General features: G+C 38.6%; 70 protein-coding genes and 5 pseudogenes. 42 read left to right on the top strand and 33 right to left on the bottom strand.

Annotated features, from left to right (window positions below; genetic code table 11):
* Nucleotides 1–267: 267 nt before the first annotated feature.
* Both A9Y75_RS15610 and A9Y75_RS15615 read right to left on the bottom strand, forming a co-directional pair.
* A complete protein-coding gene (locus tag A9Y75_RS15610; protein ID WP_071190456.1) occupies nucleotides 268–642 on the bottom strand; it encodes a hypothetical protein in 375 nt (124 codons plus the stop codon).
* Between the two features lie 325 nt (nucleotides 643–967).
* A complete protein-coding gene (locus tag A9Y75_RS15615; RefSeq protein ID WP_071190457.1) occupies nucleotides 968–1,327 on the bottom strand; it encodes a hypothetical protein in 360 nt (119 codons plus the stop codon).
* 599 nt (nucleotides 1,328–1,926) lie between these two features.
* On the opposite strand from A9Y75_RS15615, the gene A9Y75_RS15625 reads away from it, so the two are divergent.
* From A9Y75_RS15625 to A9Y75_RS15640, 3 genes are all read left to right on the top strand, one after another.
* Nucleotides 1,927–3,060, top strand: a complete 1,134-nt coding sequence (locus A9Y75_RS15625; RefSeq protein ID WP_071190588.1) for a substrate-binding domain-containing protein — start codon at nucleotides 1,927–1,929, stop codon at nucleotides 3,058–3,060.
* A 379-nt stretch (nucleotides 3,061–3,439) separates the two neighbouring features.
* The gene (locus A9Y75_RS15635) at nucleotides 3,440–3,799 is read left to right on the top strand and encodes a hypothetical protein (RefSeq protein WP_071190460.1); all 360 of its coding nucleotides are present in this window, start codon (nucleotides 3,440–3,442) and stop codon (nucleotides 3,797–3,799) included.
* 236 nt (nucleotides 3,800–4,035) lie between these two features.
* Nucleotides 4,036–4,506, top strand: coding sequence for a phosphate-starvation-inducible PsiE family protein (locus A9Y75_RS15640; protein WP_071190461.1), 471 nt, complete (start codon nucleotides 4,036–4,038; stop codon nucleotides 4,504–4,506).
* A gap of 117 nt (nucleotides 4,507–4,623) precedes the next feature.
* Here the strand turns inward: A9Y75_RS15640 and modA are convergent, their stop codons facing one another.
* Nucleotides 4,624–5,451, bottom strand: coding sequence for a molybdate ABC transporter substrate-binding protein (gene modA / locus A9Y75_RS15645; protein WP_071190462.1), 828 nt, complete (start codon nucleotides 5,449–5,451; stop codon nucleotides 4,624–4,626).
* A 522-nt stretch (nucleotides 5,452–5,973) separates the two neighbouring features.
* On the bottom strand, nucleotides 5,974–6,615 hold the full coding sequence (locus A9Y75_RS15650; RefSeq protein WP_071190463.1) for a GIY-YIG nuclease family protein: 642 nt from the start codon (nucleotides 6,613–6,615) through the stop codon (nucleotides 5,974–5,976).
* A gap of 143 nt (nucleotides 6,616–6,758) precedes the next feature.
* Here A9Y75_RS15650 and A9Y75_RS15655 point away from each other — a divergent pair, with 143 nt between their 5' ends.
* Both A9Y75_RS15655 and A9Y75_RS15660 read left to right on the top strand, forming a co-directional pair.
* Entirely contained in the window at nucleotides 6,759–7,688 is a 930-nt protein-coding gene (locus A9Y75_RS15655) for a sugar ABC transporter permease (RefSeq protein ID WP_071190464.1), read from the top strand.
* Nucleotides 7,689–7,764: 76 nt separating this feature from the next.
* On the top strand, nucleotides 7,765–8,154 hold the full coding sequence (locus A9Y75_RS15660) for a hypothetical protein (protein WP_071190465.1): 390 nt from the start codon (nucleotides 7,765–7,767) through the stop codon (nucleotides 8,152–8,154).
* Between the two features lie 92 nt (nucleotides 8,155–8,246).
* Here A9Y75_RS15660 and A9Y75_RS15665 read toward each other — a convergent pair whose 3' ends face one another.
* Nucleotides 8,247–13,697 (bottom strand): translocation/assembly module TamB domain-containing protein, encoded by a 5,451-nt coding sequence (locus A9Y75_RS15665; protein WP_071190466.1) that lies wholly within the window; start codon nucleotides 13,695–13,697, stop codon nucleotides 8,247–8,249.
* A 378-nt stretch (nucleotides 13,698–14,075) separates the two neighbouring features.
* Here A9Y75_RS15665 and A9Y75_RS15670 point away from each other — a divergent pair, with 378 nt between their 5' ends.
* The 7 genes from A9Y75_RS15670 to A9Y75_RS15705 all read left to right on the top strand — a co-directional run bounded on the left by A9Y75_RS15670 (nucleotide 14,076) and on the right by A9Y75_RS15705 (nucleotide 25,742).
* A complete protein-coding gene (locus A9Y75_RS15670) occupies nucleotides 14,076–14,519 on the top strand; it encodes a DUF3110 domain-containing protein (protein ID WP_071190467.1) in 444 nt (147 codons plus the stop codon).
* A 134-nt stretch (nucleotides 14,520–14,653) separates the two neighbouring features.
* On the top strand, nucleotides 14,654–15,583 hold the full coding sequence (gene murQ / locus A9Y75_RS15675; protein WP_071190468.1) for an N-acetylmuramic acid 6-phosphate etherase: 930 nt from the start codon (nucleotides 14,654–14,656) through the stop codon (nucleotides 15,581–15,583).
* Between the two features lie 180 nt (nucleotides 15,584–15,763).
* Nucleotides 15,764–16,978 (top strand): RNA-guided endonuclease TnpB family protein, encoded by a 1,215-nt coding sequence (locus A9Y75_RS15680; protein ID WP_071190469.1) that lies wholly within the window; start codon nucleotides 15,764–15,766, stop codon nucleotides 16,976–16,978.
* Nucleotides 16,979–17,989: 1,011 nt separating this feature from the next.
* Entirely contained in the window at nucleotides 17,990–19,189 is a 1,200-nt protein-coding gene (locus tag A9Y75_RS15690; RefSeq protein WP_177176206.1) for a response regulator, read from the top strand.
* 540 nt (nucleotides 19,190–19,729) lie between these two features.
* Entirely contained in the window at nucleotides 19,730–20,095 is a 366-nt protein-coding gene (locus A9Y75_RS15695) for a response regulator (RefSeq protein ID WP_071190471.1), read from the top strand.
* A gap of 102 nt (nucleotides 20,096–20,197) precedes the next feature.
* Entirely contained in the window at nucleotides 20,198–20,671 is a 474-nt protein-coding gene (locus A9Y75_RS15700; RefSeq protein ID WP_071190472.1) for a chemotaxis protein CheW, read from the top strand.
* 109 nt (nucleotides 20,672–20,780) lie between these two features.
* The gene (locus A9Y75_RS15705) at nucleotides 20,781–25,742 is read left to right on the top strand and encodes a GAF domain-containing protein (RefSeq protein ID WP_201788420.1); all 4,962 of its coding nucleotides are present in this window, start codon (nucleotides 20,781–20,783) and stop codon (nucleotides 25,740–25,742) included.
* Between the two features lie 146 nt (nucleotides 25,743–25,888).
* On the opposite strand, the gene A9Y75_RS15710 is transcribed toward A9Y75_RS15705, so the two are convergent.
* Nucleotides 25,889–26,263 carry a hypothetical protein gene (locus tag A9Y75_RS15710; protein WP_177176207.1) on the bottom strand — a complete coding sequence of 125 codons (375 nt, stop codon included), beginning with the start codon at nucleotides 26,261–26,263 and terminating at the stop codon, nucleotides 25,889–25,891.
* A gap of 48 nt (nucleotides 26,264–26,311) precedes the next feature.
* On the opposite strand from A9Y75_RS15710, the pseudogene A9Y75_RS15715 reads away from it, so the two are divergent.
* Nucleotides 26,312–29,986, top strand: a pseudogene (locus tag A9Y75_RS15715) (hybrid sensor histidine kinase/response regulator); the annotation flags it as partial.
* Between the two features lie 700 nt (nucleotides 29,987–30,686).
* Here A9Y75_RS15715 and A9Y75_RS15720 read toward each other — a convergent pair.
* The 3 genes and pseudogenes from A9Y75_RS15720 to A9Y75_RS15730 form a co-directional block, all read right to left on the bottom strand.
* Nucleotides 30,687–31,566 (bottom strand): annotated as a pseudogene (locus A9Y75_RS15720) (ABC transporter permease); the annotation flags it as partial.
* A 95-nt stretch (nucleotides 31,567–31,661) separates the two neighbouring features.
* Complete coding sequence (locus tag A9Y75_RS15725; RefSeq protein ID WP_071190474.1) at nucleotides 31,662–32,744, bottom strand: spermidine/putrescine ABC transporter substrate-binding protein; 1,083 nt, start codon at nucleotides 32,742–32,744, stop codon at nucleotides 31,662–31,664.
* A gap of 11 nt (nucleotides 32,745–32,755) precedes the next feature.
* On the bottom strand, nucleotides 32,756–33,904 hold the full coding sequence (locus A9Y75_RS15730) for an ABC transporter ATP-binding protein (RefSeq protein ID WP_071190475.1): 1,149 nt from the start codon (nucleotides 33,902–33,904) through the stop codon (nucleotides 32,756–32,758).
* 159 nt (nucleotides 33,905–34,063) lie between these two features.
* Here A9Y75_RS15730 and A9Y75_RS30195 point away from each other — a divergent pair, with 159 nt between their 5' ends.
* Nucleotides 34,064–34,189: a hypothetical protein gene (locus A9Y75_RS30195; protein WP_269086304.1), complete on the top strand. Its 126-nt coding sequence runs from the start codon at nucleotides 34,064–34,066 to the stop codon at nucleotides 34,187–34,189.
* A gap of 315 nt (nucleotides 34,190–34,504) precedes the next feature.
* Nucleotides 34,505–36,325, top strand: coding sequence for a penicillin-binding protein 2 (gene mrdA, locus A9Y75_RS15735; protein WP_071190476.1), 1,821 nt, complete (start codon nucleotides 34,505–34,507; stop codon nucleotides 36,323–36,325).
* 98 nt (nucleotides 36,326–36,423) lie between these two features.
* Here the strand turns inward: mrdA and ligA are convergent, their stop codons facing one another.
* Nucleotides 36,424–38,472: an NAD-dependent DNA ligase LigA gene (gene ligA, locus A9Y75_RS15740; RefSeq protein ID WP_071190477.1), complete on the bottom strand. Its 2,049-nt coding sequence runs from the start codon at nucleotides 38,470–38,472 to the stop codon at nucleotides 36,424–36,426.
* Between the two features lie 104 nt (nucleotides 38,473–38,576).
* Nucleotides 38,577–38,723, bottom strand: a complete 147-nt coding sequence (locus A9Y75_RS29685) for a hypothetical protein (protein WP_236721425.1) — start codon at nucleotides 38,721–38,723, stop codon at nucleotides 38,577–38,579.
* Between the two features lie 20 nt (nucleotides 38,724–38,743).
* Here A9Y75_RS29685 and A9Y75_RS15745 point away from each other — a divergent pair, with 20 nt between their 5' ends.
* Nucleotides 38,744–39,721 (top strand): glycerophosphodiester phosphodiesterase, encoded by a 978-nt coding sequence (locus A9Y75_RS15745; protein ID WP_071190478.1) that lies wholly within the window; start codon nucleotides 38,744–38,746, stop codon nucleotides 39,719–39,721.
* Nucleotides 39,722–39,788: 67 nt separating this feature from the next.
* Here A9Y75_RS15745 and A9Y75_RS15750 read toward each other — a convergent pair.
* Nucleotides 39,789–40,487 (bottom strand): annotated as a pseudogene (locus tag A9Y75_RS15750) (sigma-70 family RNA polymerase sigma factor); the annotation flags it as partial.
* A 95-nt stretch (nucleotides 40,488–40,582) separates the two neighbouring features.
* Here A9Y75_RS15750 and chrA point away from each other — a divergent pair.
* Entirely contained in the window at nucleotides 40,583–41,776 is a 1,194-nt protein-coding gene (chrA, locus tag A9Y75_RS15755; protein ID WP_071190479.1) for a chromate efflux transporter, read from the top strand.
* Between the two features lie 51 nt (nucleotides 41,777–41,827).
* Here chrA and A9Y75_RS15760 read toward each other — a convergent pair whose 3' ends face one another.
* The 3 genes and pseudogenes from A9Y75_RS15760 to A9Y75_RS15770 all read right to left on the bottom strand — a co-directional run bounded on the left by A9Y75_RS15760 (nucleotide 41,828) and on the right by A9Y75_RS15770 (nucleotide 44,580).
* Complete coding sequence (locus A9Y75_RS15760) at nucleotides 41,828–42,109, bottom strand: hypothetical protein (protein WP_236721426.1); 282 nt, start codon at nucleotides 42,107–42,109, stop codon at nucleotides 41,828–41,830.
* Nucleotides 42,110–42,544: 435 nt separating this feature from the next.
* Nucleotides 42,545–43,057 (bottom strand): annotated as a pseudogene (locus A9Y75_RS15765) (AEC family transporter); the annotation flags it as partial.
* 80 nt (nucleotides 43,058–43,137) lie between these two features.
* Nucleotides 43,138–44,580 (bottom strand): MFS transporter, encoded by a 1,443-nt coding sequence (locus A9Y75_RS15770; protein ID WP_071190481.1) that lies wholly within the window; start codon nucleotides 44,578–44,580, stop codon nucleotides 43,138–43,140.
* A gap of 74 nt (nucleotides 44,581–44,654) precedes the next feature.
* On the opposite strand from A9Y75_RS15770, the gene A9Y75_RS15775 reads away from it, so the two are divergent.
* Nucleotides 44,655–45,173 (top strand): phosphoribosyltransferase, encoded by a 519-nt coding sequence (locus A9Y75_RS15775; RefSeq protein WP_071190482.1) that lies wholly within the window; start codon nucleotides 44,655–44,657, stop codon nucleotides 45,171–45,173.
* A gap of 47 nt (nucleotides 45,174–45,220) precedes the next feature.
* On the opposite strand, the gene A9Y75_RS15780 is transcribed toward A9Y75_RS15775, so the two are convergent.
* Nucleotides 45,221–46,138: an AEC family transporter gene (locus A9Y75_RS15780; RefSeq protein WP_071190483.1), complete on the bottom strand. Its 918-nt coding sequence runs from the start codon at nucleotides 46,136–46,138 to the stop codon at nucleotides 45,221–45,223.
* A 185-nt stretch (nucleotides 46,139–46,323) separates the two neighbouring features.
* Here A9Y75_RS15780 and A9Y75_RS15785 point away from each other — a divergent pair, with 185 nt between their 5' ends.
* From A9Y75_RS15785 to A9Y75_RS29690, 5 genes are all read left to right on the top strand, one after another.
* Nucleotides 46,324–47,127: a M15 family metallopeptidase gene (locus tag A9Y75_RS15785; protein WP_071190484.1), complete on the top strand. Its 804-nt coding sequence runs from the start codon at nucleotides 46,324–46,326 to the stop codon at nucleotides 47,125–47,127.
* 49 nt (nucleotides 47,128–47,176) lie between these two features.
* Entirely contained in the window at nucleotides 47,177–48,094 is a 918-nt protein-coding gene (locus A9Y75_RS15790) for a DMT family transporter (protein ID WP_071190485.1), read from the top strand.
* A 486-nt stretch (nucleotides 48,095–48,580) separates the two neighbouring features.
* Nucleotides 48,581–50,350 carry an alpha/beta hydrolase gene (locus A9Y75_RS15795; RefSeq protein ID WP_071190486.1) on the top strand — a complete coding sequence of 590 codons (1,770 nt, stop codon included), beginning with the start codon at nucleotides 48,581–48,583 and terminating at the stop codon, nucleotides 50,348–50,350.
* A gap of 101 nt (nucleotides 50,351–50,451) precedes the next feature.
* Nucleotides 50,452–51,330: a tRNA pseudouridine(55) synthase TruB gene (gene truB / locus A9Y75_RS15800; protein ID WP_071190487.1), complete on the top strand. Its 879-nt coding sequence runs from the start codon at nucleotides 50,452–50,454 to the stop codon at nucleotides 51,328–51,330.
* 324 nt (nucleotides 51,331–51,654) lie between these two features.
* Nucleotides 51,655–51,876 (top strand): alpha/beta hydrolase, encoded by a 222-nt coding sequence (locus A9Y75_RS29690; RefSeq protein WP_236721427.1) that lies wholly within the window; start codon nucleotides 51,655–51,657, stop codon nucleotides 51,874–51,876.
* Nucleotides 51,877–51,931: 55 nt separating this feature from the next.
* Here A9Y75_RS29690 and A9Y75_RS29695 read toward each other — a convergent pair.
* From A9Y75_RS29695 to trxB, 3 genes and pseudogenes are all read right to left on the bottom strand, one after another.
* Nucleotides 51,932–52,126, bottom strand: a pseudogene (locus tag A9Y75_RS29695) (MFS transporter); the annotation flags it as partial.
* Nucleotides 52,127–52,200: 74 nt separating this feature from the next.
* Nucleotides 52,201–52,497 carry a hypothetical protein gene (locus A9Y75_RS15810; RefSeq protein ID WP_016952381.1) on the bottom strand — a complete coding sequence of 99 codons (297 nt, stop codon included), beginning with the start codon at nucleotides 52,495–52,497 and terminating at the stop codon, nucleotides 52,201–52,203.
* Nucleotides 52,498–52,731: 234 nt separating this feature from the next.
* Nucleotides 52,732–54,090 (bottom strand): thioredoxin-disulfide reductase, encoded by a 1,359-nt coding sequence (gene trxB / locus A9Y75_RS15815; protein ID WP_071190489.1) that lies wholly within the window; start codon nucleotides 54,088–54,090, stop codon nucleotides 52,732–52,734.
* Between the two features lie 331 nt (nucleotides 54,091–54,421).
* Here trxB and A9Y75_RS15820 point away from each other — a divergent pair, with 331 nt between their 5' ends.
* From A9Y75_RS15820 to A9Y75_RS15835, 4 genes are all read left to right on the top strand, one after another.
* Nucleotides 54,422–57,817 (top strand): phycobilisome rod-core linker polypeptide, encoded by a 3,396-nt coding sequence (locus tag A9Y75_RS15820; protein ID WP_071190490.1) that lies wholly within the window; start codon nucleotides 54,422–54,424, stop codon nucleotides 57,815–57,817.
* Nucleotides 57,818–58,252: 435 nt separating this feature from the next.
* Nucleotides 58,253–58,738: an allophycocyanin subunit alpha gene (gene apcA, locus A9Y75_RS15825; protein WP_071190491.1), complete on the top strand. Its 486-nt coding sequence runs from the start codon at nucleotides 58,253–58,255 to the stop codon at nucleotides 58,736–58,738.
* 67 nt (nucleotides 58,739–58,805) lie between these two features.
* On the top strand, nucleotides 58,806–59,291 hold the full coding sequence (gene apcB / locus A9Y75_RS15830; protein ID WP_071190492.1) for an allophycocyanin subunit beta: 486 nt from the start codon (nucleotides 58,806–58,808) through the stop codon (nucleotides 59,289–59,291).
* Nucleotides 59,292–59,510: 219 nt separating this feature from the next.
* The gene (locus A9Y75_RS15835; RefSeq protein WP_071190493.1) at nucleotides 59,511–59,717 is read left to right on the top strand and encodes a phycobilisome linker polypeptide; all 207 of its coding nucleotides are present in this window, start codon (nucleotides 59,511–59,513) and stop codon (nucleotides 59,715–59,717) included.
* Between the two features lie 76 nt (nucleotides 59,718–59,793).
* Here the strand turns inward: A9Y75_RS15835 and A9Y75_RS15840 are convergent, their stop codons facing one another.
* From A9Y75_RS15840 to A9Y75_RS15850, 3 genes are read right to left on the bottom strand one after another with little or no spacing between them, the layout of a single operon-like run.
* Nucleotides 59,794–60,015 (bottom strand): type II toxin-antitoxin system HicB family antitoxin, encoded by a 222-nt coding sequence (locus A9Y75_RS15840; protein ID WP_071190494.1) that lies wholly within the window; start codon nucleotides 60,013–60,015, stop codon nucleotides 59,794–59,796.
* A 5-nt stretch (nucleotides 60,016–60,020) separates the two neighbouring features.
* Complete coding sequence (locus A9Y75_RS15845) at nucleotides 60,021–60,236, bottom strand: type II toxin-antitoxin system HicA family toxin (protein WP_071190495.1); 216 nt, start codon at nucleotides 60,234–60,236, stop codon at nucleotides 60,021–60,023.
* A 35-nt stretch (nucleotides 60,237–60,271) separates the two neighbouring features.
* Nucleotides 60,272–61,357 (bottom strand): TerB family tellurite resistance protein, encoded by a 1,086-nt coding sequence (locus A9Y75_RS15850; RefSeq protein ID WP_071190496.1) that lies wholly within the window; start codon nucleotides 61,355–61,357, stop codon nucleotides 60,272–60,274.
* 176 nt (nucleotides 61,358–61,533) lie between these two features.
* Between A9Y75_RS15850 and A9Y75_RS15855 the strand changes: the two genes are divergently transcribed.
* Both A9Y75_RS15855 and A9Y75_RS15860 read left to right on the top strand, forming a co-directional pair.
* Nucleotides 61,534–61,836 (top strand): DUF433 domain-containing protein, encoded by a 303-nt coding sequence (locus A9Y75_RS15855; protein WP_071190497.1) that lies wholly within the window; start codon nucleotides 61,534–61,536, stop codon nucleotides 61,834–61,836.
* The gene (locus A9Y75_RS15860; RefSeq protein ID WP_071190498.1) at nucleotides 61,829–62,194 is read left to right on the top strand and encodes a DUF5615 family PIN-like protein; all 366 of its coding nucleotides are present in this window, start codon (nucleotides 61,829–61,831) and stop codon (nucleotides 62,192–62,194) included. Before A9Y75_RS15855 ends, A9Y75_RS15860 begins: the two co-directional genes overlap by 8 nt.
* A 98-nt stretch (nucleotides 62,195–62,292) precedes the next feature.
* Here the strand turns inward: A9Y75_RS15860 and A9Y75_RS15865 are convergent, their stop codons facing one another.
* Both A9Y75_RS15865 and A9Y75_RS15875 read right to left on the bottom strand, forming a co-directional pair.
* Nucleotides 62,293–63,126 (bottom strand): FecR family protein, encoded by an 834-nt coding sequence (locus A9Y75_RS15865; RefSeq protein ID WP_071190499.1) that lies wholly within the window; start codon nucleotides 63,124–63,126, stop codon nucleotides 62,293–62,295.
* 651 nt (nucleotides 63,127–63,777) lie between these two features.
* Nucleotides 63,778–65,628 carry an adenylate/guanylate cyclase domain-containing protein gene (locus tag A9Y75_RS15875; RefSeq protein WP_071190501.1) on the bottom strand — a complete coding sequence of 617 codons (1,851 nt, stop codon included), beginning with the start codon at nucleotides 65,626–65,628 and terminating at the stop codon, nucleotides 63,778–63,780.
* A gap of 603 nt (nucleotides 65,629–66,231) precedes the next feature.
* Here A9Y75_RS15875 and A9Y75_RS15880 point away from each other — a divergent pair.
* The 6 genes from A9Y75_RS15880 to A9Y75_RS15905 all read left to right on the top strand — a co-directional run bounded on the left by A9Y75_RS15880 (nucleotide 66,232) and on the right by A9Y75_RS15905 (nucleotide 73,797).
* Entirely contained in the window at nucleotides 66,232–67,416 is a 1,185-nt protein-coding gene (locus tag A9Y75_RS15880; RefSeq protein WP_071190502.1) for an FtsW/RodA/SpoVE family cell cycle protein, read from the top strand.
* Nucleotides 67,417–67,770: 354 nt separating this feature from the next.
* Nucleotides 67,771–69,129, top strand: a complete 1,359-nt coding sequence (gene ovoA, locus A9Y75_RS15885; protein ID WP_071190503.1) for a 5-histidylcysteine sulfoxide synthase — start codon at nucleotides 67,771–67,773, stop codon at nucleotides 69,127–69,129.
* A gap of 83 nt (nucleotides 69,130–69,212) precedes the next feature.
* Nucleotides 69,213–70,190: an L-histidine N(alpha)-methyltransferase gene (gene egtD / locus A9Y75_RS15890; protein WP_071190504.1), complete on the top strand. Its 978-nt coding sequence runs from the start codon at nucleotides 69,213–69,215 to the stop codon at nucleotides 70,188–70,190.
* Between the two features lie 69 nt (nucleotides 70,191–70,259).
* On the top strand, nucleotides 70,260–71,417 hold the full coding sequence (locus A9Y75_RS15895) for a mechanosensitive ion channel domain-containing protein (RefSeq protein ID WP_236721428.1): 1,158 nt from the start codon (nucleotides 70,260–70,262) through the stop codon (nucleotides 71,415–71,417).
* 72 nt (nucleotides 71,418–71,489) lie between these two features.
* Complete coding sequence (locus A9Y75_RS15900) at nucleotides 71,490–73,073, top strand: mechanosensitive ion channel family protein (RefSeq protein WP_071190505.1); 1,584 nt, start codon at nucleotides 71,490–71,492, stop codon at nucleotides 73,071–73,073.
* A 229-nt stretch (nucleotides 73,074–73,302) separates the two neighbouring features.
* A complete protein-coding gene (locus A9Y75_RS15905) occupies nucleotides 73,303–73,797 on the top strand; it encodes a DUF427 domain-containing protein (RefSeq protein ID WP_071190506.1) in 495 nt (164 codons plus the stop codon).
* A gap of 29 nt (nucleotides 73,798–73,826) precedes the next feature.
* On the opposite strand, the gene A9Y75_RS15910 is transcribed toward A9Y75_RS15905, so the two are convergent.
* The 4 genes from A9Y75_RS15910 to A9Y75_RS15925 form a co-directional block, all read right to left on the bottom strand.
* Entirely contained in the window at nucleotides 73,827–75,359 is a 1,533-nt protein-coding gene (locus tag A9Y75_RS15910; RefSeq protein ID WP_071190507.1) for a glycine betaine ABC transporter substrate-binding protein, read from the bottom strand.
* 15 nt (nucleotides 75,360–75,374) lie between these two features.
* Nucleotides 75,375–76,160 carry an ATP-binding cassette domain-containing protein gene (locus tag A9Y75_RS15915; protein ID WP_071190508.1) on the bottom strand — a complete coding sequence of 262 codons (786 nt, stop codon included), beginning with the start codon at nucleotides 76,158–76,160 and terminating at the stop codon, nucleotides 75,375–75,377.
* Nucleotides 76,161–76,703: 543 nt separating this feature from the next.
* On the bottom strand, nucleotides 76,704–77,084 hold the full coding sequence (locus A9Y75_RS15920; protein WP_071190509.1) for a DUF423 domain-containing protein: 381 nt from the start codon (nucleotides 77,082–77,084) through the stop codon (nucleotides 76,704–76,706).
* 31 nt (nucleotides 77,085–77,115) lie between these two features.
* Nucleotides 77,116–77,607 carry a hypothetical protein gene (locus A9Y75_RS15925; protein WP_071190510.1) on the bottom strand — a complete coding sequence of 164 codons (492 nt, stop codon included), beginning with the start codon at nucleotides 77,605–77,607 and terminating at the stop codon, nucleotides 77,116–77,118.
* A 661-nt stretch (nucleotides 77,608–78,268) separates the two neighbouring features.
* On the opposite strand from A9Y75_RS15925, the gene A9Y75_RS15930 reads away from it, so the two are divergent.
* Complete coding sequence (locus tag A9Y75_RS15930; protein ID WP_083389629.1) at nucleotides 78,269–88,696, top strand: putative Ig domain-containing protein; 10,428 nt, start codon at nucleotides 78,269–78,271, stop codon at nucleotides 88,694–88,696.
* Nucleotides 88,697–88,927: 231 nt separating this feature from the next.
* Here the strand turns inward: A9Y75_RS15930 and A9Y75_RS15935 are convergent, their stop codons facing one another.
* The 4 genes from A9Y75_RS15935 to nagA all read right to left on the bottom strand — a co-directional run bounded on the left by A9Y75_RS15935 (nucleotide 88,928) and on the right by nagA (nucleotide 92,994).
* A complete protein-coding gene (locus tag A9Y75_RS15935; RefSeq protein ID WP_071190511.1) occupies nucleotides 88,928–90,475 on the bottom strand; it encodes a hypothetical protein in 1,548 nt (515 codons plus the stop codon).
* Between the two features lie 106 nt (nucleotides 90,476–90,581).
* On the bottom strand, nucleotides 90,582–91,265 hold the full coding sequence (gene bchM / locus A9Y75_RS15940) for a magnesium protoporphyrin IX methyltransferase (RefSeq protein WP_071190512.1): 684 nt from the start codon (nucleotides 91,263–91,265) through the stop codon (nucleotides 90,582–90,584).
* Between the two features lie 76 nt (nucleotides 91,266–91,341).
* Nucleotides 91,342–91,788 (bottom strand): hypothetical protein, encoded by a 447-nt coding sequence (locus A9Y75_RS29700; protein ID WP_236721429.1) that lies wholly within the window; start codon nucleotides 91,786–91,788, stop codon nucleotides 91,342–91,344.
* Nucleotides 91,789–91,812: 24 nt separating this feature from the next.
* Nucleotides 91,813–92,994 (bottom strand): N-acetylglucosamine-6-phosphate deacetylase, encoded by a 1,182-nt coding sequence (gene nagA, locus A9Y75_RS15945; protein ID WP_071190513.1) that lies wholly within the window; start codon nucleotides 92,992–92,994, stop codon nucleotides 91,813–91,815.
* A gap of 518 nt (nucleotides 92,995–93,512) precedes the next feature.
* Between nagA and purE the strand changes: the two genes are divergently transcribed.
* The 4 genes from purE to A9Y75_RS15965 all read left to right on the top strand — a co-directional run bounded on the left by purE (nucleotide 93,513) and on the right by A9Y75_RS15965 (nucleotide 97,533).
* Complete coding sequence (gene purE / locus A9Y75_RS15950; RefSeq protein ID WP_071190514.1) at nucleotides 93,513–94,031, top strand: 5-(carboxyamino)imidazole ribonucleotide mutase; 519 nt, start codon at nucleotides 93,513–93,515, stop codon at nucleotides 94,029–94,031.
* Nucleotides 94,032–94,485: 454 nt separating this feature from the next.
* Nucleotides 94,486–95,952: an ammonium transporter gene (locus tag A9Y75_RS15955; RefSeq protein WP_071190515.1), complete on the top strand. Its 1,467-nt coding sequence runs from the start codon at nucleotides 94,486–94,488 to the stop codon at nucleotides 95,950–95,952.
* A 367-nt stretch (nucleotides 95,953–96,319) separates the two neighbouring features.
* On the top strand, nucleotides 96,320–96,952 hold the full coding sequence (locus tag A9Y75_RS15960; RefSeq protein WP_071190516.1) for a ParA family protein: 633 nt from the start codon (nucleotides 96,320–96,322) through the stop codon (nucleotides 96,950–96,952).
* The gene (locus A9Y75_RS15965; protein ID WP_071190517.1) at nucleotides 96,952–97,533 is read left to right on the top strand and encodes a hypothetical protein; all 582 of its coding nucleotides are present in this window, start codon (nucleotides 96,952–96,954) and stop codon (nucleotides 97,531–97,533) included. Before A9Y75_RS15960 ends, A9Y75_RS15965 begins: the two co-directional genes overlap by 1 nt.
* A 3-nt stretch (nucleotides 97,534–97,536) precedes the next feature.
* On the opposite strand, the gene A9Y75_RS15970 is transcribed toward A9Y75_RS15965, so the two are convergent.
* The gene (locus A9Y75_RS15970) at nucleotides 97,537–98,424 is read right to left on the bottom strand and encodes an alpha/beta hydrolase (protein ID WP_071190518.1); all 888 of its coding nucleotides are present in this window, start codon (nucleotides 98,422–98,424) and stop codon (nucleotides 97,537–97,539) included.
* Between the two features lie 125 nt (nucleotides 98,425–98,549).
* Between A9Y75_RS15970 and A9Y75_RS15975 the strand changes: the two genes are divergently transcribed.
* Nucleotides 98,550–98,861 carry a carbon dioxide-concentrating mechanism protein CcmK gene (locus tag A9Y75_RS15975; protein ID WP_015215497.1) on the top strand — a complete coding sequence of 104 codons (312 nt, stop codon included), beginning with the start codon at nucleotides 98,550–98,552 and terminating at the stop codon, nucleotides 98,859–98,861.
* An 87-nt stretch (nucleotides 98,862–98,948) separates the two neighbouring features.
* The coding region (locus A9Y75_RS15980) for a BMC domain-containing protein (protein WP_143046441.1) at nucleotides 98,949–99,138 on the top strand (190 nt) is incomplete at its 3' end.

Raw genomic sequence — 99,138 nt, forward strand, 5'->3', positions numbered from 1 at the left:
CTCTACTTGAAAATATTTCTCTTAGCCGCTAAAGCTGTATTCAGAAACCCAAAATATCAATTACCATAATTTTTTGTTTATTCAAACACAAACACAAACATAATTATAACATCACTGACAGTAAATTTACAGCAATTTTCAGGTAAATGAACCACACAGCAGAAGTTTTAATTTCTGTAAATAAGTGGTCTAAATACATGAAAACTGCTGTAAACAAGTACATAGAGATAATACTATTGTGAATGTGAGTATTTAGTTAATCTCTTTTCATGTACTAGGCAAATCATCTTCCGATAATGTCTCATCTATGATCATTATCCAAGGTATACCGTTATTAACTGGTGAACTAATACTAATTTTGGCTTTGTTAGCAAACCGTTTTAACGTTGCGGCTAAGTAAGGAACGGTAGTCATGATATTCTGGTAACTTTCAATATTATGACAAACCATGATTAACATCAAAATACCGCTATTGACTTTGAAATACCAATGGCAACTAGATAATAAAATGCGTACCACACTATTACAAGCTAGGAAAAATCGCTTTTTAGTGACTTCTTCCAGTTGACTGAGCAATAATTCACTGATTTGGGTAGTTTTATAAGAAGGCAAATCATCTGGAGATAGATATGGTTTAGTCATAGGATTTCGTCTTTTCTCAAAGGAACAATAGACTGACGTAATCTAAATAATTCCGCATGATTAATTAGTGAGTTACGTCAGATGTTAAGATATTCCAAAGTGACAACCGTTCACTCCCATACGAATGTTTATATAATTCGTATGTCCTGCACCTCAATTTTCCACATATTTTCTTTAGCAAGTAAGATACAAAACTACACCAAGTTTTGTGGTTATAGCGGTTCTCGATTGAGTGAAATATAAGAACCCCACCCCCCTCCCCACAAGCGATGAGGGGACTATGATGTATCTTATTCAAGTGCATACCGCTATATTGCCAATAGATTTAAGAACTATGTTCTTGTGCTTCTGTAGTAATCCAAATAAGTTCTAACCACAATTGAGGATAATCTGTTTTCAGCCTTGATAAGGGATCACGCAGTAATTTGGTAGCATTTAAACAAACAACTTCAGCTAGTCCTAAATATTTTGCTACTTCTCTGAGTAAATTTTTCTCAGCTACTATAGATGCAAAAATTTCATCAGGACAGTAAATCCCAATATACTGCACAGGAGAAACACAAGAATTCATAAAGCAAGAAGTGATTACTTTCACATAACAATGCTGTAATAATTCCCATACTCGCGGGTGCATTTCTTCGATAATGGTGTTAAAGTTATCCGCTAATTTTTCTTCAGTAATCATAATTCTCTCCATAACTGATGCATAATAGTGCAACCAGGATAAAGAACTTTTTCAGTTCCACAAACCATTAATTGTTGAAAATCTTTTCTACTGCACCTGAAAACTCTTCATTGTTAACGGTGCGTTATAGAAATCATCAAAACCGAATTTTCTGGAGAAAACTGTATTTTTTACTACTGTTTACCAAATTAATTGGTAAATATATGAATTTTCAGCCTGTTTAAAATCCTGAAAAGCTTTTATTTATAAGTATTACAGCTATTACCAACCAATAAAAATTTACTTTTTTGCAAAATATTTTGCGAGTCGCAAGCAAATTAGCTAAATGTTGTGATATTGTTTGTTTATGGGGAATCAAGAGAGCGAAAGCACAAAAATCATCCCAACAGAAATGATATATATTCACCGTGCTTTTGCCTTGGCAGATTTTAGTTAAGAGACTTCCAAATAAAAAATATTCAGTTAATTCTTGTGGGGTATGCATTTTGCCTGCCCTTGAACCCAGACAGGCTAGAGCCATTATACCACAAGATTGGATAGTTTATTGTTTGGGATTCCCTAAATCCGCTACGGCTTTGAGAAACCAACAGATAAAGCCAATGAAGCAGGATAGTAGTCTCCGTAATAACTTGAAGTCAATCAGAACCCGTTTAGCCATGAGTCAACAAGACTTGGCAAACCTAGCTGGTGTAACTCGTCAAACTATTAGCGGTGTAGAGTCGGGACAATATGCGCCCTCGGTTGAGATTACACTACGTCTGGCTAAAGCATTGGGCTGTCAAGTTGAGCATCTATTCTGGCTAGAGCGAGATTTACCGGAAATTGAAGCCGTTCTTGCCAAACCTGTTACCGATGATGCACACGTAAGAGTTAGTCTAGCGCGGGTAGGAGGTCAATGGATAGCTTATCCTTTGATTGGCAAAGATGCCTTTCGCCAAGATATGATTCCCGCTGACGGTGAGGCTCACAGAGAGAGTAACACAAATAAACTGCTTGTCCGACTCCTCGACGATAATATGGACTTTCTTTATAACACCGTCGTCATCGCTGGATGTTCCCCTGTGATTTCTCTGTGGGCTAGAGCTACCGAACGCTGGCATCCCCAACTGCGAGTAAAATATAACTTCGCTAATAGTATGGCTGCATTGCAAAATCTATGCAGAGGTGAAGCGCACATTGCCGGAATGCACCTATATGATTCAAAAACGGGAGAATATAATACTCCCTTTGTTCGGGATGCTGTGGCTGGAAGGGAAGCCGTTCTCATTACTTTAGGAGTTTGGGAAGAGGGACTGATGGTGCAATCGGGTAATCCCAAGGGCATCAGCACTTTAAGCGATTTAGTGGCAATGGGAGCAACCATTGTGAACCGAGAAGTAGGTTCTGGAAGTCGGTTGCTTTTAGAACAAACATTAGAAAAGGAACAAGTTCCATTCCATGCACTCCAAGGCTTTGATCGGATTATTACCAGTCATCAAGATATTGCTCAAGCGATCGCTTCTGGATTTGCTGATGCAGGTATCAGTACCGCATCTGTAGCAGCGGCTTTTGGGTTAGGATTTATCCCTCTCAGGCGATCGCGTTACGACTTAGTAATTCTCAAAAAATATCTGGAAGAATCACCAGTACAGCAATTACTTAGCACCTTGGGACATCCTCTAGTTCACTCCCAATTACAAATTCTCGGCGGCTATGACATCAGCACAATTGGAGAAGTTGTAGCAACAGTTTAAATTTTTCGGTATTGCTGAATTGATGTATAGCAGGAGTCAGGAGACGCTTCGCAGACCTATGGCTTACGCCACGCTGCACTATCGGTTCAGGAGTCAGGACGAAAACCCTCTTTTAGTGGGAGTTTCATTATCAATTGATGTTCTAACCACCCTGTCCACGGCTATATGAAATTAGAAAATTCAAAATCTGATAGCGCAGCGTTAGCCATAACTTTGCGTATATAGTTTAGTCTCTTGTTTCGTCTTTGTATTGGTTGGTTGTTAGGGGATGGAAAATTTCTCACTCGTTTCTCATTCCCTTTTATCTTCTGCATTTTTGTTAATAGCGTTATTTGTGCTATTAAGGTGAATTTATACTTCAACATCTATTTCCACAGCCATGAATAAACATTCTCTTTCTCCAGATGATTTACCACCCTCTCAACTGACATATCTTGATGAGATGTTACTTGAAAATTTAGACGAAGTTATTGGCAAATATTTTTATGCAAATTGTGGTCGCATTATCCAAGTATTGTTATCAAATTGTCAATGGTGCATCAAGACTAACTCCTGTGGATTAATTTTAATTATTGTTTGCCCTGATAGAGAAATTTATTGGCATATTATCAACGCTATTCCCGATGTTGCTAAAAAGTTAAACCTGTTTTCTCAAAGGGCAATTATTCGTTTATGTCCATCTATTAATAAAGGTACACTTTGGGAAATCAGTGTGCGTGAAATACCAGCCTATAGATGATAGTTAAATGGCTAATATATATTCATTAACTTCAATCACAAACTAAATATGACAAAAGGTTATTTTGATTACCTTTATGTTAGATTTTGGTTGATAAAATACTAGCAGTTATCAAGCAGTATTATAGAAGTTAACAGGTGTTTTATATTATTAAATATATTTGATAAATAAGACATTTTTATAATTTCTATTTTCCTTGATTAACAATAGATAAATCTATATTTATTGTAAATACCATGCCAAAGCGGATAATTTTAGAAGTAAATAGTTGGTTCAAGAGGGATAGAATTGTCCAAAATTTAGAATTTTTTCAAGATATTATTGTTATCTCTCTCTGTGTGGGTTTATTTTGTGTGATGCTAATCAGACTAGCAGATATGTTTTTATCCTTTTTGCACCCATTGAATTTACGACAAGTAACATCTGATATCTTATTTATTTTGATTCTTGTAGAGTTATTTCGCTTATTACTTGATTATCTCCAAGAACGAAGTATATCTGTAGGTGCAGCGATAGAAATTACTATGGTTTCTGCTTTACGAGAAGTGATTTTACGCGGAGTTCTCGAAATTCCTCGTGACCAAATTTTTGGAATTTCTGTATTTTTATTAGTTTTAGCAGCGATTTTTATCGCTTTACCTTGGATGTCTGGCATTTTGGAAAAAGTCAAAATCAGCAATCACGAAACCGTAGAACCAGAAGCATAATTATAAGTAGTTTAGATTTGAGTAATTGTAGAGACGTTACTCTTCGGAAAGCTGCCGCTATATAAAACGTCTCTACATTGTTGGCATCTTTATAGATGTAGTCTAAGTAGAAAATTATTAAGGTAGAATAAAACCGTATTTTTTTAATACGATTTTTGCTTCATCACTAAATAAAAATTGAGCAAATTCCTTAGCAGCATTAACATTTTTACTGCGTTTGACGACTGCTAATGGATAAATAATTGGCGAGTGATATTTTTCATCGGCTGCAACTACAACTTTAACCTTATTGGAGATTTTGGCATCAGTTTTATAAACTAAGCCAGCATCAGCATTACCACTTTCTACAGATGCTAAAACTTGACGCACATTATTAGCAAAAACTAGTTTTTGTTTTACCTGGTTCCAAATTTTTAACTTTTCTAATACTTGTTGAGCATATTGCCCAGCGGGTACGCTTCGAGGTTCACCAATCGCAATTTTTTTGATTTTTTCATCTCTAAGGTTGTAAAAACTAGAGACACCAAAAACATTTTTAGGTACAACTAAAACTAGGCGGTTTTTCGCAATGATATTACGAGTAGCGGGAAGCAAATATCCTTTTTGTTCTAAAGAGTCCATTTGCTTTTTGGCCGCAGAGATAAATATATCCACCGGCGCACCTTGCTCAATTTGCTGCTGCAATGCACCAGAAGAACCAAAATTATAACTAATATTGACGTTTGCTTTACTTTGTTGGTAAAGGGGCTTAATTTCTTCCAGTACCTCTTTTAAACTGGCAGCAGCTGAAATAAGTAAGTTGGTATTTGACTGTGCTACTACAGCAGAAGGTGTCAAGCTTGGTAAGCCAATTGCGAGTAGCAAAGTGGCTAACGCTGTCATAATTAATACTAAAATCCGTCTTCTTTTTACTGTTAAACTGCTATTAGAGTAATTTTTATTCATGAAATTGGCACTCGGTATACTTTTACCATACCAAGATTATCATTATATTTACCAATATAACTGGTAAATCGGTCTTCATATCTAAATAATTCTAATTAGAATTGTATCTTATATTACTTTTTTAAGATAAAGCTAGAGCATACTTACCAATTAAATTGGTGATTGTGCGTGCTGCTCTAAAATCCTATTTGGGAAAAGAGCTTTAAATACAGATGATGTGGTTAAGAAGGAAGATTTAGAAACTCTGCAACAGGAGTTTGCGGATGAATTGTTAGTACTGCAGTACTAACAATTCAACAATTCTCTAGTACTACTAAGTTAAATGGGGAAGCTATTTTCCAGTTTTGGGGGTGTGTTTGGTGGATACATTGAAAGTAGATACTACCTCGATGCATTCAAAATTGCAATCATCCCAATTTGAAAAATAATAGCGGTAGTTAGTCTTAACCAAGAAAGTACGGCATCATTTTGTTGATTATTGGTGCGTTACCACAAGCCTAACGCACCCTACAAATTGGCAGCTTATTCAAACTTAGTTTCCTGAGTCTGTGCATCAATAACTGCACTCCAATCATCATTCTTCACTGCAATTATACTTGTATCCACCCTTTCTGCTTCTTTCAAAAGGGTTGTATCCGCCATTGCTTTTCGCAACTTTAGCTTTTTCTCCTCATAAGCTTGGCGTTCAGTGTCTGACATCACAGCTTTAGCAACTTCGCCCACCGTACTCGCCCACATTCCCCCCTCACCGGCATTACCGCTGGGAACAGTCTCCAGTTCTGCTATCCAAGCATCGCGTAAATCTTCCATTTCTTGACGCTTGGGAAATTTGAAAGGTTGCACGCGGACAAAAGCACATTTTTGAGCGCCATTTTGAGTAACATGGCCGTTCAGCGAAAGCAACACATTGCGAGAATAACCAATGTACTGTGTACAAAGTTCAGAATCCAATACTGCATACACACCTGCAATCTTGGCATTAGTGGCAACTGCTCGCCAAGCCTCTAGAGGAATAATTTCCGTCCCATCATTTGCCACCTGTGGAGTTATACTCACTTCAGTGGCAATGTGTTCATCCTCAGAACTATACAAAAAGTTATGCAGTCCTTGGTGAGCGACAGGTACATTTTGATGTTCAATTGAGAGATTATTTTCAGTTGTCATGACAGTTATTGTTTGAACTATTCATTGAGAATAATATATAGCGTTTATCGGTTGAGTAAGATACAATCACCCCACCCCCAACCCCCTCCCCGCTTGCGAGGAGAGGGCTATAATGTACCTCATGTGATTAGGAAACGCTATATATGAATCAATTAACACCCAAAAATTGGATTTGTATTCAACAACGATTAACGCCTTATTTATTTTTACTACCCGCCTTAGTTATCTTAGGGTTAACCGTCTTTTATCCAGCAATGCAGGCATTTTACCTCAGTTTTACAAGCTACGAAGATATTGGCGAAGCACCTAAATGGATCGGTTTTGCTAATTTCTTACGTTTGTGGAAAGATGTGGTTTTTTGGAAAACCTTAGAAAACACATTTCTCTATCTTGTTGGCGTTGTCCCAATTTTAGTAATTGCTCCTTTAATGTTGGCGATTTTGGTAAATCAAAAATTGCGGGGAATGAATTGGTTTAGAACTGCATATTACACCCCAGTTGTAATTTCAATGGTAGTCGCTGGGATAGCTTGGAAATGGTTGTATGCAGAAAATGGGTTACTAAATCAATTTTTCCAAACTTTAGGGATATTTCCTGAAGGAATTCCCTGGTTAACTAGCCCCGCAAAAATATTAGGAATTATACCAATTTCTCTGGCCAGTGTGATGGCTGTAACTATTTGGAAAGGTTTAGGCTATTACATGGTGATTTATTTAGCTGGATTACAATCAATTCCTATTGATGTTTATGAAGCTGCTGCAATAGATGGTTCTGATGGTATTCGTAAACATTGGGATATTACTATACCTTTAATGCAGCCTTATTTAGCTTTAGTTGCGGTAATTTCTTCAATTTCGGCTACGAAGGTTTTTGAAGAAGTTTATATTATGACTGGAGGTGGACCACTCAATAGTTCTAAGACAATTGTTTATTATTTGTATGAACAAGCATTTAGTAATTTAGAAATTAGCTATGCTTGTACTATTGGCTTGGTGCTATTTTTAATAATTTTGAGCTTATCAGTTTTGCGATTAGTTATCGATCAGCAAGATAGTAATAATCTAGGCGTGTAAATTGACGAAGATTTGCATATAAATTAGAAATAATATATAATTAAAAATGCCACAATATCAATACTGACTGCTAATCATGAAAAAGTTAATTTCCTCTTTGGCTATCTTGGGAATCGCTACTAACTTATTAGTGTCTGATCAAAGTATTGCCCAATCATCTAAGATTGAAGAATTCACGGCTGTAGGTAATGAACCATTTTGGAATGTTACTGTTACTAAACGAGGAATTGTCTATAATGCACTAGGAGAAAAACAACAAAGATTTCCTTATACTGCACCATTATCAGCCCAAGCAAGATCTATAGATAAAGTGCGAGTATATCAACTTAAGGGCAAAGCAAAAAATCTCTTAATTTTGAATAAAGTGAACAATTGTAATGATACAATGTCGGATAAAAAATATCCATATTCAGCTGTTTTAATTATGGGTAATAGAGTTTTTGACGGTTGTGCTGGGAAAAAATAATCCAGCAGCAATCTAGCGATTCCTATTCTACTCCCTTCCAAATTACGAATTACGTATCCCTAGCGGGACCGTAGGCACTATTACGAATTATTTTAAAATCTCCTTTCAAACTCAATTACTGCGCGACTATCATCAGTTAAATTTGTAGAAGCACGCAAACGAATTTCATCATTTATCCTATAATTAACACCCCATTGAAAGGGATCACTCGCTGTCAAAATCTTAATGCTAGAGAAGGAAAATTTACTAGAAATATCTACTCCTGCTTCTAATGCTAATTCTAAACTAGAGCTACTTTTACCCGCTTCAGGTTTATCAGAAATAATAGTAGGAAATAACCGCAGTTCACTTAAACCAAAAGCATCACCAATCTGGTTAAATGTACTTTGAAAGTTATTGAACACAGCAGAACCTGCTATATTAATTAGACCCAATGTACTGTCACCACGTCCTTGGGTATCTACAAACCCACCCCCTAACAAAGTGACAATTTCTGTTTCTGAGCGTGTGGGACTGCTTTTCAGTTCCAAATTGTCATTAAGCTGACTTGCAGGGCCTTTGACAGTTGCTTCGACACGAACTGTTTCTAATGCTGCTAATCCTGTAGAACTTTGTCTATTGATATCACTGCTCTGAATTACATCTAATATCTTAGCAAATAGCTGAATATCTAAGTCAGGGTCACGAGGTTTAGTGCTTGAACTTCTAAAAGTGGCTGTATGTTGATAGTTACGAGCCAAATTAAATTGGGTAGTAAATAAATTTACCCCGCCTTTAGTTAATTTGATAGTTCCTTCCGGTATAGGATCACTTAAGGAACCATTCACAATTAAATCACCAGATGCTAGAAAATTAAACACAGGTGGACGAGCAATTTGAATATTTTTACCCAGCTTAATTGCTAAATCATTCAATTTTGTAATTCCACTGCCAGCCGATGTTATATTTTGTTGGTTTACTGTAGAGTTTGATGCATTAGAACTAGTTTTAGATGTATCCGAGCTACTAAATTCTGTTAATAATACTTGACCATTAGATAATTGGATATTACCACCTATTCCTGGTTCGAGTACGGAACCAGTAATCTGTAAATTCCCACTCGCACCACCTTGATATAATCCTTTGAGATTCAAGGTTAATTGTTCCAGGTTAACGGTGAGAGGATTGTTTATTTGAATGTCTCGACTGTTAAAAATGGGTATTTCCCCTGCGGCTTCTACTTTACCATTACTAAACTGACCTTGAAGATTTTCTACTAATACTTTGTCAAAATCAAATTCTGCCTTTCCATAAACATTTGTGAGTTTCCCTGGTAATGCTTGAGCAGTAAAAGTAGCATTGTTGAGAGAGGCTATTCCTTTAACTAAGGGTTGTTGTCTTGTCCCCCGGACAGCCAAGTCTACTTCTCCTTCACCATTTTCAAAGACTATTTGGTTATTTAATAGATTTAATAATGCCAAACCTTCATTTTTTACTTTCACGTCTAGACTGATTTGATTTCCGTCTGGTTCTACAGATGCAAAAGGTAATTTGTAAGGAATATTGCCAGTAATATTTACAGGTTCGGGACTAGCTGCTAAGACTTTACTACCAAAGTTCAAGCGGCCATTAGCATAACTAAAACTGGCGGTAGCTGATTCAACTTTTTTCTGATTGAGTGTTCCCTCTGTGATTTCTAATTCCCCTCTGGCTTGAGGATTAGCTATACTTCCGGCTAAAGCAGCAGTACCGTTGAGATTACCTGTAATTCCTACTGGCAACTTAACAAAGTTATTTAATATCTGGATCGGAAAATTATTGACTCGCAATTGGCCAGATTGTTCTTCACCACCTATGTTACCAGTGAAGGCAATTAGCCTTTGTTCAGATTGGATGCGTAAAGGTTGTAAACGCAAAACTCCTTTTTCAAAACCGCCTTGAGCAATTACTGTTTCGGCACGATAGAAACGGCTGGGTTCTGTTTCTCTACCCCAAACAAAGTTTTGTCCTTGTATGTTAAACTCTACTGCCAGTCCATTAGCTGTGGCAGTATTGAGGGCAATATCTCCGTTAAAAGTTCCTTTTAAATCTGTTAAATCTGGTATTGGTTTGGCATCTAGCCGCGTTTGTTCTTGTGCTGCTAGGAGTGCATCAATTTCTGATAGACGGTGGATTTGATTCAATAAAGACTGATTGGATAAGCCTTGGGGATTTGTAGTTAAATCTGCGGATGTACCGTAGGTTGGTGCTGCTAAACCTCGTTGTAGGTCTTGGATTTCAAATATCTGTGCTACTGTCAGCACATCTTGAATATTGCCTTGGTTGATGTTAATTTTGGCTTGCAGTTGGGGAACGTTGTTGGTTTGTTTAACAGACGCATCAAAAGTATATCTGCTTTGAGCTTTAATAAATTCACTATTTCTGAGGTTGGCTGTTCCTTGGTTGTAGCTAAACTGAGTTGTGAAGCGATCGCCCTTAATTCTACCAATTTGCGGTTGTGCGATCGCTATATTTCCTCTAGCCGCCAATGTTTTTTGATTAACCTCCAAATCTCCAGTTAACAACCCAGCCAATGCTGCATTACCCAAAGTAGTTGTCCCAGGTAAACGCACATTTAAGGCTTGTAAAGGGAAATTTCCGACTTTAACCGCCCAATTATCTCCTGTCGCTTGACCTGTGGCTAATGCTTCTCTCCATTTTATGGCGAAGTTATTAGGACTATTGTTGCTGTTAAGATTAAAAGCTAAACGATCTCTTGTCCCCGCTACATCCAAATTTAACCCCTGCCCTGAGAATAAATTGACTTTACCAGTTAACAGTGGCTCAAAAGCAAATTTCTCTACTGCCAAATTTCTTAAACCCAGCACACCAACGACATTAGGTGCTGTCAATTTCCCAGTCACCTGTCCCCTAAAATCTACTTTCCCGGCAACATTTATAGAATTAGGCAACTTTAATGGTAGTTGTTGCAGATCAAAATTTTGGGCTTGGACATTGAGATTTAATTGCGTAATTTCCGGTATACCAGGTTGTTGAGCATTGGCTAAAATATAACCACTGGCATTCAAATTCGGAGTTCTGGCCTGGGGAATCGTGAGTTGCTGACCATTCCAACCGATAGCTGCGTTGAGAGGTGAATTAATCGCACCAATACCTTGACTAAACTGTACCTGACCCGCAGCACGCACATCAGCTAATTTAGCAGATCCCAAAATACCAGCCACTTGCAACTGACCGGCAAATTGACCTTGCAACTGTTTATTCAAGCGATTTAATTGCACACCCAAACCAGTAACTACAGCTTGGTAACGACTATCAGCCACTTGGATATTAGAAGCTGTAACTGTTCCCCCTGCCAGATTTAGCCTTGCTTGACCGGTCGCTTGAATCGTTTGCGGTTGAAAAGATTCAACGGAACCAGCAACATTAAACTGACCGCCTAATATACCTTGTAATTGGGGTGCAACGGCTGGTAATGACTGCAAAGGGACATTTTTAACTTCAAGTTGTGTCTGATAGCGACCATTGCTAATTTGAATATTTTTAGCTGTAACTGTCCCATTCCCCACAGCTAGGCTACCTTCACCAACAGCACCTAAAGTCTTGAGGCTGAAATTTTCGGTATTACCTGCAATCGTGAATTTCCCTGCTATGGGGTTATTTAAAATTGCGGGAGACTGTTTTAATATTTGCCCTAAACGTACACCTCGGCCTATTAATTCGGCAATAAAGTTTTGGTCTTGCAATTGCAAACGAGAAATAGCTATTCTGCCTCCAGCAATGTCAACACCTGCACCCTCTGGACGAATATTCGTAAGTTTAAATGGGGCTGAAGTTCCCGATAGTACTAAACGTCCGTTAAACTCTGCCTTTTCCAAAGAGATATTTTGCTGTTGCTCTTCTTTGATAAATGGTGTTAATTTCACCCCAGAGGCTTGAGTTACAGCTTGCCAACCTTGAGCATCGTAATTACCATAACCCCGCACTACTCCACCGCCAACATTAGCAGTTACATTACGGAAAGAAACAGTGCGGTCTGGATTGATAATAGTTTCACCAGTAGCGGTATATTTGGCTTGTGGAGCTTGCCATTTAACTAAAGTTTGGACATTACTAGTTGCACCAGTGAGTGCGGCTGTAGCTGAGACATTGCCGATGGGGAATCCTGAAGTAATATTATAGAGTTTAGCGATCGCATCCCCTGGAACATTTTTGGCAGTAAAATTAACATTCAGTTGTGGCGCTTTACCAAGTTGGATAGTTCCCCCACCCGTCACTTCACCTCCCAATGTAGATTGACCTTGAATATTCTTGAGCGTAATGAGAGAGTCAAAAGTCGAAAGCTCAAACTTACTACTAACTTTCTGAAAATCAACTTTGTCAATTTGGGCAGTTTTCAGATTAGAAACAGTACCTAAAAGAACCGGTTTGGATATATCTCCAACTATCTGCAAATCTGCTTTGACTACCCCACTCACAGGGAAAGGTGACTTAACCTTGAGAGTTTCTAGGGCTTTGGATACACTCACAGCATTTACACGCCCTTGCAACTGAAAGCCCTTTTCCCGGTCAATCACACCTGTAGCCACCAAGGGAATTTGTCCGTAGTTGCTAACTACATTATGATCTAGCTGTATTGCCAATCCTTTAAAGCTGATATTTCCCTGAGTATTTTTAAACAGTTGGGGTACTTTTGGTATTTGCAGCGTCACATCTTGCAATGTCGCACTACCATCTAATAAAGTTGGCTTTTCTGGTATCAATTCGATCTGCAAATCACCATTAACCCGACCAGCTTGTAAAATCAGTGGTAACGGAATCAAACGAGTAATATCTGCGGCTAGTAATTCTTGCGTTTGTAGCTTTAACTTACCTTCTAAAGTTGCTTGAGCGCGGATATTTCCCTGAAGGAAAATGCTGCCGCCGTTGTCTGGTTTTCCTGCTAAATCAAATTTAATCAGGCGGTTATTTTCCACAAGTTGGGAAGTTCCATTTAGTCCAGAAAATACTACAGAAGTTGAAGACTTGGCTCTTTTCCTCTTCTGTGGCAACAACACCAGCCTGCCATTACGGAAGCGTAGTTTATCCAAATCAGTTTTAATTATTCCGCTTTTGCCACCTGGGGCTATCTTAGTGGTAATCCAGCGACCTTGCTGATCCTGTTCAATATAAACATCTGGGTTAATTAATGTCACATCTAATTTGAGGCGACGGTTAACAATTAATTGCCAAGGGTCAAAACTCGCTTCGACTGCTTCTATTGTAGCCCGATCTGAATCTGTGGGTGTAGGGGGAATCTCGGAAGCGGCAAATCTTACCCCCATTAGAGAAAATTCTTTGAGTTGTCCAAGTTTAACTGGACGGTTGAGGGTAGAAGTCAGATTTTTCTCTGCCAATGGTGCTAACTCTGTTTGCACAAAATCCCGCAACCGCCAAATACCGCCGATAATTCCCAGCAGCAACAATGCTCCTAAAGCAACGCCACCACGACTCAATATCATTAACCATATATGCTTACGCTTATGGATCGGGCTATAAGAATCTGGATTGGAGAAGTTAGACATGGGTTTTAAATCTTTAATTGCCGGATGTCGAACAACCGACTCTTAATAACTACACTATATTTAACAACTATGCAACTTCCAGGATACAGATATTCCGTTCTCTGTTGCCTATTGACCGCGCCTTTAGGGCGGTGAGTATGTCAATAAAGAAAGTTCCCCAGTTTTAGACCGGGGAGTTTGAAGAAGACACGGGGACAGGGAGACACGGGGACACCCCATGTCCAAAGCCAGGGGATTCTAGCAAGGAATGTCTTTTTTCTTCTTCACGACTCAAGTCGGGGGCTGGAAACCATTTGCGTCGAACGTCTCCCACAGGCGATTCTCCGCGTCCTCTTCTGTCAATGATTTAATGGAAATAATATTGAGATCAAAGGCTGAATGATGCGTGTTTTTGTACTAATTTTCAATGCTGGGACGGATAATGAGGGGATTCACACGGTTTTGACTGGTGATCCCGAATCAGGGCTGTCAGGGGCAAGACGCAATAAAATCCTGATGTTTGAGTCAGAAGATGACGCTACGCGCTATGCGCTGATGTTGGAAGCGCAGGATTTCGCTTCACCAACAGTTGAGGTGATGAATGCTGAGGAGATTAAGGAATTTTGCGAAAGTGCTGGCTATGACTGGGAACTTATTCCCGAAAATAGTAATTTGGTTGTCACTCCTCCAGAAGTGAACGTGGAACAAACCGACTGGCAACCAGAAGCCGAAACCGTCGATACTGATGAAGATTTTTTCTATTCTCATCCATCTACCTCACCAGCACAGGAACCTGATTCAGATTTAGACAGCTTTCGTCGCCGACTGGAAGGGCTATTGTAATTAGTCATTAAATGAGAACTGATATGATGTCCGGTTAAATACTTATGATTAGGCAACCGCAGGGCAACGGGTTGAGTTTTTTCCACAGCAATTAGCCGGACTTGATTTGACAACTGACACAGGACTACCAAAAAATGACAAATTTGCAGGAACGCGGGCATCTGCTGACGGAACAGGTAAATCCCAATAGTCTAAATTTAGACCAACTTAGCTCTCTGGAATTGGTGGAGTTATTTAATAACGAAGACCAAAAAGCGATCGCAGCGATCGCAGCGGCTAAAATTCAGTTAGCAGCAGCTATTCAATGCACAGCAGATCGGCTGCATGAAGGCGGACGTTTATTTTACATTGGTGCGGGAACAAGTGGAAGATTAGGGGTATTAGATGCGGCTGAGTGTCCACCTACTTTCTGCACACCTCCAGAGTTGGTACAGGGTATTATTGCTGGTGGTGCTGGCGCACTGCTACGCAGTTCTGAGGATTTGGAAGACCGAGCCGAAGATGGAGAAAGTGCGATCGCACAACGACAAATCACTCAATTGGATGTAGTAGTTGGTATTACCGCTGGCGGCACAACACCTTATGTTCACGGTGCATTAAACGCTGCTCGTCAACGGGGCGCTTTGACTATTTTTATGGCCTGTGTTCCTGCTGAACAAGTAGATTTTGATGCTGATATTGACATTCGTCTGTTAACTGGCCCAGAAATTCTCGCTGGTTCTACCCGTCTCAAAGCTGGTACTGTCACTAAACTAGCTTTAAATATCCTCTCTACGGGAGTTATGGTCAAGCTAGGCAAAGTTTATGGTAATCGCATGGTAGATGTCGCTGTCACAAATCAAAAATTACGCGATCGCGCTTTGCGAATTTTACAAGACCTCACAGGCTTAAGTCGAGAAGCCGCAGGGTTCCTACTCGAACGCAGTGGCAAATCGGTTAAGTTAGCGCTGTTAATGCACTGGACTGATTTAGAAAAAGAAGCGGGTGAACAACTCCTAGCTGCACACCAGGGCAATCTTCGGGTTGCTGTTGACAGTTACAAACAACACCAGCCAGGTGCTTGAAAAAGAGACGTTGAGATATGGGAACACTTTTAAGCGGGGAACCTTACAGGATTACTCGGTAAGCGTAAAGCTCAGTCACTTTAGTGCTGAGATATAAGCGACACGGGCGAATTTATTCGCCTTGTCTTTGTAATTGCAATATTTACGCCAGATATGTTGGTATAACTGTAGGAGGTAGTTATGCTAATTTTTGAGTTCAAAACGTATGGAAAGCCCAAGCAATTTACAGCAGTAGATGATGCTATTCGTACTGCCCAATTCGTTCGCAATAGCTGTATTCGGCTGTGGATGGATAATCAGAATACGGGTAAAAACGATTTGCAAAAATACTGTGCAATATTAGCTAAAACTTTTTCCTTTGCAGATGAACTTAATTCAATGGCTAGACAAGCTAGTGCAGAACGAGCTTGGTCTTCTATCTCTCGCTTTTATGATAACTGTAAGAAAAAGATTCCTGGTTTAAAGGGATTTCCACAATTTCAAAAAGATTGTCGCTCTGTTGAATACAAAACATCAGGATGGCAGCTTGCCCAAGACAGAAAATCAATTACCTTTACAGACAAAAAAGGCATTGGCAAGTTAAAACTAAAAGGCACTCGTGATTTGCATTTTTATCAAATTAATCAAATAAAACGAGTCCGATTAGTGAAACGTGCTGATGGTGTTTATATCCAATTCTGTATTAACGTAGATAGAAGTGAGAATATTCAATCTTCTGGGAATAGCATAGGATTGGATGTAGGATTAAAAGATTTCTACACCGATTCTGATGGTAATACCCTATCAAATCCTAGATTTTTAAGAAAAGGTAAGAAGGTTTTAAAGCGTTCTCAAAAACGAGTTTCTAGGAAAGTTAAAGGATCAAAAAATCGAGGCAAAGCTAGACATATTTTAGGAAAACGCCACCTGAAAATAAGTAGGCAACGTAAAGACCATGCTGTGAAATTAGCACGGTGCGTAGTTCAGTCTAACGACTTGATAGCTTATGAAGATTTAAGGGTAAAAAATATGGTGAGAAATCATTGTTTAGCTAAGTCAATAAATGACGCATCTTGGTATCAGTTCCGTGTCTGGCTGGAATATTTTGGTAAGGTATTTCAGAAGGTCACAGTTGCGGTAAACCCGCAATATACTAGCCAGGAATGCTCTAGTTGTGGTGAAATTGTTAAAAAGACTTTATCCACTCGTACTCACACTTGCAGGTGTGGTTGTGTCATGGATAGAGATGAGAATGCAGCTAGAAATATCCTGAGTCGAGGATTGAGTACCGTAGGGCATACGGGAACTTTTGCGCTAGACGCAAGCAACGCTTTAGGAGATAAGTCCTCTACTCAGGTTGGAGAAATCCTGTCTGAGCAAGTCATGTCTTTGATTAAAGAATCTCAGTCACTTTAGTGCTGAGAGTGTCAAAAATGGGAATTCATACCCTACCAAAAAGCTGACCTACTTAGTGATTCCCACATTCGTTAAAAAGCATTTAAATTCTTCATAATTTAATAAAATTAATATAAACGAAACTTGCAACCTCTAGACAAGTAAATCTTGATAAAGATTATAATTAAGCAAAGATCTTCTGATACATTTCACCCTGAATTAATTAACAAAATGGAGTTTTTGTCATGTAAAATAAAATTATGGGGATACATAAAGCTTAGATGAATATTTGATGATTCATTCTTCAGAAGACTATCAAGGTAATGTAAAAATTGGTGAACTTTGTTAACGATTGCTTAAAAAAATATCGATGTTGCCGATTAGTTTTATCAAACTATACTCACAACGGCTAGGAACCTTACTTTTTCATAATACAAAAACCAAGTCTTAAGCCTCTCCAGTATTAAATGTTATTCCTTTTCCCTCTCCTCTTAGGAGAGGTTTACCAGAGGGGTTCCATATTTGGTTAAACAATGAGCCGTTTGCAGTAAGTAGGTGAACGGAAAAAAACCGAACTATATAACGAAAAGTAAAGTTGCCCAAAACCTGTTCCCCGTTCCCCGTTCCCTGTTCCCTTGTCATAACGACAATTTTTAACGCTAACCTACTTATAGCTAGTTTCGGAAAAATAAAAGCGGTATTAATACGGATATTTTTTTAGAAAAATAGGGAGTAAAATAGACTCTAAGTGGTAAAGGTGCATTCTTATAGGAATATAACAAATTTAACTAAGCGCAGAAATATTGTCAGGGTATAGGGTATAAAATATTAAATAGAGCATCTGCTGATTTATATTTGCTAATATTCTCAATCGAAACTGACGAATACTATCTACCAATAGATAAAAAATCAATGGGTGCTACTCACATTAGTTGACAGACTTCACTATCACTAACCTAAGATACTTGCTAAGTAATATATGGCTAGTATGGGTTTTCTAGAGACTGACTTATTGATTACAAGGAACAAAGTATGACCAACTCAGAACTCATAGAATCTCATAACTTACTAGATGAGTTTAAAAGCTGTACGCAACTGCAATACAACGGAAAATTAAGTATTAACAGTTCCAAGGGAAGACAATGGGCTTTCTACTATCGTTTGGGAAGGTTAGTGTGGGCTTCAGGCGGAACTCATCCTTTCAGACGTTGGCGGAGACAAATGGCTATACACTGTCCCAATGTTGATTTAGATAAAATCCGTTGTCGGGCTGAAGACATTGCCATCGATTACTGGGACTATAACCTTTTAGATATCTTATACAAAAGACAAAAAATCCAACGGGAACAAATTCAAGCTATTGTCGAAAATACGATTGCAGAACTTTTTTTTGACTTAGCTCAGGAGGTAGATTTTGCATCTGTAACGTCTCATCTTAGGCAGGACGTTATTTTAGATATGCCCATGAGCTTCACGAGTGCAGATATGTCAATCAAACAGATGCAAGATTCGTGGGCGATTTGGTCAAAGGTGGGTTTGGCAAATGTTTCTCCTAATTCATCACCAATTTTGCGGAAACCAGAACAACTTCAGCAGATGGTAAGTCCATCTGTATACAAAAACTTTGTCAGTTTAATTAATGGCAAATACACTCTGCGAGAGCTAGGCATAAAAATGAGGCAGGATGTTATGCCTATTGCTCGTTCTTTACTTCCCTATATTCTCAAAGGAATTATTGAATTAGTAGAAGTTCCGGATACGCCCTTACAAGTTAGTGAAGTTGAGAACTCTATACCTAGACAACCCAGGAATAAAATTCCTCCCTTGGTAGCTTGTGTAGACGATAGTCCTCTGGTCTGTAAAATGCTAGAAGAAATTATCACATCTCATGGACTGAGATTTATTAAGATTGAAGATGCTGTACAAGCTTTGCCTATTCTGATTCAGCACAAACCAGACTTGATTTTCTTAGATTTAGTTATGCCCATAGCCAGTGGCTATGAAATCTGCACCCAATTGCGACGCATTCCTACCTTTAGTAATACACCAGTAATTATCTTAACTGGCAATGATGGTCTTTTAGATAGAGTTCGCGCCAAGGTAGTGGGTTCTACCGATTTTATATCTAAACCGATAGTCGCGGAGAGAGTCATGGGCGTAATCCGTAAATACGTGGCAATACAGACTAGTCCAACAGGTAAAAACACAACTAATTTAGAAGTTGCCAGTTAAAATGACTTGATAGTTTTTGCTGTTGCCAATTGAATATGAGGTTGCACAAAATCATGAAATTCATGAACTGATCTTTATCTATATTTATTCACGTTTATCTGCGTGTATTTGCGCTAGTTGTCTTGAAAACCTGATTTTATACAGATAGCTTCATTTTAATTGAGGGTATGTTATTAAAGTGTCGCTATCACAAAGCAAAAACTTGAGAAAGTCGAGGTTTTTGAACTCAGGGTAAACTTTTTTCCTTAGTTATTAACAGCACGTAAATTGAGAAGGAAAATATGTTAACTTATATTGAACACGTAGATTTTATTAGGGAAATATATATACAATGAAGCAAATAAGATAAAATAAAAATAAGGTGATCAGAATACAGCAGAAATACTTAAATAGTTAAAAGTAGATGAAAAATATGTTATGTAAACATTGTTGCCTTCTACTTATTGACTTCAAGTTTTCTGCACTAGCATTGATGTGATGAGTGTGATTGCATATTCTAGTTTTTGTTTCCATACTAAGCATAATTTAATAGGTGTTACCATGAGTACTATTTTAGTTGTTGAAGACGGCTTGACTGATATGGAAATTATCAGCCGTTACTTGCAACAGGCAGGTTATTCTGTAGTTTGTGCCACAAGTAGTGAAGAGGCACAAGTAAAAATTGACATAAACAAGCCAGATGTTATATTACTGGATGTAATTTTACCGGGTAAAAGCGGGTATGAAATTTGTCGAGAGCTACAAAATAACCCAATTACTAGCCAAATACCTGTAGTTTTCTGCTCAACTAAAAATAGTGAAGTAGATAAGATTTGGGGAAATATGTTAGGAGCTAAAGCTTATCTATCAAAACCAGTAGATAGAGAAGAATTAGAAATTACTTTGAAACAATTAATCAATAAGTAGAAAATATCTGATTGATTACCAAAACTAGTCAATATTTATAATTTGGTTTTAATCACTCAATAGTGGTTAAACCCAATCATTAAAGACAAAGGAAGATTAACTTTGGAGACGAAAGAAAAATTTTTAAGTTTTCATTTGGGAGTCAGAGATACAGCAGTAATTTCCCTACAGCACATCACGGAAGTATTACGAATATCAATGACCGAAATATGTGGAGTTCCACAGATGCCTAATTGTGTGTTAGGTATTTATAGCTGGCGTGGGGAAATGCTGTGGCTGGTCGATTTAGAAGAAATGTTAGGTTATCCACCCCTTTTACAAGGCTCAAATTTACTCTCAAAAATGATGGCAATTGTGCTAGAAAATGAGGGTAAGTATTTGGGCATTTTGGTACGCCAACTAACAGATATTGAATGGTTGGATACTGAGCAAATGAAAACCCCCTCGGCTGATCTATTTTATTCAGCGATGTCACCTTTCTTGCGGGGATATTTTACGAATGGTTCAGAGGAGATGATTTTTAATTTGGATGCTCTAGCGATTATTCAATCTCCAATGTGGGGGAATAATAACTAAAAAATCGGTTTTGTCAAAAGTAATAAAACAGGGAATTTTCATCTTACTGTTTAAGACATTCTAGCTCAAAAGTATCAATTTATTACTAATAGTATTGAAGGAGATTCAAATGACTACATTATATCAAAATAGTGAAGATAGAGGCAATATCTTTACTGAAGTAGAAAACTCAGATAAAGCAAACGGTAACACTATAGTCAATGTTGGCAATAAGGATTTAACAGTATCCAATGCGATTACTCAGGAATTTAAAGTTTGGCGGCAAAGATTTCAATATATAACAGCCCAAATGCGGCAAGTTCCAGATATGGAAACTTTACTGCCGGTAACATCTGCACAAATCAGAGATAAAATTGGTGGTGATCGCGCCTTGATTTATCAATTTACTAACTCTGAGTCTGGAAATGTTTTAGCAGAATCAAGAACCACAGGTTGGACACCATCTCTAGGCGAAAATTTGCCAGCAATTCTGTTTGGCTTGTATACTAATCAAGATTATATTGAACCGATAGCGATTGACGACATTAATGAAATCCAAGCTACACCCTATCAAAAGCAACTACTGGAGAAATTTCAAGTTAAAGCCAGTTTGAGTTTGCCAATTTTTATTGGTAGTAAAGTATGGGGTTTAGTGGTAGTTCATAGCTGTGGATCATCTCGTCAGTGGCAAGAAGCGGAAATCACCTTATTATGTCAAATATCTACAGAAATTACTTACAGATTGCAGAGTTTTAAATTACAAAAAGAACTGCAACAATCAGTATTAGCCAAGCAATCAGTAGCTAAAGTTATTAGCAAAATTTTACAGCAGCCAGATGTAGATAAAATCTTTCAAACCACGACTCAAGAAGTCCGTCAATTACTGAAATGCGATCGCGTCGGTGTTTATCGCTTTAATCCAGATTGGAGTGGCCAATTTGTCTCCGAGGCGGTGGGTAATAATTGGACAAAAATTGTCACTCCTGATTATAAAATGGTTTGGGAAGATACCCATTTACAAGAAACCAAAGGTGGTAGATATGCCAATGGAGAAAGCTTTGTTGTTAATGATATTCATAAAATAGGTCATGCTCAATGTCACGTTGAGATTTTAGAGCAGTTTGACACCAAAGCTTATGTCATTGCGCCCATCTTTTCTGGGGAAAAATTGTGGGGTTTACTAGCAGCTTACCAAAATACTGGGGCGCGGGAATGGCAAGACTGGGAAGTTAGCTTTTTAACTCAGATTGGCTTGCAATTTGGTGTAGCTATCTCCCAAGGAGAGTATCTGGAACAAGTGCGAAAACAATCTGATCAACTAGCCCAGATTAATAAACAAGAAAAATTTCTAGGCAAGATTGTTAACCGCATTCGGCAAGCTGCCAACTTAGACGGCATCTTCAAAACTACAGTACAAGAAGTTCGTCAAGCCTTAAAGTGCGATCGCGTCGGTGTTTATCGATTTAATCCAGATTGGAGTGGTCAATTTATCGCTGAGTCAGTGAGTAGTGGCTGGATAAAAATAGTTACGCCTGACTTTAAAATGGTCTGGGAAGATACCCACCTCCAAGAAACTCAAGGTGGTAGATATGCCAGAGGGGAAAGTTTTGCAGTCGATGACATTTATCAAGTTGGTCACGCTCCATGCCACATTGAGATATTAGAGCAAATTGAAGCTAAAGCTTACATGGTTGCCCCTATCTTCTTCGGGGAAAAACTCTGGGGTTTGTTGGCAACTTATCAGAACTCTAGCACCCGCCAATGGCAACCTTGGGAACTCAGCTTTTTACAACAAATCGGCTTACAATTTAGCCTCGCTAAAACACAGATAGATTATGTAGAACAAGTAGAATCTAAATCTCAAGAACTAATTCAGATTGCTGAACAAGAGAAAACCCTCAACAAAATTGTCAGCCGCATTCGTCAATCCAAAGATGTAGACGATATCTTCACAACTACTACCCACGAAGTTCGCCAAGCCCTAAAATGCGATCGCGTCGGTGTTTATCAATTTAGCCCTGATTGGGGTGGTAAATTTGTAGCTGAATCAGTCGGTACTGGTTGGACAAAATTAGTCGGGCCAAATATCAAAACCGTCTTAGATGATACCTACTTACAAGAAACCAAAGGTGGCAGATATGCCAAAGGCGAATCCTTTGTTGTTAACGACACCTATAAAATAGGTCTAGCCCCTTGTCACATTGCAATTTTGGAGCAGTTTGAAGCCAAGTCTTATGTGATTGTGCCGATATTTTTTGGCGAAAAACTCTGGGGCTTGTTGGCAGCTTATCAAAATACTGGATCTCGTGAATGGAAAGAGTCAGAAGTCAACTTTTTAAAACAGATTGGCTTGCAATTTAGTCTAGCGAAATCACAGTTAGATTATATAGAACAAGTACAATTGCAATCTCTGGAAATCACTCAGATTGCTGAACAAGAGAAAACAGTCAACAAAATAGTCAACCGCATCCGCCAATCCTTCGATTTAGAAGACATCTTCAAAGCAGCTACTCAAGAAGTTCGCCAAGCTCTAAAATGCGATCGCGTCGGTGTTTATCAATTTCACCCTGATTGGAGTGGACAATTTTTAGCAGAATCAGTAGCTAGTGGATGGATGAAAGTTGCCACAGCCGACTTTAAAATGGTTTGGGAAGATAGCCACTTGCAAGAAACCCAAGGAGGTAGATATGCCAAAGGCGAATCCTTGGCAGTCAATGACATCTATCAAGCCGGTCACTCTCAATGTCACGTTGAAATTTTAGAGCAGATTGAAGCCAAAGCTTACGTTATAGTTCCCATCTTTTATGGAGAAAAATTGTGGGGATTACTTGCCGCTTATCAAAATAGTGGAACTCGTGAATGGCAATCCAGAGAAATCAACTTTTTAGAGCAAATTGGCTTGCAATTTAGTTTAGCGAAATCTCAGATTGATTATATAGAACAAGTAAAAGCGCAATCTCTGGAAATCAGTCAGATTGCTGAACAAGAGAAAACAGTCAACAAAATAGTCAACCGTATCCGCCAATCCTTCGATTTAGAAGACATCTTCAAAGCAGCTACTCAAGAAGTCCGTCAGGCATTACGGTGCGATCGCGTCGGTGTTTATCAATTTCATCCTGATTGGAGTGGACAATTTATCGCAGAATCAGTAGCTAGTGGCTGGATAAAAGTTGCAACTTCTGAGTTCAAAATGGTTTGGGAAGATAGCCACTTGCAAGAAACCCAAGGAGGCAGATATGCCAAGGGTGAATACTTCGTTGTCAATGACATATATCAAGCTGGCCATGCCCAATGTCACGTTGAAATTTTAGAGCAGATTGAAGCCAAAGCTTACGTTATAGTTCCCATCTTTTATGGAGAAAAATTGTGGGGCTTACTCGCAGCTTATCAAAACTCTGGAACTCGTGAATGGCAAAGCAGAGAAGTCAACTTTTTAGAGCAGATTGGCTTGCAAATTAGTCTAGCAAAATCTCAGATTGATTATCTAGAACAAGTACAGTCTAAATCTGAGAAACTAGCTCAGATCGCTGAACAGGAAAAAGCTATTACCAAGATAGTCAACCGCATCCGCCAATCTTTAGAGGTAGAAGAAATCTTCAAAACCACTACTCAAGAAGTAAGGCAACTGCTAAAGTGCGATCGCGCAGCCGTCTATCAATTCACATCTGATTGGGGCGGCGAATTTGTGGCTGAGTCTGTAGTGAGCGGTTGGGTGAAACTCGTCGGGACTGGTATCAAAACCGTCTTAAACGACCCTTGTCTACAAAGTAATGAAGGTGGTCGCTATAAAAAAGGTGATACATTAATTGTCAATGACATTTATAAAGCCACCCTTGATCCTTGCTACATCGAAATCATTGAAAAGTATGAAGCTAGAGCTTACATAATTACACCGATCTTATTTGGCGAAAAATTATGGGGCTTAATGGCTGCTTATCAAAACTCTGGAACTCGTGAATGGGAAGAATCAGAAATTAACTTGTTAGCAAGAATTGGAGATCAGTTAGGACTAGCTTTACAACAAGCAGAGTCCTTACAACAAGTACAAGCACAATCATCTAAACTAGCAGAAGCAGCCCAAAGGGAAAAAGCCGCTAAAGAATTGCTACAACAACGTTCCATTCAACTGCTCAGAGCGATCGCACCTGCACTTAGTGGTGATTTAACAGTCCGCGCCCCCATTACAGAAGATGAATTAGGGACAATTGCCGATGCCTACAATGGGACTCTGCAAGCATTACAGCAAATTGTTATTCAGGTACAAGCAGCTTCTCAACAAGTTGCCCAAACCTCTATCAATAGCAATTCTTCACTAGTAGGATTGACTGATTTAGCAAAAGAACAGTCTGAAGAAATCACCCAAGCCTTAAGCGATATTCAACAGATGGTAGATTCTACCCAAGCGGTAGTAGCAAACGCTCAATTAGTGCAAGTAGCCTTACAACAAGCCAACAAAACTGTAGATTCTGGTGATACCGCCATGAACCAAACAGTAAACGCCATTCAAGCCATTCGAGAAACCGTAGCCCAAACGAGTAAAAAGATTAAACGCCTCAGTGAATCATCACAAAAAATCTCCAAAGTGGTGAATTTGATTAGCAACTTTGCTACACAGACAAACGTACTGGCTTTGAATGCTGCGATTGAAGCTACTCGCGCCGGTGAATATGGCAAAGGCTTTGCAGTGGTAGCAGATGAAGTTCGTTCTTTATCTCGTCAGTCAGCAGCAGCAACCATCGAAATAGAAAAATTAGTCCAAGAAATTCAAACTGAAACTGGGGAAGTTGCAGTGGCAATGGAAACAGGTATTCAGCAAGTAGTAGAAGGAACAAACCTAGTTAGTGAAACCCGCCAAAACTTGAACGCCATCGTTTCCGCAACTGCTGAAATTAGTCAGCTGATTGAGCGGATTACTGAAGCAACTCAAAAACAAATGAGCCAATCTGTAACAGTAACGGCATCAATGAATGATGTCGCCTCAATTGCTCATAAGACTTTTGGTGAATCTCAAGAAATTGCTACAGTGTTCCAAAATTTATCAGGAATGGCACAAGATTTATTAACAACCGCTAGTAAGTTCAAAGTTAAGTAATCCCGACTTTCCTAAATGTGAGGTAGAACAGGCAATATTCACCTGTTATTGGCAGGCAATCAGCCTGCTCTACCTGTTTTATCGATGACTGGTAATTGAACATTGAACATTGAAAATATACAGCCGTGGACAGGGTGGTTAGGACATCAATTGATAATGCAACTCCCACTACAAGAGAATTTTACTCCTGACTCCTGACTCCTGACTCCTGACTCCTGACTCCTGACTCCTGACTCCTGACTCCTGACTCCTGACTCCTGACTCCTGACTCCTGACTCCTGACTCCTGACTCCTGACTCCTGACTCCTGACTCCTGACTCCTGACTCCTGACTCCTGACTCCTGACTCCTGACTCCTGACTCCTGACTCCTGACTCCTGACTCCTGACTCCTGACTCCTGACTCCTGACTCCTGACTCCTGACTCCTGACTCCTGACTCCTGACTCCTGACTCCTGACTCCTGACTCCTGACTCCTGACTCCTGACTCCTGACTCCTGACTCCTGCTATACAATCCAACATTGGTATGCATTAATATCAACCAAGCTCAAAAAAATAAAACAAAAGATTATGATTACAGACAATGAGATTCGGGAACAGGGCTATGCTTATTTTCTAGCTGAAACCCCAGAACTATTACAAGCAATTGAACAGGATTTATTTACTTTAGCCGAAAGTTATAGTATTGCTAAAGTTCATAACTTAATGCGAGCAACTCACACCATTAAGGGTGGAGCCGCTACTGTTGGGTTAGATACTATCAAGATGATAGCTCATTCTCTAGAAGATATATTTAAGGCTCTATATAGTCCAGATGTAGTCATCGATAATGAATTGCAAACACTTCTATTAGAAGCTTACGAATGTCTTCAGTTAGCTGTCACAGCAGAACTGACAGCAAGTAATATTAATAGTGAGGAACTTCTTCAAAGAGCAACTTCAGTATTTGCACAATTACAAACAAAATTAGGTGATGCCTTTGGGGCTGAATCGCATATTCCTACTTCTGAAGAATTAGGATTTGATATTGTCCAGTCTATCTTTGAAGTAGGAGTCAAACAACGCTTAGAAAGTATTTCTGAAGCCCTGCTTAAGCCACTCAATAATGAAGAATTAATAGAAGTTTTACATTCTCAACTTGATGTATTTCTAGGTTTGGCAGAATCTTTAAATCTACCAGGTTTGAAAGAACTAGCTTGCACAATTATGTCTGCTTTGGACGCTAATCCCCAAGAAGCGCGCCAAATTGCTGAAATTGCCTTAGCTGATTTACAAAAGTCACAGAAAGAAGTTTTAGCAGGCGATCGCATTTCTGGTGGTTCTCCTTCTATAGCTTTGCAAACACTGGCAAAAGTCACAAAACAGGAATCACCTATTAAACCTCCTAATAATTCATTAGTGAGAGTACCAAAAAACCAGTCATTCATTGTACCCATAACTAAATCTTTTGCCACCCAATTTTTTAGTCTGACAACCGAATTTTACCAATTTTTAATTACATCTAACGGCAAAAATAATGAGCATTTAAAACCAGGAAATGCCAAGTTTATTTTAAAAGTAATTCGCTACATTTTTGGCTGGTTTAATCACCAGCGCGACATACCAGAAGCTGAACTGAGTTTAAATTTGCTGATTCCTAAAATCAGTCTAAATAATAATCCACTAAATTATATTGAAAGTTGGTTAGAGCAATTTCTAGCTTTTGTCGAAGATGAAAAAGATAGCCATAACCTCTGTCTTTATCGCCGAGTTATAGTTTTAATTATTCTCCTAGACTTAGCTAGATTTGAATATTCATTTGCCAAAAATGATGGCTTTATTTATATTATCCAAAGTCTAAAAAAGCATATTCGTCAAGTAGGAAATGAATATAAAAACTATTCTCCAGTAACTGAGCAAGAAAAAAAATGGCTTGATAGCCCTAAGCTACAAGAATTGCTAGTTATTAAAGAAATATTTCCCCCCATAGATCATCCCACTGATGAGAGTTTACTCGAATCTATATGGGGAGGAGAAACTCTGTCAGAGATCAGCCATGAAGCTGTCATTACCCAGACAGTAGAAGATATTAAAAATGATCATTATTTAGAAAGTGTCACATCTTCAGTTGTGAGTGATCAGGTATTTACGAATATTCCTGAAGAAGGCACAGAAATTGTTGCCGATGATGCCATAGAAGTTAATAGGCAAATAGAAGATAAATCCTTAAATTCTGCCAATAAAAATTCTCGCCAACCTGCTTTTGTGCGAGTGGATGTAGATGGACTGCAACGTCTGAATTACTTAGCAGGGGAATTGCTAATTTACCAAAAACGTCGCACTTTATATGATGAACAAATTATAGACTTAATAGAACGATTAAGTCAGCAACTCAGCCAACATCAATCAGTTTTGAACCAATTGCGTGATTTGCCGTTACAGGGAAATAATTTTCCTATAGACAAAACACATAAAGTCTCATCTGTGCAGTTTGATGCTTTAGAAATGGATGTATATACAGAATTTAATCTGACATTACATGAAGCACTAGAAGAAACGCTGCAACTACAAGAAACTGCTGAGTCTCTTGACTTACTCATGAAACAATCTTCTCAAATTAGTGAGAAAAAACATAATTTAACTCTGAGTATCATAGATAATTTGGTAGATGCAAGGATGTTGCCTTTGGGAACTATCCTTAATCGTTTTCCTCAAATGGTCAATAAACTGGGAAATGTTTATGCAAAGTTCGTAGAATTAAAACTTACTGGCACACAAGTCCTCATAGATAAAGCCATTGCTGAAAAGTTATATGATCCTTTATTGCAACTAGTACGTAATGCTTTCGATCATGGTATTGAAGCTCCACACATTCGGCGTGATCTTGGTAAACATGAACAAGGTGTAATAGAAATTTGTGCTTATCATCAGGGGAGTCAAACTGTGATCGAAGTTCGGGATGATGGTCAAGGTTTGAATTTAGAAAGTATCCGCAACAGAGCTATTGAACTTAATCTGATTCCAGGTGATCATGATGCTCAAGAATATTCGCATAATCTGACTGAATCTGAACTAATAGAAATGATGTTTTCACCTGGATTTTCCACTGCGGGTAGGGTAAATGAAATTTCTGGTCGCGGTATGGGATTAGATATTGTCCGTACTCAGTTACACTCCCTCAATGGCTTGATTTCCGTTCAATCATCGCCTCATCAAGGGACAAAATTTATACTTAAAATACCTTTTTCTATGACCACAGATAAACTAATGTTAGTCCAGGCAGGGGGTGTTGTTTATGCCTTACTGCTAGATAGTGTCGAAAAAATATTAATCCCTTCTGCACAGCAAATCAAAGAGTTTGAAGGCAAACAGATTTTGCATTGGCATTCAGGTGAGGATGAACTGATAGTCAGCCTTCTGAAACTGTCAAATTTGATGTATTACAATGGATCAATAGTTGGCAGTTATTCAAACACTATACCCACTACTGCTGACACAGAAATCATGAAAAATCCTGTGCTTTTACTCCGGCATAATCAGGAAGTTTTGGGTTTAGAAGTTGACCAAATTATCGGTGAACAAGAATTAGTCATCAGACCTTTAGGAAATGCTATTATTCCACCAAAATATATTTATGGTTGTAGTAGCCTCGCTAATGGCAATCTCATCTTAGTAATTGATGGGACTCTGCTTGTAGATTCTCAGGAAATGCAGGCTACACTTGATGTCAGGAGACTGCCAACAAGTCCTGTATCGAGAAAACAAGCCTTGCCAATGTCGGAAGATACTATTGAATCTATACCTTTACTCGCTGCATCTACTTCCAGAAATACTAGAGAAACTCAACAAAATTCTCATGTAGGAATGACTAACAAATTACCAAAAGTAGTTTTGGTTATAGATGATGCTATTAGCGTCCGACAAACTATTTCTCTCACTTTGCAAAAATGTGGTTATCAAGTAATACAATCACAAAATGGGGTAGAAGCTCTCGAACAGTTGCATTTACATCCAGAAATTGAAGTTATCATTTCTGATTTAGAGATGCCACGCATGAATGGATTTGAATTATTAAGTAATATTCGTCAAAACCCAGATTTAGCTAAAAAACCAGTTGTGGTTCTCACTTCTCGTAGTTCGGAAAAACATCGTCAACTGGCTCAAGAATTGGGTGCAACGGCTTATTTAACCAAGCCTTATTTAGAGAATGAGTTTATCTCAACTGTTAATCATTTAGCTAACAGAGGTATGGAAGATTTAAATCAGGTAAAAATGACAGCAGGTAAATACAGCAGAATTCAGGAGTCAGGAGTCAGGAGTCAGGAGTCAGGAGTCAGGAGTCAGGAGTCAGGAGTCAGGAGTCAGGAGTCAGGAGTCAGGAGTCAGGAGTCAGGAGTCAGGAGTCAGGAGTCAGGAGTCAGGAGTCAGGAGTCAGGAGTCAGGAGTCAGGAGTCAGGAGTCAGGAGTCAGGAGTCAGGAGTCAGGAGTCAGGAGTCAGGAGTCAGGAGTCAGGAGTCAGGAGTCAGGAGTCAGGAGTCAGGAGTCAGGAGTCAGGAGTCAGGAGTCAGGAGTCAGGAGTCAGGAGTCAGGAGTCAGGAGTCAGGAGTCAGGAGTCAGGAGTCAGGAGTCAGGAGTCAGGAGTCAGGAGTCAGGAGTCAGGAGTCAGGAGTCAGGAGTCAGGAGTCAGGAGTCAGGAGTCAGGAGTCAGGAGTCAGGAGTCAGGAGTCAGGAGTCAGGAGTCAGGAGTCAGGAGTCAGGAGTCAGGAGTCAGGAGTCAGGAGTCAGGAGTCAGGAGTCAGGAGTCAGGAGTCAGGAGTCAGGAGTCAGGAGTCAGGAGTCAGGAGTCAGGAGTCAGGAGTCAGGAGTCAGACTGTCTTGGTGTCTAGGTTTCAATTTTGATTCTGTACCTCATTGATCTGCAATCTGCTGTAAATATAGGACAAATCACAAAAGGGTTGAATATGACTTCACCAAATTTAATCAAAAGTGCGATACCTACGGTAAGCTACCGCTAACGCAATACTGACAATCATAATTAATGTCATACTCAAAGCTGAACCAAACCCCCAATTTTGGGTAGCTCCCAGAAACTGATTATAAACTAACCTTGCTGCTGTCATACTCGAAGCACCTCCCAACAATTCTGGGTCGATAAAGTCCCCTAGCGCTGTGATAAATACCAACAGAGAACCAGCAGCGATACCTGGAAAAACTTGAGGTACAGTTACTTGCCAAAAAGTTTGGATGGGATTTGCACCTAAATCAGCTGCTGCTTCTAACAATTGCTGGTCTAGTTTTTCTAAAGAAGCATACAACACTAAAACCATGTAAGGTAATAAGCTGTAACTCATGCCAATTAATACCGCTGGATTGCGGTTAAGCAATTCTAAAGCTGGTAAACCTAAACTGGTGAGTAAACTGTTTAATAATCCCGTTGGACGCAAAATTGTAATCCAGGCATAAGAACGCAGTAAAGAAGAAGTCCATAAAGGCAAAACAAAACCTAATAGCAGCAAATTTCGCCAGCGCTTTGGTGCCATTAAAGCAATCCAATAAGCAACAGGGAACCCTAAAATTAAACAACTAATTGTGGTACTAATTGCCAAAAATAACGAATGAAATATGACTTTTAAATAAATTGGTTCAATGATGCGGATGTAGTTATTCAATCCACTAGGATTTACCAAATCTCCTGGTCGAATATTTGGTACTAAACTCAACTGAAAAATTATTAATGTTGGTAGCAACAACAATAGTAATAACCAAATTCCAGATGGTGCAAGTAGCGCCAAAGGGGAAATCCAGTTGACGCGATGGCGTTCTAATTTCTGTGATTTAGTTGTCAGGGAAGAGTTTAGTTGAGAGTCTTTACTTTGAATAGGCACAGCCTGATACCAATTTTAGATTTAAGATCGAGAATATAGATTTTTGCTTCTTGACTTTAAGCGAGTAATTGAGTCCAGTACCGCTCATAAACTTCTTCAAACTTACCGACAGGAGTAAGTCTTTCACAGTTTTTTAAAAGTGCTTCTGAAGGAAATAAATTAGTATTATTTTGAAGCTGTTTTGGTAATTGCTCAAATCCAGCATGATTAGGAGTAGAAATATTTAGTCTTTGGCTGATTTGAGCCGCGACTTCTGGTCGCAAAATCAAGTTAATCCAAGCATAAGCTCCCGCAACATTAGGAGATGTTTTAGGAATTACAATAGTGTCTGTCCACAATGAGGAACCACTACGAGGAATTACAAATTTCAGCTTGGGGTTTTCTTTAGATATTTTCACTGCATCGGCAGAGTAACACATAGCTAATAATAAATCACCTGCCAGCATTTGGTTTTGCCAAGCATCAGTATCAAAAGCAGCAATAGCTGGTTTGAGTTCTTTCAACTTCTCATAAGCTTGTTTGATTTCTGTTTCATTTTGTGAATTATAAGAATAACCTAGCATCCGCAATGCTGCACCGATTACCTCCCGCACATCATTAAGTAAAGTTATTTTCTTGTGAAGTTTATCTTTATTTTGCCAAAGATATTCCCAATCTTCTGGTGCTGTTGGGAGTTTTTCAGAGTTGTAAAGTAAACCGGTTGTTCCCCAATTGAAGGGAATACTATAACGGTTATAAGGGTCATAACTAGGATTCTGGAATCGTGGGAACAAATTGTCTAAGCCAATTAAGCGTTCATGATTAATGGGAGTTAACAAATTTTTATCGACCATCTTCTGCACCATGTAATCAGATGGATAGATAATGCTGTAAGTGCCACCACCTCCAGCTTGTAACTTAGCCAGCATGACATCATTAGAATCATATACATCCGCCAATACTTTCATGCCAGTTTGGGCAGTAAAAGTGGATAGTAATTCTTGATCAGTATACTGTGTCCAGGTATATATGTGCAGTTCGTCGCTTTGGCCTGAACCAGTATAGTTGTCTCCTACATTAGCCAATCTCCAGCCACAACTACTTAAAGATAGGCTAGAAAGCGCCACCATTTTTTTCAGAAATTGTCTTCTGTTAGTCATTAGTTATCAGACTATGAAATTTTGGTTCTTGATTCTTGACTAATAGCGAGACAGTCAGCTTCTGCCCACCAAATATAAATAGGTGTGTCACGGTCTGGTAAGCTGCCAAAGGTGTTGGGTTGTAAAACATTGATATTTATGCCGTTGACCAATTCCACAACATAATTAACATGAGTACCCAAATACATGATATTGACTAGCCTGCCTTCAAAGCAATTTGTCGGCAAATTCGGTTGATAAAGGGAAATCTGAATTTTTTCTGGGCGCACACTGATGACTACTGGTTGTAATAATTCAGTTGGTGTATTTTCTGAACGTCCGGTAACAATAGAGAGTCCGGTTTTGGTCAAAATTTTCACCCATTCCGGGTCTACCGTTGTGATTTCACCGCTGAATAAATTTGTATCGCCAATAAAATCAGCAACAAAGGGTGTTTGGGGATGTTCGTAAATTTCGCTAGGAGTCCCAACTTGCTCAATTTTGCCTTGATTCATAACGGCGATGCGATCAGATAAGCATAGTGCTTCTTCTTGATCGTGTGTCACCATCACAAATGTTAATCCTAAATCTTTGTGTAAATTGGATAACTCAACCTGCATCTCTTTGCGGAGTTTGAGGTCTAATGCTCCCAATGGCTCATCTAGAAGTAAGACTGCGGGACGATTAACCAAAGCCCTAGCTAAGGCTACCCGTTGCTGTTGACCACCAGAAAGTTGAGAGGGTAAGCGCGATCGCAAACTTTCCATTTTTACGAGCTTTAAAGCTTCTATAACTCTGCTTTGAATTTCTGAAGTAGTTAATTTTTGCAACCTTAGTCCAAAAGCGATGTTATCCCAGACATTGAGATGGTTAAACAGCGCATAACTTTGGAATACAGTATTTACAGGTCTTCGGTAAGGAGGCACATTGGTCATCGACTGACCCCGAATCAACAACTTACCTGCATCAACTCTTTCAAATCCAGCAATTAAGCGGAGTGTGGTTGTTTTACCGCAACCAGAAGGTCCTAAAATACTAAAAAATTCTCCCTGTCTCACATCCAAGTCCACACCATGTACAGCTGGTTCTTGGTTGAAAAATTTGAATACGTTACGCAGTTCAACATCAAGTGGTTGAAAAGACGTTACACTCCTCTGATTTTGCATCACAGTTTGAGCCATATTCTTCAGTAGAATGCCCTAATTTCAGAAAACTTAGTCAAGCTATGTAGGGTGTTAAGCAGACTACAGTCCATACTTTGAATTGTATCCGGCAAAAACACTCTATTAAAAATATACTTTCTATTGTTTCACCTTGAATACTGGGTAGGGTTTTCGGTTATGAATTCTGTCCGTTCAGGTTTCCAGGAGCGATCGCTACGAGTAGTAGTAGTGAGTAGCCATCATCAACTGAGGACATCACAACGAAGGATTTATGTAGATTGTAGTGCTAATATGATGAGATAAGTATTTGCCAACTTTTCCAAAGCATATTTCATAACCTTTACCTGGTAAAGGTTTCAGATTTTAAATTTCAATGTGTTTCTTTATATAAACCCCTTCCAAGTTGAAATCCATAGTTTTTTCTATGGCGAAAACTCAAGTTTTCAAGATGGATGAGGTTTATCTGACTAAATTGCAAAATGCTCCCATGAGAGGCTCATATCTTGTACATTAGCAAAGCATTGACAGAAGTCCCGGAGTATAGTATCGTCTCCAGTCAGCTTGACATCTTAACAACACAGTTGCGTATATTAAGAATTGTGAAATTCTCCTAAGCTTATGACCTTATTTCAACCACCTGTACTAGGCGGACAAAACAATACACGCACAGTCGGGCGCAATTCTCAATCAATATTTTTAATTGTATTCACTTTATTGATGACATCTGGAATAGGCGCTCGTTTAGCTTATTTGCAAATTATTGATGGCACAAAACTCCGACAACGTGCCGAGTCCAACCGGATTCGCATGATTTCTAAACAACCAGAACGGGGCAACATTTTTGACCGTAATGGCAAACTTTTAGCTACTACTCGTTATCCGCGCTCTGTTCATTTGTGGCCAATGGCACATACTAAGCCCTCATGGTCAGTTGTCGGTCTGCGTCTGTCAGAAATCCTCGATATTCCTCAAGAGGAGATGGAAAATAAACTTATACAAGCGGGAGCTAATTCTTCTTCTTTGATTCGCATTGCTCGTGACTTAAATGAAGCACAAGTCACAGCTTTGAAGGAATATGAAACCGAATTACCAAATGTAGAAATCAATACGGAAGCTGTACGCTATTATCCTGATGGTAGGCAATTAGCCCATATACTCGGCTATACCCGCGAACTGACACCAGAACAGCTAAAAAAACGGAAATCTGAAGGCTATCGTCTCGGTGATGTCATTGGCCAAATGGGTGTGGAAAAAGCCTATGAAAAAACCCTGCGGGGTGAATGGGGCGGTCAGCAAGTAGAAGTAGATGGTGCTGGTAGACCGCTGCGGGTATTGGGAGAGAAACAGGCGAAAGCAGGTAATGATTTACACTTGACTATAGATTTGGATATCCAAAAAGCAGCGGAAAAAGCTTTAGGTAAACGCAATGGGTCAATCATCGCACTTAACCCCAACAACGGTGAAGTGTTAGCAATGGTATCCCATCCTACCTTTGACCCGAATATTTTTTCTAAACAAAAACTCTCTCAAAAAGACTGGGAAAGCGTCCAAGGTGCGGAACATCCTTTAGTTAATCGGGCTTTAAGTGTTTTTCCCCCAGCTAGTACCTTTAAAATTGTCACCACTACAGCGGCCATAGAATCGGGTAAGTTTTCTCCTAACACCGTCTTACAAACATATCCTTATTTAAATATTGGTGGGACAAGATTTGGTGAATGGAATCATGCGGGATTTGGTCCATTGGGTTTTGTGGGTGCAATGCAGTGGAGTAGTGATACTTTCTTTTATCAAATTGGTAAAGGTATAGGTGGACCTCCTTTAATTGAATGGACTCGCAAATATGGCTTTGGTGAAAAAACTGGCTTTGACTTTTCCACAGAAGAAGCAAAAGGTTTAGTTCCCGATGATACCTGGAAACGCAAAGCCTGGAAAATGCCTTGGACTATAGGCGATACTATTAATATGACCATTGGTCAAGGTGCTTTACAAACTACACCTTTACAAGTGGCTGTGATGTTTGCTGTACCAGCTAATGGTGGTTATCTAGTCCAGCCACATTTGCTTAAAGACAATGGGGACGCACAAAAATGGCGTAAATCTTTAAATATGAAGCCGATAACTCTCAAAATCCTCCGTGATGGCTTGCGGAAAGTAATATCTGAAGGTACAGGTAAAGTTTTAAATAAACCAACTCTTCCCCCAGTAGCTGGTAAGAGTGGTACAGCGGAAGCTTGGAAGGGTAGAGCTAAACAGAATCACGCCTGGTTTGGCGCTTATGCACCAGATAATGATAAACCAGAAATTTTAGTTGTGGCTTTTGGTGAACATTCCGGGGGTGGTGGTGGTAGTGTCGCTGCACCCATGATTTTAGAAGTTATGGAAGAATATTTTGCCCGTAAGCATCCAGGTAAGTATCAAAAACCAGAGACTAAGCATTAGGGGAGATGGGGACACGGAGACGCGGGGACACGGAGACGCGGGGACGCGAGGAAAATTAAGAATTACCTGTTGCCTGTTCCCTGTTGCCTGTTCCCTGTTTACGAATTACGAATTATTTCCAGCAATTGTGCTTCACTTAATTGAGCAATTCCTAATATTTGCGCTTTTTCTAACTTGGAACCAGCATCTTCACCCACAACCAAAAAGTCTGTTTTTTTGCTCACTGAGTCAGTCACTTTACCACCAGCTTTTTGAATCAATGCTTTGGCTTCATCACGCTTTAAGGTTGGTAATGTACCTGTAACCACAAAAGTCTTACCTGCAAACTTGGGATTACCTTCTCCAATTGCTTTGGGCTGTTCTGTGGTAGCTAATTGTAACTCCAATGCTTGAAGACGAGAAATTAAAGTTTGATTTGCAGGGGTGCGAAACCATTGATAAACTGATTGAGCAATTTCTGCACCGATACCATAAACGCCTTCAATATCTGATTGTCTCGCTGCTGCTAATTCTTCTACGGTGGTGAATTTCTCTGTTAATAATTGGGCGTTGACGCTACCAACGTGACGGATTCCTAAACCATATAATACCCGTGACCAAGGTTGATTTTTTGATTGTGCGATCGCATTCACCAATTTTTCCGCTGACTTTTGACCCATTCGTTCCAACGCGCATAGTTGCTCTGGTGTCAAGTCATATAAATCGCCAACACAATGCACCAACTTTTTATCTACCAGTTGATGAACTAATTTCTCACCTACACCTTTAATATCCAAAGCGTCACGACTCACCCAATGTTCAATCTCACCTTTGAGAATTGCTGCACAGGAAGCATTGACGCAGCGAGTTACAACTTCTCCAGATTCTCTTACCACCGGTTGACCACATACGGGACACTCGGTAGGCATAATAAAAGGTTGAGTATCAGCGGGACGCAATTCTTTAATTACCCGCACTACTTCCGGGATAATTTCCCCAGCTTTGCGAACAATGACAGTATCACCGATGCGGATATCTAATTGGCTAATGCGATCGCTATTATGTAAAGTAGCTCTGGAAACAGTAGTCCCCGCTAATTGTACGGGCAACATTTCTGCCAAAGGTGTTAAAGCTCCCGTTCTTCCCACATTCACCGTAATATTTTCCACACGGGTGGGAGCTTCTTCTGCTGCATACTTGAGTGCGATCGCCCAACGGGGGCATTTCTGCGTAAAACTTAACTGTTCTTGCAGCTTAAAAGAATTCAGCTTTACCACCACCCCATCGGTCATATAAGCTGAATTCAGCCGTTCCGTATCCCAATATTGATAATAATTAGCAACTTCTTCTAACGCATGGCATAGTTTATGATTGGCATCAACCCGAAAACCGAATTTTTGCAACAACTCCAAAGCTTCCCATTGGGTATTGGCAATACTAGAGTCATCCATCCCCGTAATATGCAGCGTATAAGCAAAGAAATCTAACTGTCGTTGAGCTACAATCCGGGGATCTAGTTGTCTCAGTGTACCAGCAGCCGCATTGCGAGGATTAGCAAATACTTGTTCACCAGCTTTTTGTCTTTTCTCATTTATTTGTTTAAATACTTCCAAAGGTAAAAATACCTCACCGCGCACTTCCACCTTTTCGATATTTTCTAAACCATCGAAATTCAAACGTAGGGGAATTGAGCGAATAGTCCGCACATTTTGGGTAATATCTTCACCCATCACCCCATCACCCCTACTCACACCCCTGACGAGAACCCCATTTTCATAAGTTAACGCCAAAGCAGCACCATCAATTTTCAATTCCGCCACATATTCTACATCACCGGGAGAATACTGTGGTGGTAAGTGTCTTCGCCAACGCTGTTCCCAACTTTGTAACTCTTCAACATTAAAAGCATTCTCCAAACTATACAGGGGAATGTTATGCCGGACTGAGGTAAAGTGAGTTGCAGGTCGCTCACCTACCCGTTGAGTGGGACTATCAGGAGTGATTAATTCTGGGTACTGAGTTTCTAATTCTTGCAGTTCTCGATACAGCCGATCATAAACAGTATCCTCCATAATTGGTGCATCTAGAACGTAATAGGCATAACTGGCTTGTTGCAATAACCGCCGCAGTTCTTCCACACGCTTTATTTCTGGTTGAATTTGGAGCATAAGACTCATCGCAAAATACCTAGAGAATAGATTTCAGGAGTACTCAGTGCTGAGTTACCAAGAAAGGGAAACGGGAGCATTAAAATTAGGACGCTTTATATCGATTAAGGATTCCAGCTTTCGACTTCATATAAAAATTTGGTTTTACCAATCAACTTACAATTAGCAGAGGTACTTTGAACAAACACCACATACTTTTCTAGATTACTCGGTTTAATCCTAATTGTTGCATCCATCGCTAGACCTAACATTATTAAAATAACATGAGTTTATGGCTATAAATTTCACAACTAACCTACCTATTATTATCGCTCATCGAGGCGCAAGTGGCTACCGTCCCGAACATACTTTAGCTGCTTATGAATTAGCAATTGATTTAGGTGCTGATTATATTGAGCCAGATTTAGTTATTACCAAAGATGGTATTTTAATTGCTCGTCATGAAAATGAAATTTCTGAAACTACCGATATTGCCTTTCATCCTGAATTTACTCACTTAAAAACTACGAAAATTATTGATGGTGAAATTAAAACAGGTTGGTTTACAGAAGATTTTACCCTAGCAGAATTAAAAACCTTAAAAGCTAAAGAACGGATTCCCCAACTGCGTCCGCAAAATAAAGTTTATGATGGAATATTTATCATTCCCACGCTGGAAGAAATTATTGATTTAGCTGAATGTAAAAGTTTAGAACTTGGACGAATTATTGGTATTTACCCAGAGACTAAATATCCAAGTTACTTTAAATCAATTGGTTTACCATTAGAACAAACCTTGCTGACAACTTTAAATAAAATTAATTTACCCGTATTTATTCAATCTTTTGAAGTTAGCAACCTGCAAGAATTAGCGAAAAAAACAAATTTACCTCTAGTGCAATTAATGAATGATTCTGGCAAACCTTATGATTTTTTAGTCAATGGTGATCATCGTACATATCAAGATTTAGTCACTAAAACTGGATTAATAGAAGTTTATAAATATGCACAAGCTATAGGAGTTAATAAAAACTTACTAATTCCTAGAGATATTACAGGTAAATTACTATCACCAACATCGTTAGTTAATGATGCTCATGCAGCTAATTTGCTAATTCATGCTTGGACATTTCGCAATGAAGATGTTTTCTTACCTTTCGACTTTCAAAAAAATCCTCAAAGTGAATATGAAATGTTTTTTAAATTGGGTATAGATGGTGTATTTAGTGATTACCCAGATACGGCTAAACTTCAACTTACAAAAATGTGAATATAAAAAAATAGGAAGTTAGTTCAGAATAGGATAAGTAGCCATCATGAACTGCGTACACCAGTAAAGAATCATCTCCACCTTTGGGTGTGTTGAGAGAATTGTGTGTGGGATAAAGATATTTGCGGACAGCTTTAGCAGTATTCAGCAGCCATTTTTCCAGAGTTTGGGGATTTACCTGTTGACTGCTTTGAGAATTATAACTTTTAGCGATCGCATTCCAAGTGGCTAAATCTGGGGGAGGAAGTTGACGAGACGTACCTGTGGGAGAGGGAACATAGCACGTTTTGAAGCATTCCCAAGCCAGTGCATAACCATTCACCTCAGCGGGAGATAAACCAGCAGTTTCTAAAGACTCCAGCAACCGCTTTTTCGTGATTTTCCGCAATAATCCCCAATCTGTGCAGATATCAACTTCATGACGTTGACGCAAAGTCTCTCGAATAGAATTACTAAAAATCGTAGTTGCGTAATTTTTGAGACTAAAGCTTTGATTTGGGTTAAAACCTTGGAAAATTTTCTCAACTTGGGAAATAGCAATTTGAAAGCAGTCTGACAGTTGATACTGCGTACTAGCAAAACTTGTAACTGTTTTTTGGGATACCCAATAACAAGATTCCTGTAAGTAAGCGGTGAGATGTTCTTTCGCTAAGGGCTGAGTTTCTGTAACCTGCCAAAACTTATACCAATATAATGCCCAGAACGATTCTGACGTTTCTTGGGGTGTGCGGTTGAGACAACTTTGCATACTGCGCCGCAGTTTTGATCTATCCTAAAGGAAAGAGGTTTTTGGGCAACTTTACTTTTTGTTACATAGTAGCGATTACTTTCGTACAGTTAAACAATATTGCCTAGCCAATCATGAATAAATTGCAGTTAAGTCGTTTGGGTGAAGTCGCTAAACTCTTTTTAAAATTAGGCATTATTGGCTTTGGGGGACCAGTTGCCCATATTGCCATGATAGAAGATGAGGTAGTCAAGCGTCGTCAGTGGCTGACGCGAGAACATTTTCTAGATTTGCTTGGTGCAACTAACCTAATTCCTGGCCCCAATTCCACAGAAATGGCGATTCATATTGGATACATTTATGCAGGATGGTTGGGGTTAATTGTAGCGGGTGTTTGTTTTATTTTACCTGCGGTGGTAATTACAGGTATATTTGCCTGGATTTATGTCAATTATGGTACTTTACCCCAAGTTGCGCCTTTACTTTATGGAATTAAACCGGCTGTGTTAGCTATTATCCTGAATGCTATTTGGGGCTTGGCAAAAAAAGCCGTGAAAACACGCAAATTATTAGTAATTGCAGTAATTGTGGGGGTGGCGACATTTTTCTGGAAAGTCAATGAAATTATTGCTCTATTAATTGGCGGATTTTTAGGTATGCTTTGGTTAAATGGTGGTAATAAAAATAATAGTCCTGGAAATCAAACTAATTTATTAATTGCTGGTTTAACCATAGGTGCAACTTGGCCAGTAACATCAGTAAGTGCTGTATCTGTGCCTTTGTGGCAATTGGGTTGGTTTTTTCTGAAAGTTGGTAGTGTGTTGTTTGGTGGTGGCTATTTATTAGTGGCGTTTTTGCAAGGTGGATTAGTTGAAGAATATGGCTGGTTGACACAACAGCAGTTACTAGATGCGATCGCAATTGGCCAATTTACTCCTGGGCCAGTTCTTTCTACTGCTACCTTTATCGGTTATGTCCTTGCAGGTATGCCTGGTGCAATCGTGGCTACCTTGGGAATTTTTCTTCCTTCATTTTTGTTCGTTGCCGCTTTAAACCCGTTGATTCCCCGTTTACGTGCCTCTGCTTGGACAAGGACTTTTTTAGATTCTGTCAATGTCAGCGCTGTGGCACTCATGGTATTGACTACGCTGCAATTGGGAATAGCGACATTAACAATACAAAAAGCGCCTTATGTAGATTTTACTGCAAGTGCGATCGCTCTCATTTCGGCAATTTTAGTACTGCGCTACCGCATTAATGCTGCATGGCTAGTATTAGGTAGTGGTTTAATTGGCTGGGGCGCTTATTTGTCTGGATACATTAAATAATTAATGTGAACGCAAGAGCAAAAAACAATGAATTGATACCCACCGCTAACTTTAACCTGCCAACTTTGATAAATCTACTTGTTGAGTTTCGGCTAACTCAAATTGACACCACTTTGATACTGATATTGGATTTATATTTTGTTGGCTAATAATTAAGTCTATAAATTCCTTAGCTTCATCGATAGCAAAATCCTCATCGAACCAACAGCGCATAGATATTTTTGAGTAATCTAGCTTGTTACCAGTTGGGCTGTAGCAGACTATTTCAAATCTTTTTTTGGCAAACCACTGATATACTTCAATCTTCCATTCTTGATAGTCTATGGTTTTCATTAAATATTTATTCATACGAATCTCTTTTCCCTTATTCAAAAAAATGATTTTTCAAGCCGAATTTAATACCCAACAACAGCAAACCGCAATATTAATGTTTTTTATATGTATCATAATAAAATATTATTTAGTTTTCCATTAAGAATATTCACACTTCTTAATAGAAACTTTATGTTTCGTTATAATAACCGGCATATTTAGAAAATACTGGTCTTAAAAAAAGGCGATAGAGAACGCCTTGTCTGCGTAGTTTTAGCCCTTCGATATCGCATCAACACCGCATGGTTATTTTTAGTAGTGGTTTAATTGCTGGGTCAGAACCTAACCCCCAACCCCTTCCCTGGTAGGGAAGGGGAGTAAGAATCAAAGCCTCTCTCCCTGTGGGGGAGAGGTTTGGAGAGGGGTTTAGAGTATAATTTGCAACTTTTCAAACATCCGAAATAGTAACCCAAATCCAAAACTCCAGAGGGCAGGATTGATTAAAATAGCTTTAGCCAGATGTCCATAATTGTGGACTGTGTTGCCAAAACGCACTGCTAGTAATACACCCAAGCCATAAGCTCCGAAGAGTGACCCCAATAAATCGTAGAATAAAGCCCAGGCGAAGTATTCTTTGCCTACCATTGCTAAAGTGATAGGAAAGCCTAGATAACCAGTGTTACCTACCATAGCCGCTAAAATCAAACTACCTTGTGTTGATGGTTCGGGGAGAGAATTTGTCAAATAGGCTTGACCTTTAATCCCCAACCAGGCTAAAAATGCCCCTAGGAAGATAGCTAAATAAGCTATAACTGGTGCAATCCAAATTTGTCCTGATAAGTCTGTTTGGCGTAAAAACGAAACAATGCTTATCGGTACTCCTACCCAAAAGAGAAACTGGCCTAAACGAGTAGGAAATGTAACAGGTAATTTCCGTCCGAGGATAGGCAAAAAATTGTCAGTTTCAATTTATATCCACATATCAAACCAAAATTGGGAGAAAAAACCCAATAATTCAATTTTTTTTAAGACTAACATCTGTTCACTCATCATCCATTCTCCCGTCGTTCTTGCAACTTCAACATAATTTCTGCGTGCATCTCGCGGGTAATAGGATAGAAAAAAGTTAAAATCAAACCAATAATTAAACAAATTGTCGGTATCGGTCCTACTGCAATTCTAATAGCTAACAATGCTGAATCAGGTTGTATAGGAAGCGTACTTTGTCCAACCACAGCTTCTTTAAAACCAGAGGCTTGTAAGGCATTACCGACTATAAATAGCCCAAAAGCTAAACCAAACTTTTGCAATAAAACCATGAAACCGTAAAAAATTCCTTCCCGTCGCTGTCCGGTTTGTAGTTCATCTAATTCAATTACATCGGGAATCATTGACCAGGGAATTAGATAAGCTGTGGAAACACCAACACCTGCCATGACAGCCATTACATACATCAATCCAATTTGATTAGATTGTAAGAAAAATAGTCCAGCAGCAGCGATAATCCATACACTCATTCCCAGAAAATAAACAATTTTTTTACCAATCTTTTTACTTAAATTACTCCAGACAAATAACATTATTAAAGCAGTAGCTTGTACAGCAATCATCACTGTGGGAACATCTGAATTTTTCAGTCCCATACAGTAAATAACAAAATAGGGAATTATACTTGCTGTGATTTGTACACCTAACCAAGAAAAAAGATAGATAGCGATAACAAACAAAAACGGTTTATTACTAAAGACTATTTTTAACTGTTCAATGAAAGGAATTTCTGCTGGTTCCTCCAATTGGATACGTTTAGCCTCAAAAGCCATAATGCGCTCGCGTGTTCCATAAACGCACCAATATAAAGATAAAGTCGAAATGACAGTACAAATTCCTGCTAAAACTATATACTGTTCTTGCGGATTGACAATGACAGAAAAAACAATTTGCGCTAAAATCAACGATACAATACTGCCACCAATAGAAAAAGTAAAGCGAAAGCTATTCAGGCTAGTACGTTCATCATAATCTTGAGATAGTTCAGGAGTCATTGCCGTATAAGGCAAATTAACAACAGTGAAAAACGCCTGAGATAAAACTCCAATTGCTACGTAATACCAGAACAAAGGCCAAATATTACTACTTTGATCAGTGCTAAATTGAGGTACAATCCACTGTAAGAAAAAGAAAATCCCAAAGGGAACTGCACCATATAACATCCAAGGTAAACGACGACCCCAGCGGCGAGATTTAGTTTTGTCAGTCAACCATCCCACAATCGGATCATTGACAGCATCCCAAATTTTGCCAATCATCAAAATACTGCCAGCTAAACCTGCGGGAATACCAGCGACATTGGTAAAAAACACCAACAGAAAAAAGATCGCAATATTGGAAGTAATCGCTGGGCCTAAGTCACCAGCACCATAAGCCAGTTTAGTTTTCAAATCTAACTTTTGACTTGTTAGAGATTTTTGCAAATCGTCATCAGCATCTTTCATAAAAACTCGCGCTTATTTTAAAATAAATAACTTGGCTTACTTGACGTATTAGTTAACACAATTTCCAGAGTCTTATGTCAGACCTTTACATTTCTTGGTCAGATTATTACCATAAAATTGAACAATTAGCTGTCAATATTTATCAATCGAGTTGGCAATTTAACCAAATTGTCTGTCTTGCTAGAGGCGGACTGCGAGTGGGTGATATTTTATCACGGATATACAATCAACCCTTAGCAATTTTAGCGACATCATCTTATAACGGTGCTGGTAAGCAAGAAAGAGGAGGTTTAATAGTTTCCCCTCACTTAACGATGACTACCGACACATTAGGTTCCCGGATTCTCCTAGTAGATGATTTAGTAGACTCTGGGATTACTCTCCAACAAACTATTCCTTGGCTACAACAATATAGTCAGTATCCAATTGCAGAAATTCGCACCGCCGTAATTTGGTATAAAGCCTGTTCTATTATTACTCCCAATTACTATGCTGATTATCTACCTGATAACCCCTGGATTCATCAACCCTTTGAAATGTATGAACATACAAACCCGGCAGAACTGGCGGTAAAATTGAGTCAACCTTGTTGATTTGGGAAAAAACGACTCATCCAAAATCTAAAATCTAAAATCTAAAATCAAAACAGCCACAACCACATCGGTAGAGTAACTAACAATACCATAGCCCCCATTGCTAAAGCAGTCACTGCCAAGTCACGATCTAGATCAAAGGTTTCGGCTAATACCAATGTGGCAAATGCTGGAGGCATAGCCATTTGTAATACAATTACCTGTGCTGCACCACCAGTGATACCAAACACTGGTAGAGTGCTACCCAAAATCAGCGGAACTAAAAGCATTTTGATGATGATACTTGTTCCTGCTGGTTTGAGTTTGTACCAAGAATTCAGCCGTGAGAGTCGCATTCCAATTAAAATCAAGGATAAAGCAACAGCACTCCAAGCTAATTTATCTAAGCAAAATTCCCAAACTGTGGGAATTGTCACTTGGCGAAATAGTAACCCAAATCCAAAACTCCAGAGGGCAGGATTGATTAAAATAGCTTTAGCCAGATGTCCATAATTGTGGACTGTGTTGCCAAAACGCACTGCTAGTAATACACCCAAGCCATAAGCTCCGAAGAGTGACCCCAATAAATCGTAGAATAAAGCCCAGGCGAAGTATTCTTTGCCTACCATTGCTAAAGTGATAGGAAAGCCTAGATAACCAGTGTTACCTACCATAGCCGCTAAAATCAAACTACCTTGTGTTGATGGTTCGGGGAGAGAATTTGTCAAATAGGCTTGACCTTTAATCCCCAACCAGGCTAAAAATGCCCCTAGGAAGATAGCTAAATAAGCTATAACTGGTGCAATCCAAATTTGTCCTGATAAGTCTGTTTGGCGTAAAAACGAAACAATGCTTATCGGTACTCCTACCCAAAAGAGAAACTGGCCTAAACGAGTAGGAAATGTAACAGGTAATTTCCGTCCGAGGATGACTCCTACTAGGACTAATCCCACCAACTTAACGTATAGTTCTAAAAGATTTATCAAGATTTTATCTAAAAAATAGGAATATAAAATGATATCGATAACTGTTATTTTTTGCCAGTCTACTATTTTGAATAGTACTAACTTGAAAAATAGTAGGACAGATGGACAGCCGAAAAGCTAATTTAGTCAGTTTTTCCAAATCCAAAATCCAAAATCCAAAATTGCACAAACACAGGAGTTGACACTTGAAAAAGGCTGGGTTTTCAGAAAAACCGCAAAACTCATCGTCTGGTTCTGGAGATGATATTCCAGTAGCTTTACGCGATACTCCTGATACCGGATCTAAGCTGCGCGTACAACCACTAGTTTTAGTAATTGGGGGATTAACAGGATTTGTCCTGCTATCTGTAATTAGCGGTTTTTTATTTTTTGTCACAGCACCTAAAAAAACTGCTGATTCTATACCAGCATCAACCGGTTCTGTGCCTGCACCAACTAATTCCCCAGGTATTGACAGCAACACTATTTTGGGACATTTAGCTTATGCAGAAGCACCAGAATCTGAATTATTAGCGATTACGGCAGATGGACGCATTAAAATGCGACAAGCCGCTGCCCAAAAGTTTCAAGCAATGGTACAAGCAGCAAGAAGTGCAGGGGTAATTTTAACGCCAATTTCTGGCTTTCGTTCAGTTAAAGACCAAGAGCCGTTGTTTTTTGATGTTGGCGCTCAACGGAACCAAACCCCCGCCCAAAGAGCCTCTCTCAGCGCTCCTCCTGGTCATAGTGAACATCACACAGGTTACGCTGTGGATATAGGAGATGGAACTGTACCAGCAACTAATCTTCAACCCCATTTTGAGAATACCAAGGCTTATCAGTGGCTACAAGCCAATGCTGCCCGTTTTAGCTTTGAGATGTCTTTTCCCAAGGGTAATACTCAAGGAGTGAGTTATGAACCTTGGCATTGGCGCTTTGTAGGCGATCGCAATAGCTTAGAAACATTCTACAAAGCCAGAAATTTAAAACCCACTAACACAACTGATTGACATTGAGTAATTGACCAAACATGATTAACTCATTTAGTTATTATTAATAATGCATCAAAGTTCTGGTCGCTGGCGTTTAGGGTTAGGTTTATCGCTGCTGACAGTTTTTTTATGGGGAATTCTACCGATTGCGCTGAAGGTAACACTACAAGTTTTAGATGTCTACACCGTCATTTGGTTTCGGTTTTTGATGTCGTTTATCTTCCTTGGAGTTTATTTATCCCTGCGTCGCCAATTACCAACGATAGAACAATTACGTAATACTTCTGGAAAATTATTAGCCATATCCACAATATTTTTAGCCAGCAATTACTTCCTGTTCATGCAAGGTTTAGCATTAACAGCCGCAGCTAATGCACAAGTAATAATTCAGTTAGCTACTGTTTTGTTGGGTTTTGGTGGTTTAGTTATTTTTAAAGAGTATTATACACTGCGTCAATGGCTGGGTGTAAGTGTGCTAACTTTAGGTTTTGCACTGTTTTTTAATGCCCAATTCACGAATTTAATCACAGCACCTAGTCAATATGTTCTTGGCAGTGGGTTAATTGTCTTAGGAGCAGTAGCATGGGCTATTTATGCTTTAGCACAAAAGCAGTTATTAAAAACTTTACCATCTTCTCATATTATGCTGATAATTTATGGGGGATGTGCTTTATTATTTACTCCTTTTGCGAAAATCAATACAGTTTTTTATCTCGATCATCTTCATTTAGGAATGCTGCTATTTTGTGGATTGAATACTTTGATTGCTTATGGCGCTTTTGCTGAATCATTAGCACATTGGCAAGCATCAAGAGTCAGCGCAGTATTAGCATTAACTCCTATCGTGACTTTAATATCCGTTTGGATAACTTCAAAAATTGCATCCAACCTAATTCCACCAGAACAGATCACAATTGTGGGAATTATGGGAGCATTGTTAGTTGTGGCTGGATCAATATCTATAGCTTTAGGAAAATCTGAATAAGTAGGTATACTAAAAACGGTTGGAAACTTTACTTTTAAACGCAGAGGTTCGCTGAGGTTAACGCAAAGTGACGCAGAGTTTTTATTGAAGTTTTTGCTTTGAATTTTATATTTAAAGCCACATCATAAATACTGAGGTAGAGTCGTTTTTTAGTTGTTAGGATTATGAGTGATATCAAGTCCAGCTAATTGCTGATGATTGCTGATCAAAAAGCTCGACCCGTCTCCGCCCGGTTCCCTAATCATAAGTATACAACCAGACAGGATATGAGTGCAATTAAGTAAAGTCAACCTCTTATCAAGCGGATATTTTTCCTATTAATTGGCTTTATTTAGCTTAAATTTAAAAAATTGTATTCAATATCAAAAAATCTCAAAAATATCCAGAAGACTGCTGGAAACAGTAGTATATATAAATCCATCAGGGTGTGTGAAAAACTACCAAATATAACGCTTCGCTAAACAACATCACCGAAAAAATTGAGCGATGAAAAGTTGGTTTGGTAATTGGACCCGCAGCGTGAAAAGGAATTCACTATTGCTGGTGCTTTCAATATTGCTGCCAACATTTGGAATTAGTCACTCTGTTATGGCAGCAGAGAAAATATATACTTCTTATTCATTACTAGAAGTTTCCTTTCCCGTGATTAGTTTAGAAGTCTATGCCAAAACGGGATTAATTGATAATGAATTAGCTGTTTATCAGCGATATATTTCACTTCAACAACTACAAGAACTAAGACCTATTTTACTCGGTTCTTTAAAAATTAGTCCCGCTGTTGCTTCACAATTTCTCTATACACAGCAAGGAGAATTTTTGGTACGACGGTTAGCTGAATTAATTAAAACCAAATCTCGTCTACCTGAGTCAGAATTTCACGCTTTACGATCAGCAATAATTTTAGCCGCTGGGGAGCCAGAAGGCTTAACGTTATTAAATTTGTTACGTAAGTATCCCAGCAGTAATATTCACATTAATTTAGCTGATAGTTTAGAAATATGTGGAGAACTAGAAAAACTAATCAGTCAAACCAATCATGCGATCGCTTTAGTTCAGCAAAAATCTGATCTAGAAACTGCTACCATCCCAAATGTGACTCTATCTCAATTGCCAAATTTACAAACTAAAGGCAATTTTCAAGCTAAAAAGTATATACTGAAATTTTTCGACTTCAACCGTAATCGGCTTTTGCTTACAGATGTTTATTTTCCCAATGTTCAACATTCGGCATCAGTAATTGTCATTTCTCATGGCTTAGGTTTAGATAGCAGTAATTTTCGTTATTTAGCCAATCATCTAGCTTCTCAAGGATTTGCGGTTGTCGTTCCTAATCATCCTCATAGTAGACAATCTTTGCTCAAGAGTAAAACTAGTGACTTAGTAGAACCAGGAGAATTTACAGATAGACCATTAGATATCAAATACATACTAGATCAACTAGAAAAAGCTAATCAGTTTGATGCCAACTTTAAAGGTCGGTTAAATCTGCAACAAGTTGGTGTATTTGGACAATCTTTTGGCGGTTACACGGCTTTAGCTTTAGCAGGTGCGAGGATTAACTTTGAGCAGCTAGAAAAAGACTGTACACCAGCAGGTTTGAGAAATACTTGGAATATGTCTTTAATGCTGCAATGTCGAGCTTTAGAATTGCCAAATAAGTCGGAAAAAGAAGATAATTTACGGGATGAGAGAGTTACAGCCGCGATCGCAGTTAATCCCATCACTAGCTCTATTTTTGGACAAGCTGGCTTAAACCAAATTCAAACTCCTGTGATGCTTGTCGGTAGCAGTGAAGATACTGTTGCACCAGCTTTATTTGAACAAATTTTACCTTTTTCTTGGTTAACGAATTCCCAAAAATATCTGGTTCTGCTTCTGGGTGGAACTCATTTCTCTACCATCGGTAATGGTAATTCCGGGAGTCAACAAGTAGCTTTACCTGCGGAAATGGTTGGAGATGCTATCCTCGCACGTGCTTATATCAAAGCTTTGAGTTTACCTTTCTTCCAAGCTTATGTGGCACAAAGACCCGAATATCTTCCCTATCTTAACGCTAACTACGCTAAACTCATTTCTACTCAGTCTTTGGGTTTGAGTCTTGTTCAGTCTTTGAGTAGCCAAGAATTAAGTCCCGTACTAGATAATAATTTCTACGGAGTTATCCCTGAAAGAAAACTTCCTTCTACCATCATCAAGTTGGGATTTTGGATATTAGATATTGGTGTTTCCTTGCTTCATGTTATGATTTTTCTGTGATGTTTTTTTACATCTTGTCTTTATTAGTAAAATTCTTATTTTTCGGCGTAAGTCCTATATAATTACTTACGAATTACGAATTAAAAATTAGAAATTATTCCGTGCAAGGCTTTCTTAACCTCAACAAACAACTTGACTGGACTTCCCACGACTGCGTAGCGCGGGTGAGAAGACTGCTGCGTCTCAAACGGGTAGGACACGCAGGAACTTTAGATCCTAAAGCTACAGGTGTGTTACCCATCGCTTTGGGTAAAGCCACGAGATTATTACAATATCTACCGGGTGAAAAAGCTTACAAAGCTACTATCCGTCTTGGTATAAGTACTACTACTGATGATTTAGAAGGGGAAGTGATCACTTCTCAGCCTTGTCCTGGGTTAAATTTAGCAGAAATAAAAACAGCACTTAGCGAATTTATCGGCAAAATTGAGCAAATTCCTCCTAGTTACAGTGCTATTCAAGTAGAGGGGAAACGGCTGTATGATATAGCACGAAAAGGGCAAATTGTGCAAGCACCTACGCGGACAGTAGAAGTTTTTCAGATAGAAGTTTTAGACTGGCGAGATGGGGATTTTCCTGAACTAGAAATAGCGATCGCTTGTGGTGCGGGAACATATATTCGTGCGATCGCTCGTGATTTAGGTATGGTATTAAATACAGGCGGTACTCTTGCAGCTTTAATACGTACAGTTAGCAGCGGTTTCAACTTACAAGATAGTCTCACTCTCACCGAGTTAGAAACTCAATTGTCAGCCCAGACATTTCAACCGATGGCTCCAGATGCACCTTTGCAACATTTACCATCTGTAATTTTACCATCAACAGAAGCTAAAAAATGGTGTCAAGGTCAACAAATTTCTATCAATCTTGATATTTTGGGATTAGTAAGAGTTTATGAAGAAGAAACCCGTTTTTTAGGAATTGGACAATTACAAGAAAACATCATAATTCCACAAATGGTTTTTGAACCAATTTCTTAACCGGGGTTCAATTTACCAAATCCAATCTAACTGAGAATTTTCCTCAAAAAATTATACTAAAAACGGTTGTCAACTTTACTTTTAAACGCAGAGGTTCGCTGAGGTAAACGCAAAATATCCAGAAGACTGCTGGAAACAGTAGTATATATAAATCCATCAGGGTGTGTGAAAAACTACCAAATATAACGCTTCGCTAAACAACATCACCGAAAAAATTGAGCGATGAAAAGTTGGTTTGGTAATTGGACCCGCAGCGTGAAAAGGAATTCACTATTGCTGGTGCTTTCAATATTGCTGCCAACATTTGGAATTAGTCACTCTGTTATGGCAGCAGAGAAAATATATACTTCTTATTCATTACTAGAAGTTTCCTTTCCCGTGATTAGTTTAGAAGTCTATGCCAAAACGGGATTAATTGATAATGAATTAGCTGTTTATCAGCGATATATTTCACTTCAACAACTACAAGAACTAAGACCTATTTTACTCGGTTCTTTAAAAATTAGTCCTCAAATAGGCTTGACCTTTAATCCCCAACCAGGCTAAAAATGCCCCTAGGAAGATAGCTAAATAAGCTATAACTGGTGCAATCCAAATTTGTCCTGATAAGTAACATAATTTCTGCGTGCATCTCGCGGGTAATAGGATAGAAAAAAGTTAAAATCAAACCAATAATTAAACAAATTGTCGGTATCGGTCCTACTGCAATTCTAATAGCTAACAATGCTGAATCAGGTTGTATAGGAAGCGTACTTTGTCCAACCACAGCTTCTTTAAAACCAGAGGCTTGTAAGGCATAAAATGTGGTTCATTTACGCGAAAATCGCTGTAATAAAGTCGAGATATTAACCGTTTTTAGTATCCCTGAATTTATTCCCAAGTTGACACATCCCGCAATAAATCAGGAATTTTTCCTTGCGATAAGGGAAACTCTAAGACAGTTTCTCTATATCCCAAATATCCAGATTCAGTAAACGACATCAACATCCGTGTTAGTGCTAACCAAACATCTGATTCATATTCCCAATCATGATCGCGTCTAGCACGTCCAGCAATAGAACGTAACGCCCAAAAATAAGAATTTCTAACTACAGAACCGCCCTTTTTGAACTCTGGGACATCCTCTTTGTGGATAAATAACACATTATTTTCAATTTTGGCTCTCATTTTATCCAATTTAGGATTTTATATTTTGAAGGGATGAAAGATTGTAGAGACGAGAATTTCTACTCAGGTCACGTCTCTACAATGGTTTCAGATATAGCATTTCCTAGTCTAATGAAGTACAAAAATATCTGCGTTTATCTGTGTTTATCTGCGTTTAATTATTACTGCTTGTACCTCACTTGAATGGGAATTGCTATAACGCATCTTTAAACAAAGATCGATGTTGAATGAGTTCTACAAATTACTCTCTATCAACTGTCGATATTCGCTTTTTTGCTTCACCCCTTTAACTTCCTTCACCAGTTCCTGATTTTTAAACAATTGTACCGTCGGTGTTCCGGTAACTCCAGCATTTTCAGCAATATCTCTATCTTTGTCAATGTCGATTTCGACAAAATGGATTTTACCGTCAAATTCATCGACTACTTTATTTAAAATAGGTTTAAGAGTATGGCAAGGACCACAACCAGGAGAGACATATTTCACTAACATCAAGCGATCGCTCTCATGGAATAATTTCCTTAAGGCATAACCACCTTCATGGCGTGTCGCTTGCAAATCAAACTCTGCTGCTGTTACTGTTTTCGTCTCTTCTGGTTGCGCTTCCAACTCCTCATTTTGGATTTGATGAAACTCTTGAATTAAACCTTTCCCAGATAACCACCTTTCCGCTAACATCGCCGCCATACAACCAGTACCCGCCGCCGTAATAGCTTGGCGAAATTCATGGTCCTGCACATCACCGGCTGCAAATACACCATCTATACTGGTTTCTACACCACCATGTTTAGTGGTAATGTATCCCACCTCATCCAGTTCTAATTGTCCTTGAAATAAGCTAGTATTGGGCTTATGACCAACGGCGTAAAATAAACCCTTAGCAGGTAATTCGCTCACTTCGCCAGTTTGATTATTGCGTACTTTCACCCCAGCCATCGAACCGTTCCCGAATACATCCACAGCCTCTGTGTGCCAATGTACTTTGATTTTTGGATTACTCAAAACCCGGTCTTGCATTGCTTTAGAAGCCCGCATTTTTTCCGAACGCACCAGCAAATTCACTTTAGAACCATATTTAGTTAAATAAATAGCCTCTTCCGCTGCTGAGTCACCCGCACCAATTACCGCTAACTCTGCACCACGAAAAATTGGAGTTGCACCATCACAAATTGCACAAGCAGAAATTCCCCGACTCCAAAATTCATGTTCGCTAGGTAAACCTAACCGCTTGGCTGTTGCACCAGTAGCAATTACCAAGCTATGCGCCTTTACTTCCCTTTCTTGGGAACGGATAATAAAAGGACGCTGACTCAAATCAACTGAGATCACATCTTCCGTATATAATTGCGCTCCCCACCGTTCCGCCTGGGCTTTCATATTATCCATCAGTTCCGGCCCGGTAATACCTTGGGGAAAGCCGGGAAAGTTCTCAACTTCTGTCGTTGTCATCAGTTGTCCACCTGGTAAACCCCCCGCTTGGAACCCTTCAAAGACAACGGGTTTTAAATTAGCACGTCCCGCATATATAGCCGCTGTATATCCTGCTGGACCAGAACCGATAATTACCAAGTTTTCTACTGTAGGGTTAGTCATAACTATTATCCGAACTCATAACGACTACGTTTAATTTAGCATAACATAACTGAGCTTTCAATTTACTTAATTCCCAGCTATAAATGAATCTCTTCATCCCCCTGTATGTCCATTAGTTGTTCCACATCACCCATTTAGATGACAGATTCGACATACTTCTTAATAAACTAGCAGCGTAAACGCAAAACGTTCTAATCTAAAAACTGACTGGGTTAATTTACTGGCAGTTTTGCAGGCAGTACTCTTAACGCATAAATACGGAAAAGTGTCAAGCCTCAAAACAACCCAGACTTAACACATAAACTTATTTATTAGGAGTTTTAGAAATCCAATGAGTGTTAAGGCAAGTGGTGGAAGCTCCGTTGCGCGTCCGCAACTATATCAAACCTTACCAGTAGCAACCATTTCCCAAGCGGAACAACAAGACCGCTTTTTGGGAAACGGTGAACTGAGTGAATTAGGAAGTTATTTTGCATCTGGTGCAAAGCGTTTAGAAATTGCCCAGATTCTCACAGAAAATTCCGAGATAATCGTCTCCCGTGCGGCTAACCGGATTTTCGTGGGTGGCTCGCCCATGTCTTTTTTAGAAAAGCCTAAAGAGCGAGAACTGGCAATGGCTGGCGCTGGTGGTGTTAGTGTCCAAGAAGGCATGGCCTTAGGAACTGTCACCTATGTTGAAAGCCGTGGTGGTTTCTTTGAAAACTTGCGCTCAATTTTTAATACATCAGCTGGTGGACCCACACCTCCAGGCTTTAGACCAATTAACGTTGCTCGTTACGGGCCTAGCAACATGGCCAAGAGCTTACGGGACTTGTCCTGGTTCTTGCGCTATGCTACCTATGCGATCGTAGCTGGCGACCCCAACATTATCTCTGTGAATACCAGAGGTTTGCGGGAAATTATTGAAAATGCCTGTTCTGGAGAAGCCACCATAGTAGCTTTGCAGGAAATTAAATCAGCGTCATTGTCTTATTTCCGCAAAGATGCAGCAGCTACAGAAATTGTGACTCAGTACATGGATGTGTTGCTGACAGAATTTCAAGCACCTACACCTTCAACCAAAGTCCGCCAACGTCCTTCCGGCGACCAACAAGGGTTACAACTGCCGCAAATTTACTTTAATGCCGCAGAACGTCGTCCTAAGTACGTCATGAAGCCCGGATTGTCTTCTAGCGAAAAGACAGAAATCATCAAAGCAGCTTACAGACAAGTGTTTGAGCGCGATATTACCCGTGCTTATAGTTTGTCAATCTCTGACTTGGAATCGAAAGTCAAAAATGGCGACATCTCCATGAAGGAGTTTATTCGTCGTTTAGCTAAATCTCCCCTTTACCAAAAACAGTTTTATCAGCCTTTTATTAACAGTCGGGTGATTGAATTAGCTTTCCGTCACATTTTGGGACGGGGACCAAGCAGCCGTGAAGAAGTCCAAAAATACTTTGGAATTATTTCTAAAGGCGGTTTACCAGCTTTAGTTAATGCTTTAGTAGATTCTGACGAATACAGCGATTACTTTGGAGAAGAGACAGTACCCTACATCCGGGGTCTGGGCCAAGAAGCCCAAGAATGTCGGAACTGGGGACCACAGCAAGACCTGTTTAACTACAGTGCGCCTTTCCGGAAAGTACCTCAGTTCATTACCACCTTTGCTGCTTACGAACAGCCATTACCTGACCAACATCCCTACGGTTCTGGTAATGACCCCTTGGAAATTCAGTTTGGAGCGATTTTCCCGAAAGAAACCCGCAACCCCAGCAGCAGTCCTGCGCCTTTTAGTAAGGATACCCGCCGGATTTTGATTCACCAAGGGCCTGGTATTAATAACCAACTTAGCAACCCCAAAGCACGGGATATAGCTCCTGGTTCTTTGGGTGCTAAGGTGTTCAAATTAGACCAGCTACCCGGTACTATTGGCAAAAAAGCTGCTAAGGGTGCAAGTGTTAAATTCTCAGAAAGTTCTACCCAAGCAGTAATTAAGGCTACTTACCTGCAAGTTTTCGGTCGTGATGTTTACGAAGGTCAACGCCTGAAGGTTGCCGAAATCAAGCTGGAAAACGGCGATATCACTGTCCGCGAGTTTGTACGGATATTGGCTAAATCGGATTTATTCCGCAAGATGTACTGGACTTCTCTGTATGTCTGTAAAGCGATTGAGTATATTCACCGTCGCTTGTTAGGTCGTCCTACTTACGGTCGTCAAGAGAACAACAAGTATTTTGACATTGCTTCTAAGAAGGGCTTCTATGCGGTCGTTGATGCCATCATTGACAGTGAAGAATACAGCCAAGCATTTAATGAAGATACAGTTCCTTATGAACGCTATCTAACTCCTGCGGGTGTGTCTTTGCGTCAATTGCGTGTTGGTACTATCCGTGAAGATTTGGCGAATGTTCAAAAACAAGAAACGCCTCGCTTTGTGGAATTGGGTGCAGTCACAGAAATGCGGACCCAACCAGATATTGAGTTCCGCATCAACCAAGGTGTTACTAAGCAGCGTGAGCAAACCAAGGTCTTCAAGCTGACAGCAGTTAGCAATGACAAGGTTGCTATCAATACTGTGATTAGCGGTGCTTATCGGCAGATTTTTGAGCGGGATATTGCCCCTTATATCTCTCAGAACGAATTCACGGTTCTAGAAAGCAAGTTGGTGAACGGTGAAATTAGCGTTAAGGAATTTATTCAAGGTTTGGGTTACTCGAATCTGTACCTGAAAGAATTCTATACACCTTACCCCAACACGAAAGTAATTGAGTTGGGTACTAAGCATTTCTTGGGTCGCGCACCTATTGACCAAGCAGAAATTCGCAAATACAACCAAATTCTGGCTACTCAAGGGATTCGTGCCTTTATTAGCGAGATGGTTGATAGTGCAGAATATCGTCAAGTGTTTGGTGAAGATACTGTTCCTTACCGTCGCTTCCCCACTTTACCTGCTGCTAACTTCCCCAATACCGAGAAGCTTTACAACCAGCTAACCAAGCAAAACGATGATTTGGTGGTTCCTAGCTTTGCAACTGTCAAGCCTCGGATTAAAACTGAGAATACGCCAATCTTAGCGAAAGCGATCGCAGATTTGGCAGCCCAAGCCAAGCAAATGGACAAGACTAAACCCTTGTTTATTGAGTTGGGTCGTTCTTTCAATGATGGTCGCGGACAGTCTGTAGAAGTCGGTGTGGGTACAAGCCGCCGCAAACCAGCCCGTATTTACCGCGCTACCACTGGGACAAATTCCCCAGAAACCAATCAGGTAATTAATGCTATTTACTGTCAGGTTATGGACGTATTTAGCGGTCAAGTTCCTGGTTATTTCCGTCGTTCTGACTTAGATAGCAAACTGCGTAACGGTGAAATTACTGTCCGTGAGTTTGTTCTCGAACTAGCTAGTTCAGATATCTATCGCAAACGGTTCTACACTCCTTATCCCAACACCAAGGTGATTGAGTTCTTATTCCGTCACTTATTGGGTCGCGCACCAGCCACTCAAGGCGAAATCCGCCAGTATAACAAGTTGCTGGCTGATAGCGGTTTAAAGGCTGCTGTAGAGGCAATGGTCAATAGTCCTGAGTATGCTCGCTACTTCGGTGAAGACGTAGTACCTTACAACCGCTATCCATCTTTACCCGCAGGTAACTACCTAGGTAGTGTACAAGCTGCTGCTGACTTGGTGAAACAATCCTGGTCTAGCTTGTCTCCCTCTGTTTTAACCGGTCGTCCTAGCAACAGATAGGTAATAGGTAACAGGTGACAGGTGACAGTAGAAGAAGAAATGGAGCAGGGAGCAAGAAAGAGGAAACGGAGCAGGGAGCAGGGAGCAAGGGGGAAAATACCTCTCCTCTGCACCCTGCCCCCGCCCCCCTGCTTCTTCTCCTCTGCACCCTGCCCCCCGCCCCTCTGCCTCTTTTGCCTGTTCCCTGTTCCCTGTTCCCCCTTCCCTCAGAATGAGCAAATCTGAAAATTAATATTACAAAGTGTTAAGAGCAGTAATAAATGCTCAACATAATGCCGGACAATATTTTCCGGAAGGTAGTTTAATTTTCCATCTTATCTGGTTGTATTGAGTCCATCTGACTCGCAATGCATATAAGACAGAAAGCAACTATCAACCAATTCAAAGTCTTACCAGTTTAAAAGCTGGTGTCATTAGTTTTGGAGGAATCCATTAATGAGTATCGTCACGAAAGCTATCGTGAATGCTGATGCAGAAGCTCGCTACCTCAGCCCCGGTGAATTAGATAGAATCAAAGGTTTTGTTGCTGGTGGCGCACAACGTCTCCGCATCGCTCAAGTATTGACCGAAAACCGCGAGCGCATCGTTAAGCAAGCTGGCGACCAACTGTTCCAAAAGCGTCCTGATGTTGTTTCCCCAGGTGGTAACGCTTACGGACAAGAAATGACAGCTACTTGTCTTCGTGACTTGGATTACTACTTGCGTCTTGTTACCTACGGAATCGTTTCTGGTGATGTAACCCCCATCGAAGAAATCGGTATCGTTGGTGTACGTGAAATGTACAAGTCTTTGGGTACTCCCATTGATGCAGTTGCTGGTGGCGTTGCCGCTATGAAGAACGTTGCTGCTACCCTGTTGTCTTCTGAAGACGCTGGTGAAGCTGGTTCTTACTTCGACTACGTTGTTGGTGCAATGCAGTAAGTTGAAGCTGTTTCTCGGCTAAAACTCAAACTGTGGCAATAAGGTTGGAAATAAGGAAAAAACAACAATGCAAGACGCAATTACCTCCGTTATCAATTCTTCAGACGTTCAAGGTAAATACCTTGATACCGCTGCTCTCGAAAAGCTAAAAGGCTACTTCGCTACTGGTGAACTGCGCGTTCGTGCAGCTACAACCATCAGTGCTAATGCTGCTGCGATCGTTAAAGAAGCTGTAGCTAAGTCCTTGTTGTACTCTGATATCACCCGTCCCGGTGGTAATATGTACACCACCCGTCGTTACGCAGCTTGTATCCGTGACTTGGATTACTACTTGCGTTATTCTACCTACGCTATGCTGGCTGGCGATCCTTCCATTTTGGATGAGCGCGTATTGAATGGTTTGAAAGAAACCTACAATTCCTTGGGTGTACCCGTAGGCGCTACCGTTCAAGCTATCCAAGCAATCAAGGAAGTAACCGCTAGTTTGGTTGGTCCTGACGCTGGTAAAGAAATGGGTGTTTACTTAGATTATGTCTCCTCTGGCTTGAGCTAGGAGTCAGGTTTGCACTTAATAATTTAGGTGCGGCTTTATTAAGGTCTGGAAATCAATCATGAGTTCTAGAAGGTTCTCTTGCTGATTGATTGTAAGTGTTATCAGTCTAGTATTGATGGTTGATTCCCAGCCTTGGAAAGATTAATTAAAGATTTGCACTCAAAATTTTTTGAGATAAAAATAAAGTTTCACCAGACAATATCAGGAGATTTCAAGAATATGTCCCGATTGTTTAAAATCACTGCTTGCGTCCCCAGCCTAACTCGTACTCGCACCCAGCGCGAATTACAAAATACTTACTTTACTAAGTTAGTTCCTTATGAAAACTGGTTCCGTGAACAGCAACGGATTCAAAAAATGGGTGGCAAAATTGTTAAGGTAGAATTGGCAACTGGTAAGCAAGGTACAAATACTGGTTTGTCTTAATTGCTATCAACCAAAAATTATTTGATTTGATTTTGAAAGGGTCTAAAAAGACCTCTTTTTTTTTGGGAATTTGATATTAAGAGGCTATTTGCAGTGTGTTTGGTTCAGGGATAGATTCACCGTCTGCTTCCCAAGCTTCTAAATACATTTCAATTACTTCTTCACCGTTATGAATTGCTTCTTGACGAGTTTTACCGTGAGTACAAGGCATAATTACAAGATGGCTAAATTCTGGAATGGTAACTAAGAAAAGCTGATCTTCATCTGACCATTGAACAATCATACTGTATTGATTCATAAATCCTAATCCTTCTCTAACTCTTCTAGTTCAGCTAATAATTTTGCTAATTGCTTTTCTAGGTAAAGTGGAACATCATCCCCATCTTTACCTGGAATTGTTAATGTTTTCCTCAGTAAAGGATGTTTCCATCTCTCATGACTGCCTTTCCCACGCTTTGGTAGATACACAAACCCTTCTCGCGCTATCTCGGCTTTTAACTCCCGAATTTTTCTGGGCATTTATTCTGGATATTTATTTATTCTTGGTCTGAACTTTAATAAGATAACATCAGTTCTGCAACATCTACCTCAGAAAATCCCATTAATTTTCCCACTTGTTTAATGTACATTTTTTCCGTTATGTGAAAATCTCCATCACGCTTTGCAAGTGCGATCAAATCAATTAATAAACCTAAAGCATCATCGGGATATTTAGCTATTAATGAATAATCTACTTCTATTCTCTGGGCAGATAATAAATTTTTAATTTCCTTAATTTCTTCCACTGTTAAATTAGCATTGGTAATAATTGTCTTGAGATATTCTTTTTCTTCAGGTTCAATACTACCATCAACTTTCATTAAATTAATCAGGGTTTTAATCTTTAATAATTCTAGTCTTTCTCCTGTTATATTATTGACTTCTATTTCAGATGTAGGAAGAAGATGATCAGTATATTCAATGCTACATTCACTTAATGATTGAGTCTCATCTAATATCTCAATTTCTTTTTCAAATATTTGAATAGACTTATTACCTACTTGTTTCGTTGAATAGGCAGACCATAAACCCATAGCAGTAGAACCAACTACAGGTAAATATTTACTAACACTTGATTTCAATACCTGTTGGGCATATTTTCCTGCTATCCAACGAGCCATATCTTGAAATATTGGCGTGCTTACTTTTCGAGCGATAATTTTACTACCTTGAGCAATAATAACTCTATTTGCTACTGCATTGATGCCGGGGGTAATTAATCCTGTACTCAAGGAAGAAATTAAGACCCCTGCTAATAGTTCCTTGTTTAAATATTGCTGCTTGTCATAAGCTACACCTACATCATAAATCATCGCAATTTGGTTTCGCATTACTGTGATAATTTCTGGAGCAACTGCTAACATTCCCAATGGACCTGGTACTAAATTAGCTGCTACTGATATCCCTCCATTACATTTTGCATAGCCATTGACAATTGAATTAGCTGATTCTATGGAAGGTCTTTGATGTTGATAAGGATTTTTAGCAAAATAATTACTTCTATCTTGTGCAACCATATCAAAAGAAGTGATTATTTTTTCACCAATTTGGTTTTGTAATTCTTGAATAACGTTATTACTTGTATCTCGTTGGTTGATCATAAAAACTTTTCCCGCTTGTATCTTACCTACTTATTTATTCAGTATAATTTTACTCAGTCGCAATATTTAATAGTAGCAAATTTACAAAAGTTTAGGTATTAGATCAAGTATCAATGATGAGCTATACCCGCGCTCATGATAGACTAAAGTAAAACAAGCTAAAAATTCTCTCAAATATGTTAACTGCTACTAATATTGGTACACTAGTAACCTGTTCTCCAGATGTGAATAATGGTCTTCCCGTGATTACAGGGACTAAAACTTCTGTAAGTCGAGTGGTTGTTCTTTACAAACAAGGTGCAAATGCGGAAGAAATTGCCCGTCGGATAAGTCACCTCAACCTTGCCCAAGTGTATGCAGCTTTAGCTTACTACCACGCTAATCGTGATCAGATAGAAAATGAGTTAACACAAGCAGAGGCTGAATACTGGAGTTTGGCAACTTTACACAGCCAGAAAGATAAAACCAAAGATGAATAAGATCCGGCTTTATATTGATGAGGATTCTATGGATGAAGATTTTGTTCAAGCTTTGCGTTCCCGCAATGTAGATGTATTAACAGTTGCAGACGTGGGAATGTTGTACAAATCTGATCCAGAACAGCTAACTTGGGCTAAGGAAAACAACCGAGTTATATTTAGTTTTAATGCCAGAGACTTTTACCAGATTCATACTAATTTGCTGGAACAAGGTTTGTCCCATGCAGGAATTATTTTAGCACCACAACAACGATATGGAATTGGTGAATTAATGCGCGGGGTTTTGCGATTGATTAATACCAAATCAGCAGAAGATATGCAGGGACAAGTAGAATTTTTAAGCAACTGGGTTTATTAATTATGCCAGTTTTGATAGTAAGTTCAAATATCCATTATGAGCGTTAGCGTAGCTTACCGTAGGTATCGCTAGTCATAAAACTTCATAACTAAACCGAACTAAGGAACTGCCAGTTCATACAATTGCTTTTTCCCTAAAGGAGTCACCACAACAGCTTCTAATCGGCGATTAGCGGGTAAAGGCACAATAATATCAAATTGGCCAGTAGCACCGATACTTAGGCGCTGTTTAGCAATCATCAATAGGTTCACCGGATCAACAATACCGACAATTTTCACTTGGTTGTCATTGGCTATGAGTTGACGAATATTCAGAATAGGATCTTCCCGCAGAGGAACTGGTTCAGAAGGTGGTTCTCCGGGAATTGTTAGATTTTGAAACCCCTCATTTACCAACTTTGTTTGCCCTTGAGCAGTTATGGCTACACTTCCCTTCATCGTGCCAACCCCCATTTTGCCATTATCCTGTACACTCACACCAAACTCAGTTCCTCGCACTCCAGCCACCCCAGCGGGAGTATGAATTTCCACACGAGAGGATGAATTAGTTAACGGACGATGTTGGAGACGAACTTGCCCAGTCTTTACCTGGAGTTCTGTTATCCGTTCACCTGCATTTCCCATTTGGAGTTTATTTACAGATATAGTCGTATTTTCAGAAACATTTATAAAACCAGTACCTGTATCAATTGTCAAAACGGCACTAGAACCTTGCTTGGTGCTGATTGTATCCCCTACAGATTCTAGTCGCATTCCAGTACGAGCGGGTTGAGATGTTTGCCCACGAGAATACAGAACTTGCCCGTTGGTACGACTCACTTCTATCCAGCGATTGATTTTAACCTGTAATTGATTATCTGCTGCGGAGGCATGAAGAGTACTAACTAGTACAGCCATTACTAAAGTTAAGTTACAAGCCCACCAAGTTTTCATATGTATTTCCAGATGATTGTCTGTGCCGATTGAAACCAGTTCTTTAATAATCCAGTCAACAGTTTTCTATTGAGTAGGTTTTTGGCGAAAATAGACCACTCGTGCATCTATCCCTTCGGATCTCAAAAAATGAGACAAGCATTCCGCCTCTTCCCTCCTTGGAGATCCTCCTGCATATACATAAGTTCCAAACCTGTGCTGTGCCAGGAATGCGTCGGAAATATAATTTCTGACAAGGTTCAATAATTTGTCTGATTTACCCGGAACAACAACCACATAAGGGCGGGCTGAAACTTGGCCAATCACAATCACATTGTTATCTCGGACACTATTGAGAGATTTGCTAAGTTCAGGCAAACTATTGGGAATACAAGGGAGTGGGGGAGTCCCAGCCTGACATGATAAAGTTTCCCATAAAACAGTTGTAACGATTGCTGTAATCAGATACTTATGCACCGATGCACCTACTCAGCAGATTGTTAGAGCTTTTACAATAACCAAAGAAATGTCAAATAATATCAAGTCCGGTTAATTGCTGATCAAAAAACTCCCTGCGCGGTTCCCTCATGATTAGTAGTCAACTGGACACGATATAATTATTCGGTTGGTTACAAATTACTGTATCAGTTCTTCTTGAAGAAGATCTTATTTTTACACCGATGGCTTGTCAAGTTCCCGTTTATTCCCGGTAATAGAATAAACCATTGTGATTTTTTTACGCCCACGTAGCTGTAATTCCTGTATTTGTTGGGTATGAAAGTGGTGCTTAATTAGCTCAAACGTTGTTTCGCTGACTAAGATGCTGTAAGGATTTCCCTCTTTGGCATTTTTGTTGAGTTGTTCCAAACGAGCCGCGATATTCACAGCATCTCCCAAGACAGAATAATTCAATCGTTGAGATCCGCCAATACTGCCAGCAACCACTAAACCTGTATGAATGCCAATGCCGATACTAATGGTAGGCTTGCCCAGCCGTTTTAATTCTTGATTTAACACTACCAATCTTTCCTGCATAGAAATTGCTGCCAAGACAGCATCAATGGCATCTTGCTGAATTTCCTGGGAATGGGTGTGGGGGAAAGGAATACCAAAAACAGCCATAATAGCATCCCCAATGTATTTATCAACTACTCCGTGATGTTGTTGAATACACTCAGCCATAGCACCGAGATAGGAGTTTAACCAGTTAAGCAAATCTCGTGGTTTCATGCCCTCAGAAATCGTGGTAAAGCTACGAATATCGGTAAAAAGAACCGTTGCTACCATTTCTTTGGCATCTAATTGACCATTTTGAAAAATCTCATCCCGATGGTTCCAAATTAATTCTGCTGTTTCTTGAGAAACATGACGAGCAAATAAACTCATCAATTGTTGTTTTTCTTTTTGTTCTTGCCATTGAATACTTAGTCCTGCTAGGAGGATAGTGCCTATGGGTGCAGCTGTAGGCAACCAAAGATTAGAGATTGTTAGCCCTAAAACTGATACACCAAACCACGTTATGGGTAGCAACCCTAAAAAAAGAGTTCGTTCCTGAAATTTCAAAGGAATTAATATCAGACTAGAACCAATGCCAACAGCAAATAATAGCAAGATTTCCAATTTATTAGGTAATCTTTGTAATAGTCTGTTGTTGAGTATATTATCGATAGCAGCGGCGTGTAGGTAGACACCAGAGGTTGGGGGTATTTGATCAAAGGGAGTTTTCAAGGGATCGTTTGCTCCCGTTGCAGTTAGTCCCACTAGCACAATTTTATTTTTTAATTTAGCGGTATCTACCTTTTTTTCAACAACATCGATAAAGGAGTAGGTGGGAATTCCTTGAGTAGGGCCTAACCAGTTAATCAAAACTGGTTGTGCATTTACTCCCGATTGCAGAGGTGGTAACTTAATAAATGATTTCTTAGAGTTAGTACTATTAGCGCTAAAGGTCTGCTGCAAACTATTGTTATATTTTTCCAGTAACGTGATGCTGAAGGCAGGAACACTCTTAATGTAAAGAGACAATTGACGTGTTACTCCATCCAAGTCAGCATTTTTGGCAATGTGTCCTTTAGCAGTCACATCATCTAGAATTGGGACTAGACGCAGGGTTTGTTGTTGTAAACTGGAGGCAACTGGTAAAACAACTTGACCATTGATTGCCATTGCTTCGGCTAGTTTTTCGTCGTAGCGGGTAGGTTCAGTAAACAAAATATCAAAGCCGATAGTTGCCGGAGGAGAGGCTTCTAGTGTTTCTAATAATTGAGTATAGCGATCGCGTGACAAGGGAAACTGCCCATATTGACGCAATGTAACATCATCAATCCCAATAACGACAATACGCGAATCCCAACTGGGATGAGGTAGATAGTTGCGTGTAGAGAACAATAAATTAAATCCTAGTAACTCCAAGGTAGCCCAAGCGCCTACTTGCCATAATCCAATTGAAAACAATGTAGTTAATACGTAAGATTTCTGCAAATAGGTATCTATAATTATTTTTCGTCTTAAGTATTTAAGCATTTCTCGAAGAGATGTTCAGTAAATCACCAACTTATCTGTTTAGGCTGATTGTGGGGTGTGGGGTGTTGGGTGTGGGGAAACAAAAGAATTGGTAAATGGATTTAAGAGTTATAGCAGGAGTCAGAAGGGGCGTATTGCAATACGCCCGTACAGGAGTTGCAATACGCCCGTACAGGAGTCAGGAGTAAAAGCCTCTTGTAGTGAGAGTTTCATTATCAATTGATGTCCTAACCACCCTATCCACGGCTATATTTAAACAGAGAAAAGTGAAATTTTGATGAGAAAAAGCCTCTTTTTGCTTAATTAACCTTTAATAATTCCCCAAAAGCGCCTAAATATATTTTCTACTCCCCACTCTATACTTCACAGAAAAATTTTCGATTTACTGAATATTACCCAGGCTTTAACCGTCATTTGAGGACAAAGATTGTTGGATAATGAATGATGATGAAGCTGTGATCGTTATCTTATATCGTGTTCGGTTAAATACTTATCATTAGGGAACCGCGCGGTGACGGGTCGAGTTTTTTGATCAGAAATTAGCCAGATATAATACCGAGTGGAACCTAAAATAGCTTATATTCCCACCCATATTAATACCTCGTGAATCTACGCCAATTAATCCCAATTTTTGATAACTCCGTCTCCACCTGGGCTTTAGAAGCGCGATTGTTGCGCTGGTTAACATTGATTTGGCTGTTCGTCGGCTTAATTATGCTTTTTTCAGCCTCCTATCCTGTAGCTGATCAACGTCAAGGTGATGGATTGTACTATTTTAAGCGTCAAGTTCTTTGGGTCTTAGCTTCCTTAATCATCTTCAACATCATTGCCAATCTCCCACTGCGGAAAATTTTAGGGCTATCTCATTGGTTCTTGTTGCTGTTTTTATTGTTAATTTTCGTCACTCTCATCCCCGGATTAGGAAAGAAAGCTTTTGATGCTGCTAGATGGATAACCATAGGGCCAATTCCCATTCAACCATCAGAATTGATTAAACCCTTTTTAGTATTACAAAGTGCGCGAATATTTGGTCAATGGGAAAGATTAAGTTGGGGGGTTCGTCTGTCTTGGTTGGGTGTGTTTTGTCTTGTATTATTAGGAATTCTGGCTCAACCTAATTTAAGTACAACAGCACTCTGCGGTATGACAATTTGGTTAATTGCCCTAGCAGCGGGAATACCATACAAATACTTAGGAGGAACAGCTATCGGTGGGGTGTTATTAGCATTACTCAGTATTAGCATCAAAGAATATCAACGCAAGCGGGTGATGTCTTTTCTCAACCCTTGGGCTGATGCTACAGGAGATGGATACCAATTAGTGCAAAGTTTACTAGCGGTAGGTTCAGGTAACACTTGGGGCGCAGGATTTGGGCTTTCTCAACAAAAGCTATTTTATTTACCAATTCAAGACACCGATTTTATTTTTGCCGTCTTTGCTGAAGAATTTGGCTTTGTTGGCAGTATTTTACTGTTAGGACTTTTGGCAGTATTCGCCACACTAGGATTAATCGTCGCCCTAAAAGCCAAAAATTCTGTACATCGATTGGTAGCAATTGGCGTAACAGTTGTGATGGTAGGACAATCATTGCTGCATATTGGAGTTGCTACGGGTTCTCTGCCAACTACAGGTTTACCCTTACCTATGTTTAGTTATGGTGGTAATTCCATGATTGCTAGTTTGGTATCTACGGGATTATTGATTCGGGTAGCTAGGGAGAGTAGTGAAGCAGAAATAGTCCCTTTGCGACATAACCAACCTGAACATAGACGTACAAGAAGGATCTAATCGAATACAAAATCCAATTCTTCCCTCAGAATAGAATTCTGGGGCTATACAGACAAAGCCCACCTTCGTGGGCTAATTAGGTATTACTATTACTTATAAAAAAACTCGACCCATCCCCGCGCGGTTCCCTCATGATCAGCATTCTAAGATACACAATATGAGAGATAAATCAAGAGATTTATCTTAATTTTCTAGTGATTTTGATCACACAATTATTTTTTATTTTTTGTATTGAAAATCACAAAATTATTAAATAATGATTAAAAATTACCAAATTAGACCAAAATGCGATAATTAAATGCATATAAGCAAAAAAATCGCTGTTGCTGCGAATACAAAAACCAAATTCAGATCATGCCCACAATTCCCACAATTAATAAACTGACATTCACCCAAGTCCCCAGACTTGATGATTGCAATTCACAAACCTTACTCAATTACTTTGAGAGTTCATGGGAAATGGAAGAAACACTCATGAAAAGTTTGATTGGAGAAGAAACCTTTTATATCAATCCTGATCCTTTAAGAAATCGTCTAATTTTTTATCTTGGTCACTCGGCTGTTTTTTATATCAATAAATTAATTCATGTTGGTTTAATAAAAAAATCCATTAATCCGAAATATGAAACTTTATTTGAATTAGGAGTTGATCCAGAAACACCAGCAGAACTAGATGCAGTTATGCAAGAAGTTATCTGGCCTGATCTAGAAAAAGTTTGGCAATATCGGGACAAAGCCAGAGAAGAAATTACAGCCATTATTAACAAAACTCCCCTTCATCTCCCCATACATCAACAGCATCCTTTTTGGGCTTTGCTAATGGGAATAGAACACAGTCGCATTCATTTTGAAACCTCTTCTATGCTGCTGCGTCAATTACCAGTTGAGAAGCTAAAACGCCCTCAAGGATGGAATTATGCACCTAGTAGTAGTGAAATTCTTCATAATCAAATGCGAGAAATTCCTGGTGGTGTGGTGAAATTGGGAAAATTTGAAGATGATTTAACCTACGGTTGGGATAGCGAATATGGTCATCTGCAAGTTGAAGTCAAACCATTTTTAGCTAGTCAATATTTAATCACAAATAAAGAATTTTTAGAGTTTGTACAAGCAGGTGGCTACAATAATTCAGAATACTGGACTAGTGAATCTTGGAATTGGAAACAACTCTACAACATACAACATCCCAAATTCTGGATCTCCTCCCAAAAGGGCTATCGCTATCGAGCCACTTTTGATGAAATGGATTTACCCCTAAATTGGCCTGTGGAAGTTAACCACTATGAAGCAATAGCTTATTGTCGCTGGAAAGGCACAGGAACACGTCTAATGAGTGAAGCCGAATGGAACCAAGCTTTACTGATATCTGAAGATAGTTGCTTATCAACTAACTCTAATATAAACTTACAATTCATTTCTCCCAATCCCGTGGAAATGTTCAAACCAGCGAATACTAAAAATGGTCTACATGACTTACGAGGAAATGTTTGGGAATGGTTAGGAGAGACATTCAAAGCTTTACCAGGATTTCAAACCCATCAGCTTTATGAAGACCAATCCGCACCATTTTTTGATGGCAAGCATTTGATGATGCTTGGTGGTTCTTGGGCGACTAATGGTTCAATGGCATTACCATCCTATCGTAACTGGTTTCGTCCTTACTTCTATCAACACGTCGGTTTTAGAATTGTTCAAGATTTGAGTCTTGTGTAATTTATGGTTTTTTTCACGCAGAGTCCCAGAGAGAATTAAAGAGTCAGGATTTTTTCAGATCAAAAAATAGAAGGAATTAAAAAATGTTAACCGAAACTTTAACAGTTCTAGATGATCATTATCAAGATTTAAACAATAACGGTGAAGATGTCATTCAAGGATTAACTCAAACTCCAAAAACTTTACCTCCTAAGTATTTTTATGATGATCATGGTTCTCAATTATTTGAAAAAATTTGTGAGTTACCTGAGTATTATCCAACCCGCACAGAAGCAGGTATTTTGAGTCAATATGCTGATGAAATTGCTGAAATCACAAGCTGTTGTGAATTAGTAGAATTAGGTAGTGGTAGTTCTACTAAAACTCTTCTTTTATTAGATGCTTATCAAAAAATTGCTGATTCTTGTAGATATTTACCAATTGATGTCAGTGGGGGAATCCTGAAAACCAGTGTACTAGAACTTCAACAAAAATATCCTGATTTTTCCATTCATGGATTATTAGGAACTTATGAACAAGCTTTATCTCACCTAGAATCAAATTCTTTACAATCACGGTTGCTGTTTTTCTTAGGAAGTTCTCTAGGGAATTTTACCCCGCAGGAATGTGATAGTTTTTTGAGCAAAATAGCTGTAACTTTAAAACCAAGAGATTACTTTTTACTTGGTATTGATTTACAAAAACCACCAAATATTTTAGAAGCGGCTTATAACGATAGTCAAGAAGTAACGGCTGCGTTTAATTTAAATATGCTTTCTCATTTAAATTGGCGTTTTCAAGGTGATTTTGACATCAGTTTGTTTAGACATCAAGCGATTTATAATCAGGTTGATAATCAAATTGAAATGTATCTACATTGTCAAAAAAGCCATTGGGTAAAATTGGAAGCTTTGGATTTAAAGATTTTAGTTCAAGAGGGAGAAAGTATTCTCACAGAAATTTCTCGCAAGTTTGATTTAACAACGATGGAAAAACAATTGCAAAGTAAAGGATTGAAAACTGTGAAAACTTGGACAGATGAAAAAGGATGGTTTGGATTGATTTTGTGTCAAGTTAAATAAGCTTTGTATCAGTATTCAGAAACCAAAATTAAAAATATTTGTAAATTTCTGAATGCTGATAATTTTACCATGCTATCAAATCAACAAACTCAAATATCTATCAGAGTAAATATGGAAGTTATCTGGAACACGCTTAAAAATATCAATTATTCCAACATTCCCATTGCTAAAATCGCTGCTGTTCTCGTCATTCTGACGTTGACACAGACATTAAGAAGATTTTTTCTGGCAGTTATAATTAAAACCATTGAAAAGTTCACCAGCAAAACAGAAACTACCCTAGATGATGAATTAATTGCCATTATTAAGCCAGCCTTAAATTGGTTAATTCTTATTGGTGGATTCTGGCTGAGTAAGGAAATTATTGCCGATAATTTAGGTTCTCAACTGAGTGAGACAATTAGTAGATTTTTAAACTTCATAGTTCTCTTCATAGTTGCTTATGTAGTTTATCGTAGTTCTTCAATTTTAGGTCAATTAATTGCTAACGTTGTCCTGCAAACAGAAACTGAACTTGACGAATTACTCAGACCTTTGATGCCGAAAATTTTTCAATCGGTAGCAATTATTGTCTTAACAATTAAAATCAGCGAGATATTTTTAGGACAATCAGCAGCAGCACTTGTGGGTTTACTTGGTGGTGCTGGTATCACGTTAGGTTTACTGTTCAAAGACATTGTTTATGATTGGTTTTGTACAGTGATTATCTACTCTGATAATCTTTATCGTGAAGGTGACTGGGTAGGAATATCAGGATTAGATGGTTTTGTGGAAATAAAAAGTATTGGATTTAGAACAACAACACTGCATCTAGCTAAGTGGGGTTCAATAATGAAAATGCCCAATTCTCGCATGATTTCGGGAATTGTAGATAATTGGTCACAAAATCCAGGGGAAGAATTAAAGTGGGGATTAAATTTAATTCTCAAAATTGATGGTATTTCCGCAAAGAAAACCGGGAGAATTTGTGATGCTATTCAACAAATGCCAAAATCTATTCCTGGTTTTTCTCCTAAGTGTACAATTCGTTTCAAAAACATTGAAAAGAATGCCAGAGTTATTGAAGTAATGGCATTTGTTAATGATGACAATCTCTACTTTGATGCTGAGAAGAACTTAAATTTAGCCATTTTGGAACTTTTAGAACAAGAGGGTATTGATTCTCTGTATGTAGAGTTGAGAACAGAACCAGAAAAATATAAACCGATGCAAAACAGCAACAATTAAAAAAGTTCATAATAGATATACCCAAATTATTTGAGGATTTGGGTATCATAAAAATGCTAAAATTACCGAACTATGAACCTATTAATTATTTTAGCCGAAGTCGGCATTTTAATAATTGTTTTTCTAATGTTAAGATGGCTTGTAGGTAAGTTATTCAAGCTATTGGTTAGATTATCAATATTGAAGGGTGACAATATAAAAATTAAAATCCTGCGCCGCAATATTACTGGTTTGTTATTACTTGGTTGCATAGTATTGTGCATTTTGATTGTCGGTGCTAATGGTTATCTGATCTATCGGGGTGAAGACCTGCAACAATATACAATAGCCCTAATTCGCCGGATTCCATCAGGATTTTGGGTGACATTAGGAATTGGTATCACTCAAAGTATTGGTGTTGTAATTGCAGCGGTTATAACTCTAAAATCAATCAAATATTGGTTGAATGTAGCTAGTAATAGCGCCAAGAACTTAGACCAAAACACAGCCGATGACAAAAGTATTGATGCTTTTTTTACCGCACTCAATCAAAGAATCAGAGGTGGAATTTGGTTATGGGTTCTGATTAGTTGTACCCAATTTCTCAAATTACCAACAGTAGTTTCCAACTATTTATATATCGCGCTACGAATCTATCTGATCATTGGTGTGGGATTACTCATACTCAAAGCAGTGTCCGCAATTGTTGATACCCTAGACGCTCTCAATGTCAGATACTCAAGTCCTGATAACCTGTTGAGATTTTATGATCGTCTTCAACATCTAATTCCCTTTTTAAAGCGGTGTTTGGAATTTGTGATTTACGTCTGCACCGTCACATTGGTAATTCAGCAGGTGCAGTTAATAGCCAAACTGGCTACTTTAGGTTTAAAAATTATTAAAATCATCGCTATCATCTTCATGAGTCGTGTGATGTTTGAGGTGATTTACTTACTGCTGGAAGAGGTGTTGTTAAAAGACCATAATTTAACTGATATTCAAAAAAGCAGACGCTTAACTCTGATTCCTTTGTTTCGTAGTTTGTTGCAATATTTAGTTTACTTTAGCGTTGCAGTTTCTATTCTCTATATTCTTGATATTAATCCTACTCCTATTCTAGCTGGTGCTGGGATTGTTGGTATCGCTGTAGGGTTAGGCGCACAAACACTAATAAATGATATAGTTTGTGGCTTCTTTATTCTCTTTGAAAATTACTATTTGGTAGGTGACTATATTGAAGCTGGTAAAGCTGAAGAGAAAACAGTAGAAGGTACTGTTGAGGCCATTGAACTGAGAACCACCCGCATCAGACATCCCAATGGTCAATTACATATTATTCGTAATGGGGATATTGGCTCAATTACCAATTACTCCAAACAGTATATATTTGCAGTAGTGGAAGTTTATGTACCTTACAATTCTAATTTAACTCATATATATCAAGTGATTGAAGAAATAGGACAGCAGTTAAAAACAAATGATCCTGATGTCCTTGAATCCACCCTAGTAGATGGTGTAGAAAGTATGGGTGCATCTAATTTGTTGCTGCGAACTTTGACAAAGGTAAAGCCAGGAAAACATATTCAGATCCAGCGAATTTTGCGGAAGATGTTTATGGATATTTTATTGATGGAAGGTATTCTACTTCCGGCTGGCAATGAAAGTAAGGAAGATTAATTTGATATACTCTTAGTGATTAAATCCTCATTCTTCACAAATTTGGGCAAATTAGGCAATTAGTTAAGTTGTGTTTTTAGGATGTCTCTCAAATTCACCAACAAAATGACTTACTGCTAAATTTTGTTTGATTGAGTCTAAAATCAATAGTATTTTTGATAATTCCCAGGCTGAAGTGTCAGTTAATAAATGATATAATTTAATGGTCATAATAATTAATTAAATAACCATGAAACCAAATCCTATCCCCCCACAACCCGGTCAAGAATCAGTTTGGGATTATCCCCGTCCAGCGATTTTAGAAGCTAGTAATAAACATCTAAAAATCATTTTTAATGGTATTGTTTTAGCAGAAACAAATCGCGGAAAAAGAGTTTTAGAAACTAGTCATCCTCCTGGTTATTATATTCCGGCGGAAGATATTCAAATTGAACATTTGATAGCAACACCTAGAAAAACTTGGTGTGAATGGAAAGGTTGGTGTCAATATTATGATGTTTCTGTGGGTGATAAATATGTAAATAATGCAGCTTGGCGATATATTCAGCCTAGTCCTAATTTTGAATCAATTCAAGAATACTTTAGTTTTTATGCCAGTTTGATGGATGCTTGCTATGTAAATGATGAGTTAGTTAAAGCTCAAGCAGGTGATTTTTATGGGGGATGGATTACTTCTGATATTGTTGGGCCATTTAAAGGTGAACTAGGGACAAAATGGTGGTAAATGAAACTTGCGAAATGTGATGTCTAATTTTAGAGTTGAGATTTAGTTTTAAGAAACCCACGAACGACCGCTTCAACTGGTTGAGATTGATTATCTACTTGATAATTCATTTTTTGCATTTCTTCATCGGAAATTAATCCAGCCAATTGGTTGATAGCTTCTCGTAACTCTGGATATTTTTTCAAAGTTGCTTGATTGAAAATAGGAACAGCTTCATAAGGAGGAAAATATTTTTTATCATCTTCCAAAATAACTAAATTCAACACAGGAATTAATCCATCTGTAGAATTTCCTGCTATTAAATCTACTTTCTTTTCTGCTAAAGCTTGATACATCAATCCTAAATCCATTTCTTGAGGAGGTTGGGCAAACTTTAGTCCGTAAGTCTTGGCTAAACCTGGATAGCCATCTTCCCGTGCCAGAAATTCATATCCAAATCCTGCTTTTAATTGGGGAGTATATTTAGCTGCTTCAGAAAGAGTTTTAATCTGCAAACGTTTTGCATCTTCACCTCGAATAATCATCGCAAATGTATTGTTAAATCCCAAAGGTGGCATAACTTCTAATTGAAATTTATCCTTGTAGTCTTGCTTGACTTTTTGATAAACAACTTGAGGATTAGTGATAGGTTTTTGTTTCAAGACAGCAGTAAATGAAGTTCCCGTATATTCAACATAGCCAGCAATTTTACCGACTTTCACAGCTTCATGACAGATAAAGGTTCCACCCAAATTGAAGCTTCTGTCAACCTTTAATTTACTATGGGATTCAATTTGTTGTGCTAGTAATTCTCCTAAAATAACTTGTTCAGTAAAATTCTTGGAGCCAATCACAATAGTTGGTGGTGTTTGTTGATGGGCAAAGGCAATTAATCCCATCATTATTAATGTTAATATGCCCAAAAATACAGCACGATTACGATTAAATTTCCACTTTTTCTTTTGTTGCTGTGTCAGTTCTTTTTCTAACCATCCCAAGGCTAAATCTGCGCCTAATGCAATGACAGCAGCGGGTATTGCACCTGCAAGAATTAGTTGATTGTTAACTGTAGAAATCCCGCGAAAAATAAATACTCCTAATCCACCACCACCAATGGCCGCTGCAATGGTAGCAATACCTACAGAAATAACTGTTGCTACTCTAACTCCAGCTAAAATTACACCTACAGCCAGGGGAATTTCTACCTGAAATAATAGTTGCAAATCTGTCATTCCCATGCCTTTTCCTGATTCTCGAATGGTGATATCAACGCTATTAATGCCAATATAAGTATTGCGAATAATAGGGAGCAAAGCGTAGAGAGTCAAGGCAACAATGGCAGGTATTTTGCCAATTCCTCCTAAAAATGGCACAGAAATCAGGAAGCCAAAAATGGCTAAACTAGGAATGGTTTGAATAGCGTTAGCTAAACCGATAATAGATGGAGCTAGTTTTGGTTGACGAGTAATAAAAATGCCTATAGGAATGCCAATAGAGATAGCAATTGTCATCGCCACAGCCACTAATATTAAATGTTCTCCAGAGCGGAGGATAATTTCTGGAGCATATTCAATTAAAAACAAAGGTAGCTCCTTTTATTAATTTATTTCCCAATTATTTCCAACATTTAAACAACCAATAAAAGCTTGTGCCTCTGGATGTTGAGATTGGAGGAATTCTGCTCTAGTTCCTATGAAAACTAAATTTCCTTCACACATTAATCCAATTCGAGTTGCGAGAAAAAAAGCTTCTTGAATGTCGTGGGTGACAAAAATTACGGTTTTTCCTAGTTGCTTTTGCAAGTGGTGAAATTGTTGTTGTAATTCTAGACGAGTTATCGGGTCGAGTGCGCCAAAAGGCTCATCCATTAATAATATCGGTGGGTCGGCTGCTAAAGCCCTAGCCACCCCAACTCGCTGACGTTGACCACCAGATAATTGATGGGGATAGCGTTGAGCAAATTTTTCCGGGTCTAGACCAACTAAGTTTAACATTTCATGGACTCGTTCCTCAATTCTCTGTTGAGTCCATTTTTCTAAAGAGGGTACAAGTCCGACATTTTCCCCGATGGTAAAATGGGGAAACAAGCCAGTTTCTTGGATGACGTAACCAATACGTCGCCGCAGTTTAATGGCATCCCATTTAATTGTAGGGCGATAGCTTTGCTCATCGTAGGTATCACTAACAAAAACTTTTCCTTGGGTGGGAATCAGTAGGCGATTTATTAATTTTAAAGTGGTGGTTTTTCCGCTACCACTGCGTCCCAATAAGGCAATGGCTTCTCCTTGGTAAATGGTAAGATTTAAGTGAGATAATAGAGAACGGCGATTAATCTGGAAACTGACATCCTGAAACTCAACGGCTATTTCTGGTGCTGGGGACATGAGAGTTTATAAAAAAGAAAGTGAATGAAAACAGAACTTACGCACTATACAAATTAAACATGATCTGTATCAACTGAAATTAGTTATTTACGGCATATTCAGTAGGTAGATAGAATTAAATATAAGATAAAATTTTTGTCGTAGTGAGCGATAAATCTCTCTCTTGCTAGGTTTGATAGGGCTAAAGCCCTGACTACTAACTTTTCTTTTATCCAGTCTTACTACTTAGTAGGGTGTGTCAGATGGCAAGCCCTATGTTAATTGTGGGCAAATTATCGGGTCTGACGTGGTTGGTGAGCTTGCCGAACCACACCATAGAGGAGATAAAATCCAAAATTCATATTTGATAAACTTTGGCAATGAGTAAGTCCTAGAAAATTAAAATCTTTGTAGAGACGTTCCAGGAGTAGGGATTATCGTCTCTACATTGTTTTTCGCCAGATGTCTATTAAATCAAGTCCGGCTAATTGCTTATCAAAAAAACTCTCAGCGCCGTTCCCTAATCATAAGTATTTAGCCGGAAATGATGTAATTAGTTCTGTGTCAAAATTTCAGATTTGCAGCAGTAATAGCTAAAGCACCCCAACCAGTCATTAATGCTATTCCTCCTAATGGGGCTATAGCTCCCAAGGATTTGATACCAGTTAAGCTGATAGCATACAAGCTACCTGAGAATATGACCACACCAACAATAAATAACCAACCACTGACTACAAGGGTAGCTGGGGGTGATTCGAGACGACTCATGAGGAGGGCGACTAACAAAAGTGCTAGAGCGTGGTACATTTGGTAGCGAGCGCCAGTGTCGAAAATTTCCAAAGCTCGCTCACTGATTTTTTCTCGTAAAGCATGAGCGCCAAAAGCCCCACCTGCAACAGAAAAACCGCCGAAAATGGCAGCTACAGTCAAAAAAATCTGCGTCATCAGAATTTAGCCGTAAATTAGTGGAGTGAGACTAAACATCAAAATGATATGATACGGCTCCTTCTTCGGTTACTTGAAAATTCGCATTGAACTCTTTAGCTTTTTCATCTAAATATTTTCTGGCTTCAGTTGCTGGTAATTGTGATTGCATTGCAAAGCTTAACAGAGTTATTTTTCCCTGATTTTGTTGTAACATCTGATAAAATTGCGATCGCAAATATTCATTCGTTTGTTGATTAATCGCTTTTTTCTCTTGTCGGTTTTGCTTGTACAATCCCAACGCTAACCATACCCCTAATATGGCTGTAGGAACACCAAAGATGATACCTTGCATAGCCGTATTATCAAGTTGATAGACAGCATCTTTATTGATAATATCTTTTGCCAATGCTTCATTCTCTATCCCTGGTAAGATGGGCTTGAGTGTGGTATTTTTTGTACTTACTGCTGAGACTGATATCGTGAGAAACATGAATCCGAGTGTAAGCAACCAACCAGCAGCCAATTTTTCAGCCGTCTTCATAGTTTTGCTTCAGAGTTAGACTTTGCTTGCGATTTTAACCCCACTTGTGTCCTGCTTCCAGTCATATTTCCACAAATCCGTCAAGAGTCCCTGATATTGTATCCTGTGAAACATTTATGGCTATGGGAGCAGTTATTAACCACTAAAAAAATGTGTGTAATTAATTGTGTAATTAATTTTGTTTGAGTACTTGGTTATCTCACATCTTGCACCAATAAAAATTGATGTAATTTTATTACACACTATAATTTCAAAACTCTTGATTTAGCGATAAAAACCAATAAAAATAAGGTAGCCTTGTCGCGCATTCTTTTTTTGAGTATTTATGCTCATTGCAAAAGTCAGATGCTGCCCGTGATAATAACTATACTCAACACATAGCAATAGTATTTTAACTTTGAAAAAATCTAAGTATTTGTAGCGTGCGTTAGGCTATCGCTCTAAGCGTAGCCTAGCCCGCAAAGTCTTTACGCACCCTACGTATCTTTCAAAAATCAAATAATCAAATATTAGTCCTATAGCTTAATAGTTAAATTCTCTAAGTATGAGTTGAGCATCACTAAACTAACACCTACACATATAGGTTTTCGTCATCTTGTAAAAGTTCAAATCTCAGCTATCACACGTACACAGTATTTTTTGAACAAGGATAGTCTTTTTTATGTTTGATTCTTCACTCAACAATCAAGACCTTTCTGATTTATCAACAAGTATTTTTACTACCTACAATGGCACGGCTTACGGGCTTTCCAACGAAGTTTTAAACCCTGTTACTAATATTCAAAATACTTCGGCTATATTAAGTTTAGGAAATGAATTAATTCCTCCCCTAACCGATTATTCTTTTGAACAAAAAATTATATCTGCGGATTATTTAATCAGAGAAAAGTTTAGTAACTTGATCAATAATCCTGATTCTAATGATTTGTTAAGTATTGCCTATGGAGTAAATTCTCAAATAGATTTAGCAGCTTCGTTATTACAGACTCAAATTCATGAAGGGTTTAAAGATGTACAAATTAGTGTTATCAATTCGGAAATCTTAGGTAACACTAATGGTGCTTATGCAGACTCTCTGAATACTATCTTTTTAGCAGATGATTTTGTTAAAAATAATTCAACAGAAGTAATTGCTGAAGTATTAACAGAAGAATTTGGACATTTTATTGATGCTCAAATCAATGAAACAGATAGTACAGGAGATGAAGGTAGGATTTTTGCCAATTTAGTATTTAATCAATCTCTTACTCCAGAAGAATTAAACAGCTTAAAAGCCGAAGATGATCATGGAATTATTTACTATAATAATCAATTCATCAACATCGAAAAATCTGAACTTGAAATAATTAACAATATAGGAGAAACTTTAGTTATCAATGAAGATACGACTTTGGTTTTTCAATGGACACAACGAGAAGCAAAATATAATAATGAAATAGGAATCATAGTATTTGATAATCCCGAAGGTAAAATAGATGGAGTTTCACCCCAAGATGTAGGTTATTTCCAAAAAGTATTAACTTCAGAGAAAAGCGAAGTTATTTTTGCTAAAGGAAATAGTGTCGGTAACTGGAAACAAGTAGATTTAAAAGCTGGAGATTATGTTGGTTTTTATTTAATTCAAAATGCCAGTACATCAGAGTATTTAAACAATCCCAATTCTATCACTGTTTTCTCATCCATTACAGCCGCAAATACAGATAAATTTGATCATGTTATTAGCACAAATCTCGGTAAAGGAGTTTATCGTTTTAATTGGGAAGATTTAACAGGAGGTGGAGATAAAGATTTTAATGATGTAGTTTTCAATGTTTTTGAGAAAGGCTTTAATGCTGGAGGAAATAATACTCAAACAGTGTCATTAAGCGTTGAATTTTTATCTAATGAAGCAGCTTATAAAAATGAAATAGGTTTTTATTATGTTGATGATATCAATGGTAAGATTAACGGTATTTCTCCAACTGATGTTAATTATGCCAGAGAAGTATTCAAACAAGATAATTATCAAGTAATATTTGGAGAAGGTAACTATAGCGGAGTTAAAGAATATACTTTAACAGGTGGGCAAGATATTGGATGGTATTTGATTTCTAACAATACCAGTGAGAGATTTTTACAAACCAATGCTAATAATAATCCTAATGGTGGAGTCGTAGCTTACTTTTCCTATGCGGAAGCTAACCCAGATAAATTAAATCATCTCATTCATTATTCTAATAACCAAATGGGTTGGGAAGATGTTTTAGGACTAGGAGATAAAGATTATAATGATCTAGTTTTTAACTTTAATTTTGGTGATCCAACAGATATTAACCCGCAAACTAATAACCCTCCTGTAGTTGATGCTGATAAAACTATTTCTGTAGAAGAAAATAGTCAACCTATTACGTTAAATATTAACCTACCTATAGATTTTGATGGTGATACTTTAACTATTATGGTAAATCAATTACCAGATAATAGTAAAGGAAAAATCACAAAACAGAATGGTAGTCAAGTTAATATTAACGACAGTTTAACCATTACAGAATTAACTAATCTTATATTTACTCCTGTAGCAGATGCTAGTGGTAATTCAGGTAGTTTTGTTTATACTGTCAGCGATGGTAAAGGTGGTAGTGATAGTCAAATCAACATTTTTAATATTACTACCAATAACATTGTTTCTGTAAGTAGTATTAATGCTGCTCCTGAGTTCGTTTCTAATCCTGAATTAGAGATAATTTTAGGTGAAAATTATACTTATGATGCAAATGCTGTTGATGAGGATAATGATACTTTATTCTATTCTTTATTAATCGCACCTGAAGGTTTAACCATAGATAATAATACAGGTGTGATTAATTGGCAAAACGTCGCTGTTGGTAATCATAATATTTCTTTATTAGTGGCAGATGGCAAAGGTGGACAGGATAGACAAGACTATAGTTTAAATGTTGTTGAAACATCTGGTAATCGTCCTCCTGTATTTGTTTCTACTCCTGTTGTTTATGGCAATATTAATACTGAATATCGTTACCAAGCTTTAGCTACTGATGCTGATAGTGACTCAATTACCTACAGCTTAAATCAAGCACCTTTAGGAGCATCAATTGATGCAAATACAGGTCTGATAACTTATACTCCAACCCCTATACCTGTTGGTAATTTAACATTTGACACTTCTCAAAATCCGATATCACCTAATTTTTTAAATCATCGAGCATTTACTGATGACAATTTTGGCGGAAATTATGGAACTGGTAGAGATATTTTTGCCATTGGCGAAGGTTTTAATATATTTACTAATCGTCCCGCTGGTGCTTTATCACGAAGTGTTCTCACCTTTGATATCAATTCTTTAAATTATCCTATTTCTTCAGCCAAACTCCTACTTCCCAAACAACGAAGTAGTGGAGATACCATTGAAACTTTAGGATTGTTTGATGTATCTACAGACGCTAATGTTATCCATACAGCTTCTAGTTATATTAATCCATCTATCTATGAAGATATTGGTACAGGTACAAGTTATGGTACTTTTGATATCGAAACTGGAGGTATTATTAATAACTCTGAGATTATTGAGTTGGAATTAAATGATGCTGCTATTGATGCTATAAATCAAGCAAATGGTAAGTATTTTTCAATTGGAATGTCTTTACTTTCTATTAATCCAAATAATCAAACTCAAGCGGCCGAATATTTATTTGCTGCAAGTGGAAGTAATATTATTCCCAGTTTAGTAGTTGAACCTGTACAAATAGCTAGAACAGAAAACTTTGAAGTAGTCGCAACAGATAATAAAGGGGGTGTGGCCATTCAAAATTATCAACTCTCAATACAATCGCCTGATAATAACAATTATGATCCTGTGATTATTTCTGAAGCTATAGTCAAAGCTAGTACCAGTCAAAATTATGTTTATGATGTCAATGCAATTGATCCTGATGAAGATAATTTAACCTATTCTTTTGTTACTGCACCACTAGGAATGACTATTAATCAGTCAACGGGTGAGATAATTTGGAATACAGCGACTCAAACAATAGGTAATTATGATGTAACTGTCCAAGTTATTGATAATCGTGGGGGAGTTGATACACAAGAATTTGTGATTGCATTGAATAATAACCCATTGGGAACTATTACAGGTTTTAAATGGGAAGATGTGAATGGGAACGGTTTCCGAGATACAGCATTAGTGCAAGGAGATAATCCTGATATAGTTTTTGTTTTAGATGTTTCAGGTAGTGCAGATTTTGCTTTTGTCGGTTCTTCAATAGGAGATTTAAACAATGATGGTTTATTAGACACTCGATTAGATGCTGAAATTGCTGGATTTATTTCTCTTAATCAACAGTTAATCACTCAAGGTTTAGGAACAAGAGCAAATGTAGCGATTATTGTCTTTAGCGGAAGTGCGGCTAATGCTGATATGGATTTAGTAACGAGTGGTGTTCAATTAACAACTACTCCCACAGCCGATATTAATAATAATGATATTGTTGATGTTGAGGAGATTCTACGTTCTATTACTTCGGGAGCTTTTGGAGTAGGTAACTTTACTGGAACAAATATAGAAGCTGCTTTGCAAAAGGTAGAAGAAACTTTTACTGCTATAGGTACAGAAACAGGAAATGGTAATTTAGTATTTTTAACTGATGGTGAATCTAATCGGGGTGGTTCAATTACAGATGAAGTAGAAACTTTGAAAGCGAAAGGATTTAATTTATCTGCTTTTGGTGTAGGTGAAGATGCTTCATTAATCGAGATTCAGACGATAGATCCTGATGCTATTAAATTTACGTCCACTGATGAATTATTGGGTGTTTTCGGTAGTTTAGAAGGTGAGGAGAATTTTGTTGAACCTGGATTGGCTGGAATAACTGTTTATCTTGACTTAAATAATAACGGTTCTCTTGATATTAACGAACCCACTCAAATAACCGCTAGTGATGATTCTAATACCCCAAATATTGATGAAACTGGACAATATAAATTTACTGGTTTAGAAGCAGGTACTTATATTGTCAGAGAAATTGTACTCACAGATTATGAGCAAACATATCCTATTGGACAAGCAACAGATTCTCTAGGAGATGGTTTTGCCACAGTTCAACTAGAAGCAGGAGAAACCGTTAATAATATCAACTTTGGCAACAAGAAAATTGATCAACCTATTCCTAACCAAGCTCCTGTATTCACTAGCACAGCACCCACAACAGCCCAAATAGGCGAATTATTAAAATATCAAGCTACCGCTACCGATGTCAATAATGATGTTTTAACCTACAGTTTACTGACTAAACCAGAAGGTATGGCTGTTGATAGTAAAACAGGTATTTTAATTTGGCAACCAAAACAAAATCAAACAGGAAATAATCGAGTTGTTTTACGAGTTTCTGATGGTAAAGGTGGTTTAACAAATCAAGAATTTATTCTCAACACCAGAGGAATTAATACCCCACCACAAATTATTTCCTCTCCTAACACTGTCGCTCTTTTAAACAATACCTACAGCTACGAAGTCAGAGCTACAGATCCCGATAATGATACCCTCACCTATAGTTTAATCAATGCCATCCAAGGCATGACTATTAATGCTAATACTGGTTTGATTGAATATACACCTACTCAGTTGGGAACACCAACTGTAGAGATACAAGTTACCGATAACTTTGGAGGTTCTAATATTCAATCTTATCAATTACAAACATTAGAAAATCTGCCTAACCTTTTACCAACTATTACCTCGACACCACAAGTATTAATTGGTTCAGGAAATTTATATCAATATGATGTTAATGCCACAGATCCAGAAAATACAACTATTACCTACGGTTTAACTAATAAACCCGATGGGATGACAATTGATGGGAATACAGGATTAATTTCTTGGCAAACTCAAGCTAATGTTAATGGAGATTCTCAAATAACTGTTAGTGCTACCGATGCAGAGGGTGGTACAGCATATCAAAATTATTATATCAAAGTCTTCCCTAATCAAAATCCTGTCATTAGTTCTACCCCTGTAGAATTAGCTCAAACAGGTTTTATCTATGAATATGATATTATTGCTGGTGATGTTGATGGTGACTCACTTACCTACACCTTAACACAAGCACCAACAGGACTAACAATTGATCAATTTGGTAGATTAAGATGGCAACCAAAAACTGAAGATGAGGGCATTTATCCTATCACTATTAAAGTAGATGATGGTCGAGGAGGGATAGTTACTCAGAATTATAATTTAACTGTCACCAATGACGATATAGTTAAGCCTGTGGTAAATATAGGCTTTAGCAGTAATGTAATTAACATTGGAGAAACTGTTAATTTACAAGTTCAAGCAACAGATAATGTTGGTGTAGAAACTCTGAATTTAACTGTAGATGGTACACCATTAACCCTAAATCCCAATGTTCCCAACGGACAAATAAATAATGCTACTTTTGTGGGGAAAAATGCAGGATTATATCAATTTTTAGGCACTGCCATAGATGAAGCTGGTAATATTGGTACTGCTACTATTGAAGTGCGAGTAATTGATCCTAGTGATACTTCATCGCCTATCATTGAGATTAATACAACTAATTTAGAAGCCACCCAAAGCATTATCCAAGAACCTACAGATATTATCGCTACTGTCACCGATAACAATTTAGAATTTTATCGAGTGGAATTTGCTCCTGTAGAATCTATTAACCTGGATAATCTCGGTGAAAATGACCCTGATTATGTTTTACTCAGTGAAGGAAATAGCAATATTACCAATCAAACCGTAGCTAATTTAGATCCACGTCTTTTAGCTAATGGTAGTTATTTGTTAAGAATTACTGCCTTTGACTTTAGTGGAAATGGTAATGTACAAGGGGTAATTCTGAATGTTTCAGGACAAAATAAACCCGGTGATTTTTCCTTAGAATATACAGATTTATCCATTCCTTTGACTGGTATTCCCATTGAAATAACTCGCCGTTATAACAGTTTAGAAAGTTCAAATCAAGGCGACTTTGGTTATGGTTGGGATTTAGGTTTACAAGATGCCAATATTGTCGAGGCATCTCCTGATGGACGAGATTTGAGCAAAGATAATTTCTTTGGTGGTAATAGCTTTACTGTTGGTACTCGTGTTACTCTAAATACTCCTGATGGTAGAAGGATTGGTTTTACTTTCAATCCTGTTGTTTCTCTGCCTGGTTTATTGGGTGCAGTATACGCCCCTAATTTTACTCCTGATGCTGGTGTGTTTGATAAGTTAGAAGTGGAAAACACTTCGTTAAGCATTCGTAGTGATGGTAGTGTAGGTTTATATTTATTTGGGTTCACTTATAATCCTTCCCAATATAAATTAACTACTAAAGATGGAACTGTTTACAATTATGACCAAAACTTTGGTTTAATTGATGTTAAAGACCGCAATGGTAATACTTTGACTTTCTCTGATGAGGGAATTGTTAGCTCAACTGGTGCAGAAATTGAATTTAAACGAGATACTCAAGGACGAATTACAGAAATAATTGATCCTGATGGTAAATCAGTTAAATACAGCTATGATAGTAAAGGTAATTTAGTAGCGGTAAGCGACAGAACTAACAACAAGACAGAGTTAGTTTATAATGATCCTAATCGTCAACACTTTTTAACAGAAATTATTGATCCTTTAGGCAGAAAAGCCAGTCGTACCGAATACGATGAAAATGGACAAATTAGCAAGATTATTGATGCTAATGGCAATGAATTAGAAATTAACTTTGATGCTGCTGCTTCTAGTCAAACCATCAAAGATCCTTTCGGTAATACCATCACTCGGATTTTTGATAATCAAGGTAATGTGATTCAAGAAGTTGACCAATTGGGAGGTATTACTTTAAGAACCTATGACGCGAATAATAACCTTTCGAGTGAAACAGATCCAGAAGGTAATACCACCAGTTACACTTATGATAATCGGGGTAATAAACTCACAGAAACTGATGGGGAAGGTAATACTAAAATTTATACCTACAACGCTAATAATGATTTATTAACAGAAACCGATGCTTTAGGTAATAAAACTACTTACACTTATGATATTAGTGGCAATCTCACTAAACGAGAAGATGCAGAAGGTAATATCACTACCTATAATTATGGTGCAAATGGGTTATTAACAACAGTCATTGACGCTAATGGTAAAACTAGCACTTTTAGTTATGATAATTTTGGCAATCTCACAGAATTAGTAGATCCGACAGGTGCAAAAACTACTTTTACCTATGATAATAATGGTAGAGTTACCAGTGTAACTGATGCTTTAGGAGCAATTACCAATTACATCTATGATGAACAAGGGCGGTTAATTGAAAAAGCAGATCCTGAAGGTAGTAGTTGTGGTTGTGCAAGGGGTATTACTAAAACTGAATACAACGCCGCAGGTGAGAAAATCGCGGAAATTGACGCATTAGGAAGACGTACTGAATACCGTTATAATGAGCGTGGTTTATTAATTGAAACTATCCTTCCTGATAGCACACCTAATAATTTAACTGATAATCCTCGTACTAAAAATGAATATGATGCTTTAGATAGATTAACGGTATTTACCGATGAATTAGGACGGAAAACCTACTATGTTTATGACGCATTAGGACGAGAAATTGAAGTTATCCATCCTGATAGCACACCAAATAATTTAAGTGATAATCCCCGAACTAAGAAGGAATACGATAAAGCCGGGTTAGTGATTGCAGAAATTGATGAATTAGGTAATCGGACTAAATTTGAATATGATGATGCAGAGCGACTAATAAAGGTAACTAATGCCCTCAATGAAGTCACTACCTATACTTATGATGTAGAAGGTAGACGAGTTTCTATGACTGATGCTTTAGGGCGGAAAACTGTTTATGTTTATGATGGTTTAGGGCGAGACAGTGAAGTTATTTATCCTGATAATACCCCTGACAATTTACAGGATAATCTCCGCAGTCAGACAGAATATGATGGTTTAGGGCGAGTTATTTCTGAAACTGATTTATCAGGAAATACCGCTCAATATAAATATGATGCACTAGGAAGACTGACGGCGGTAATTGATGCGTTAAATCAACGCACGGAATATAAATATGATGGGGTGGGTAATTTAATTGAACAAAAAGACGCGAATGGACATATCACCAAGTTTGAATATGATAGTTTACGCCGTTTGCAAGCTACAACTTTACCGGAAGGACAAGAAAATAAAACCATTCACGATAAGATTGGTAATTTAATTGAGGTGACAGATTTTAATGGTGTTGTCACTACTTATAAATACAATGAGCGTAATTGGTTGATTGAAAAATCTTTCTCTGATGGTACACCGACAGAAACCTTTACCTATACCGCTACAGGAAAATTAGCCACTGTCACCGATAATCGTGGAGTGACAACTTATAGTTATGATGAACGTGATAGGTTAATTTCTCGGACTGAACCTGATGGAAGGAAGATTCAATATACCTACGATAAAGCGGGAAATATTCTCACTTTAAATGTTCCTTCAGGGACAACCACTTATAGTTATGATGCCCTCAATCGGATTGATACTGTCAAAGATGCTGATAATGGTGTGACTGACTATGATTATGATGCTGTGGGTAATTTGATTAAGACAGTATTTCCTAATGGTGTGATTGAAAATCAACAATATGACTTTTTAAATCGCTTACTTTACTTAGAAAACCGTAAGCAAATGGGCATTATTTCTAGTTATACCTACACTTTAGATGGTATGGGTAATCGTCTCAAGGTGGAGGAAAATGACGGGCGGATTGTTGAATATAATTATGATAAACTCTACCGTCTCACCCAAGAAAAAATAACTGATGCTGTTGCTGGTAATAAGACAATTGAATATAAATTTGATTTCGTAGGTAATCGTTTACAAAAAATAGATTCTGTTGAGGGAACAACTACCTACACTTATGATGATAATGACCGATTATTACAAGAAATCCTTGGCGGTAAGGTTACAAGCTATCAATATGATAATGAAGGTAATCTCACAGCTAAGATTGAAAATGGACAAAATCAGACAGTTTATGAATGGAATGCTAAAGGGGAATTAACGGCTGTAGAAGTCACGGAAAATGGGGAAACGGGACGGATTGAGTTTGAATATGACCATAATGGGATTCGAGTTGCTATTAATGTTGATGGTGAAGAAACTCGCTTTTTAATTGACAATAATCAACAGCAATATGCCCAAGTAATTGAGGAATATCAAGTTAATGGTGATGTTAAAACTACCTATACTCACGGTTGGGATTTGATTTCTCAAGATAATGGCGATAATCGTATTTATTATCAAGTAGATGGTTTAGGTAGCACTCGTCAATTAACAGATATTAATGGGGCTGTTGTGGTTGAATATGATTATGATGCTTATGGTAATTTAACCCGTAAAGTGGGAGATGTAGATAATAATTATCTGTTCGCAGGTGAGAAGTTTGATGATGCGGTAGATGGTTATTATTTACGAGCAAGGTATTATGATTCTGCTACGGGGCGGTTTGTTTCGACTGATCCTTTTGAGGGTTTTCTTTATCTACCTGTAAGTTTACAAGACTATGTATATGGTAATGATAATCCTGTTAACTTCATTGATCCTAGCGGTAAGGTTGCTGTAATAGAATATGCTAAGATAATATCTGAAATTGTTATAGGTAAAACAGGCTCATTTATCGGTTCATTGATTGGTTTCTTGCATGGATTCTCTGGTGCTAATCTTTTATTTTTAGGAAACATTCTTGAAATAGCTAATTCTGGTGAAGATGTTGTTGCTCAATGGCAGAAAGCAAGTGATAAAACACAAGAACAAGCTGAAAATATTCAGGACATTCTCGAAAAAACTTTTGGACAAATAAAAAAATCAGGTCTTATTTCCGGATTTATTGGTGGGGCAGGATATGAAATTAAAATTGATATCAAAATTACTGTTGGTGGTTTATTTATTGGAGATGATTCTATAATTGCTGTCGAAGGTTCTTTCAATACGACAAAAACTATTGAACTTCGCGGAGGAGGATATGAAGATGGATACAAGGCCGCACTATTGTATTTTGAATCACTCAAGCCGTAATAATAAATAGCCTATAGCCAGTAGGGTGCGTTAGAGGTTGTTTGAAAAGTATTAGATGAAACCAATAATGTCCAAGAACCTAACCCCCCAGCCCCCTTCCCTACCAGGGAATGGGGGTTTCAAAGCCTCTCCCCGCGTCGGGGAGAGGTTTGGAGAGGGGTTTATTTATACATTAAAAACTTTTAAAACATCCTCTAAGTAAAAGAATTTGTCCATTATTCTAAATTATTATTATTTTTGACTCACCCAATAGAGATAATATCGTTCAGTATCTATCCATGATTTCTCAAAACTATTGATAGGATCAATTTTCAAATCATTTTGATTTAATTGCAGTTTTTTATGTAAAATAAGTAGAATTTTATTTTTGTATTGTGGCAAATTTAAAAGAGAACTAATTTGTTTTAGTATTTCTGATTCATCAACCTCTTCTCGTCCTTTTTTAAACAGGGTAAAACTTCCCATATCTTGCCGTTCTGGATAATAGAAGTTACGGTTCAGATAACCCGATAATGCAGCCATATTTGCATCTCGACTAGCAACAATAAATTCATTATCTAGCTGAGACTTCTGAATATACTCTGTTGTTGTTCGACTGGCAGAAAAAGGTATAATCATATCTCTAGAAAAACCGTAAATACCTCCAAAAAATTGCATATATAAAGTTGCCATAAACATTATATAGTGCCATTTATGAACGAACTTAAGTGAGTTAGGTGGGATAATAAATTTGTTGGCAAAAGAAGTAGATTCTTGATAATAACTTCCCAGCCATAACGCAGCTACAAGAATTAAATAAAAATGCCCAAAATGTCGAGGTCCTGAACCTGAAAATCTCAAGTATGCAAATGTGAAGATTTCTAAAGTTCCAACGATGTAAAAAAAGAGAGCAAAGGGTTTTTTCGCTAACTTAATTAAAGTTAAAACTACCATGAATAGAACAATTGCTGCACAGACAATTAAATCTAGCCAGCGTTTAGATGTGGGTATTATTAAAAAATAACCGCCAAATAATCTACCTATACTTTTCAATAAATGGCGCAAATCTAGTGTCATAGACCAGCCAGTATTTAATCCTCCATGAAGATAACTATCCGCAGGTGGAGTAATAATATTTATTGCCAAGATATAACAAGCGATAATGATAGCAATACTTATAAATAAGTCGGTTTTTTTATTTTCAATAAGATACTGCTGACGATGTTCAATATCAAAACAAAATTCAACTACTAAAGTTAATAAAAATGCAAATGATATCAATAAGGCATAGGCATTAGTATTTGCCATTAATCCTAATAAAATTGCTACAGTAATATAAGTCTTTTTTCTAGATGGAAAAGCAGCACAAAAAGCAAAAATAAACAACAGTCCGAAAGCATAATTTCGAGAAATTAAGAGAAATTCATAAAAAGGGAGATAGGTAAATGTAAAAAGGAACTTTTGTCTATAATTAAAAGGACTATATAACCAAAAAATAGTCACAGAAGAAATTGCCAGAGATAAATGAAATATTTGCATGATGATAGGTGTATCAGCAATATTCCTCAGCAATGCCAAAGAGAAATACCACAGCACAGGATGAGCTTCATAACGAATATTTTCAATTAAATCTTGCCAAGATTTACTATCTCTGACAATCAGCCAAGGATTGAGTTCATCTCTCCACATTGAATGGTTGAGGATGCCTATAAGACCGATAACTGAAAAGATAAATATAATGAACCAAGGAGAAGCAACGATTAATTTTGCCGGAAAGTTAATTACTTTTTTAGCTGTCATTTCACAAAGGTATTAAATAAAATAATGCTCAAACTCAAAGCTGAAAATATGTCAGATGTAAACCGCAGCAAAATCAATACTGTGTTTCTGCTGCGATTTTGACTGTTTATCTTGTAGCTTCTAACAATTTAGAAAAGTAGAAGCGAGTCCGAGTCATGGCTTGTCTTTGGACTGTAAATCCATTTTTTTCCAGAATTTTCACCACATCAACTTCCCGGTGTAAATAAGCGCGAGTGGCTTTACTAGGGCCTGGAAAGAAACTACCGATTTTCTTGAGAATAGTCAAAAAGCAGGTTTTAGGTGCAAAACTTAAAATAATTCGTGATTGTGCCAAAGAACAGAGGTGAGAAATCATTTCATCTGCTTTTTCTTGAGGGTAATGGATTAGAACATCTAAGCAAATGACAGTGTGATAACTACCAGTCAAAGATTCCAAATCCTGCACCGCAAAGGTGGGATTTACAGAATTGGATAAAGCTTGTACAGCCCTATCTTGGGCTTCTGAAACCATTTTGGCGGAAATATCGCTGGCGTAAACTTTAGCGCCATCTATGGCTAAAGGAATACTCAGACTACCCACCCCACAACCAGCATCGCAGATTGACAATTCTGCTAAATTTTTGTCTGCTTCCAACCAGCCGATGACTGTATCCACGGTTTGTTGGTGTCCAGTGCGGATGTCTAGTTGGACTTTGTTGACTTCGCCATCACCGTAGATGCGTTGCCAACGGTCAAAACCTGTAGAATTGAAGTACTCGCGTACAATTGTTTTATCGTCGGCCACGTTCATAACATCTCTATTTAACGGTTCACAATTCTTAAAATTATCATTTGTTTGCGGTCAGTTGTCAGTTTTTAGGGCATCTTTAAGGTTGATACAAATGTAGAGACGCGGGGACACGGGGACGCGGAGACACGGAGACGCGGGGACGCGGAGACACGGAGACGCGGGGACGCGGAGACACGGAGACGCGGGGACGCGGAGACACGGAGACGCGGGGACGCGGAGACACGGAGACGCGGGGACGCGGAGACACGGAGACGCGGGGACGCGGAGACACGGAGACGCGGGGACGCGGAGACACGGAGACGCGGGGACGCGGAGACACGGAGACGCGGGGACGCGGAGACACGGAGACGCGGGGACGCGGAGACACGGAGACGCGGGGACGCGGAGACACGGAGACGCGGGGACGCGGAGACACGGAGACGCGGGGACGCGGGGACGCGGGGACGCGGAGACACGGAGACACGGAGAGTTTTTTTGATAAGTAATTAGACAGAAACAGACTTTCAACTCTGTCACCTGTCACCTGTCACCTGTCACCTATCACCTGTCAACTATCACCTGTCAACCTTTGCCAAGTAAGTTGTCCTGCGGTTTCGTCCTTATGCCAGCGTAAGAAATTGGCAGGTTGATTGGGGGTAAGTGTTGGTAAATTAATAGCCTTTCTGGGCGCGTCTGTAGCTAGATAAATGGCTTTTTCTGCATCGCATATTCCCCACTTCACCAAGTTCTGCACTCCTACCAATAAAGGCAAAGTCGTCCCTGATAAAGTACCATCGGCTAATCTGGCTGTACCGTTAATAATCTCAATTTGCCGACTATCCCAAGGATACACACCATCTGTTAATCCTAATGGTGCAAGGGCATCACTGACAATAAATAGCCCTTTACTCGCACGGAGAAGAATTTCTAACATTATCGGGACAACGTGCTGTCCATCGGCAATAAAACTACACATCACACCGGGATTATTCATAGCTGCACCTAATAATCCTGGTTCGCGGTGATGTAATGGTGGCATGGCGTTGAAGGCGTGAGTTATCATCGTTGCACCCATGTCAAAGGCGCTTTGTGCTTCCACTGCGGTTGCTTGAGAATGTCCTAAACTGACGATGATTCCTAAAGAACGCAAATATGGGATAACTTCACCTGTGGTATCTAATTCTGGTGCTAAGGTGATGATTTTGATAATGGAAGCATAATCTCCAATAAGTCGCTTGACTTTATCAATGGTTAAGGGTTGCAGGTATTCTGCTGGATGTGCGCCACGCTTGTAGTAGTTTAAAAAGGGGCCTTCTAGATGCACTCCCAGGATTTGGGCTGAGTTGACAGAGATGGGAGAAAAATTAGAGATAACGGCAAGCGATCGCTGTATATTTTCTATAGAAGTTGTTACTAGGGTTGGTAAATATCCATCAACACCGACATTCCACAAGAATTGCGAGATATTTTCCAGCATTGGGGCATTTTTTGGTGTTAAATCAGGAAAGGCCAAACCTAGTCCACCGTTAATTTGCAAATCAACGCCACCTAAGGAAATCCAGTCACCAGCAACATCCAAAATTTGTAAATCTTTTGCTGGAAAGCGTTTGCAGAATGTACCCATTGGCAAAATTTGCTCAATTATGCCGTTTTCATTGACCCAGATCATCTGCAAATCTTGATAACCGGGTACTCTGGCATTAATAATATCTACGTTTGATAGGATGGGATTTGGTGTTGCTTTGGTCATTACCCTAGCCAAAAAAAGCTAAATCTGAATTGATTGTAGATGGAAGCATCGGTAATTAATCCAAAATCTAAAATCTAAAATCTAAAATCTAAAATCTAAAATCTAAAATCTAAAATCTAAAATCTAAAATCTAAAATCTAAAATCTAAAATCTAAAATCTAAAATCTAAAATCTAAAATCTAAAATCTAAAATCTAAAATCTAAAATCTAAAATCTAAAATCTAAAATCTAAAATCTAAAATCTAAAATCTAAAATCTAAAATCTAAAATCTAAAATCTAAAATCTAAAATCTAAAATCTAAAATCTAAAATCTAAAATCTAAAATCTAAAATCTAAAATCTAAAATCTAAAATCTAAAATCTAAAATCTAAAATCTAAAATCTAAAATCTAAAATCTAAAATCTAAAATCTAAAATCTAAAATCTAAAATCTAAAATCTAAAATCTAAAATCTAAAATCTAAAATCTAAAATCTAAAATCTAAAATCTAAAATCTAAAATCTAAAATCTAAAATTATATGAGTCTTCAAATTGGTATTATCATGGGCAGTGATTCAGATTTGCCTACAATGAAAGATGCGATCGCAGTTTGTGAAGAATTCGGCATTGAATGCGAAGTGGCGATCGTCTCTGCCCATCGTACCCCAGAACGGATGGTGGAATATGCCCAAACCGCTCATCAACGTGGTATCAAGGTAATTATTGCTGGTGCTGGTGGTGCTGCCCATCTTCCTGGCATGGTAGCATCTTTAACCCCACTCCCTGTAATCGGTGTCCCCGTCGCAACGCGCAACTTACAAGGTGTAGATTCTTTATATTCCATTGTGCAAATGCCCGCAGGAATACCTGTTGCTACGGTAGCCATTGGTAATGCTAAAAATGCCGGACTTCTAGCAATACAGATTCTCGCTACTCACCAACCCGAATTATTGCAAAAAGTCCAAGCATACCGTCAAAGCCTATGCGATATGGTGATGGACAAGCAAGCCAAACTGGAACAACTCGGCTATCAGAAATACTTACAGGAAATGTTTTAATTATTACGATTGACTATAAAAAATTGTCATGATAAATTGTGATTTTTTATATAAAAAGTCATAATTTATTATATTTACATATACTTTTTCTAAAGTTTTGATTGTGCAACTTTCATAACTGAAAATCCCGATATAGTAAAGGATACAGCCCTTTGAGTCTTTACCGCTGAAAAGATTATTGAGGTCAAATACCAAAAATTGTAGTCTGTGATACAGAACTTTAAACTTTATTAAATGCAAAATCAAGCAAATTTACGGTGGTAGTAATTTCAACACCTTGCAGCAGGAAATAATTAAATTATTTCTGTATTTAGATTCGGTTAAATTTGCCCTAAATCCAATATTTTCCAAATTTATGGGCAAAACTCTTGTTTAGTGACCCTAATTAAACTAATTTATTTTAGTCAGATTCTAAACAACATCAAAAAGGGCTTTTCTAGCAGGAAAAACATCAATGAATAAAAATATTAAACCATTACACCGCCTACTAGCACTAGCTATAGGCTCAATGGTGTTTGCAATTTTTGCTCCTACAGTTGTACAAGCAGCAGATCCTCCTACTGTTCAATCTTTAGCGGACACAACCACAAAATTACAAATTTCCATTGATACCACCTGGGTATTACTAACAGGGTTTTTAGTCTTCTTCATGCAGACCGGCTTCTCCATGTTAGAAGCAGGTTTGCTGCGCCAAAGAGGAGTAGTTAACGCCTTACTAGAAAACTTCGTTGACGCTGCTGTCACCATTTTGGTGTGGTGGGGTATCGGCTTTGGTATCGCCTTCGGTACAAGTGCTGGAGGTTTTATTGGCACAGATACCTTTTTCCTCAGTCAGCTACCCGGTGCAGATGGTAGCTACCCTATGGGCGCACCTGGTTCTACCGCCGCAATCAATACCTATACATTATTCTTCTTCCAATTCGCCTTTGCTGCTACCGCTAGTACCATCACTACTGGTTCAATGGCGGGAAGAACAGACTTTATCGGTGACTTAATTTACAGCGCCATCATGGGTGCATTTAGTTACCCGCTAATTGTCCACTGGGTCTGGAACTCCAACGGTTGGTTATTTAAAATGGGTTTCCTAGACTTTGCCGGTAGTGCGGTAGTTCACAGCGTTGGTGGTTGGACAGCTTTAGTAGGTGCTTATTTACTTGGACCCCGTCCTGGTCGTCCAGCTTGGGGAACAATCCCACCGGCACACAATTTAGGTTTAGCAGCCTTGGGAACGATGATTTTGTGGTTTGGTTGGTACGGTTTTAACCCTGGTTCTACCCTCAGCACTGGTAACACTGGTTTAATTGGCTTAGTCATCCTCAATACTACTTTAGGTGCTGGTGGTGGTGCTTTATCAGCCATGTTTTACCAATATTTCCGTTCTGGTAAATGGGACTTGGTTTATTGTTTGAATGGTTCTTTAGCTGGTTTAGTCGGAGTTACCGCCGGTTGCGCGTTTATTTTACCTTGGGCTGCGGTATTAATTGGCTTAACCGGGGGAATTTTAGTAGTTCTAGGCATTGATTTCATTGAAGCAATGCACATTGATGACCCTGTAAGTGCCTTTGCAGTTCACGGTATCAATGGCATGATGGGTACTTTAGCCATCGGCTTTTTAGGTCAAAAAGAACTCACTGGTGGTAAAGCAGGTCTATTTTTAGGTGGTGGCTTTGATTTACTGGGTGTGCAAATTCTGGGTATAGTTGCTATTGGTGCATTCAGTGTGGCTTTTGCCTTTTTAATGTTCAGTGGACTCAAAGCCATTGGCAAATTGCGTGTTGATCCTGAAGCTGATAAGATCGGGATTGATGCTTACGAACACGGCGCAACTGTTTGGCCTGATGTTTACGCAGTGGAAGAGTTTGTGGAAGAACAACAAAATCACTCTAAAAATCCTAGAATTGGCGCTTTAGAAGGTGAATAATCTAGCTATAGCGTTTTCTATGTGATTTGTGTATCCCTTACGGGAGCAGGATGCATACCACGGAGACGCAGAGAGGACAGAGGTATGCCTCCGGTAGTTACACTTTGGCTTTATCCGTGCATTAGCATTACACATCTTATTTAGAACCGCTAAATTTAGGTTATAAATAGTAGAGACGTTCCATGTAACGTCTCTAATTTTTTCTCCGATGTCTATTTTAAGAATGCCTTTTGATCGGGGGACTATTTTTTAGATTGCAAGTCCCCAAAAAGCGATACATTTATGTAATAACAAGTTGAAATAGTTAGTAAATTTAATCCAAAATCTAAAAACCCCAATTGGGATCAGGCTGGGTCAGAAGTAAACAGTGCCAAAAATAATTGCTATCCTTAATGGTAAAGGAGGAGTCGGTAAAACGACTACCGCAGTCAACTTAGCTGCTAACTTTGCCCAAGACAAAAAAGTCCTTTTGATAGATGCAGATGTTCAAGGTTCTGCTAGTTGGTGGTTTCGACGAAATCAGCAGGGGATGGGATTTGATTTAGCTCAAGATACAAATCCACAACTTTTAGGTGAATTACCAAAAATAACAAGTTACGATTTAGTAGTGGTAGATACGCCTCCAGCATTGCGTTCTGAAGCTTTAGCAGCGGTAGTAGGGATTGCCGATTATCTCGTTTTACCCACACCCCCAGCAGCAATGGACTTAACTGTTCTGATTGAGACAGTAAGACAAGCCGTTATCCCTATGGGTACTCCCCATCGGGTACTGTTAACTAAAGTCGATACGCGCAGTTCAGGGGAAGCACTAGAAGCACAAAAAACTCTTTTACAACTAGGTATTCCAGTTTTCAATACTTTTATTCGTACCTATAAAGCTCATGAAAGAGCCGCCCTTGAGGGTGTAGCAATTACTCAATGGCGAGGAAAAAACGCACGGGAAGCAGAATCTGATTACCGTCGAGTGGCTGATGAATTAATGCATGATTGGAGGAAATAATGGCTAAGAAAAATCTTTCTGACTTACTACAAGAAGAAGCACAAAAATTTACACCCCAAGTTGGTGACACAGCAATTGAAGTAACTGCACAAAAAGTTGAGGAAGAGAATTCTTCGCCAATGGAGGAAGAAGCAGCATCAACTTCTACCAAGCGCACCACTCCGACTAAGGCAGATTTAGAAGCCACAATTCAAGCATTAACTGCCAACCTGGAAAAAGCGCAGCAAAAAGAAGTTTCTTTCAAGGAGCACATTAGTGACCTAAAAACCGATTTATCTCTACAAAAAGCTTTGGAAGAAAGGTTGACAACTGAACTTTATGAAACTAAAAAAACAGCCCTGCAATTAGCTGAATCCAATTCTCAGTTAATAGAAGAAATTAATGGATTAAAAAAAGTGAAAGAACCTGTGAAAGAACCTGTAAAAGAAACTTACAAAGAACCTATAAGAGAAACTTACAAAGAAACTTCCAGATCTTTATCCATTAACCCCAAAAAATCACACAGATCTCCTGAAAGACTCCAAGAAAAGCCTAACCAATCAAATGATAATTTTGCTGACAATACTTGGTTATATGATTAAAATCTAACCTCGAAATTGCAAAATATGTTGGGCAGTGATTTCTGGTTTTTCTAAGTGGGGAATATGACCACAATCTTGAATCCAAATCAGTTGACTCTGGGGAATCGTTTTGGCAAATTTATGAGCATCCCCAGTCCCCACAATTTTATCATTATCACCCCATAAAATTAGTGTTGGTTGCTCAATTTGCGATATTTGTTGCAATTTAAAAGCACTGTAACCACCACTTTTAGTAAAAGCAATCAACGCCTGATTCCAATTAGGCATTTTTAAGTGTAAATCCCCACAGCGTAAAGCATCTAGGGATATCAGATCAGGGTTATTGTAAGCACTACGACAAATGCGATCGCGCACTTTTGGATTTCGCAAAAACTCAGATGCTAAAGAATATAACGGTGCAAACATCAATTTACTTAAAGCGGAACCGCCCTTCAACCCTGCACTGTCGATTAACACCAGTTTCTGCACCACCTCCGGGTAAGTCAGGGTGAAATCAATCGCCGCTGCACCCCCCATAGAAGCACCAACCACAATCACCGGTTGGTTAATCAGGGTTTTCCAGAAAGAATAAAGATGGGTTTTAATGGCTATGGGACTATAATCAAGCCCGGCAAGTCTATCTGTAAAGCCAAATCCCAATAAATCCACCGCCCAAGTTTCATTCTCTTGGGCCAGCAATGGTAACAGCCGCCGAAATTCCAGAATAGAACTGTCGAAACCGTGAATTAATAAAATCGGTGTACCGCCACTACCTTTATGTATGTAGGTGGTGGTGATTGGTTCTTTGCTTAGAGAAGTAAGGATACCTTGACTTTGGATATTTTGAGCCAAAGCAATAGACGTTGGTTCACTCAGTTGCCCAACTGCGGCAGGTAAAAAACTTGGAAACATAAACATCAGTTTACCTGACAATTGACCACTGAGAATCAAAAAAGAAAATTTTCCTAAATGTTAAACCTGTTACCATTGCCTCGTACAATAAATATTGCTTATCCCTGATTTAGGAGAGTGAAGCCATGCCAATGGCGGTTGGAGTAATTGAAACTTTAGGTTTTCCAGCAGTACTCGCATCAGCTGATGCAATGGTAAAATCGGCCGCTGTCACAATCGTATATTATGGTATAGCCGAAAGCGGTCGCTTATTAGTGGCCGTCAGGGGACACGTTGCAGAAGTCAGAACAGCAGTTGAAGCCGGAATTACCGCAGGAGAAGAAGTTTATGGTGGACAAGTAATTACCCATTACATTGTTCCCAATCCCCCGGAAAATGTGGAAACAATTCTACCCATCCACTTCACCTCAAAATCCGAACCTTTTCGTATGTTCTAAGCAAGTTCGCTATCAAACTTGGCAGCATAACTTCTTAAAAATAATTTGTAGCCCTCACATAACTTTTATTCATACAGGAGAACAATAATGTCACTACAGGCAGTTGGCGCACTTGAAACCAAAGGTTTTCCCGCAGTACTCGCAGCCGCAGATGCAATGGTAAAAGCGGGAAGAGTTACCCTGGTTGGTTATATCAGAGTTGGTAGCGCCCGTTTTACAGTCAATATTCGCGGTGATGTTTCTGAAGTTAAAGCGGCTATGGCTGCTGGAGTAGAAG

Origin of the sequence: Trichormus sp. NMC-1 (assembly GCF_001858025.1) — a bacterium.
Classification (GTDB): Bacteria; Cyanobacteriota; Cyanobacteriia; order Cyanobacteriales; family Nostocaceae; genus Anabaena.

What these genes read in the sequence shown, in the direction of transcription:
- A9Y75_RS15610 (WP_071190456.1), bottom strand. Translation starts at nt 642, where the DNA reads ATGACTAAACCATATCTATCTCCAGATGATTTGCCTTCTTATAAAACT.
- A9Y75_RS15615 (WP_071190457.1), bottom strand. Translation starts at nt 1,327, where the DNA reads ATGATTACTGAAGAAAAATTAGCGGATAACTTTAACACCATTATCGAA.
- A9Y75_RS15625 (WP_071190588.1), top strand. Translation starts at nt 1,927, where the DNA reads ATGAAGCAGGATAGTAGTCTCCGTAATAACTTGAAGTCAATCAGAACC.
- A9Y75_RS15635 (WP_071190460.1), top strand. Translation starts at nt 3,440, where the DNA reads ATGAATAAACATTCTCTTTCTCCAGATGATTTACCACCCTCTCAACTG.
- A9Y75_RS15640 (WP_071190461.1), top strand. Translation starts at nt 4,036, where the DNA reads ATGCCAAAGCGGATAATTTTAGAAGTAAATAGTTGGTTCAAGAGGGAT.
- modA (WP_071190462.1), bottom strand. Translation starts at nt 5,451, where the DNA reads ATGAATAAAAATTACTCTAATAGCAGTTTAACAGTAAAAAGAAGACGG.
- A9Y75_RS15650 (WP_071190463.1), bottom strand. Translation starts at nt 6,615, where the DNA reads ATGACAACTGAAAATAATCTCTCAATTGAACATCAAAATGTACCTGTC.
- A9Y75_RS15655 (WP_071190464.1), top strand. Translation starts at nt 6,759, where the DNA reads ATGAATCAATTAACACCCAAAAATTGGATTTGTATTCAACAACGATTA.
- A9Y75_RS15660 (WP_071190465.1), top strand. Translation starts at nt 7,765, where the DNA reads ATGAAAAAGTTAATTTCCTCTTTGGCTATCTTGGGAATCGCTACTAAC.
- A9Y75_RS15665 (WP_071190466.1), bottom strand. Translation starts at nt 13,697, where the DNA reads ATGTCTAACTTCTCCAATCCAGATTCTTATAGCCCGATCCATAAGCGT.
- A9Y75_RS15670 (WP_071190467.1), top strand. Translation starts at nt 14,076, where the DNA reads ATGATGCGTGTTTTTGTACTAATTTTCAATGCTGGGACGGATAATGAG.
- murQ (WP_071190468.1), top strand. Translation starts at nt 14,654, where the DNA reads ATGACAAATTTGCAGGAACGCGGGCATCTGCTGACGGAACAGGTAAAT.
- A9Y75_RS15680 (WP_071190469.1), top strand. Translation starts at nt 15,764, where the DNA reads ATGCTAATTTTTGAGTTCAAAACGTATGGAAAGCCCAAGCAATTTACA.
- A9Y75_RS15690 (WP_177176206.1), top strand. Translation starts at nt 17,990, where the DNA reads ATGACCAACTCAGAACTCATAGAATCTCATAACTTACTAGATGAGTTT.
- A9Y75_RS15695 (WP_071190471.1), top strand. Translation starts at nt 19,730, where the DNA reads ATGAGTACTATTTTAGTTGTTGAAGACGGCTTGACTGATATGGAAATT.
- A9Y75_RS15705 (WP_201788420.1), top strand. Translation starts at nt 20,781, where the DNA reads ATGACTACATTATATCAAAATAGTGAAGATAGAGGCAATATCTTTACT.
- A9Y75_RS15710 (WP_177176207.1), bottom strand. Translation starts at nt 26,263, where the DNA reads ATGTTGGATTGTATAGCAGGAGTCAGGAGTCAGGAGTCAGGAGTCAGG.
- A9Y75_RS15725 (WP_071190474.1), bottom strand. Translation starts at nt 32,744, where the DNA reads ATGACTAACAGAAGACAATTTCTGAAAAAAATGGTGGCGCTTTCTAGC.
- A9Y75_RS15730 (WP_071190475.1), bottom strand. Translation starts at nt 33,904, where the DNA reads ATGGCTCAAACTGTGATGCAAAATCAGAGGAGTGTAACGTCTTTTCAA.
- A9Y75_RS30195 (WP_269086304.1), top strand. Translation starts at nt 34,064, where the DNA reads ATGAATTCTGTCCGTTCAGGTTTCCAGGAGCGATCGCTACGAGTAGTA.
- mrdA (WP_071190476.1), top strand. Translation starts at nt 34,505, where the DNA reads ATGACCTTATTTCAACCACCTGTACTAGGCGGACAAAACAATACACGC.
- ligA (WP_071190477.1), bottom strand. Translation starts at nt 38,472, where the DNA reads ATGCTCCAAATTCAACCAGAAATAAAGCGTGTGGAAGAACTGCGGCGG.
- A9Y75_RS29685 (WP_236721425.1), bottom strand. Translation starts at nt 38,723, where the DNA reads ATGTTAGGTCTAGCGATGGATGCAACAATTAGGATTAAACCGAGTAAT.
- A9Y75_RS15745 (WP_071190478.1), top strand. Translation starts at nt 38,744, where the DNA reads ATGGCTATAAATTTCACAACTAACCTACCTATTATTATCGCTCATCGA.
- chrA (WP_071190479.1), top strand. Translation starts at nt 40,583, where the DNA reads ATGAATAAATTGCAGTTAAGTCGTTTGGGTGAAGTCGCTAAACTCTTT.
- A9Y75_RS15760 (WP_236721426.1), bottom strand. Translation starts at nt 42,109, where the DNA reads ATGAAAACCATAGACTATCAAGAATGGAAGATTGAAGTATATCAGTGG.
- A9Y75_RS15770 (WP_071190481.1), bottom strand. Translation starts at nt 44,580, where the DNA reads ATGAAAGATGCTGATGACGATTTGCAAAAATCTCTAACAAGTCAAAAG.
- A9Y75_RS15775 (WP_071190482.1), top strand. Translation starts at nt 44,655, where the DNA reads ATGTCAGACCTTTACATTTCTTGGTCAGATTATTACCATAAAATTGAA.
- A9Y75_RS15790 (WP_071190485.1), top strand. Translation starts at nt 47,177, where the DNA reads ATGCATCAAAGTTCTGGTCGCTGGCGTTTAGGGTTAGGTTTATCGCTG.
- A9Y75_RS15795 (WP_071190486.1), top strand. Translation starts at nt 48,581, where the DNA reads ATGAAAAGTTGGTTTGGTAATTGGACCCGCAGCGTGAAAAGGAATTCA.
- A9Y75_RS29690 (WP_236721427.1), top strand. Translation starts at nt 51,655, where the DNA reads ATGGCAGCAGAGAAAATATATACTTCTTATTCATTACTAGAAGTTTCC.
- A9Y75_RS15810 (WP_016952381.1), bottom strand. Translation starts at nt 52,497, where the DNA reads ATGAGAGCCAAAATTGAAAATAATGTGTTATTTATCCACAAAGAGGAT.
- trxB (WP_071190489.1), bottom strand. Translation starts at nt 54,090, where the DNA reads ATGACTAACCCTACAGTAGAAAACTTGGTAATTATCGGTTCTGGTCCA.
- A9Y75_RS15820 (WP_071190490.1), top strand. Translation starts at nt 54,422, where the DNA reads ATGAGTGTTAAGGCAAGTGGTGGAAGCTCCGTTGCGCGTCCGCAACTA.
- apcA (WP_071190491.1), top strand. Translation starts at nt 58,253, where the DNA reads ATGAGTATCGTCACGAAAGCTATCGTGAATGCTGATGCAGAAGCTCGC.
- apcB (WP_071190492.1), top strand. Translation starts at nt 58,806, where the DNA reads ATGCAAGACGCAATTACCTCCGTTATCAATTCTTCAGACGTTCAAGGT.
- A9Y75_RS15835 (WP_071190493.1), top strand. Translation starts at nt 59,511, where the DNA reads ATGTCCCGATTGTTTAAAATCACTGCTTGCGTCCCCAGCCTAACTCGT.
- A9Y75_RS15840 (WP_071190494.1), bottom strand. Translation starts at nt 60,015, where the DNA reads ATGAATCAATACAGTATGATTGTTCAATGGTCAGATGAAGATCAGCTT.
- A9Y75_RS15845 (WP_071190495.1), bottom strand. Translation starts at nt 60,236, where the DNA reads ATGCCCAGAAAAATTCGGGAGTTAAAAGCCGAGATAGCGCGAGAAGGG.
- A9Y75_RS15850 (WP_071190496.1), bottom strand. Translation starts at nt 61,357, where the DNA reads ATGATCAACCAACGAGATACAAGTAATAACGTTATTCAAGAATTACAA.
- A9Y75_RS15855 (WP_071190497.1), top strand. Translation starts at nt 61,534, where the DNA reads ATGTTAACTGCTACTAATATTGGTACACTAGTAACCTGTTCTCCAGAT.
- A9Y75_RS15860 (WP_071190498.1), top strand. Translation starts at nt 61,829, where the DNA reads ATGAATAAGATCCGGCTTTATATTGATGAGGATTCTATGGATGAAGAT.
- A9Y75_RS15865 (WP_071190499.1), bottom strand. Translation starts at nt 63,126, where the DNA reads ATGAAAACTTGGTGGGCTTGTAACTTAACTTTAGTAATGGCTGTACTA.
- A9Y75_RS15875 (WP_071190501.1), bottom strand. Translation starts at nt 65,628, where the DNA reads ATGCTTAAATACTTAAGACGAAAAATAATTATAGATACCTATTTGCAG.
- ovoA (WP_071190503.1), top strand. Translation starts at nt 67,771, where the DNA reads ATGCCCACAATTCCCACAATTAATAAACTGACATTCACCCAAGTCCCC.
- egtD (WP_071190504.1), top strand. Translation starts at nt 69,213, where the DNA reads ATGTTAACCGAAACTTTAACAGTTCTAGATGATCATTATCAAGATTTA.
- A9Y75_RS15895 (WP_236721428.1), top strand. Translation starts at nt 70,260, where the DNA reads ATGCTATCAAATCAACAAACTCAAATATCTATCAGAGTAAATATGGAA.
- A9Y75_RS15900 (WP_071190505.1), top strand. Translation starts at nt 71,490, where the DNA reads ATGAACCTATTAATTATTTTAGCCGAAGTCGGCATTTTAATAATTGTT.
- A9Y75_RS15905 (WP_071190506.1), top strand. Translation starts at nt 73,303, where the DNA reads ATGAAACCAAATCCTATCCCCCCACAACCCGGTCAAGAATCAGTTTGG.
- A9Y75_RS15915 (WP_071190508.1), bottom strand. Translation starts at nt 76,160, where the DNA reads ATGTCCCCAGCACCAGAAATAGCCGTTGAGTTTCAGGATGTCAGTTTC.
- A9Y75_RS15920 (WP_071190509.1), bottom strand. Translation starts at nt 77,084, where the DNA reads ATGACGCAGATTTTTTTGACTGTAGCTGCCATTTTCGGCGGTTTTTCT.
- A9Y75_RS15925 (WP_071190510.1), bottom strand. Translation starts at nt 77,607, where the DNA reads ATGAAGACGGCTGAAAAATTGGCTGCTGGTTGGTTGCTTACACTCGGA.
- A9Y75_RS15930 (WP_083389629.1), top strand. Translation starts at nt 78,269, where the DNA reads ATGTTTGATTCTTCACTCAACAATCAAGACCTTTCTGATTTATCAACA.
- A9Y75_RS15935 (WP_071190511.1), bottom strand. Translation starts at nt 90,475, where the DNA reads ATGACAGCTAAAAAAGTAATTAACTTTCCGGCAAAATTAATCGTTGCT.
- bchM (WP_071190512.1), bottom strand. Translation starts at nt 91,265, where the DNA reads ATGAACGTGGCCGACGATAAAACAATTGTACGCGAGTACTTCAATTCT.
- nagA (WP_071190513.1), bottom strand. Translation starts at nt 92,994, where the DNA reads ATGACCAAAGCAACACCAAATCCCATCCTATCAAACGTAGATATTATT.
- purE (WP_071190514.1), top strand. Translation starts at nt 93,513, where the DNA reads ATGAGTCTTCAAATTGGTATTATCATGGGCAGTGATTCAGATTTGCCT.
- A9Y75_RS15955 (WP_071190515.1), top strand. Translation starts at nt 94,486, where the DNA reads ATGAATAAAAATATTAAACCATTACACCGCCTACTAGCACTAGCTATA.
- A9Y75_RS15965 (WP_071190517.1), top strand. Translation starts at nt 96,952, where the DNA reads ATGGCTAAGAAAAATCTTTCTGACTTACTACAAGAAGAAGCACAAAAA.
- A9Y75_RS15970 (WP_071190518.1), bottom strand. Translation starts at nt 98,424, where the DNA reads ATGTTTCCAAGTTTTTTACCTGCCGCAGTTGGGCAACTGAGTGAACCA.
- A9Y75_RS15975 (WP_015215497.1), top strand. Translation starts at nt 98,550, where the DNA reads ATGCCAATGGCGGTTGGAGTAATTGAAACTTTAGGTTTTCCAGCAGTA.